The sequence below is a fragment of the Priestia sp. YIM B13551 genome (genome assembly GCF_042787905.1).
In the GTDB taxonomy this organism is placed as follows: domain Bacteria; phylum Bacillota; class Bacilli; order Bacillales; family Bacillaceae_H; genus Priestia.
In genome coordinates this window covers 1008102-1123444 of the sequence record NZ_JBHZOX010000002.1, presented here as the reverse complement: position 1 = coordinate 1123444, position 115343 = coordinate 1008102, and the positions used below count along the sequence as shown (strand labels likewise).

Genomic DNA, 115343 nt, shown 5'->3' with positions numbered 1-115343 from the left:
GCGCGGCGGCAAAACGCTAGATATTCCGATTACACCTGAAAGTCGCAAAGTTGGGGAACAGACAATTGGACTAATTGGCGTATATGCACCGGTTGAAAAGTCATTCATTGGTTCGATCACGCACGGAGCTACTGAAACATATACGTGGATGAAAGAAATCTTAACGGGTCTAGGGAAGCTTGTGACAGGACAGTTCAAATTGGATATGCTTTCTGGTCCTGTAGGTATTTACGCAGCAACCGATCAAGTAGCACAGTCAGGCATTTATTATTTAATGAAATGGGCAGCCGTTTTAAGTATTAACTTAGGGATTGTCAATTTGCTTCCACTTCCTGCTTTAGATGGAGGACGACTATTGTTCTTCGCTGTAGAAGGAATTCGCGGTAAGCCAATTGATCGTCAAAAAGAAGGCATTGTTCATTTTATCGGTTTTGCTTTATTAATGCTGCTGATGCTCGTTGTAACGTGGAACGATATTCAAAAGTTCTTTTTATAAGACATACGCTCAGCGAGGGATATTCCCTCGCTGATTATATGAAAATTGCGGCATGGTCCGCCTAAAAAAAATAAGATAGAGAAGTAAGCAAAGAGGTGCGAGGTTATGAGACAAAGTTCTACATTGATTCCTACATTAAGAGAAGTGCCAGCTGATGCGGATATAAAAAGCCATCAGCTTCTATTGCGCGCAGGTTATATGCGCCAAAATGCAAGCGGCGTGTACAGCTTTTTACCGCTTGGTAAGCGCGTATTGCAAAAAGTTGAACAAATTGTTCGTGAAGAGATGGACCGTGCAGGTTCTGTCGAATTATTAATGCCTGCTTTACAACAAGCTGAATTGTGGCAAGAGTCTGGCCGCTGGTATTCATATGGACCTGAGTTAATGCGTATGAAAGATCGTCACGGCCGTGAATTTGCTTTGGGAGCAACACACGAAGAAGTTATCACAAGCTTGCTTCGTGACGAAGTGAAGTCATACAAACGTTTACCGCTGAATTTATATCAAATTCAAACGAAGTTCCGCGATGAAAAACGTCCACGCTTTGGCTTATTACGCGGTCGTGAATTTATTATGAAAGATGCATATTCGTTTCATGCTTCTCAAGAAAGTTTAGATGAAGTATATGACAAAATGTTTGCTGCCTACAGCCGCATCTTTGAGCGCTGCGGATTAAATTTCCGTGCGGTTATCGCTGATTCAGGTGCAATGGGCGGAAAAGATACGCATGAATTTATGGTTCTTTCTGAAATCGGGGAAGATACAATTGCTTATTCAGATACATCTTCTTATGCAGCAAATGTTGAAATGGCACCGGTTGTAAATACGTATGAAAAATCAGGTGAAGCTGAAAAAGAATTAACAAAGGTAGAAACACCAAATCAGCATAGCATTGAAGACGTAGCTGCTTTCTTAAATGTTGAAGCGACTTCTTGTATCAAGTCCCTTTTATTTAAAGTAGATGATCGTTTTGTGCTTGTACTTGTTCGCGGGGATCACGAAGTAAACGATATTAAAGTGAAAAACTATTTTGAAGCTTCCGTTGTTGAACTGGCAACTCCAGAAGAAACAAAAGAAGTATTAAAATGCGCAGTTGGTTCAGTAGGACCGATTGGAGTAAGTGATTCAGTAGAAGTGGTAGCTGATCATGCTGTAAAAGCAATTGCTAACGGTGTATGCGGAGCAAATGAAGAAGGTTATCACTACACAAATGTGAATGAACGTAACTTTAATGCAACTTACGAAGATTTCCGCTTCATCCAAGAAGGGGATCAGTCACCGGATGGACAAGGCGTTATTAAGTTCGCTAAAGGTATTGAAGTCGGACACGTCTTTAAGCTAGGAACTCGCTACAGTGAAGCGATGGGAGCAACGTATCTAGATGAGAACGGACGCAACCAGCCAATGATTATGGGCTGCTATGGTATTGGTGTTTCTCGTACGGTAGCTGCGATTGCAGAACAATTTAATGATGAGAACGGTCTTCTATGGCCAGAAGCTGTTACGCCTTATCAAGTGCACGTTATTCCAGTTAACGTGAAAAATGATGAACAGCGTGAACTAGGTGAGAAATTATATAATGAGTTATTAGATAATCGCTTTGAAGTGCTGTTAGATGACCGCCAAGAGCGTGCAGGAGTAAAATTTGCAGATTCAGATTTAATTGGTCTTCCTGTTCGAGTAACAGTTGGTAAACGTGCATCTGAAGGGATTGTAGAAGTAAAAGTACGCAAAACTGGGGAGTCATTAGAAGTGTCAGTTGACAATCTAGTTTCAACAGTGAAAGAACTGCTAGCGAAGTAATGAAGCAGCGGGGATTTGTATCCCTGCTGTTTTTATGTTTATAAACAGAACATATGACAGAATAGAAGTCATTTATGTTAAAATAGATTGCACTCATTTATAAAAGGAGGCAGAAAACTTGGAAGCACAAACGCTAGGAAAAAAAGAGCGTTTTAAGTTGCTGCTGCAGCAGTTAGAGCTGACGAGTGATCAAATTGTTCCTTACTTTGAAAACGCAGCGATTGAAAAGCTCGTCATTCAGAAAGAACAAAAAAGATGGCATTTCCATTTTTCTTTAGAAGGGTTATTACCTTTTGAGATTTATGAGTTATTCCATGCTCGCATGTCTTCAGCTTTTTCTCATATTGCGAGTGTTTCTTTTTCTATTCAAACCGTTAATAAAGAATGTACGGAAGAGCATGTACAGTCATATTGGAAGCATTGTATTGGAGAAATGCAGGGCATATCTCCCCTTTTACAGTCGCTTTTACAAGATCAAATGCCGAGATTGAACGGTGCCAAATTGATTGTGAACGCACGCCATGATGCAGAAGGAACGGCTTTACGTAAAAAGTATAGTCAGTTAATTGCTGATCAGTATGCGTCCTATGGGTTTCCGAACCTTCAGCTAATGACGGAAGTTGTACATTCAGAAGAAGCATTTCAGCAGTTTGTAGAGCAACGAAAACAAGAAGATACAGAAAAAGTATTACAAGCCATCACAGAAATGCAAAATAAAGAAAATGAAAAAAGTGATGGACCAGACCTACCAAAAGGTCCGCTTACAATTGGATATACGATTAAAGACGAGACGGTTCGCCTGGATTCCATTGTGGATGAAGAAAAGCGAATTGCCGTTGAAGGATACGTATTTGATGCAGAAACTAGAGAATTACGAAGCGGACGTACGCTTCTTATTTTTAAAGTGACAGATTATACAAACTCTATTATGGTTAAAATGTTTTCGCGTGACAAAGAAGATATTCCTTTACTTCAAGCTATTAAAAAAGGAATGTGGGTAAAGGTTCGCGGAAGTGTACAAAATGATACATTTGTCCGTGATCTAGTTATGATTGGAAATGATGTTAACGAGATTACCGGTCCCGCTAGACAGGATACAGCGCCTGAAGATGAAAAGCGTGTGGAACTTCACTTGCATACGCCAATGAGTCAAATGGATGCCGTTTCATCTGTTGGAGCTTTAGTCGGACAAGCCAAAAAATGGGGACATCCGGCTGTAGCGATAACTGATCACGCGGTTGCACAGTCGTTTCCTGAGGCGTATGGAGCCGGGAAAAAGAACGGCATTAAAATACTGTACGGAGTGGAAGTCAATTTAGTAGACGACGGCGTGCCGATTGCCTATAATCCGCAGCATGTGGATTTGACAGAAGCAACTTACGTCGTATTTGACGTCGAAACAACCGGTTTGTCAGCCGTGTACGATACCATTATTGAACTTGCTGCCGTGAAGATGAAAGAAGGCGAAATCATCGATCGATTTGAACGGTTTGCAAATCCTCATCATCCTCTGTCTGCAACAACAATTGAGCTGACGGGTATTACAGATGATATGGTCCAAAATGCGCCTGAAATCTCAGAAGTACTTCGGGATTTTCACGAGTGGATGGGCGACAGTATTTTAGTCGCTCATAATGCAAGCTTTGATATGGGATTTTTAAATATGGGACTGCAAAAAATCGGATTAGAAAAAGCAGCTAACGGCGTTATTGATACGCTTGAACTCGGAAGATTTTTGTATCCGCATATGAAAAACCATCGTTTAAATACTCTTGCGAAAAAGTTTGATATTGAACTTGTGCAGCATCACCGCGCGATTTATGATGCGGAAACAACCGGCTATTTGTTAAATAAAATGCTGAAAGATGCATTTGAACGCGAAATTACGATGCACGATCGCTTAAATGATTATATGGGAGAAGGGAATGCATATCAGCGGGCCCGTCCTTATCATGCGACGCTTTTAGCACAAAACGACGTAGGTTTAAAAAATCTATTTAAACTCGTTTCGATTTCTCATTTAAATTACTTTTATCGAGTTCCGCGAATTCCAAGATCTCAGCTCGACAAATATCGAGAAGGCATCTTGATTGGAACCGCATGTGACCGAGGCGAAGTATTCGAAGGCATGATGCAAAAAGGAATTGATGAAGTAGAAGGAGCAGCTGAATTTTATGATTACATCGAAGTGCAGCCTCCTGACAACTACAAGCACTTAATTGAACTGGATTTAGTGCGAGATGAGAAAGCCTTAAAAGATATTATCAGCAATATTGTGAAGCTCGGTGAAAAGATTGGAAAGCCGGTTGTAGCAACAGGAAATGTTCACTATCTCAATCCGGAAGACAAAATTTACCGAAAAATTTTAATTGGTTCACAAGGCGGGGCTAACCCGTTAAACCGTCACCAGCTGCCGGATGTTCATTTTAGATCAACGGATGAGATGCTGAATTGTTTTTCATTTTTAGACGGGGACAAAGCGAAAGAAATTGTTGTTCATAATACGCAAAAAATAGCGGATATGATTGACGATATTAAACCAATTAAAGATGATTTATATACACCAAAAATTGAAGGTGCAGACGAAGAAATGCGTGAAATGAGCTATGCGATGGCACGCAGCATCTACGGTGAAGAGCTGCCTGAAGTAGTAGAAGCTCGCCTAGAGAAAGAGTTGAAAAGTATTATCGGCCACGGGTTTGCCGTTATTTACTTGATCTCGCATAAACTCGTTAAAAAATCCTTGAATGATGGTTACTTAGTTGGTTCACGTGGTTCCGTAGGGTCTTCATTCGTTGCGACGATGACGGAAATTACAGAAGTAAACCCACTGCCGCCGCATTATGTTTGTCCAAAATGTAAGAAATCCGAGTTTTTTAATGACGGTTCCGTTGGTTCTGGATTCGACTTGCCGGATAAAAGCTGTGAAGATTGTGGCGTACCATTTATTAAAGACGGACACGATATTCCGTTTGAAACGTTCTTAGGATTCAAAGGAGATAAAGTTCCTGATATCGATTTGAACTTCTCCGGAGAGTATCAGCCGCGAGCTCATAACTATACAAAAGTACTGTTTGGACAAGATAATGTATACCGCGCGGGAACAATCGGTACAGTAGCCGAAAAAACAGCTTATGGCTATGTCAAAGGCTATGCCGGTGACCGTGATTTACATTTACGAAACGCAGAAGTGGATCGTTTAGTAGCAGGATGTACGGGCGTAAAACGTACAACGGGTCAGCATCCAGGGGGGATTATCGTTGTACCGGACTATATGGATATTTTCGATTTTTCACCGATCCAGTTTCCAGCTGACGACCGCAATTCCGAATGGAGAACAACTCATTTTGACTTCCATTCGATTCATGATAATTTATTAAAACTTGATATACTCGGACACGATGATCCGACCGTGATTCGCATGCTTCAAGATTTAAGTGGAATTGATCCAAAAACGATTCCGACGGATGATCCTGAAGTGATGAAAATTTTTAGCGGAACGGAATCACTTGGCGTAACAGAAGAGCAAATTATGTGTAAAACAGGAACGCTTGGTATACCTGAATTTGGAACGCGCTTTGTGCGTCAAATGTTAGAAGATACGAAGCCAACGACGTTTTCAGAGCTTGTTCAAATTTCGGGACTGTCGCACGGGACGGACGTATGGCTTGGTAACGCGCAGGAGTTAATTCGCAATGACATTTGTAACTTAAGCGAAGTAATTGGCTGTCGTGATGATATTATGGTTTATTTAATTTATCAAGGTCTTGAACCGTCACTTGCCTTTAAAATTATGGAGTCTGTGCGTAAAGGGAAAGGGCTAACACCTGAATTTGAAGAAGAAATGATCAAAAATGGTGTACCGGACTGGTATATTGATTCCTGTAAAAAGATCAAGTACATGTTCCCTAAAGCCCATGCCGCTGCTTATGTATTGATGGCCGTGCGTATTGCTTACTTTAAAGTGCATCACGCGCTTCTTTATTACGCAGCGTACTTTACGGTTCGTGCAGATGACTTTGATATTGATACGATGATTAAAGGCTCAACTGCCATTCGAGCGAAGATGGAAGAAATCAACGCTAAAGGTTTAGATGCATCTCCTAAAGAGAAAAACTTATTAACAGTGCTTGAGCTTTCTTTAGAAATGTGCGAACGAGGCTATTCGTTTAAAAAAGTAGATTTATATAAATCAAGCGCAGATGAATTTTTAATTGACGGCACGTCTTTAGTGCCACCGTTTAATGCCATTCCCGGTCTGGGTACAAATGCAGCGCTGAATATTGTAAAAGCTCGTGAAACAGGAGAGTTTTTATCGAAAGAAGACTTGCAGCAGCGAGGCAAAGTATCGAAGACGATTTTAGAGTATCTAGACAACCATGGATGCCTTGAATCATTACCTGATCAGAACCAGCTTTCTCTTTTCTAACATTTGCATAAAATAAGCGGTTATGATATAGTAATTGTGGAAATGCTAAGGATACGGACGAGAAAGAGTGGGGAAACCCGCTCTTTCTTATTGATATGAACTTACTGACATAGTAAGTAGTATGGAGAACGAATCGGCTTCTAGCATGATTCGTTTTTTCTGTAGATTTTCAATCACCATGATTGATTTATTATGTGACGTTTAAAATCCTGCAACACAAATGACAACATTTCCACTCTAGTAGGTTAGACCTCTTATAGAGTGCAAAATAAAAATAGCAAATAAACCACTCTTTTTTGATATAAGAGACATAAAAAACGCGTAACCTAAACATACCATGCAATGTCTCGAAGGGAGGATTAGAATGAGTAAAAATGTAAAACAAACAGTGGAAGAAATGGTTTCCCCTATCTTAGAGGAAATGAATTTAGAGCTTGTTGAAATTGAATACGTAAAAGAAGGAAAAGATTGGTTTTTACGTGTGTTTATCGACTCTGATAACGGCGTGGATATCGAAGACTGCGGAGCAGTAAGTGAAAAATTGAGTGAGAAAATGGATGCAGTAGATCCAATCCCTCATAACTATTTTTTAGAAGTATCATCGCCTGGTGCGGAACGCCCATTAAAAAAAGATAAAGATTTTGAACGTGCAATTGGTAAGCATGTATACATAAAAACATATGAACCAATTGAAGGTGCAAAAGAATTTGAAGGCGAATTACAATCATTTGACGGAGAAACTGTCACATTATCTATTCGTATCAAAACACGCACAAAAACAGTGGTTTTACCATATGACAAAGTCGCTTTTGCTCGATTAGCGATTGTATTTTAATGTGTAGGGGCCAATATTAAAGGGGGATTATCCAACGATGAGCAGTGAGTTATTTGATGCCTTAGTCATTCTTGAAAAAGAGAAAGGCATTAGCAAAGATGTAATTATTGAAGCAATTGAAGCAGCGCTAATTTCTGCTTACAAACGCAACTTTAACCAAGCGCAAAACGTACGCGTTGATTTAAATTTAGAAAGAGGTTCAATGCGCGTGTTTGCTCGCAAAGATGTGGTTGATGAAGTATATGATCCACGCCTGGAAATTTCGGTTGAAGAAGCACAAACAATCAACCCTAACTTCCAGCTAGACGATGTGGTTGAAATCGAAGTAACGCCAAAAGACTTTGGACGCATCGCGGCTCAAACAGCAAAACAAGTTGTTACACAGCGTGTTCGTGAGGCGGAACGAGGCGTTATCTATTCAGAGTTCAGCGATCGCGAAGAAGATATTATGACAGGTATTGTTCAGCGTCAAGATTCTCGCTTCATTTATGTGAGCCTTGGCAAAATTGAAGCATTGCTTCCTCAAAGCGAGCAAATGCCAAATGAACAGTATAAACCTCATGATCGTATTAAAGTGTATATTACGAAAGTAGAAAAAACAACAAAAGGCCCACAAATCTATGTTTCACGTACGCACCCAGGTCTTTTAAAACGTCTTTTCGAAAAAGAAGTACCGGAAATCTATGACGGTACAGTTGAATTAAAATCAGTAGCTCGCGAAGCTGGAGACCGTTCAAAAATCTCTGTTCATTCTGAGTATGCTGAAGTAGATCCGGTCGGTTCTTGTGTTGGGCCAAAAGGTCAGCGCGTACAGGCTGTTGTAAATGAACTAAAAGGTGAAAAAATTGACATCGTTCGCTGGTCAAATGACCCAGTTGAATTTGTTGCCAATGCTTTAAGTCCATCTAAGGTAGTAGATGTGATTGTAGATGAAAATGAAAAAGCAACAACTGTTATCGTTCCTGACTATCAGCTGTCACTTGCAATTGGTAAACGTGGACAAAATGCACGTCTAGCTGCTAAGCTGACAGGCTGGAAAATTGATATTAAAAGTCAATCAGAAGCTGAACAAGAAGGTATGGTTGTAAAAAACAGCGATGATATGCTAGTAAGTCAACATGCATTTGATTCAGATGAAGATATGGAATAAGAGGTGAGCCAAGGTGAACAATCGTAAAAAAGTCCCGATGCGAAAATGTGTGGCCACTGGAGAAATGAAGCCTAAAAAAGAGCTAGTACGCGTTGTACGCTCAAAAGAAGGCGACGTTTCAGTTGATGTAACGGGTAAAAAGTCCGGGCGCGGAGCTTATGTAAGCAAGGATAAAGAAGCAATTTTATTGGCAAAAAAGAAAAATGTGCTTTCGACACATTTAGGCGCGTCAATAGATGAAGCGGTTTATGAAGAGTTGCTAGCGCTTGTAGAAAAGGAGAAACAGTCACGCTAATGAATGAACAATGGATCTCCTTTTTAGGGCTTGCAAACCGTGCACGCAAATTGATTTCTGGAGAAGAACTTGTGGTTAGAGAAGTTCGGAAACAAAAAGCAAAGTTAGTACTTTTAGCAAGCGATGCGTCTGAAAACACAAAGAAAAAAGTAACGGATAAATGTTCTTACTACAACGTTTCGGTTAAAATCGTTCCCGATCGCTATACGCTAGGTCAAGCGATTGGTAAAGATGCTCGAGTTGTAGTAGCCGTGATGGACGAGGGATTTGCTAAAAAGCTAGCAACGATGCTCGGTTAATTTTATGGGGGTGAAAGTATTGAATAAAAATACAAAATCAACAGCTAACAAAGGAAACAATAAAGGTAACAAAAAGCCACAGGCACAAAAGTCACAGGCACCAAAAGGTAGACCAGCTCCAGCAGCTGCAAAAGAGTTACCGGAAAAAGTAACGTTTGTCGGAAGCTTAACGGTTTCTGAGTTAGCAAAAGAATTAGGCAAAGAGCCTTCTGAAATTATTAAAAAACTATTTATGCTTGGTGTAATGGCAACAATTAACCAAGAGTTAGATAAAGATTCTATCGAACTAATTGCCGGAGAATACGGTGTAGAAGTTGAAGAAGAAGTAGTAGTAGATGACACTGCTTTTGAATCATTAGAAATCATTGATGACGAAAAAGACCTTCAAGTGCGTCCTCCAGTTGTTACAATCATGGGTCACGTTGACCACGGTAAAACGACGCTTCTTGACTCTATCCGTAACACAAAAGTAACGGCTGCAGAAGCAGGCGGTATCACGCAGCATATCGGTGCTTATCAAGTTGTGGTTGACGAAAAGAAAATTACATTCCTTGATACACCAGGACATGCTGCATTTACAACGATGCGTGCTCGCGGTGCGCAAGTAACGGATATTACAATCCTTGTTGTTGCAGCAGACGATGGTGTAATGCCTCAAACAATTGAAGCGATTAACCATGCAAAAGCGGCAGAAGTGCCAATTATTGTTGCGGTTAACAAAATGGATAAAGAAGCAGCAAATCCAGATCGCGTTATGCAAGAACTAATGGAGCACGGCCTTGTAGCTGAAGAGTGGGGCGGAGAAACAATCTTCTGTAAGCTTTCAGCCATTTCAGGTGAAGGGATCGATCAATTGCTTGAAATGATTTTACTTGTAAGTGAAGTAGAAGAGTTAAAAGCAAATCCTAACCGTCGTGCAGCAGGTACAGTTGTAGAAGCACAGCTAGATAAAGGCCGTGGGTCTGTAGCAACGCTTCTTGTTCAAACTGGTACACTACGCGTAGGTGATCCAATCGTAGTCGGAAATACGTTTGGCCGCGTTCGCGCAATGGTAAATGATATCGGCCGCCGAGTGAAGGAAGTAGGACCATCTACTCCGGTTGAGATTACTGGCTTAAACGAAGTTCCGTTAGCTGGAGATCGTTTCTTAGTGTTTGAAGATGAGAAAACAGCTCGTCAAATCGGAGAAGCTCGTGCTCAAAAGCAGCTTGAACAACAGCGTGGTGAAAAATCTCGCGTAAGCTTAGATGATTTATTTGAAAAAATTAAACAAGGTGAAATGAAAGACTTAAATCTTATCGTAAAAGCAGACGTACAAGGTTCTGTAGAAGCATTGGCTGCTGCTCTTCAAAAGATTGATGTAGAGGGTGTAAATGTTCGTATTATCCATACGGGTGTAGGTGCGATTACAGAATCTGATATCATTCTTGCAACTGCTTCTAACGCAATCGTTATCGGCTTTAACGTGCGTCCGGATGCTGGAGCAAAACGTACAGCTGACGTAGAAAACGTAGATATTCGTCTTCACCGCATTATTTATAAAGTAATTGAAGAAATTGAATCTGCGATGAAAGGAATGCTTGATCCTGAGTTTGCTGAAAAAATCATCGGTCAAGTGGAAGTACGTCAAACATTCAAAGTATCAAAAGTTGGTACAATCGCAGGAAGTTACGTAACAGACGGTAAAATTACACGTAACAGTGGAATTCGTTTAATCCGTGACGGAATTGTTATCTTTGAAGGTGAAGTAGATGTGCTAAAACGCTTTAAAGACGATGCAAAAGAAGTCGCTCAAGGATATGAGTGTGGTATTACAATTAAAAACTTCAATGATATTAAAGAAGGAGATATTATTGAAGCATATGTAATGGAGCAAATTGATCCTAAATGATTGGACTAGTGGAGTGTGAATGCTTAATTTACGATGCTGCTTCTCTTAAAGAAAAACGTGCCGTGCTTCAGCGCATCTTGATGCGCTTGAAGCAGCGGTTTAACGTATCAGTTTCAGAAACTGATTTTCAAGATGTGTGGCAACGAACAAAAATTAGCATTGTCGCAGTCTCATCTAGCCGTGTCACAACGGAACAAGAACTGCAAAAAGCGCTAAGCTTGATTGATTCTTTTCCAGAGATTGAACGTACCATTACAACTTTTGATTGGTTATAAAAGGGGTGACACAGATGAACATAAGAGCAACTAGAGTCGGAGAACAAATGAAAAAAGAGATGGGCGAGATTTTAAATCGTAAAATCAAGGATCCGCGCATCGGTTTTGTGACTGTAACAGATGTTCAAGTATCAGGCGATTTACAGCAAGCGAAAGTGTATATCTCTGTTTTAGGAGATGCTGAACAGCGTGAGAATACGTTAAAAGGCCTTGCGAAAGCAAAAGGATTTATCCGCTCAGAAATCGGTCAGCGCATTCGCTTACGTAAAACACCTGAAATTACGTTTGAGTTTGATGAATCAATTGATTATGGTAATCGAATTGAATCATTGCTTCATGAAATTAAAAAAGAAAGCGATGACCATCAAGAGAACGAATAAGATCAGTGAATGTAGAAACAAAAAAGGGTGTCTCAAAAGTGGTTTTTGCTTCTGAGACACCCTTTTTTAAATGAAAAGGAGATGAAGAATGAGTGGACGGTGTTTTAGTTTTACATAAACCAGCTGGCCTGACTTCGCACGACTGTGTGTTTAAAGTCCGAAAGCTGCTTCGCACTAAAAAAGTAGGGCATACAGGCACATTAGACCCAGACGTTACAGGGGTATTGCCTATTTGTATCGGTAGAGCTACCAAGATTGTAGAATATCTAACAGGAGCTACTAAAACCTATGAAGGAGAAGTTACACTCGGATTTTCTACAACAACAGAAGATTCTTCCGGAGAGGTTGTAGAAGAAAAGAAAGTAGAGGATTCTTTTTCACGTGCTCAAATCGAAGAAGTGCTGTCTTCGATGACAGGAGAACTTCAGCAAGTCCCTCCAATGTATTCAGCGGTAAAGGTCAAAGGTAAAAAACTATATGAATATGCAAGGCAAGGAATCGAGGTAGAGCGCCCTGTTAGAACTATTCATATCTATAGCTTTGAACTGCTGGATGATCGCTCTACATTTGAGGGAGAACAGATTTCCTTCAAATTCCGCGTAACGTGCAGCAAAGGTACATATGTGCGAACGGTTGCTGTGATGATTGGAGAAGCTCTTGGCTATCCATCTCATATGTCTTATTTGCAGCGAACGGGTTCCGGGCAGTTTTCACTGGAAGATTGTGTGACATTCGAAGATATTGAACGGGCGGTAGAAGAAGAAACGATCAATGAGAAACTGCATTCGATCGAAGAAGCTCTTAATCATTTGCCGAAACTTCAAATTAGTGATACATTAGCAGAGAAAGTGAAAAATGGCGCGGTATTGCCGTGTACGGAAGATGAAGAGTTAAAAAAAGAACCATTCTTTTTAATGATAAATTCTGCAGGCAAGTGCTTAGCAATTTATGCTCAGCACCCAACAAAAAAACATTTAATGAAGCCGGTTAAAGTGTTGGCAATCGACTAGACCGGTTAGAGAAAAGGTGAACTGTGTTTTGGAAACGATTGAAATTCGACATCCACACCACTTTCAACGAGAAGCTGTTCAACAATCAGTGTTAGCGCTTGGTTATTTTGATGGTGTGCATTTAGGGCATCAGCAAGTGATAAATTCAGCAAAACAGTTAGCGGATGAAAAAGGCATAGCTAGTGCTGTTATGACGTTTACTCCTCACCCTTCTGTGGTGCTTGGGCGCAATGTGCAGCACATTGATATGATCACACCACTTCAAGAAAAAAAGAAACTCATTGAGGAAATGGGAATTGACTTTTTATATATCGTTCATTTTGATAAACAGTTTGCAGCACTATTGCCTCAAGAGTTTGTTGATCAGTATATTATTGGCCTGAATGTGCAGCATGTGGTAGCTGGATTTGACTATACGTATGGAAAGTTAGGTAAAGGAACAATGGAAATACTACCATTTCATTCTCGATCAAAATTCACTCAAACAACAATTGATAAGTTAACAAATGGCGAAGAAAAAATTAGTTCAACGCTTATTCGCGAAAATTTAGCAAATGGAGACATGCATCGAGTAAAAGAGCTGCTTGGGCGCTATTATGAAGTGTCAGGTACAGTAACTCATGGAGAAAAGCGAGGCAGGCAAATAGGTTTTCCGACTGCTAACATCGCTTTAGACGATGAGTATTTACTTCCGCGCATCGGCGTGTATGCTGTTGAGCTTCAGCTCCACGGCAAGTGGTATGCAGGAGTATGCAACGTGGGCTACAAGCCGACTTTTCACGATAATTTAGAAAAGCCAACAATCGAAGTCCACTTATTATCATTTGACGAGCAAATCTACGATCAGCACGTAACGGTGAAATGGCACCGAATGATTCGTTCAGAAAAAAAGTTTAGCGGCATCGAAGAGCTTGTCGGTCAGATCTCAAAGGACAAGGAAGAAGCCCTTGCTTATTTTGAAGGAATTCAAAAGCATAAGAAATAAAAAAATATATATAAATAGTTGCTACGACTTGCTTTTTGTTCTAATAAGTAGTAACATAACACTTGTATGTAAAACAACCATTGCTTGGCATTACGATTCACCAACGTTTTGCTCGGTAACTGGGGTTTAATAATAAGGAGGTGAATAGGATGGCTATCACACAAGAGCGTAAAAATGAAATCATTAGTGAGTACAAAACTCATGCGAACGACACTGGTTCTCCAGAAGTTCAAATCGCTGTCCTAACAGAGCAAATTAACAATCTAAACGGTCACTTACGTACTCATAAAAAGGATCACCATTCACGTCGTGGTCTTTTAAAAATGGTAGGTCGACGTCGTAACTTACTTAACTACCTACGTAACAAAGACGTTACTCGTTATCGTGAGTTAATCAACAAACTTGGTTTACGTCGATAATAAGAAGAAAGCGGGAGCATTCCCGCTTTTTTAGTATGTACATTTAAGAAACATTAAAGATGCTACATAATGTGAAAAAAGCTATTGTTTTTGGATATTTCGTTTATAATAAAACTATCACATTTGATTACATACATATTTTATATGTAGAGAGGGGTACTCGTCGATATGGAACAAGAAAAACGAGTGTTCTCCGTAGATCTAGCTGGACGAAAGCTAGAAGTTGAAGTTGGCCAGTTGGCAAAACAAGCAAATGGCGCAGCATTAATCCGCTATGGAGACACAGTTGTATTAAGTACAGCAACGGCTTCAAAAGAGCCTAAAAATGTAGATTTCTTCCCGTTAACAGTAAACTATGAAGAGCGTTTATATGCAGTCGGTAAAATCCCAGGTGGATTCATTAAGCGTGAAGGCAGACCAAGTGAAAAAGCAATCTTGGCTAGCCGTTTAATCGACCGTCCGATTCGTCCTTTATTCGCAGATGGTTTCCGAAATGAAGTTCAAGTTGTCAGCGTTGTAATGAGCGTAGATCAAAACTGTTCTTCAGAAATCGCGGCAATGTTCGGTTCTTCATTAGCATTATCAGTATCTGATATTCCATTTGAAGGTCCTATTGCAGGCGTAATCGTAGGCCGTGTAGACAATGAATTTGTTGTAAACCCAACGGTAGATGAGCTTGAAAAAAGCGATATTCATCTGACGGTTGCTGGTACAAAAGACGCGATCAACATGGTTGAAGCAGGCGCTGATGAAGTACCGGAAGAAGTAATGTTAGAAGCAATTATGTTTGGACATGAGCAAATTAAAAAATTAATTGCGTTCCAAGAAGAAATTGTAGCAGCAGTAGGCAAAGAAAAAGTAGAAGTTGAGCTTTATACTGTTGATGCTGACCTTGAGCGTCAAGTTCGTGAAATTGCAGAAGGTGACATGAACCGTGCCGTTCAAGTTCAAGAAAAGCACGCGCGCGAAAATGCGATTAAAGAAGTGAAAAGCGCAGTAGCTGCAAAATTTGAAGAGCAAGATGTAGAAGAAGAAGTACTAAATCAAGTGAATGAAATTTTATCGAAGCTTGTTAAAAGTGAAGTGCGTCGCTTGATCACAGAAGAAAAAGTGCGTCCTGATGGCCGTAGTATTGATGAAATTCGTCCACTTTCTTCTGAAACAAACTTGCTTCCTCGTACACACGGATCTGGATTATTTACGCGTGGACAAACTCAAGCGCTTAGCATCTGTACATTAGGTGCACTTGGCGATGTGCAAATTTTAGATGGTTTAAGTGTAGAAGAATCTAAACGCTTCATGCATCACTATAACTTCCCTTCATTTAGTGTTGGTGAAACTAGACCGATGCGCGGACCGGGTCGTCGTGAAATTGGACATGGTGCGCTAGGTGAACGTGCACTTGAGCCGGTTATTCCAAATGAAAAAGATTTCCCTTATACAATTCGTCTTGTATCTGAAGTATTAGAGTCAAACGGTTCTACTTCACAAGCAAGTATTTGTGCAAGTACGCTTGCAATGATGGATGCTGGGGTTCCAATTAAAGCACCTGTAGCAGGGATTGCCATGGGTCTGATCAAATCAGGTGAACACTACTCGATTCTAACGGACATTCAAGGAATGGAAGATCACCTAGGAGATATGGACTTTAAAGTAGCAGGTACGGAAAATGGCGTAACTGCGCTTCAAATGGATATTAAAATTGACGGGTTATCTCGTGAAATTTTGGATGAAGCCCTTCAACAAGCAAAAAAAGGCCGTATGCAGATCTTAAATCATATGATGTCAACGATTGCTACGCCTCGTCAAGAGCTTTCTCAATATGCGCCTAAGATCCTTACAATGGCTATTAACCCTGATAAAATTCGTGATGTTATTGGACCAAGCGGCAAGCAAATCAATAAAATCATCGAAGAAACAGGCGTTAAAATTGATATCGAACAAGATGGTACAATCTTCATTTCTTCTATTGATCAGCCGATGAATGAAAAAGCGAAGAAAATTATTGAAGATCTTGTACGCGAAGTTGAAGTCGGCCAAATGTACTTAGGAAAAGTAAAACGAATTGAAAAATTCGGTGCATTTGTAGAAATCTTCAGCGGAAAAGATGGGCTTGTTCACATTTCAGAGCTTGCAGAAGAGCGTATTGGAAAAGTGGAAGACGTTGTATCGATTGGCGACGAGATTTTAGTTAAGGTTATGGAAATTGATAAACAAGGCCGCGTTAACTTATCTCGTAAAGCAATTTTAAAAGAACAAAAAGAAAAAGAAGAAAAAGCAAAAGAAACAAAATAATCTTCTTTTACTACTATATAGATATTGTGAAATCGTCCATACATGAAGAAAATCCATGTTTAGGGCGATTTTATCGTTTGTAGATGTTTGTTCTACCTTGTCCTCTTTATACATATTTTAAATGGTAAAGGGGGAAGGATAAGTGAAGAGAACCATTGTGCAATTTACAGCATTTCTATTTTTACTGGCAATTACATATAAATCTATTTATAATCCTTTTGCTGAAGCATATATAGAAGCACTTAAATCCGATGTACAACTTGTATCAGCTCAGCATGATGCGTTATATCAAAAGATTGAAGAAAAAGCAAAAGATTATGAAAAGCCAGCAGCGAATGCACGAATCGATCCCGTTTGGAAACGGGTTCCTGGCTATAACGGCATAAAAGTTGATCTTGCTGCTTCTTATAAAAATATGAAACCTGCGGGTAAATTTGATGAAAAAAAACTAGTGTACAAACAGGTTAGACCAAAGGTTCACTTGAGTGATTTACCGCAGGAACCTATCTACCGTGGACACGATGAAAAGCCTATGGTATCGTTTACAGTGAACGTAGCATGGGGGAACGAGTATTTGCCTAAAATGTTAGAAGTGCTAAAAAAGCACCATGCTAAAGCAACTTTCTTTTTAGAAGGAAAATGGGTTAAAAATAATCCAGATATGGCAAAAATGATTGTAGACGCAGGTCATGAAGTAGGAAACCACTCTTATTCTCATCCTGATATGGCCACTTTATCGGCTAGTCAAATCAATCAGCAGCTTAAAAAAACGAATGATATTATTACATCTACTACGGGACAAAAAGTAAAATGGTTTGCTCCGCCGAGCGGCAGTTTTCGCCCCGAAGTAGTAACGCTTGCTTCTCAGTTAAAAATGAGTACCATCATGTGGACGGTTGATACAATCGATTGGCAAAAGCCAAGTTCAGAAGTGTTAATTAATCGAGTAATGAAAAAGATTCACCCAGGGGCTATTGTACTGATGCACCCGACTGAATCAACGGCCGAATCACTTGACCAATTGTTAACCGATATTGAACGCAAAGGCCTGAAAGTTAGCGATGTGTCAACAATGCTAGATGAAGAACGAATGATGAAAATACCTTCTTCTACTAAGAAGTAAGTGAGATAAGCAAAAGGGAGGCACTAGCTTGATAAAACGATATACGTGCAAAAATGGTGTAAGAATTGTATTGGAAAATATCCCAACTGTTCGATCTGTGGCCATTGGGGTGTGGATCGGAACGGGTTCTCGAAGTGAACACCCTGAAATTAATGGTGTATCACATTTTCTTGAACATATGTTTTTTAAAGGAACAAAAACAAGATCTGCTCGTGAAATTGCAGAAAGCTTCGACCGCATTGGGGGACAAGTAAATGCATTCACTTCTAAAGAATACACGTGCTACTATGCAAAAGTATTAGACGAACACGCAGATCAAGCGCTAGATGTGCTGGCGGATATGTTCTTTAATTCTTCATTTGATGAAGAGGAATTAGCTCGTGAAAAAAATGTTGTATATGAAGAAATTAAAATGTATGAAGATACACCTGATGATATTGTACATGATTTATTAGGAAAAGCCGTATATGGCAATCATCCATTAGGCTATCCAATTTTAGGAACGGAAGATACGTTAAAAACATTTAACGGTGATTCGCTTCGTCAGTATATGGAGCAAATGTATATTCCCGAAAACATTGTTATTTCAGTAGCTGGAAACATTGATGAAAGTTTTATTCAACAGGTGGAAAACTATTTTGGTACATATACGTCAAGTCATTCCGCTCATCAATATGTTCAGCCAGAGTTCCATACAAATCATATTGCGCGCAAAAAGGAAACAGAACAAGCTCATCTTTGCCTTGGCTTTAAAGGTTTGCCAATCGGCGGAGAAGATGTATATAGCTTAATTGTATTAAATAACGTGCTTGGCGGAAGTATGAGCAGTCGTTTGTTCCAAGAAGTCCGCGAACAGCGCGGCTTGGCTTACTCTGTTTTCTCTTATCATTCTTCTTATCGAGACAGCGGTCTTGTCACGATTTATGGGGGGACGGGAAGCCATCAGCTTGACGTATTATATGATACGGTTCAAGAAACGCTTTATGATCTGAAAGACAAAGGTATTACGGATAAAGAACTTTCTAACAGCAAAGAGCAGCTGAAAGGAAACTTAATGCTGAGTCTTGAAAGTACAAATAGCCGTATGAGCAGAAACGGAAAAAATGAGTTAATGCTAGGCTATCACCGCTCATTAGATGAGATTTTAGACCTTGTTAATGCCGTGACTAAAGATAGTGTAAATGGTCTTGCGCGAGATATTTTCAAAGATGAATTTGCTCTTTCATTAATAAGCCCGAGTGGAGATTTACCTAAAGGTTTTAAAGGAAATTAAACAGTAACAGTAAGGTTGGCTAAAATAATTGAGCCAGCCTTATTTTTTTGTCATTTTTTGTATGGTTGTTCAATAAATTAGATGAAAGGAGGGATTTTATGAGATTAAGCGAACTGAGTGGAAAAGAAATTGTAGATGTTAAGCGAGCAGAGCGTTTGGGTATTTTAGGGCAAACAGATCTTGAAATTAATGAACATACGGGACAAATTAATGCGCTTATTATTCCATCTGTGAAGTGGTTTGGGTTTCGAAAGCAAGGAGATGAAGTGCGAGTGCCGTGGGGGAATATCGAGAAAATTGGTACAGATATGGTGATTGTAAATGTCCATCAGCTAGAAGACATAAACAATGAGTCAACAAAATAAGAAACGAGATGCTTACTGCATCTCGTTTCTTTTATTTTCAGGGATAAAGATTCACCGATTCCTGTGTGTTTACATAGTATGTTGGAGAAAAGCAATAGGCATTCTAGGGCGTAATGATAGCACTTTACATCTCGATGGTTTAAGCGAAAGATACATCTATTTAATGTTAAAGAAGGTGAAAATGAAACATGTTAACGGATTTGCACATAGCTGTAATTGGCGGTGATGCTAGGCAGCTTGAAGTCATTCGAAAATTAATTCAATTAGATGCAAAAACCTCTCTTATTGGTTTTGATCAGCTAGATCATGGTTTTACAGGTGCGACGAAATATCAGATAGAGGAGCTGGATTTTTCAGATGTTGACGCCATCATCCTTCCAGTGCCTGGAACAAATCACGAAGGGCAAGTAGATACTATTTTTTCAAATGAAAAAGTAGTGCTGACTGAAGAAATACTTAAAAAAACGCCTGAGCACTGCATTATTTATTCTGGTATTAGCAATGGGTATTTAAACGAATTAGTCAAAACGACAAACCGTAAACTCGTTCAGCTATTTGAGCGTGATGATGTAGCAATTTATAACTCTATTCCTACTGTTGAAGGTACCATCATGCTTGTTATTCAACATACAGATTTTACTATTCACGGTTCAAATATTTCTGTCCTAGGTTTAGGAAGAGTAGGAATGAGCGTGGCGAGGTCCTTTGCTGCACTGGGTGCCAATGTAAAAGTAGGAGCTAGAAAATCTGAACATTTAGCACGTATTGCTGAAATGGGTTTGCAACCTTTCTATCTTTCTGAACTCGATAAAGAAATTGCTGATAGTGATATATGTATTAACACCATTCCATACCCCATCTTAACGGCTAAGACATTATCTAATGTCCGGACCCATGCGCTCATTATTGATTTAGCTTCAAAGCCTGGAGGAACCGATTTCCGCTATGCAGAAAAACGGGGAATTAAAGCTATTTTAGCACCTGGTCTTCCAGGAATTGTGGCTCCAAAAACAGCAGGTCAGATTGTCGCTAATGTATTAGTGAATTTATTAAAAGACGCTGCGGATGCGAGAGAGGAGAAAAAATAATGTCATTAAAAGGTAAAAGAATAGGGTTTGGCTTAACCGGATCTCACTGTACGTATGATGCGGTTATGCCAGAAATTGAAAAGCTTGTTAATTTGGGAGCAGAAGTGTTACCGGTTGTTTCTTACACTGTACAATCCACAAATACTCGTTTTGGAGATGGAGAAGACTGGGTGAAGAAAATTGAGGAATTAACAGGTCACGCCGTCATCAATACAATTGTAAAAGCAGAGCCTTTAGGACCAAAAATTCCGCTTGATTGTATGGTGGTTGCCCCGATCACTGGGAATACGATGAGTAAGTTTGCAAATGCAATGACTGAATCTCCGGTACTCATGGCAGCTAAAGCAACGCTTCGTAATAATAAGCCGGTGGTACTGGGAATTTCGACTAATGACGCACTAGGGCTAAATGGTGTAAACTTAATGAGGCTAATGGCGACTAAAAATATTTATTTTATTCCATTTGGTCAAGATGACCCGGTGCTTAAGCCAAATTCAATGGTAGCGCGTATGACGATGTTATCAGACACGGTGTACGCAGCGCTTGAAGATAAACAGATTCAGCCTGTTATTGTCGAAAGGTTCCGCGACGGTCAAGAGTCATAGGACATATATGCCTCTTGCTGTTGCATGAATCTATTCAATACTGCGGCTGTAAGAGAACTCTCAATCTCAAAGAAGAGAAGATTTTAAAAATCTTCTCTTCTTTGACGCAATGAAGCATAATAATATGTTAAAATAGTCAGTATATGCAGATAAATGTTGAGTAGTTGAAAATTGTTGGAGGCGGTATTAAAATGACAAGAGAATTACATGTAGCAGTAGTAGGAGCAACAGGTGCAGTAGGACAACAAATGATTAAAACCCTACAGGAGCGTAATTTTCCAGTTGGTAAATTAACGTTATTATCTTCAGCTCGTTCAGCTGGTAAAAAAGTGTTGTTTAACGGAGAAGAAGTTGTTGTGCAAGAAGCAACTCCGGATAGCTTTGAAGGCGTAGACATTGCTTTATTCAGTGCAGGCGGGAGCATTTCAAAAGCACTTGCACCAGAGGCAGTAAAACGCGGAGCAATCGTTGTAGACAACACAAGCGCTTATCGAATGGATGAAAATGTCCCGTTAGTTGTGCCGGAAGTGAATGAAGACGCATTACACGCACATAACGGAATTATTGCTAACCCAAACTGCTCTACAATTCAAATGGTTGCAGCATTACAGCCATTGCGCGAAACATACGGCTTATCTAAAGTGCTAGTATCAACGTATCAAGCCGTTTCTGGAGCAGGAGCTGCTGCAATTAATGAATTAAAAGAACAAGCTAAAGCTATTTTAGAAGAAAAAGAGTTTACACCGGAAATTTTACCGGTTGGTGGAGATAAAAAACATTATCAAATTGCTTTTAATGCCATTCCGCAAATTGATAAATTTCAAGATAACGGTTTTACATTTGAAGAAATGAAAATGATTAATGAAACGAAGAAAATTATGAGCATGCCTGAATTGCCAGTAGCTGCTACTTGTGTTCGTCTACCGGTTGTAACAGGTCATTCAGAGTCAGTGTACATTGAAATTGAAAAAGACGGTGTAACGGTAGCTGATGTGAAAAATTTATTGGCTGATGCACCTGGTATCGTATTGCAAGATGATCCAGAAAATCAAGTATATCCAATGCCAGCAGATTGTGTAGGTAAACGAGATGTGTTTGTCGGCCGTATTCGTAAAGATTTAGATCGCGATAACGGTTTCCATATGTGGATCGTTTCTGATAACTTGTTAAAAGGTGCAGCTTGGAATTCTGTACAAATTGCAGAATCACTTATTAAGCTTAGCTTAGTAAAATAAGCGCAACCAGAGTGTCTCGGAACATGATGAGGTGTAAGTATGAAAATAATCGTCCAAAAATTTGGAGGAACTTCCGTTCGTAACGAAGAAGGAAGAGCGAGAGCAATCTATCATTTAAATAATGCATTAAGTGAGGGTTACAAAGTAGTCGTTGTCGTATCGGCAATGGGACGAAAAGGTGAGCCGTATGCAACAGATACATTGCTTTCACTTGTTGATGGAAATAAAGCGTCACTTAACAAACGTGAGCTTGATATGCTTATGGCATGCGGAGAGTTAATTTCATCGGTTGTATTTACGAATTTATTAAACGAAAATGGTATTAAAGCTACAGCATTAAACGGTGCACAGGCCGGGTTTGTGACGAATGATGATTTTACCAATGCCAAGATACTGGAAATGAAATGCGACCGTTTGTTAAAAGAATTAGAAGAATATGATGTCGTTGTTGTAACAGGCTTTCAAGGGGCAACTACTGAAGGTGATACAACAACGCTTGGACGCGGAGGCAGCGATACATCTGCTTCAGCTTTAGGTGCAGCCCTTATGGCTGATTACATTGACATTTTCACAGATGTAGAAGGTGTGATGACAGCGGACCCGCGTATTGTAGAAGATGCAAGGCCGCTATCCGTTGTCACATATAACGAAATATGCAATATGGCTTATCAAGGTGCAAAAGTAGTTCACCCACGTGCCGTAGAGATTGCCATGCAGGCAAAAGTACCGATGCGCGTCCGTTCCACGTATGCTGATTCAGCAGGTACGCTCGTTACATCTCAAGGTGAAGCACAGCAGCGTGGAAGCGATGTGCAAGAACGCCTTGTAACAGGCATCGCGCACGTATCCAACGTCACTCAAATTAAAGTTTTTAGTAAAGAAGGCCATTATGATACGCAAGCAGAAGTATTCAAAGCAATGGCACAAGAAAAAATCAGCGTAGATTTTATCAATATTTCACCGAAGGGTGTTGTATATACGGTAACAGATGAAGCAACTGACAAAGCGATTGATGTGCTTCATGCGCTGGGGTATGAGCCGGCTGTTATTCGCAACTGTGCCAAAGTGTCAACGGTTGGAGCAGGAATTGCAGGGGTGCCTGGTGTTACATCTAAAATTGTTACAGCCCTTTCTAGCGAAGGTATTCAGATTTTACAATCTGCTGACAGCCATACGACGATTTGGGTGCTTGTAAAAGAAGAGGATTTAAAGAAAGCCGTTAATGCTCTTCATGGTGCCTTTGACTTGTCAAAAGCACCGCAAAAGAGATAAACTACATGTTCCGTTAGCTATAAGCTAACGGTTCATTACATGAATAGGGATAATGCAATTTCAAGGAGTGAAAACATGATTGATTTTGGGAAAGTCGCAACAGCGATGGTAACGCCTTTTGATCATAAAGGAAATATTGATTTTGAAAAAACAACGCAGCTTATTAACTATTTAATCAGCAACGGTTCGGATGCGTTGGTTATTGCAGGAACAACGGGTGAATCTCCTACGCTTTCAACAGAAGAAAAGCTGGCGCTGTTCCGCCACTCAGTAAAGGTAGTAGATGGCCGTGTACCTGTTGTGGCTGGTACAGGAAGCAACAATACGTATGCATCAATTGAATTAACGAAAAAGGCAGAAGAAATCGGCGTAGATGCGATTATGATTGTAGCACCTTATTACAACAAGCCGAATCAGGAAGGCTTATATCAGCACTTTAAAACAATTGCTGAAAGTACAGAGCTGCCTGTCATGTTATACAATATTCCAGGGCGATCCGTGATCAATATGTCTGTTGATACAATTGTACGCCTAGCTGAACTGCCAAATGTTGTAGCGTTAAAAGATGCAAGCGGAGATCTTGACGCAATGACAGCTATTATCGCACAAACAAGCGATGATTTTGCTTTATACAGCGGTGATGATGGCTTAACACTACCGGTATTAGCAATTGGAGGAACTGGTATTATTTCTGTTGCCTCTCACATTATTGGGAATGAAATGCAAGAGATGGTTAAGCTTTATGAGTCAGGAAATCCGAAGGAAGCAGCAAAAATTCATCAGCGTATTGTACCTGTTATGAAATCTCTTTTTGCAGCTCCAAGTCCAACGCCTGTTAAAACGGCTTTACAGCTAAAAGGATTAGACGTAGGATCGGTACGATTACCTTTAGTTCCGTTAACAGAAGAAGAACGCCAAACGTTAGTCAGCACATTAAATACGCTATAAGCTATAAGTATGTTTTTTAAACGTCTCTTCATTGACCGTATATACGAGTCGATGAAGGGACGTTTTTTTCTTATAAGATAATAGAAGAGCAGATGACGGAAATAGACGAATGAAATTTCTTGTATTCCAATTCTTACTTCAGTTATAATGTAAGCAAATGAAATTGTACGGGTGAAAGTAAGTAGGAGGAGCTTATGGTACTAGAAAAGACAGAAAATATTAAAATTTCAGCCTTGGGTGGAGTCGGAGAACTTGGAAAAAACATGTATGTGGTGGAAATCAATGAAAACATATATGTGTTAGATGCAGGATCAAAGTTTCCGGGAGGGGAAATGTTAGGAATTGATACTGTCATTCCGGACATTACATATTTAGTAGAAAATCAGCAGAACGTAAAAGGCATATTTGTTACTCATGGACACGAAGAACAAATTGGCGCTATTCCCTTTATACTTCAAAAATTGGATGTGCCTGTATATGGTACAGAATTAACGCTAGCACTTATCAAAGAAAAGTTAAAAGAATATGGAATTAAAAAATATGAAGCTTTACATCCTATCACTTCGTCAACGGTTTTATCGTTTGAAGGAGTGGATATTTCATTTTTTAGAACGCAGCACAGCATCCAAGATTCAGTCGGTATTTGTTTACAAACAAATCAAGGGGCGATTGTATATACAGGTGATTTTAAATTTGATCAAAATTCAGTCAGCATTCAAAGCGCTGATATTGGAAAAATGGCTGCCATTGGGGAACAAGGCGTCCTGTGTTTGCTTTCAGACAGTACAAATGCGGATAAGCCAGGCTATACAGTTTCTGAAGCCGTCATTGGACAAAATATTACCGACGCTTTTTATAAAAGCAAAGGTCGAATCATTGTTGCTGCATACAGTTCCAATCTGCACCGTATTCAGCAAATCATTCATGCCGCATATCAGCACGGCCGTAACCTGATCGTTATGGAAAAAAGTATGCTGAAAATCATTGATATTGCAGCAAAACTTGGACATTTGCAGCTGCCTGAGGATTTAATTGTTCCTGTACAAAAGCTAAAAGATCTTCCAGAACATGAAACGGTTATTTTAACAACAGGTCATCACGGAGAGCCGATTTTAGGTCTTACTCGAATGGCTAAACAGTCCCATAAATTTATTCAAATCAAACAAGATGATACGGTCCTGCTGGCTGCTACACCTGTGGCGGGGCACGAAACGACCTTTTCAAAAACAATTGACGTCATCTTTCGTTTAGGAGCAAGCGTAGTGTTTGCTCAGAGGAAAGTGCAGGCTTCCGGACACGGCAGTCAAGAAGAATTAAAATTTATGATTAACTTAACAAAGCCGAAATATGTCATGCCTGTGAATGGAGAGTATCGAAAACAAAAAGCTTATGCAAAGCTGGCCGGTCAATTAGGAATATCAGAAGATCATATTTGTTTGCTTGAAAAAGGTGAGCGAGTTGAATTTAAAGATGCTCGCATGTACCCTAGCGGTTCTATTCAAGCGGGAAATACGCTCATTGATGGACTAGGCGTCGGTGATATTGGAAATATCGTTCTGAGAGATCGCAGGCTGCTGTCACAGGACGGAATCTTAACGGTGGTAGTTACGATTAATAAACGCCAAAAAACGGTAGTAGCGGGGCCAGAAATCATCTCCCGCGGATTCGTCTATGTAAGAGAATCAGAAAAGCTTTTAGAAGAAGCAACGAAGATTGTTCAGCAAATTTTAGAAAAGTGTATGGAAGACAAAGTGATCGAGTGGTCTTCATTAAAATTAAAAATGAGAGAAAGTTTAAATCAATTTTTATATGAAAAAACCCGTCGTAAACCGATGATTTTACCGATTATCATGGAAATCTAATGTGAAGCCTTCCCGCTGGGAAGGCTTTTTATTTGCAGCTGATGCGGATGTAATAACTATGAGAAGTTCATACTACTACTATCAATAAGTGAAAGGAGCTAGAATATGTTTGAAAATAACGAAAGATTACATTCTGATGAAGCGCCTCAGCAGCCTAATAAAAATGAAGAAAGCAAGGGCGGAATATTAGATAAAATTCAACAACTAGGACAGACCAACGTGGCTCAGCTTCCTCAGGATTCTAATATTCACTGTTTAACGATTGTAGGACAAATCGAAGGGCACATGCAGCTGCCTCCTCAAAACAAAACGACAAAATATGAGCATGTCATCCCGCAAATTGTGGCGATCGAACAAAATCCAAAAATTGAAGGATTGCTTATTATCTTGAATACAGTAGGTGGAGATGTAGAAGCGGGTCTTGCAATTGCTGAAATGATCGCTTCGTTATCCAAGCCTTCTGTGTCTATTGTGTTAGGAGGCGGACATTCAATCGGTGTTCCAATTGCGGTTTCAACTGATTATTCGTATATTGCCGGTACAGCGACCATGACCATTCATCCTATTCGCTTAACGGGTCTTGTTATTGGTGTACCGCAAACATTTGAATACTTAGATAAAATGCAAGAGCGCGTGATTAACTTTGTGAGAGAACACTCTCATATTTCAGAAGAAAAGTTTAAAGAACTTATGTTTTCAAAAGGGAACTTAACGCGTGATATCGGGACAAATGTAGTTGGCGGAGATGCTGTTTCATACGGGTTAATTAATGAAGTAGGCGGAGTTGCTCAAGCGATCAAAAAATTGAATGAACTGATTGAGCAAGGACGTCAGAATGAGGAGCAGCTGCTGCAATGATTTTGTATACAATGATGCCGCAAGAACTGATCTTTCAGCAGTCTTATCATCAAGAACAATCTCAGCCAAAGCTTATTAACCATAATGGAATCCCGGTTATTGTTGAAGAAAATGAACAAAGGCAACAGCAAATTGTGAGGATTTTAAGCACGAATCCTCAAGATTATTTGAATGAAAATTATTATCCTGGTCAAATTTTGTCGTAAGGATTTCAGTATAATTATGGTGAATATGGTATAATGAATATGACGAAGAAGGCAGCCGCTGTATTGGCTGCTTTTTTATTCAACTGATAAAAGAAACAAAATCAACATAGAGTGTTGGACGTTGATTGGAGTGGAAAAATGGCAAAGAAAAAACGAAGAGGTCAAATAAAAAAGGATGAATGGAAACGCATATTGCGCTTTGAGCTTATTGGCTTATTTTTATTAGCATTAACGTTAATTGCCATGGCAGGACTTGGTGCTGTAGGACAGGCCCTTGTACTAGTGGTCCGCTTATTTATTGGCGAATGGTATATGCTGTGTTTAATCGGAATGGCTATTCTATCTGTTTATATTATTTGGAAAAGAGAAATGCCTCCTTTAGTGACGCGGCAGCTTATCGGTACATATCTCATTATTTTATCTATTTTACTGTTTAGTCATGTTACGTTATTTGAAAATTTATCAAAAAACGGAACGTTTACAGATCCGTCTGTCATTATGAACACGTGGGATTTGTATATGCTCGAAGCAACGGGCCAATCGAATCACAGTGATTTAGGCGGAGGGATGATAGGAGCTATTATGTTTGCCATGTTCTACTATCTATTTGATAGCTTAGGAACAGAACTTATCGCTGCCTTGCTTATTGTGATTGGGGTACTGCTTATTACCGGACGTTCGCTTCACGAAACGGTATTAAAACTTTTGTCACCTCTAGTGAATTTTTTAACAACGGAGTTAAAAGAAGGCTGGCAAGATATTCAGACGTGGAAACATAAGAAGAAAAAAGCTCCTAAAACAACAAAAAAGAGACGACAAGAAAAAGCTGTGCAAGAACCTGAAGAAAGCATGGACATAGAAGTAGAAGCACCTTCGCCTCCAATTATTGAACACTTTGACTACGGAGAGGAAGAGTCTAGTCAATCTCCTGCTGCTCCTATAGCTCCAGCGCCGCCGGTTATGGAATCGAAGCCTGTAGCTGCTGCACCGCAACAGCCAAAGCCGCAAAAGGAACAGGAAGAAGAAAAAGCTCCTATGATTACATTTACTGAAACGGAAAATAAAGAGTATGAGCTTCCTCCTATCAAGCTATTAACGATGCCAAAGAAAAGCAACCAGGCAAAAGAGCATAAAAACATTTATAAAAATGCCGAAAAACTTGAAAAAACGTTTCAAAGTTTCGGCGTAAAAGCAAAAGTGGCAAAAGTTCACCTTGGACCAGCTGTTACAAAATATGAAGTATATCCTGATGTAGGAGTAAAAGTAAGTAAGATTGTCAATTTAAGTGATGATCTAGCACTTGCATTAGCTGCCAAAGATATTCGGATTGAAGCTCCAATTCCCGGGAAATCAGCGGTAGGAATTGAAGTGCCGAACGAAGAAGTAGCGATGGTTTCACTTAGAGAAGTACTTGAAGCAACTGAAAATAACCGACCGGATAAAAAGCTATTAGTTGGTTTAGGAAGAGATATTTCAGGCGAAGCTGTGCTAGCAGAGCTTAATAAAATGCCTCATATGCTTGTAGCAGGGGCAACAGGAAGCGGAAAAAGTGTGTGTATCAACGGTATTATTATTAGTATTTTAATGAGGACAAAGCCTCATGAAGTAAAATTAATGATGATTGACCCTAAAATGGTTGAGCTCAATATGTACAATGGTATTCCGCATTTATTGGCTCCTGTTGTAACGGATCCGAAAAAAGCTTCTCAAGCCTTAAAGAAAGTTGTAAGTGAGATGGAGCGACGTTATGAGTTGTTTTCACACAGCGGAACGAGAAACATTGAAGGATATAACGATTTAGTAAAACGTATGAATGATGATGGAGATGCCGATGCAAAACAGCCGACTCTTCCTTATATTGTGGTGATTGTCGATGAGTTGGCTGACTTGATGATGGTTGCTTCATCTGACGTCGAAGATTCGATCACACGTCTTGCTCAAATGGCTCGTGCTGCCGGCATTCATTTGATTATTGCTACACAGCGACCATCAGTAGATGTTATTACTGGGGTTATTAAAGCAAACATTCCTTCCCGAATCGCTTTTAGTGTATCTTCACAAACTGACTCTCGTACGATCTTAGATATGGGAGGAGCTGAGAAGCTTCTAGGAAGAGGAGATATGCTGTTCATGCCTGTTGGAGCTTCAAAACCTGTGCGTGTGCAAGGTGCCTTTTTATCAGATGAAGAAGTAGAAGAAATTGTTGATTTTGTAATTGCACAGCAAAAAGCGCAGTATCAAGAAGAAATGATTCCAACCGATGCTCCTGAACAAGTTGATGATTTTGCAGATGAGCTATATGACGAAGCGGTACAGCTTGTAGCAGAAATGCAAACAGCTTCTGTTTCTATGCTGCAGCGACGCTTTCGAATTGGCTATAACCGGGCTGCACGCTTGATCGATGCAATGGAAGAGCGTGGAGTGGTGGGGCCTTATGAAGGAAGTAAGCCGCGTTCCGTGCTGATTTCTCAGCAAAATGAGGATGTTGGATCTTAATAATGTTACTAGAAAAGATGAGGCTGGGACAAAAGTATTTTAGCTGAAGTGAAAAACGAACCATTAATCAACATGTTTGATTAGTGGTTCGTTTTTTTTTGTTATGATAAACGTAGGTTTTATCTGTTTCGTTCCTTCTAGCAGTTGATTGAAGGGCAGGGCGAAGACTCCTGCGGGAAAAGCGCAAGCGACGAGGAGGCTCATCACCCGCCGGCGGAAACCGGAGTTTTACACGGAAATCAACTGCAGTGTCACAAGCTGTTCAGCTCATTATCCCATTTGTTCGTCTTTAGTTTGAATTCATTTCGTTATGTCTCAACCTCATTTTTTATGGAATAAGAGACGGTAAGAATAGTATCATACAAAAATATGTCATGCTAAATAAATGGAATAAAAACGAATATTAAAAAATTTAATGACTAAAATGTTTGGTTTTTATCTAATATTAGAAGAAAAGCAGGTTGTTAGGTATGCTGACATTAAAAAATAACAAAAATTCATTTTTTTAAAAAAATAATAATAATTTTAATAAAAAATTAATATAACCTATTTATTTATCTGTCGAAAAATGATATATTATTTTCGATTAAGTAGTCGAACATCAGAGGTCTGATGACTTTTTAATATGGAGGAAGAATGATGTCTATACGTGCGGATAATCGGCACTTGTATTTACAAGTGATTGATAAAATTAAACAAAATATAGAAAAAGGAATTTTTAAAGAAAAGGAAAGACTCCCTTCAGAGTTTGATTTATCAAAGCAGCTAGGGGTTAGCCGCGCAACGCTACGTGAGGCACTTCGCATATTAGAAGAAGAGAATATTATTGTTCGCAGACACGGCGTGGGAACATTTGTCAACACGAAGCCTACTTTTTTGTCAGGGATTGAGCAATTAAATAGTATAACACATATGATTGAACAAGCCGGTATGAAGGCTGGAACAATCTTCTTATCTTCTCAAATACAAGAGTTGTCTGAAAATGATTTAACACGTTTTGCTTGCGGGGAAGACGAACAGATTTTATTTGTTGAACGGGTGAGAACGGCAAACGGAGAGCCGGTTGTATATTGCATGGACAAGGTTCCTCAAAAAATATTGCCTGAAAATTTCGAATATAAACAAGAGTCTTTGCTAGAAATTCTTGAAAAACAAGCAGGAAAACATATTTCATACGCAGTGGCAAACATTGAGCCTCTAGGCTATCATGAAAAAGTTTCTCCTATTTTACAATGCGAACCAGAAACCGCTTTGCTTGTGCTGAAACAAATGCATTATGACCAGCATGATGAACCCATTTTATATTCCATCAATTATTTTAAAGCAGATCAATTTAGTTTCCAAGTATTGCGTAAACGCATCTAGTTTTTTTGTGGTTAAATGTCAGAAAATTTATAACTGTTTAACATTGTCCTTTTAAGGAGGTGTCAAATGTAGGTCACAAGGACGAAATAGAAAATTGGCTTTATACTTTTAAAACTATTCAGGGGGTTAAAACATGTTAAAACGTAAAACGGGACTTGCATTATCACTAGTATTAGCGGCAGGAACACTTTTAAGCGCGTGTGGCTCAGACGACGCAGATAAGAGCGGCGGAGATAAAAAAGCGGCGGATTTTAAAGTGGGAATGGTAACAGATACGGGCGGGGTAGATGATAAATCGTTTAACCAATCTGCTTGGGAAGGTCTGACAAAGTTTGGGAAAGATAACGGACTTGATGAAGGGACTGGATATAAGTATTTGCAGTCTACAAAAGCATCTGAATACGAGAGCAATCTTTCTAAATTTGCTGAGAGTGGCTACAACTTGACGTATGGAATTGGCTTTTTATTAAAAGAAGATATTAAAAAAGCAGCAAAGCAGTATCCAGATGCTAACTTTGCATTAGTAGACGATACGCTAAAGTCAGAGAACTTAGATAACGTGGCAAGCATTCTATTTAAAGAAGAGCAAGGCTCTTTCTTAGTAGGTGTAGTGGCAGCTAAACAAACGAAAACGAACAAAATCGGCTTTATCGGAGGCGTTGAATCTCCATTAATCAAGAAGTTTGAAAACGGATTTAAAGCAGGTGTTAAATCTGTAAACCCAGATGCTGAAGTTATCTCTCAATACGCAGAAAGTTTTAACTCTCCAGAAAAAGGTTCAGCTATTGCTTCTACCATTTACAGCAAAGGCGCTGATATTATTTATCAAGCGGCTGGCGGTACTGGAAACGGCGTATTTACAGAAGCTAAAAACCGTTCAAAAGGCGGGAAAGACAAAAAGGTTTGGGTAATTGGAGTTGACCGCGATCAGCATGAAGAAGGTATGCCTGAAAACGTAACGTTAACTTCGATGGTTAAACGCGTTGACTTGGCTGTAGAAGATGTTGCCAAAAAAGCAATGGACGACAAATTCCCAGGTGGTAAAGAAGTTGTGTTTGGCTTAAAAGAAGACGGAGTAGGAATTGCTCCATCACAAGATAATGTAAGCAAAGATGCGTTAAAAGCAGTTGATGAGTATAAGCAAAAAATTCTAGACGGTGACATTACAGTGCCTCAAACGGATAAAGAATTTAAAGAGTTTGAAAAAACGCTTAAAAAATAAGCTGACGTCTGTTAAGCAATGATTATATGAGTATAAAAGGCTAGTGAAAACTAGCCTTTTTCATAGCTAAAAAACGGAAGACAGAATCCTGTAGCAGGCAGGAATAGGGAGTGAAAGCAGTGGAATATGTTATTGAAATGCTAGATATTCGCAAAGAGTTTCCCGGTATTGTCGCTAATGACAATATTACACTCCAAGTGAAAAAGGGAGAAATTCATGCTTTGTTAGGAGAAAATGGTGCAGGTAAGTCAACGCTGATGAACGTTTTATTTGGACTTTATCAGCCTGAAAAAGGGCAGATTCGTGTAAACGGCCAAGAAGTCAAAATCACGGACCCTAACGTAGCGAATGACTTAGGAATTGGGATGGTTCATCAGCATTTTATGCTCGTTCAAAACTTTACAGTAACAGAAAATATTATTCTTGGAAACGAACCGACGCGCACGGGGAAAATCAATATTAAAAAAGCAGCTCAAGATATTCAAGAGCTTTCAAATCAATATGGATTATCGGTAGATCCATATGCGAAGATTCAAGATATCTCAGTTGGCATGCAGCAGCGAGTGGAAATTTTAAAGACGCTTTACAGAGGAGCCGACATTCTTATTTTTGATGAACCTACTGCCGCCTTAACACCTCAGGAAATTACGGAATTAATTCAAATTATGAAAAAATTAATTCAAGAAGGAAAGTCGATTATTTTAATTACGCATAAATTAAAAGAAATTATGTCAGTATGTGACCGCTGTACAATTATTCGAAAAGGTGTCGGGGTTGGCACGGTAAATGTGCAAGAGACCAACCCTGATGAACTTGCTGCTTTAATGGTAGGAAGAGAAGTGCATTTTAAAACTGAAAAGAAAACAGCGACTCCAAAAGAAGCTGTGTTAACAATAAAAGAATTAGTAGTAGAAGACAGCCGAGGAGTAGAGGCTGTAAGTTCACTTGATCTAAGCGTTCGGGCAGGCGAAATTGTAGGCATCGCGGGTGTAGATGGGAATGGTCAAACAGAGCTGATTGAAGCAATTACGGGTCTGAGAAAAATAAAGTCGGGCTCGATCACATTAAAAAATCAAGAATTGTCTACGTTATCCACTCGTAAAATTACGGAGTCAGGAATAGGACATATTCCGCAGGATCGTCATAAGCACGGACTGGTATTAGATTATACAATAGGTGAAAATATTGGCCTTCAAACGTATTATCAAAAGCCGATGTCTAAATCAGGTATTTTAAATTATAAAGAGATGTATAAAAAGGCAAAAGAACTAATTGCAGAATATGATGTGCGAACGCCTAGTCAATATACACAAGCGCGATCGCTATCGGGGGGGAATCAGCAAAAAGCCATTATTGCCCGTGAAGTAGACCGCAGTCCGGAGCTATTAATTGCAGCTCAGCCAACGAGGGGGCTGGACGTAGGGGCCATTGAATTTATTCATAAGAAACTGATCGAAGAACGAGATAAAGGACGAGCAGTGCTGCTTGTTTCGCTAGAACTGGATGAAGTAATAAATTTAAGCGATCGCATTGCGGTTATTTATGAAGGGAAAATAGTCGACATTGTAGATCCAAAAGAAACGAATGAACAAGAGTTAGGCTTATTAATGGCAGGCGGTACGCGTGAGAAAGCGGGTGGAACAGCATGAATAAACTTGTGAAAAATGAACGTGTAATGATGATTTTGATCCCTGTTGTATCGGCCATATTAGGACTCATTGCCGGAGCGGTTATTATGTTACTAGGCGGCTATGATCCAATGCTTGGCTATCAATCTCTTTTTGACGGGATGTTTGGAACGCCAAAAGCCATTGGAGAAACGATTCGTGCCATGACTCCCCTTGCTCTGGCTGGTATCGCGGTTGCGTTTGCTTATAAAACCGGTCTCTTTAACATTGGAGTAGAAGGACAGCTTTTAGTTGGCTGGTTGGCTTCAGTATGGGTTGGGTATGCGTTTGATTTACCAGCAGTCATTCATATTCCTTTAGCTGTATTAGCAGCAGCTGCAGCTGGAGCAGTTTGGGCGTTTATTCCAGGATTTTTAAAAGCAAAATTTCATGTTCATGAAGTAATTGTTTCCATTATGATGAACTATATTGCCCTTTATACAACAAGCAGCTTAATCCGTACGTATTTATATGCGGGTAATGAAAAATCGTATGATATTAAGGAATCGGCATCTTTAGCATCAAGCTTTTTAGCACAGTTAACCGATAACTCCCGCCTTCATTACGGCATTCTTATTACCATCGCTGCAGCCATCGTAATGTGGTTTATTTTGAATAAAACAGCTAAGGGCTTCGAGCTAAGAGCTGTTGGTTTTAATCAACATGCTTCACAGTATGCAGGAATGAATGTAGGCCGAAACATTGTGTTATCCATGGCGATTTCAGGCGCTTTTGCCGGGCTTGCCGGGGCAATGGAAGGGCTTGGAACATTTCAGTATATGGGCACATTCACTGCGTTTACGGGTACGGGGTTTGACGGTATCGCCGTAGCTCTTTTAGGAGCTAACAGCGCAATTGGAATTTTATTAGCTTCATTCTTTTTCGGAGGATTGCAAACTGCGGCTCCTCAAATGAACTTTATGACAGGCGTACCGTCTGAATTAATTCAAATTGTCATTGCGCTTATTATCTTTTTTGTTGCATCTAGTTATTTAATTCGCTGGGTGCTTGGCCGTGCAGGCAAGGGGGGAGCAAAATGAACTTCTTAGAGGTGTTAGCCATTATTATTCCAGCGGCGCTTTATTCAGCTGCACCGCTTATCTTTACCGCGCTCGGAGGGATATTTAGTGAACGTTCCGGGGTCGTGAACATCGGATTAGAAGGGCTGATGATGTTTGGCGCGTTCACAGGTATTGTTTCAACCCTTTTACTTCAGGATTCATTAGGTGCTTGGGCCCCGTGGGTAGCGATAGTAATTGCGGCTGTTGTTTGCGCTGTGTTTTCGCTGATTCATGCTGTTGCAAGTATTACATTAAAAGCAGATCAAACTGTAAGTGGTGTAGCGCTGAATTTTCTAGCTGCGGGTCTTTCAATCTTTTTAATCAAAAAGATTTTTGGGAAAGGACAAACAGATTTTATCCAATTCCGTATCGATAAAGTAAGTATTCCAGGTCTATCAGACATTCCAGTAATCGGTAAAATTCTGTTTTCGAATGTTCCTATTACGTCTTATATTGCAATTGCGCTAGCTTTTGCTGTATGGTACATCATTTATAAAACGCCGTTTGGTCTTCGTCTTCGTTCAGTTGGTGAACACCCAATGGCAGCAGACACGATGGGGATCAAAGTTGTGAGAATGCGTTACGTTGGCGTTATGATTTCCGGAATGTTAGCTGGAATCGGCGGCGCGGTGTATGCTACATCTATCGCTACAAACTTTGCAGCGGGAACGATTGCTGGACAAGGGTTCCTTGCTATTGCAGCTATGATTTTTGGAAAATGGCATCCTATTGGTGCTTTAGGTGCAGCCATGTTTTTCGGGTTAGCACAGTCTTTGAGTATCACGGGAGCTCAGATTCCGGTTATTCAAGATATCCCATCCGTCCTTTTAACCATTGCACCGTACGTATTAACAATCTTAGCACTTACTGGTTTTGTAGGACGTGCTGAGGCTCCTAAAGCGCTAGGCGTTCCTTATGAAAAAGGCCGCCGCTAATAAATCCTCTATACGAGGTCTAACAATGACTAAAGTTGGATAAATATAGAAGGTGGAGATAAAGGAATCATATTCTTTTCTCCGCCTTTTTTCATTGAGAGAAAGAATATGAAAAGAAATGAGGAAGCGCGCGGCAAGTTACTTGAAAATGTTTCCTTGAATTCGATATAGTGGTTATAAGACTAAAATTAGCGTTAAAGATTCAAAATAGAAGTATTGTCTAGTTAATACATCAAAATTTAAAAGGAGGTTTATATATGAAATTATTGACTGAACAAAAACATGAACTAGAAGGATTGACTGTTCACACCATTCAAACAGCTAAGTACAAAACAAACACGTTCATTTTAAAACTAAATGCCCCTTTAGATAAGAAAACGGTGACAATGCGTGCCCTTTTACCTTATGTGCTTCAAAGCGCTACCGAGTCGCTGCCGTCTACGACAAAGCTTCGTACATATTTAGATGAGCTTTATGGTGCTACTTTACAAGTAGACTTAACAAAAAAAGGTGATAACCACGATATTACGATTCGCATTGATATAGCGAATGAAAAATATTTGAAAGATTCAACTCCGCTTTTGCAAAAAGCGTTAGCGCTTCTTGGCGATATTTTATTAAAGCCAGCAGTTGAAGGGGACTCTTTTTTAAAGGATATTATGACAAAAGAAAAGCGTTCGCTTCGTCAGAGAATTCAAGCCGTATTTGATGATAAAATGCGCTATGCTAATTTAAGATTAGTCGAAGAAATGTGTAAGGAAGAACCTTACTCTTTACATGTAAACGGTCAAATTGACGACGTGGAAGAAATTACAGGTGAAAGTTTGTACGCCTATTATCAGCAGGTGTTAAAAGAAGATGCCATTCACCTTTATGCTATTGGAGATTTGCAAGTCGAAGAGGTTTTACAAACAGTAAAAGAAACATTTACGTTACCAAAGCGCGAGCAAAAAGACATTGAAGATTCTATTACGTCTAAAGATATCTCAAAAGTAAATGAAGTAGTGGAAAAACAAGAAGTAAAACAAGGGAAATTAAATATTGGCTACCGCACAAATGTTGTGTACGGAGATAGACAGTATTTTGCTCTGCAAGTATTTAACGGTATATTCGGAGGTTTCTCACATTCTAAGCTATTTATCAATGTGCGTGAAAAAGCAAGCTTAGCCTATTATGCCGCTTCAAGGGTAGAAAGTCATAAGGGATTACTGATGGTCATGTCGGGTATTGATGCTAAAAATTACGACCAAGCCGTGACCATTATTAAAGAACAAATGCAGGAGATGAAGCAAGGGTCGTTCACAGACGGCGAAATCGCTCAAACAAAAGCCGTCATTCACAATCAGCTGCTTGAAACGGTGGATACTCCACGAGGACTAGTAGAGGTTATGTATCATAATGAATTAACAGGCAAAGACATTTCAATTGACGAATACTTAAAGCATATTGATGCGGTATCTAAGCAGGAAATTATTAAAGTGGCTGAGAAAATTGAAATGGATACAATTTATTTCTTAACAGGAACGGGCGGTGAAGAAAATGGAGAAAATTGAATTTTCGCAGCTTCAGGAACAGCTGTATCATGAAAAAATGGATAACGGGCTGCAGGTATATATTTTGCCAAAGCCGGAGTTTAACAAAACGTTTGCTACCTTTACAACGAACTACGGATCGATTGACAATCAATTCGTACCACTAAATGAAAATGAAATGACAAAAGTTCCGGACGGAATTGCACACTTTTTAGAGCATAAATTATTTGAAAAAGAAGACGGGGATGTCTTTCAGCAGTTTAGTAAACAAGGTGCTTCGGCCAATGCATTTACTTCTTTTACCCGCACAGCTTACTTATTCAGCTGTACGTCAAATTTTGAGGAAAACCTTGAAACATTAGTGGACTTTGTACAAGAGCCGTACTTCTCAGAAAAAACGGTCGAAAAAGAAAAAGGCATTATCGGTCAAGAAATTACAATGTATGACGACAATCCGGACTGGCGCTTGTATTTTGGTACCATTCAAAATATGTACAAAAACCACCCTGTTAAAATTGATATTGCCGGCACGATCGAATCGATTTCACATATTAATAAAGATTTGCTGTATACATGCTATGAAACGTTCTACCATCCAAGCAACATGCTGTTGTTCATTGTAGGCCCTGTTGATGCGGAAAAGGTAATGAAGCAAGTTCGAGACAATCAGCAGAAAAAAGATTATAAAGAAATATCTGACATACAGCGTCACTTTGACGAAGAGCCTGAAACGGTGGATCAAGAAAAACAAGTACTAAAAATGCCGGTGCAGTCTTCTAAATGTATGGTGGGTCTAAAAGCGAAAAATCCGCAGCGTTCAGGTGGAGAAATGCTTAAATATGAGTTAGCAATGAATATTATCTTAGATTACGCATTTGGCAAAAGCTCTTCGTACTATGAGGAGTTATATGCAGATGGGCTCATTGATGAAACATTTGCTTATGATTATACGGAGGAAAGAGGATTTGGTTTTGCTCTTATTGGGGGAGATACGGACCAACCCGAGCAGCTGTATGATCGAGTTAAACAAATTTTACTTGAAATGAAAACAAAATCACTAACAGAAGAAGAACTTGAACGTATCCGTAAAAAGAAAATCGGCGGATTTTTACGTTCATTAAACTCACCTGAGTTTATCGCTAATCAGTTTACACGCTATGCATTTAATGATATGAATTTATTTGATATTGTTGAAACGCTGGAAAAACTGAAGGTGAACGAAATAAAAGATGTGCTAAACGAGATTATTGATGAAAAGAACTTTACGGTTTGTGAAGTAGTACCTAAATAAAGATGATTGTTGCCAAAAAAGCTGATGTTCATCAGCTTTTTTGCATGTAAAGGAGAGAAGGTTATGGAGAAATTTGCCCTTGTGACAGGTGCAAGCGGAGGAATTGGCACAGCGATTGCTAAGCAATTGGCTGAGGATGGATATTCGCTTATTTTGCATTACCATCAACGAAGAGACAGAATAGAGGCGCTTGCACATGAGCTTGCTGAAAAGGTAAAAACCGTGTTTACGGTACAAGCGGATTTATCATGTAAAGAGGGAGTGGAGAAGTTTTTAGAGGAAATTATTGTTCCGGTAGAAGTTATTATTCATAACAGCGGACGAAGCGTTAGCGGGTTAATGACAGATACTCCGGCAAAAGAAACCGAAGAAATGATCTATCTTCACATCACGGCTCCCTTTGTTATTACCAAAGCTTTATTACCTAAAATGATTAGTGCTAAAAGCGGACAAATCATCATGATTTCTTCCATTTGGGGACTTACAGGAGCTTCATTTGAAGTCCTTTATTCAATGGTAAAAGGTGCACAAAATACGTTTGTAAAAGCTTTGGCAAAAGAGGTTGCACTAAGTGGGATTCGAGTAAATGGAGTTGCGCCCGGAGCGATTGAAACGGATATGATGGCCAGCTATTCAAAAGAAGAGGTCAAAGAGCTGGCTGAAGAGATCCCTTTAGGAAGAATAGGATATCCAAAAGAAGTGGCAGATGCGGTTTCATACTTAATATCTTCACGAGCTTCCTACATAACGGGACAAATATTATCGGTTAATGGCGGTTGGTACATATAAAGTGTGCATAAAATCAAAAACACGGTACAAACTATGATATGAATAAACCTTAAGGAGGGCTACTCATGTCAGTATTAGAAAACTGGGATAGCTGGAAAGATTTTTTAGGCGACCGTTTACATCATGCGCAAAACGAAGGAATGCAAGAAGAAGTTATTCATGATCTTGCTTATCAAATTGGTGGATATTTAGCAAACCAAGTTGATGCAAAAAATGATCAAGAGCGAATTTTAGCAGACCTTTGGAGCGTTGCTTCTAAAGAAGAGCAGCATGCGATTGCGAGCAGCATGGTGAAATTAGTTCAAAATAACGGATCAGTAAAATAAGTTATCGTTTTTAAAAAGGAGCTAATTCACCGCATGTGAAAGCTCCTTTTTTCTTAGAAATAAATAGTACAAATAAATAAGCGCTTACATACATAACAAATGTAGAACTACTTGTCTTTAGGGTTTATAATATAATGGAAATCATTTATAGTTAAACTAGGTGAAAAAAAGGGGGCACCTCTCGAAGGCCAGCCAAGAAATGGGAGGGGTTTGATGGAGAAAATTGAGTGGTATTTAGAATATCAGATACAAAAAAATCGTCCGGGTCTTTTAGGTGATATTTCATCGCTTCTTGGAATGTTGTCAATTAATATTGTCACAATTAACGGAGTGGATGATATTCGCCGTGGATTATTGCTGCGCTGTGATTCACATGAGCAAATAGACAGGCTTGAATCTATTTTGAAAACAATGGATAATATCATTGTGACAAAAATGAGACCGCCTAAATTGCGTGATAAGTTAGCAGTGCGTCACGGTCGCTATATTCAGCGGGACGCAGATGATAAAAAGACGTTCCGTTTCGTAAGAGATGAATTAGGTTTGCTCGTAGATTTTATGGCGGAACTGTTTAAACAAGACGGTCATAAGCTTATCGGCATTCGAGGTATGCCGCGAGTAGGCAAAACCGAATCCATTGTAGCAGCTAGCGTATGTGCGAACAAAAGGTGGCTTTTTGTGTCTTCTACACTCTTAAAACAAACGATTCGCAGTCAGCTTATTGCTGACGAATACAACGCTGATAATATTTTTATTATTGACGGGATTGTATCGACAAAACGAGCGAATGAAAAGCACTGGCAGCTTGTTCGAGAAGTAATGAATGTACCCGCGACAAAAATTGTGGAGCATCCGGATGTATTTGTACAAAATACCGAGTATTCGTTAGATGATTTTGCCTACATTATTGAAATAAGAAACGACCCCAATGAGAAAATTACATATGAAATAATGGAAGGTCCTCAAATGTTTCAAGACGGTGGATTATCGATGTTTGATTTTTAGCATAATTGGTAGGTGTTAGCATTGACAGAGTTAGGACAAAGGTTAAGACAAGAACGAGAAAGCAAAGGATTGTCGTTAGAGGATTTACAAAAACTAACGAAAATTCAAAAACGCTATTTACTTGGCATTGAAGAAGGCAATTATGAGGTTATGCCGGGGAAATTTTACGTACGAGCGTTTATTAAGCAATACTGCGAAGCAATTGGGTTGGACACAGATGCTATTTTTGAAGAATACAAATCAGACATTCCTTCAACTCAAACAGAAGACATGCCGCAGCAGCTTTCGCGCGTTCGCAGCCGCAAAGAAATTCCTCAGCATACAAAAGGAGTTTCAAAAGCATATGACTACCTTCCAACTGTTCTAGTGGTGGCGGGAGTTGTAGTTGTTGGGATTATTATTTGGGTAATCGCTCAAAATATCGTCTCGGATAAAAACAAGGAGCAGGCTAACCAAGAAGCTCCAAACAGCGAAGTTCAGCATTCTAACACGCAGGAAGAAACGAATGAAACTACTGCAAAAAATGACAATAGCAAGTCAGAAGATGAACAAAGTGCTGCTGATAAGAAAGAAAAAGAAAAAGCTGAAAAAGAAAAAGCCGCAAAAGAAAAAGCTGAGAAAGAAAAAGCTGAAAAAGAAAAGAAAGACAGCGGTAAACAAGAATACAAGGAAGTTCAAAAAACAGGCAGAAGTGCTACGTATGCTCTTTCCGGTACAGATGCATTTAATCTAGAAGTAACATCCACTCAAGCAGATACTTGGTTAGATGTGAAAAATGGAAAAGGAAATGCTTTCTTTAGCTCCATTCTAAAAAAAGGTGAAACAAAAGAATTTGATTTGACGAAAGAAACTGAAGCTCGTGTCAACATCGGTTATTCACCTGGAGTAGAGTTAAAAGTAAATGGAAAAGCGGTTGACTTGCCGTTTGATTCATCCAAGCAAGTTCGACAAGTTGTAACGATTCAATATCAGCCGGCAGAAGCACAGTAAACACCCTGTTTTAAAAAGTGATCAGGGTGTAAATAAAGATAATATGTGAATTAATCACTCATTCACGCTATAATAAAACCAAAGCCGTGCAAACAATTTCGTTTGCACGCTTTCAGTTTGTAACAGTAATTGGAGGCAGAAGAAGTGAATTTACCAAACAAGATTACCATTTCGCGGATTTTCCTAATTCCCGTATTCCTCATTTTTATGATGGTGCCGCTACCATTTGGCACAGTGGAGGCAGCAGGAAAAGAGATTCCGATCGCTCACCTATTAGGGGCAGCATTATTTATTATTGCATCTACAACAGACTGGATAGACGGATACTATGCCCGAAAGTACGACTTAGTCACGAACTTGGGCAAATTTTTAGATCCACTAGCAGACAAGCTATTGGTTTCAGCTGCGCTTGTAGCTATTGTTGACTTAGATTTAATTGCAGGTGCAGGATGGGCTGCTATCATCATTATTAGCCGTGAATTTGCTATCACTGGTTTAAGACTTGTACTAGCAGGGGAAGGGGAAGTTGTAGCAGCAAATATGTTAGGTAAAATTAAAACATGGACTCAAATTTTAGCTATTTCAGCTATTCTGTTGTATAACTTGCCTTTTGAATGGGTTTCCATTCCATTTGCTAGCGTAATGCTTTGGATCTCAGTGATTTTTACGGTTATTTCAGGCTGGGACTACTTTGCTAAAAACAAACAGGCTTTTGTTAACTCAAAATAAGTAAGATGGAGATGATATGATGAACGCTGAAATTATTGGAGTCGGCTCTGAGCTGCTGCTTGGACAAATTGCCAATACAAACGCTCAGTATTTATCGAAAAAATTAGCCGAACTTGGAATTAATGTTTACTATCATACGGTAGTAGGAGATAATGCACAGCGCTTAAAAGAAGTGATTGCTACAGCTCAAACGCGTGCAGAGTTAATTATTTTCACAGGCGGGCTTGGTCCTACAAAAGATGATTTAACAAAAGAAACAATTGCGAGTGTGCTAGGGGTAGAGTTGACAACAAATGCAGAAGCACTTGAAAGCATTGAAGCCTATTTCAAACAGTCAAATCGTGTCATGACACCTAACAATAAAAAACAGGCAATTGTGCTAGAAGGTTCGGCAGTGCTCCCTAACGATTACGGAATGGCTCCAGGTATGGGGCTTACGGTAGAGGGAAAACACTATATGCTATTTCCCGGGCCACCAAAAGAGCTTTATCCAATGTATGAATCGTATGGTCAAGAATTTTTAGCTCAAAAGCTTGAATTAAAAGAAAGTATTGAATCACGCGTTCTTCGCTTTTTCGGAATAGGAGAATCACAGCTTGAGACGGAAATTGAAGATTTGCTTGATGCGCAAACCAACCCGACGATTGCGCCGCTAGCAGGAGATGGAGAAGTGACGCTTCGCTTAACTGCTAAGCACGCTAATGCTGCTGAAGCACAGCGCATGTTAGACGAAGTGGAAAAAACCATTTCAGAGCGCGTAGGCGAGTATTTATATGGATACGAAGCAACTTCTTTACATAATGAATTGGTAAAGGAATTAACGGCACAAGGATTAACGATTGCTTCAGCCGAAAGTTTAACCGGCGGTTTATTCAGCGAACGTTTAACAACTGTTTCAGGTGCTGGAGAAGCTGTAAAAGGTAGCCTGGTCGCCTATCATTATGAAATCAAGCAAAATATTCTCGGAGTGAGCGAACACACGCTGAATCAGTACGGAGCCGTTAGCGAGCAGTGCGCGGCTGAAATGGCTCAGCGTATTCAACAGTTATACAAAACGGATATTGGCATCGGGTTTACAGGTGTAGCTGGGCCCTCCAAACAAGAAGGACATCCTGTAGGAACAGTATATATAGGGGTAGCCTATAAAGATCAAGCTCCTCAAGTTTACAGCCTGCAGCTATCTGGAAGCCGCCAGGGGATTCGTTCACGAACGGTTAATTATGGCTGTCATTACGTATTAAAGATGATAAAGAAATAAAGAAAAAAGGCTGTTTGGTTTTTCCAAAACAGCCTTTTTTTATAAAATAATAAACGAACATTTATTCGCTTTTTGCTTGTCAAACGACTCAAAAACTAGTATAGTAAGTTATAGAAAGTTGTTAATTCGACATTGCTACTACATCGTAGTAAGTTTGCAGTTTATAGATGATTTCAAAGAGATAGAGGAGGAAATTGAGTGAACGATCGTCAAGCAGCCCTTGATATGGCTTTAAAACAAATTGAAAAGCAATTTGGTAAAGGTTCAATTATGAAATTAGGTGAACAAACGGAAAAAAGAATTTCTACAATTCCAAGTGGTTCATTAGCGTTAGATATAGCTTTAGGTGTAGGTGGATATCCACGTGGACGTGTAGTTGAAGTATACGGTCCAGAAAGCTCAGGTAAAACAACAGTTGCTCTTCATGCGATTGCAGAAGTTCAACAGCAGGGCGGACAGGCTGCATTTATCGATGCGGAGCACGCGTTAGATCCTGTATATGCTCAAAAATTAGGTGTGAATATTGATGAGCTATTATTATCTCAGCCTGATACGGGAGAACAAGCTTTAGAAATCGCTGAAGCTTTAGTTCGAAGCGGTGCCGTAGATATTATCGTTGTTGACTCAGTAGCAGCATTAGTGCCAAAAGCGGAAATTGAAGGAGAAATGGGAGACTCTCACGTGGGTCTACAAGCTCGTTTAATGTCTCAAGCATTGCGTAAACTATCTGGAGCTATCAACAAGTCTAAAACAATCGCTATCTTTATTAACCAAATTCGTGAAAAAGTCGGCGTTATGTTTGGTAACCCTGAAACAACTCCTGGTGGACGTGCGCTTAAATTCTATTCTTCAGTGCGTCTAGAAGTACGTCGTGCAGAGCAGTTAAAGCAAGGAAACGATATTGTAGGTAACAAAACAAGAATTAAAGTTGTGAAAAACAAAGTAGCTCCGCCTTTCCGTGCTGCTGAAGTAGATATTATGTACGGAGAAGGTATTTCAAAAGAGGGTGAAATTTTGGATATCGCTTCTGAACTAGATATTGTTCAAAAAAGTGGATCTTGGTATTCATATAATGACGAGCGTCTAGGTCAAGGTCGTGAAAATGCAAAACAATTCTTAAAAGAAAATACTGATATTCGTCAGGAAATTGCGGGACAAGTGCGTGAACATCATGGTTTAGACCAAGATGGAGAGCCAGCTCCTGAGGATGACGATCAAGGCGATTTAAATATTTAATTTGCTGCGAGATAAAAAAAGACTCCTCTATTTCAAAGAAGGGGTCTTTTTTTTGTAAAAATTGTTAATGCTAGAAAAGTAACATACGAAATTTCAATATATACTGTAGAGGCAGGCTTGACAATAAAAATGCACAGATTTACAATTAAGATGTATATTTTCCCTTTTTAAAACATTTTAGCGTTTAAAAGCCTTTGTGTGTATATTGAAAGGTGAATACGATGTACATGCCGACATGAAATTTAAAACTTACAAGTTTATAGCAAGGGGAGGTGAAATGATGGATACTAATACAATCATCTTCGCTTTGCTTGGCCTAATCGTCGGTGCAGTTGTTGGCTTTTTTGTTTGTAAATCGATTGCTGAAGCTAAAATTGCGGGAGCAAAGTCTAGTGCAGAACAAATTATCGATGAAGGAACCCGCGAGGCGGAAGCTTTGAAAAAAGAAGCTTTACTAGAAGCGAAGGATGAAATCCATCAGCTTCGTACAGAGGCAGAACAAGATATTCGTGATCGTCGAGCAGAACTTCAAAAACAAGAAAATCGATTAATGCAAAAAGAGGAAAATCTTGATCGTAAAGACGAATCACTTGATAAACGTGAAGCGTTACTTGAAAAGAAAGATGATTCTCTTACTGTTAAACAACAGCATATTGAAGAGATGGAAAGCAAAGTTGAAGAAGTAGTACGTGCACAGCAAACAGAGCTAGAGCGCATTTCAAGCTTAACAAGAGAAGATGCAAGAGCGATTATTTTAGATCGTGTTGAAAATGAACTTTCCCACGACATTGCAATAATGGTAAAAGAAACAGAAAACCGTGCAAAAGAAGACGCCGATAAAAAGGCGAAAGAAATTCTTTCACTTGCTATTCAGCGTTGCGCAGCAGATCATGTTGCTGAAACGACTGTCTCAGTTGTTAACTTGCCAAATGACGAAATGAAAGGCCGAATTATTGGTCGAGAAGGTCGAAACATCCGTACGCTTGAAACTTTGACAGGAATTGATCTTATTATTGATGATACGCCAGAAGCAGTTATTTTATCAGGATTTGACCCAATTCGTCGTGAGACAGCAAGAATTGCACTTGATAAACTCGTTCAAGATGGTCGTATCCATCCCGCGCGTATTGAAGAAATGGTTGAAAAATCTCGCCGTGAAGTGGACGAATATATTCGTGAAGTTGGTGAACAAACGACGTTTGAAGTCGGTGTTCACGGGTTGCACCCAGACTTGATGAAAATTCTTGGTCGCTTAAAATTCAGAACAAGCTATGGTCAAAATGTGCTGAAACATTCAATGGAAGTAGCGCATTTATCAGGACTTATGGCTGCTGAATTAGGTGAAGATGAAACGTTAGCCAAACGAGCAGGATTGTTACATGATATTGGTAAAGCAATTGATCATGAGGTAGAAGGAAGTCACGTAGAAATCGGTGTTGAATTAGCTACAAAGTATAAAGAACATCCGGTTGTTATTAACGCGATTGCTTCTCACCATGGAGATACAGAACCAACATCAATCATTGCTGTACTAGTTGCAGCAGCGGATGCATTATCTGCTGCAAGACCAGGTGCTCGTAGTGAGACGTTAGAAAACTACATTCGTCGTCTTGAAAAGTTAGAAGAAATTTCAGAGTCTTATGAAGGCGTTGAAAAATCATTTGCGATTCAAGCAGGGCGTGAAGTTCGTATTATGGTGAAACCAGATACGATTGGTGATTTAGAAGCGCATCGACTTGCTCGAGATATCCGAAAACGAATTGAAGATGAGCTGGATTATCCTGGCCACATCAAAGTAACCGTTATTCGTGAAACAAGAGCAGTAGAGTATGCAAAATAAAAATGAAGTGGCGTTTCGCCACTTTATTTTTTTTCGTAGAGATGAAGATGCAGATTAAGAATGAAGTATAGGAGCTTTTACATGAGAATTTTATTTATTGGAGACGTAGTTGGTTCTCCAGGCCGTGAAATGGTTGAAGAATATTTACCAAGATTAAAAAGAAAATACTCTCCGGGACTTACAATTGTGAATGGAGAAAATGCAGCTTCGGGCAAAGGCATTACTGAAAAGATTTATCGTCAGTTCTTACAAGCAGGGGCTAACATTATTACCCTTGGTAACCACGCGTGGGACAAACGCGAAATTTTTGATTTTATTGACGATGCAAAAAATCTTGTTCGTCCAGCTAATTTTCCTGAAGGTACACCGGGCAAGGGAATTACGTATTTTACGTACAATCAGCTTGAGGTAGCCGTGATTAATTTACAAGGGCGCACGTTTATGGCTCCGCTTGATTGTCCATTTCATAAAGCAGATGAACTGATTGAAGAAGCACGTCAGCGCACTCCGCTTATTTTTATTGATTTTCATGCTGAAACAACAAGTGAAAAGCAAGCGATTAGCTGGTATGTGGACGGTCGTGTCAGCGCTGTTGTCGGCACTCATACGCATGTTCAAACAGCTGACAATCGTATATTGCCAAAAGGAACAGCCTACATCTCTGACGTAGGAATGACGGGACCTTATGACGGCATTTTAGGGATGGAGCGCGAAGCTGTTATTAAGCGTTTTTTAACGTCTCTTCCTGTTCGATTTGAAGTGCCAAAAGAAGGAAGAACGCAGCTTAGTGGAATCGTTATTGATATTGATCAAAAGACGGGGAAAGCAACAAAAACAGAGCGAATTTTAATTAACGAAGACCATCCATTTTTTGAATAAAGGGAAAAAGTCAATGTGTCGAAAGACGATACGTTGGCTTTTTTATTTTGTCAAAAACGTAAAAAGAAAAAAGAAAGGTGTAGAAATATAAGTTTTTGAATATTTAGGAAAAACAAGCAGGAATACGTTTGACATATCGTGAATATAGTAACATTGAAATCAATTAAGTCATTGGTCTAATGATCTCTCATCATACATTGTAAAGAATAAGGAGGAGCTAGATATGGAAATATTAAAAGTTTCAGCAAAGTCTAATCCAAATTCAGTTGCTGGTGCCTTAGCAGGCGTACTGCGCGAACGCGGCGCAGCAGAAATTCAAGCCATTGGGGCCGGCGCGCTTAATCAAGCAGTAAAAGCTGTAGCAATCGCAAGAGGGTTCGTTGCACCGAGTGGGGTTGATTTAATCTGCATCCCAGCTTTTACAGATATTCAAATTGATGGAGAAGAGCGAACAGCCATTAAATTAATTGTAGAGCCGCGATAATTATAAAAACCACGGACCTGTAAAGCATAGAAGCCAAACAGGTCCTTTTTGTATAGAGTTAAAGGGGTGTGGGTTGTGATATTTGATGCTCATTGTGATGTATTGATGAAACTCTGGCTAAATAAACGTTTATCTTTTACATATGATTCAGCGCTGCATGTGACGTTAGAAGGAATAAAAAAAGCAAAAGGGAAAGTTCAGCTATTCGCTATTTATATTCCAGAAGCGGTTCCGGCAGCTCAGCGCTTTGATGTTGCGTTAGAAATGATCCAGCTGTTTCAGAGTCATATTTTATCGCTTCCCGGTGTGAAATGGGTTCGTTCAAAACGCGATATAGATAGCTTGAAAAAAGGTGAAATAGGAGCAATGCTGACGCTTGAAGGCTGTGATGTCATTGATACAAGTTTAGTTCGCTTAAAGACACTTTTTTCACTGGGTGTACGTTCAGTAGGTTTGACATGGAATTACAGCAATGCTGTGTGTGACGGTATTTTAGAACCTCGCGGCGCGGGATTATCTTCTTTTGGAAGAGAAGTTGTTGAATTGAACAATGAATATAAAGTGTGGACGGATGTCTCTCATTTATCGGTAAGAGGTTTTTGGGATGTGATTGAGCTAGCGCAATATGTAGTGGCTACTCATTCCAATTCACACGTATTGTGTTCTCATCCCCGGAATTTAAGAGACGATCAAATTCATGCTTTAATAAAGCGAAACGGCGTGATTGGCATTACGTTTGTGCCTGAATTTTTAACGAGTTCTGCCAAAGCGCAAATAGCGGATGTGATCCGCCATCTTGATTACATGTGTGAAAGAGGAGGCGAATACTCCGTTGGTTTTGGCTCTGACTTTGACGGCATTGACAAAACGGTTCATCGTCTCGGAAGATATGAACAGTATACAAATTTAATCGAAGAACTCCTTAAGCATTACACTGAGGATCAGGTAAAACGTTTTCTGTTTCAAAACTTTGCTGATTGTGTATGCAGCTAATAAAAAAAGAGCTTTTTCTTCTTGGAAAAGCTCTTTTTTATACAAGTTATTTATATACTAATGCCTCATGTGAAGGCAGAAAAGATCATTAAAAAACTTCATCTTATTCATTAAATATAAATATAATTAAAACGATTGAGAATTCAATGGAAAGGGTTGCATTTTTCTGGCAATCGGAATAAAATTGAAAACGGATTACGGAGCTGCTCAAGCAGAAACGTATCCTGCACAGCGGCAAGGTGCTGTGGGAGTTTTGCAGATGATTTTGGTTGGTGAAATGCAGAAGCAAATGAAATCGTTTGCTAATTTACTTTTTTCAGTTTTTATCAATAAAATAGATTTCTATATTATGAGCAATTAAAGGAGTGGCGTTGATTTATGGTACAGCAACTTTCATGGAAAGTTGGCGGACAGCAGGGTGAGGGAATCGAAAGTACGGGAGAAATCTTTTCAACCGCTTTAAATCGATTAGGTTATTACTTATACGGCTATCGTCATTTTTCTTCTCGTATCAAAGGTGGACATACAAATAATAAGATTCGAGTGAGTACAACTCAGGTTCGATCTGTGTCAGATGATTTGGATATTTTAGTTGCGTTCGATCAGGAAACAATCGATGTAAACGTCCATGAGCTGCGCGTAGGTGGCGTTGTAATTGCAGATGCGAAATTCAACCCAAGTCTGCCCGAAACATGTACAACTGCTACGCTATATGCTGTTCCGTTTACGGAAATTGCAACGGAATTAGGAACGTCGCTAATGAAGAACATGGTTGCTGTTGGCGCTTCAAGTGCTGTGCTTCATATTGACACAGAAGTATTTGAAGAAGTAGTGCTTGAAATCTTCGGTAAAAAGGGCCAAAAAGTTGTACAAAAAAACATGGAAGCTATTAAAAAAGGTGCAGATTACATTCGTGAACAGCTAGGCGAACAATTAGAAACAATGAAACTAGATCCAGCGGATGGTAAAAAACGTATGTTTATGATTGGAAACGATGCGATTGCGCTAGGTGCTTTAGCCGGTGGGGCTCGTTTTATGCCAGCATATCCAATTACCCCTGCTTCAGAAATCATGGAATACTTAATTAAAAAGCTTCCTCAATTTGGTGGAACCGTTATTCAAACAGAAGATGAAATCGCAGCATGTACGATGGCTATCGGAGCTAACTATGCAGGCGTACGTGCGCTGACAGCATCAGCTGGACCTGGTCTATCATTAATGATGGAGTCGATTGGACTAGCGGGAATCACTGAGCAGCCTGTTGTTATTATAGATACGCAGCGCGGCGGTCCAAGTACAGGGCTTCCAACTAAGCAAGAACAGTCTGATTTAATGGCCATGATTTACGGTACGCACGGTGAAATTCCGAAGATCGTCATGGCGCCAAGTACGGTTGAAGAAGCATTCTACGATACGATTGAAGCGTTTAACTTAGCAGAAGAATATCAGTGTCCAGTTATTATGCTAACGGATTTACAGCTTTCACTTGGGAAGCAATCAGTAGAACCGCTTGACTATAACCGCGTTGAAATCCGCCGCGGTAAGCTTCAGCAAGGAGAGCTAGAAGAGCTAGAAGAAAAACAATACTACAAGCGCTACCGCGTAACAGAAGACGGCGTATCACCACGCGTCATTCCTGGAATGAAGCATGGCATTCATCATGTGACGGGAGTAGAACATGATGAGACAGGAAAGCCATCTGAATCTCCAGTGAACCGCGATGATCAAATGAATAAGCGTCTTCGTAAAACAAAAGGAATTCGTTTTAATACGCCAATTCATGTTCACTCTCATGAAAAAGAGTCTGATATTTTATTTGTTGGATTTAATTCGACGCGTGGAGTCATTGAAGAGGCAATGGAACGTTTGGAACAGGACGGTATAAAAGTAAATCACGCTCACATTCGTTTGATTCATCCTTTCCCAGCTGACGAACTGCTTCCTTACGTGCAAGGAGCTAAAAAAGTAGTCGTCGTTGAAAACAATGCTACTGGACAGCTTGCTAATATTTTAAAAATGAATATTGCAAGTCATGATAAAATTCAAAGCGTATTGAAGTATGATGGAAATCCATTTCTTCCGCAAGAAGTATACGCAAAAAGTAAGGAGATGTTTGTGTTAAATGGCAACGTTTAAAGATTTTCGTAACAGTGTAAAACCTAACTGGTGTCCGGGGTGTGGAGATTTCTCCGTACAAGCAGCCATTCAACGCGCATCTGCTAACGTAGGTTTAGAACCTCATGAGCTTGCTGTTATTTCAGGTATTGGATGTTCTGGACGTATCTCTGGTTATATTAATTCATATGGTTTTCACGGTATTCACGGACGTGCGCTTCCAATCGCTCAAGGTGTGAAAATGGCTAATCGTGACTTAACCGTTATCGCATCTGGCGGCGATGGAGATGGGTTTGCTATCGGTATGGGACACACGGTACATGCGATTCGCAGAAACATCGATGTGACGTATATCGTAATGGATAACCAAATCTATGGTTTAACAAAAGGACAAACATCTCCTCGTAGTGAAGTAGGATTCAAGACAAAAAGTACGCCTGAAGGATCAATCGAGTCGTCTTTATCTGTTATGGAGCTTGCGTTAACTTCTGGAGCAACGTTTGTGGCTCAAAGCTTTTCAACGAATTTAAAAGAGTTAACAAGCTTAATTGAACAAGGCATCCAGCATAAAGGTTTTTCTTTAATTAACGTATTTAGCCCGTGCGTAACGTATAACAAAGTGAACACGTATGATTGGTTTAAAGAAAACCTAACTAGTCTTAGCACAATTGAAGGTTATGATGCAAACAATCGTATGCAAGCTATGCAGACGTTAATGGAGCATAACGGCTTAGTAACAGGGCTTATTTATCAAAATGCGCATCAGCCGTCATATCAGCAGCTTGTTCACGGTTATAGTGAAGAGCCGCTGTCAAAAGCAGACTTAGGCATGACTGAGGAAAAATTTGATGAGCTAGTAGCTGAGTTTATGTAAAAGAGGCTGCAATAAAAGCAGTTTAGTAGAGGGGAAATCCGAACGTTGAACTGAGATTCTTGATGGAGAATCCAACTCGTTCGGATTTTTTCATAGTGATAGCGAACGTAGGTTTCATGTAGGGAGTGGCTTCTAGCTGTTAATTGGAGAGCTAGGAGAAGGCTCCTACGGGAAAAGCGAAATAGGTGAGAACCCGCGGGAGCGGAAGCGACGAGGAGGCTCATCGGCCGCTTGCCGAAAGCGAAGTTTTGCACAGAAATCAACAACGGTGTAATAAGCGAATTTCTATGAGCTCTTTTATCCCATTTGTTCGTCTCTAAAATAGGTTAATTTAGTTATGTATCAATCTCTTTTTGTGATTTAATAAATATTTCGAAAGTCGAACGAAATTTTAACGAAACAGGTATAGAAAATAGGTATATGATTGTGTTCGCTACTTGAAAGTTATATACTATGTTAATGTGATGAGTTTTATGCATAAGCATAAGGCTCTCACATTTTTTTGCGATTTACAGGTGCAACGTGACAATTGTCATGGCGAAAGGAGATTTTTTTATGAATGAAAAACAACGTTTAGAAAGCAACCAAGTTAATCCAGCGGACAAAAAATCCGAAAAGGATTACAGTAAATATTTTCAAACAGTATACATGCCGCCTTCTTTAAAAGATGCGAAAAAACGAGGAAAAGAAGAAGTTTCCTATCACAATGATTTTGCAATCGATGAACAGTTTCATGGAATGGGACAGGGACGTAAGTTTTATATCCGTACGTACGGCTGTCAAATGAATGAGCACGATACAGAAGTAATGGCTGGTATTTTTCTAGGCCTTGGCTACGAGCCAACTGACTCTGTTGAAGATGCTCATGTTATTTTATTGAATACGTGTGCAATCCGTGAAAATGCGGAAAATAAAGTGTTTGGTGAATTAGGACACTTGAAGGCCTTGAAGCGCGAGCGCCCTGAATTATTAATCGGCGTCTGCGGATGTATGTCTCAAGAAGAGTCAGTTGTAAATAAAATTTTACAAAAACATCAGCACGTGGATATGATTTTTGGTACACACAACATTCACCGTTTGCCTCACATTCTAAATGAAGCATACTTAGCAAAAGAAATGGTGATTGAAGTATGGTCTAAAGAAGGGGACGTTATTGAAAACCTTCCAAGAGCACGTAAAGGCAGCGTCAAAGCATGGGTTAACATCATGTACGGCTGTGACAAGTTCTGTACGTACTGTATCGTTCCGTATACGCGAGGAAAAGAACGAAGCCGCCGTCCAGAAGACATTATCCAAGAAGTACGTCATTTAGCTGCTCAAGGCTACAAAGAAATTACGCTTTTAGGCCAAAATGTTAATGCATACGGAAAAGATTTTGAAGACATAACGTACGGCCTAGGCGACTTAATGGACGAAATCCGTAAAATTGACGTTGCTCGTATCCGTTTTACAACAAGTCATCCTCGCGACTTTGATGACCGTTTAATTGAAGTTCTTGCTAAAGGCGGAAATCTTGTCGACCATATTCACTTGCCTGTGCAATCAGGAAGCAGCGATATCTTAAAAATTATGGCACGAAAATATTCTCGTGAACATTATTTAGAGCTTGTTCGTAAAATTAAAGAAGCCATTCCAACAGCATCATTAACAACTGATATTATTGTTGGTTTCCCAAATGAAACGGATGAGCAGTTTGAAGAAACAATGTCGCTATATCGTGAGGTTGAATTCGATAGTGCTTATACATTTATTTATTCACCTCGTGAAGGTACGCCAGCTGCTAAGATGCAAGACAACGTACCAATGGAAGTGAAAAAAGAGCGTCTTCAGCGCTTAAATGCTCTCGTAAATGAAATTTCTGCAAAGAAATTGAAGGAATATGAAGGTAAAGTTGTCGAAGTATTAGTAGAAGGTGAAAGTAAAAATAATCCGGAAGTATTAGCAGGCTACACGGAAAAAAGTAAGCTTGTAAACTTCAAAGCACCTAAGTCAGTGATTGGTCAACTTGTAAAAGTAAAAGTTACAAAAGCCAAAACATGGACATTAAACGGGGAAATGGTAGAAGAAACAGCAGAGGTGAAGTAATATGGCGCAGTATAACAAGAGTGACGTAATTAAACGTGCTCAAGAGCTGGCAAAAATGATTGCTGAAACGGAAGAAGTAGATTTCTTCAAGCGTGCCGAAGCTCAGCTTAACGAAAATCAAAAAGTGCGTGAAACCATTGCAAGCATTAAAAGCTTGCAAAAACAAGCTGTTAATTTCCAACATTATGGTAAAACAGAAGCGTTAAAACAAGTGGAGGCAAAAATCGATCGTTTACAGGAAGAGCTGGATGAACTGCCGATTATTCAGCAGTTTCAAGAGTCTCAAATAAACGTGAATGATTTGCTTCAACTTGTCGCTAACACTATTTCAACCACAGTAACCGATGAGATTATTGTGTCAACAGATGGTGATTTACTGCGCGGCGAAACGGGTTCACAGGTGCGAAACAGCCCTGGGTCTAGCTGCTCATAAAGAAAAAATGCCTCAGCAATTTGCTGAGGCATTTTTTTGTGCATCCCGTGGCATAAAATTGGGCAGATTTTCTCTCTAATAATTGTCACGTTTTTCTATATCCTTGCATACAATGGAACATAGGTTTTTTATGCCTTAAACCTAGTTTCTTAAAAATAATGTGCAAACAAGTGAATGAGCCTGCATAGGATGAAATGAAGATAGTTTGAGGAGGGTATGCTCACATGTCACAACACTATAGAGAAATTATTACAAAAGCAGTCGTAGGTAAAGGTCGCAAGTTTACACAATCGTCTCATACGCTTGCACCGAAAAATCGACCAACAAGCATCTTGGGGTGCTGGGTGATTAACCATGAGTACAAAGCAAAAAAAAGCGGCAGCAATGTAGAAGTTGACGGCAGATATGATATTAACATCTGGTATTCGTACAATAATAATACAAAAACCGAAGTTTGGACGGAAACCGTATCATACAAAGATAATATTAAGCTGCGCTATAAAGATGAAGATTCGATTGGAGACGATTATGAAGTAATTGTTCGCGTGCTGCAGCAGCCGAATTGCCTAGAGTGCACAATTTCACCAAATGGCAATAAAACGATTGTTCAAGTAGAGAGAGAATTATTGGCAGAAGTGATTGGCGAAACCAAGGTTTGTGTTGCAGTAAATCCGAAAGGCTGCGATGATGAAGATGAGTTTGATTTAGACGTAGATGACGATGAATTTGAAGATTTGGATCCTGATTTTATATTAGGGGACGATGAGTAACTAGGAAGAAGTTCTTCCTAGTTTTTTTATTTTTACTATTTTAAGAAAATTCTTATAAAAACAAAAAAATATATTGCTTTTTGTCGAATGCGCAGTGTATAGTAAATCTAAAGAAAATAATGCATTAATTTTCAGAAAATTTAGTTATATCAGATAAGTATTTTTTGGGGGTTTACTATGAGCTTATTTCGAAAAAAATCAATTCAAACGTTAATTAGTGAAACCAATTCTAAAGGTGTTAAATTAAAAAAGGATTTAGGCGCTTTCGATTTAACAATGTTAGGAATTGGAGCCATTATCGGAACCGGAATTTTTGTATTAACGGGTGTAGCCGCCGCTGAACATGCCGGTCCAGCTTTAGTTATATCTTTCATTATGTCAGGACTTGCGTGTGTGTTTGCAGCTCTTTGTTATGCAGAGTTTGCCTCAACAGTTCCAGTTTCAGGAAGTGCATACACTTACAGTTATGCAACATTTGGTGAATTAATCGCTTGGATTTTAGGGTGGGATCTTATCTTGGAATACGGTCTTGCTTCTTCTGCTGTAGCCAGCGGATGGTCCGGGTATTTCCAAGGATTATTAGCAGGGTTTGGCATACATTTTCCAAAAGCTTTAACAAGTGCATACAATCCTGCAAACGGCACGTATATTGATATTCCAGCAATTATGATCGTGTTTTTAATCACATTACTTTTAACGCAAGGAGTAAAAAAATCTTCACGTTTTAATGCTATCATGGTTATTATTAAACTTGCTGTTGTACTTCTGTTTATCGGGGTAGGAGTTAGCTATGTTAAACCAGAAAACTGGACGCCGTTTATGCCGTTTGGTTTCTCGGGAGTAGCGACAGGAGCAGCAACTGTATTCTTCGCCTACATTGGGTTTGATGCTGTAGCAACAGCGGCCGAGGAAGTACGCAAGCCTCAGCGGGATATGCCAATCGGAATTATCGCATCTCTCGCGATTTGTACAGTCCTTTATATCGTCGTATCGCTTATCTTAACAGGAATCGTACCTTATACAGAATTAAATGTTAAAAACCCTGTAGCATTTGCTTTAAGCTACATTAACCAAGACTGGGTAGCAGGATTTATTTCATTAGGCGCAATTGTTGGTATTACAACGGTATTACTCGTTATGATGTATGGACAAACTCGTTTATTTTATGCGATCAGTCGAGATGGTCTATTGCCAAAGCCTTTTTCAAAAATTAGTGAGAAAAAACAAACGCCAGTAGTAAATACGTGGATTACATGTTTACTAGTATCCATCTTCTCTGGTTTAGTACCATTAGGAAGATTAGCAGAGTTAACAAACATCGGTACTCTTTTTGCTTTCATGACCGTATCAATTGGAATTTTATATTTACGTAAATCAAAACAAACTTCAGAATCGACGGGTTTCCGCGTACCGTTCGTGCCGGTGATTCCAATTTTAGCTTTTGTGTTCTGTTTATACTTAGCACTTCAACTTCCAAAGTTAACATGGATTAGTTTCGTAATTTGGCTTGTACTAGGGCTAGTGGTTTACTTCTTATACGGACGTAAGCATAGTCATTTGAACAGCAGTAAATAATGAAAAGCTTCGGACAAGCTTCTTCCTTCGTCCGAAGCTTTTTTATTTGTTTTATGAAAAGAAATTGAAGATTGTTCTATTTGAATAAATTAAGTTTAAGAAAGACTTATGTTATAATACGTGTAGCAAAAACGCACAACTAGATGTGGTATGGAGGAATAGTATGGCAGCGTATACGCCAATGATACAGCAATATTTGAGAATTAAGGCAGAGTATCAAGATGCCTTTTTATTTTTTAGATTAGGTGATTTTTATGAAATGTTCTTTGAAGATGCTACGACAGCTTCTCAAGAACTTGAAATAACATTAACAAGTCGAGACGGAGGAGGACAAGAGAGAATTCCGATGTGCGGGGTTCCGTATCACTCTGCTCCTACGTATATCGAGCGTTTAATTGAAAAGGGATTTAAAGTAGCTATTTGTGAGCAAGTAGAAGACCCTAAGCATGCAAAAGGTGTTGTAAAGCGAGAAGTGGTACAGGTGATTTCACCGGGAACACTGATGAACGAACGCGGACTGCATGAAAAGGAAAATAACTATATTTGTTCTGTTACTGGGTTCGAGGATCAAACGTTTGGTCTTGCTCTTTCTGATTTGTCTACAGGAGAAAACAGCGTAACGCTTGTTAGTTCGTTTCACGATATAGTCTCAGAGATTTATGCAAAAGAAGCAAAAGAAGTCGTTGTAAGCTCTGAGTTTCCTGCTGACTTATTACAAACACTAAAAGAGCGCATGACGATTACCATTTCTTATGAGAATAGTACAGAGCAAGTAGAAGGACTAGATTATTTAGTAGAGTCGCTTCAGCAGCAAAAGCTTATTACAACGTTTGCGCGTATTCTTCAGTATTTAACTCGCACGCAGAAGCGTTCGCTTGAACACTTACAGCCCGTGCAGTTTTATCAAATCAATGAATATATGAAAATTGATTTGTTCTCTAAGCGAAACTTAGAGTTAACCGAAACGATTCGTTCAAAAGGAAAGAAAGGCTCGCTTCTATGGTTATTAGACCAGACTGTTACGGCAATGGGCGGCCGTTTATTAAAAAATTGGATTGATCGTCCGCTTTTAAAACAAGCGGATATTGATAATCGTTTGAATATGGTAGATGTCTTAATGAAACAGTTTTTTGAACGAGAAGAACTGCGGGAGTTGCTAAAAGACGTATATGATTTAGAACGCTTAGCTGGTCGAGTAGCTTTTGGTAATGTAAATGCTCGTGATTTAATTCAATTAAAAAAATCATTGCAAAATGTGCCTCATATCCAAGAGGTTGTGAATCGTTTGAATCACCCTTATGCCACCAAGCTTGTTGAAGACATTGATCCTTGTGAGCGATTAGCTAATCTTCTTGAAAGAGGATTAAAAGAGCACCCTCCTTTGTCAATTAAAGAAGGAGACATTATTAATGACGGCTATCATGAACAGCTTGATCAATACCGAGATGCAAGCCGAAACGGAAAAACGTGGATTGCGTCACTTGAACAGCAAGAGCGTGAGAAAACAGGGATTCGCTCACTGAAAATTGGTTATAATCGCGTGTTCGGCTATTATATAGAAGTAACGCGGGCAAATCTCCATCTTTTGCCTGAAGGAATGTATGAACGAAAACAGACGTTAACCAATGCAGAACGTTTTATTACGCCTGAGCTGAAAGAAAAAGAAGCGCTGATTTTAGAAGCGGAAGAGAAAATTGTAGAGCTGGAATATGAATTGTTTTTACAAATTCGTGAAGAAGTAAAAGCATATATTCCAAGGCTGCAAGAACTCGCTAAAAAAGTAAGTGAGCTTGACGTACTGCAGTGCTTTGCAAAAATCAGTGAAGAACGTCATTACACGAAGCCTATTTTTTCAAGTGAAGATATTTCGATTCAAAATGGACGCCATCCAGTGGTAGAAAAAGTAATGAATTCGCAGGAATATGTGCCAAACGACTGTCAAATGACGGATGATAGTTCAATTTTACTGATTACAGGACCCAATATGTCTGGTAAAAGTACGTACATGCGTCAGGTCGCTTTAACGGCGATATTAGCTCAAATTGGCTGTTTTGTGCCAGCAGACGAAGCGGTTCTGCCGATTTTTGATCAAGTGTTTACACGTATCGGAGCAGCCGATGACTTAATTTCAGGTCAAAGTACGTTTATGGTCGAGATGCTAGAAACGAAAAATGCAGTGACAAATGCCACTCAGTCGAGTCTAATTCTGTTAGATGAAATTGGACGCGGCACGTCTACGTATGACGGAATGGCTCTTGCTCAAGCAATTATTGAATACGTTCATGAACATATTGGCTGTAAGACACTATTTTCTACTCATTATCATGAATTAACCGTACTCGATGAGTCGCTTCCTGCGCTTAAAAATGTTCATGTAAGCGCGGTTGAAAAAAATGGGAAAGTCGTCTTTTTACACAAAATCAAAGATGGTGCCGCAGATAAAAGTTATGGTATTCACGTAGCGGAACTAGCGGAACTTCCAGATCCGCTTCTAGAGCGAGCTCGCGTCATCTTACACGATTTAGAACAATCTTCTGAGCGTGAACCTGTACATCAGGCTCCAAAAAGAGAAGAGATGACACAACAAGTTCCACAAGAAGGTGCTTCTTTGGTTCAAGAAGAACGTGCAGATAATAAAAAAGCAGATGAAGCCAATCAGCTTTCGTTCTTTGAAATAGAAGAGAAAAAAGAAAAGCCTGCGCTTTCGAAACGGGAAAAAGCAATTATAGATCGTTTAAAAGAGCTGGATATTTTAGAAATGACGCCTTTAGACGCAATGAATGCGATGTATGAACTGCAAAAATCATTAAAGAAGAAATAGATTGAGAGGAGTGAGTCTGTGGGTAAAATTGTGCAGCTTTCAGACGAACTTTCAAATAAAATTGCTGCCGGAGAGGTTGTTGAACGACCTGCTTCGGTGGTGAAAGAACTAGTCGAAAATGCTATTGATGCAAACAGTACAGTTATTGAAATTGAGCTAGAAGAAGCTGGGCTTTCAAAAATTCGTATATTGGATAATGGAGACGGCATTGCTTCTGAAGACTGCTTGACCGCTTTTAAAAGACATGCGACAAGTAAAATCAAAACAGAGCAAGATTTATTTCGAATTCGAACGTTAGGATTTCGCGGTGAAGCTTTGCCAAGTATTGCTTCGGTTTCAATGCTTGAACTCAAAACGAGTACGGGAGAAGAAGCCGGCACTCATCTTAAACTTAGAGGCGGAGAAATCGTTCATCACGAATTAACGTCAAGTCGAAAAGGTACCGAACTTGTTATTGAAAACTTATTTTTCAACACACCTGCACGTTTAAAATATATGAAGACGGTAAACACGGAGCTTGGTAACGTAACGGACGTAGTCAATCGCCTTGCGATGTCTCATCCTGAAGTTTCAATTCGGCTGATGCATCAAGGAAGACAGCTTCTGTATACGAACGGAAGCGGAGATGTGCGTCAAGTGCTTGCAGCTATTTATGGAATGGCAGTGGCCAGAAAAATGATTCCGATTAACGTTCAGTCTCTTGATTATGAAGTGAGTGGTTACGTCGCTCTTCCTGAAATTACAAGAGCTTCTCGTAACTACATGTCGACCATTATTAACGGTCGGTTTGTTAAAAACTACGGGCTGTTAAAAGCGGTACAGCAGGGCTATCATACCCTTTTACCTATCGGCCGTTTTCCAATCGTGTTTTTAACCATTACAATGGACCCTTTGTTAGTGGACGTGAATGTTCATCCAGCGAAACTAGAAGTGCGCTTAAGTAAGGAAGCGGAGCTGTTTGAACTTATTGAACAAGGAGTGAAAGCTGCTTTTAAAAAGCAGCAGTTAATTCCGGATGCTGTAGTACCAACTAAGTCAAAATCAGCTGTTCAGCCAACTGAGCAGCAGACCTTTACATTTGATCATCGGTCTAAACCGTCTGGCTATCAGCCGTCTGACATGGTTCGCGAGCCTAGCCTTAAGGAGGCTCCCGCTCGTGTAGACGAGATCATGCCGCCTGTTAAAAAAGAGGTCATACGTCAAGATGAAGAACTCGAACCAACGTTTCGAGAAATAGAACACTATGAAGAATCGGTGGAAGAAAACGCTCCTATTCCAGAACCGAGCCATTCAGCCAAAGAGCGGCCAGAACCGCGTGTTCCTGCGATGTACCCAATTGGCCAAATGCACGGAACGTATATTTTGGCACAAAATGAAAAAGGATTATTTATTATTGATCAGCACGCGGCGCAGGAGAGAATTAAGTACGAATATTTTAAGCGAAAGCTTGGAGAAGTAGATTCAGAAGTTCAAGAACTGCTTATGCCGCTTACGCTAGAGTTCTCGGGAAATGAAGCCTTGATTTTAGAAGAATACAAAGACATTCTTGCTGAAGTAGGAGTCTTTTTAGAACCGTTTGGACAAAACTCCTATATAGTTCGTTCGCATCCGCAGTGGTTTCCAAAAGGAGAGGAACAGGAAACCATTGAAGAAATGATTCAGCAAATCTTTACGATGAAACGAGTCAATATCGAAAAGTTACGAGAAGAAGCGGCTATTATGATGAGCTGTAAAGGATCGATTAAAGCGAATCATCATTTGCGAAACGATGAGATTTTTGCTTTACTTGAAACGTTGAGAAAAACAACAGATCCATTTACGTGTCCGCACGGACGACCAATTATTATTCATCATTCGACGTATGAAATGGAAAAAATGTTTAAGCGAGTGATGTAGGCAATGCGGCTAGCTGCAGCTAGCCGTTTTGTTGAATAAATCATGGCCATTTGGATAAAATGGAATGATGTGAATGCCTATAGATGAAAGTAGTGTTGTTATGACGGGAGAGAAACCCAAACTTATTGTCATTATTGGACCAACTGCGGTTGGTAAAACAAAATTGAGCATTGAACTTGCCAAACAGTTAGACGGAGAAATTATTTCAGGTGATTCCATGCAAATTTATAAAGGGATGGATATCGGAACAGCAAAGGTGTCAGAAGAAGAGATGCAGGGTATTCCCCATTACCTGATCGATATTAAGGAGCCAGATGAATCGTTTTCTGTGGCAGAATTTCAAGAGATTGTAAGAAAACAAATCGATGATATTCATGCTAGAGGAAAAATGCCGATGATTGTTGGAGGGACGGGTCTTTATATTCAATCCGTTATTTATGATTATCAGTTCACAGAAACTCCTAGTGATGAAAAAGTTCGTGAACGAATGGAAGTATTTATTAAAGCTCATGGCATTGATCCCCTCTATGAAAAGCTAAAAGAAATTGACCCAGACAGTGCAGCTGCTATCCATAAAAATAACCATCGCCGTGTAATCAGAGCGCTTGAAGTTTATGAAGTAACCGGCAAAAAATTCAGTGACTATACAAAAGAACAGTCGCAAGAGTTATTATATGACGTAAGCATTATTGGACTTACAATGGATAGAGACGTATTATATGAGAGAATTAATCACCGAGTCGATATGATGATGCAGGCTGGACTGCTTGATGAAGTCAAATCATTGTACGAAAGTGGTCTGCATGATGTACAATCAATTCAAGCTATCGGCTATAAAGAGCTGTATGCTTATTTTGAAGGACGCTGTACGCTCGAAGAAGCCGTTGAACAGTTGAAACAAAATTCACGCAGATATGCAAAGCGTCAGTTAACGTGGTTTCGAAATAAAATGCCTGTAAAATGGATAGAGATGGAAGTTGACAAATTTCCCGAAAAGTTTGCTGAAATTTTTACATATATTGCAGGAAAGCTGAAGAAAGAAGCGAATTAAGTAAACAGATAGAGAAACGAGGAGGCCGAATAATGAAACAATCAGTTAATATTCAAGACCAATTTTTAAATCAATTACGTAAAGAAAATATCTATGTGACGGTATTTCTTTTAAATGGTTTTCAATTAAGAGGACTAATTAAAGGATTTGATAACTTTACTGTGTTAATTGAATCTGAAGGAAAACAGCAGCTGATTTATAAACATGCTATTTCGACATTTGTACCAAATAAAAATATTACAGTAGAACTTGAATAGAGATTAATGAGAAGCATCCGCATATTCGGATGCTTTTTTTATGCAAATAAAGGCTTAAAAAAGTTTCTTAACATTGTTTTTACTCATCGAACATAAACCTTATAATAGACGATTATTTCTTCGGTAATAAGAGATCATTGTCTTCGTATCGTTCATCGCATGCAGCTATGCGATACAGAGAAGTGGGATGAAACGAGAGGTGAACATGGTGGAGCAGCCGATAACTCTTAAAAATAATGGGCAAATTAATATCATTTTAAATAATGAAACAAAAAAGGAAAAATCGTATACGACATCAATTCCGCGTCCTGCCAAAAAAGCTGTGATAAATCATGAGCCGCTTCGGGAAATTGAACGAGAAATGAGCGGACTGGTTGGAATGGAAGAGTTGAAAAAAATGATAAAAGAAATATATGCGTGGTTATATATTAACAAAAAAAGAGAGGAACAGGGCTTAAAAGCGGGAAAGCAGGCGCTGCATATGATGTTTAAAGGAAATCCAGGAACAGGGAAAACGACGGTAGCCCGCCTGCTAGGTAAATTATTTTTGAATATGAACATCTTGTCCAAAGGACATTTAATTGAAGCAGAGCGGGCAGATTTAGTTGGAGAATACATTGGTCATACGGCTCAGAAAACGAGAGATCTTGTAAAAAAAGCGCTTGGAGGTATTTTATTTATTGATGAGGCTTATTCTCTTGCAAGAGGGGGAGAAAAAGATTTTGGAAAAGAAGCGATTGATACATTGGTCAAACATATGGAAGATTCAAATGATAAGTTTGTATTGATTTTAGCTGGTTATCCAAGAGAAATGGAAAATTTCTTAAGTCTTAATCCAGGACTGCGCTCTAGGTTTCCGTTTATTTTTGATTTTCCGGATTATGATGTCAATGAACTGATGGACATTGCCGGTCACATGATGAATGACAGACAGTATCAGTTTAGTACAGAGGCCTATAAAAAGCTAAAAGATCATTTCATGGACGTGAAGTACAATCAGACGCCTAGGGATTTTAGTAACGGTAGATATGTGCGAAACATTATCGAACGTTCCATACGCACTCAATCCATGCGGCTTTTAGAAGAAGAAAGCTATGAGCGCAACGAGCTTCTAACTTTAACGTCAAGCGATATTCAGCTGTAAAAAAAAGCCTTTCGTCATGAAAGGCTTTTTTCTACATATTTGGCTGTCGAATCGTTTTGATCGGCAGGCGCCATTTGTAAATATATGAACACATCCGAAGACCTACAAGTAAGATAAATAACGTATAAAGTTCTACAGGCGTATTTGTAATATGCAGCCCCACGCTAAATCCTGCGATAATCGCCCATACCGCATAAATTTCATCTTTAAGAACAGTAGGCTTTCGGCGTGCTAATAAATCTCGGATAATCCCCCCGCCGCTTCCTGTTAAGACCGCAGCTACAATAACCGCGCTAAGCGGATGGTTCATATGAGTGGCATAAAGTGCTCCTTGAATCGCGAATGCTGCAAGGCCAATGGCATCCGAAAAGTTTCCCCATCGCTTCCAATGTTTTAAGATATTGTTTGGAAATAAAAAAGTGGCAGTGATAGATAATAAAGCAATCTGAAAAAAGAGTCCTTGTTCCCAAAGGGCAGACACCGGTACACCGATAAGCAGGTTTCGAATGGCTCCTCCGCCAAAAGCCGTTACGATTCCGAGTATGTAAACGCCTAAAATATCATATTCCTCTTCCATGGCAATGAAAGCTCCGCTGATTGCAAAAGCAATCGTTCCAATAATGCTAAGTACGTCCCAAGTCATGATGCTATCCCCTTTATTCTGTTTTCACCAAGTAGCGACTATTATTTTAAAATCAGGCAGCCTGATTCAAATTTCGATAAGTAAACCAATTCAAATTGTATACAGAATTTCGTGATATTTCAATGTTTTTTTAATCATCGTTTTATAGATTTTAAAAAGGGTGTTAAACTAGTAAAAGACAATGTATTCTGTCTCTTTTGCAAAGATGGAGAAATGGACATTTTTTTGATATGATATGAATGATTTGTCAATTTAATAGTAAGGGAAGGAAAAATCTTTGACAGCAGAAATGAATACTGAACTTGAACGCGTAATTTTAGTCGGATGTCAGCTTCATGACGATGACGAACGTTTTGAATATTCAATGGATGAGCTAGCATCTTTAACTGAGACTGCAAAAGGCGAAGTGCTGGTAAGGTTAACGCAAAAGCGCGATCGCATTCATCCAGCTACTTATATTGGAAAAGGGAAAGTAGAAGAACTTGTAGCTCTTGAAGAAGAGTTAGAGCCTGATTTAATTGTATTTAATGATGAATTGTCACCGAGTCAAATCCGCAATTTGTCAGCAGGGTTATCTGCGCGTATTATTGACCGCACGCAGCTGATTTTGGATATCTTCGCACAGCGTGCTCAAACGCGAGAAGGAAAAATGCAGGTGGAACTTGCTCAATTAAATTATCTGCTACCTAGGTTAGTAGGACAAGGTACCGCTTTATCGCGTCTTGGAGGCGGAATTGGAACAAGAGGTCCTGGTGAAACGAAACTTGAAAGCGACCGTAGACATATTCGCCGTAAAATTGATGAAATTAAGCGTCAGTTAAAGACAGTGGTAAGTCACCGCGAACGTTATCGAGAAAGACGTAAGCGTAATCATGTCTATCAAATTGCAATTGTGGGCTATACGAACGCTGGTAAATCGACGATCTTTAACCGTTTAACAGAAGCTGGTATTTTTGAAGAAAATCAGCTGTTTGCAACTCTTGATCCAACGACAAGACAGTATACGCTTCCGTCAGGATTAACGGCTCTGTTAACGGATACGGTTGGATTTATTCAAGATCTTCCAACAACGTTAGTAGCCGCGTTCCGTTCAACACTTGAAGAAGTAACCGAAGCTGACCTTGTTCTGCACGTGGTAGATTCATCTAATCCAGATTACAACAACCACGAAAAAACAGTGCATCGCTTACTAGAAGAGCTGAACGTAACGGACATTCCGATGCTGACAGTTTACAATAAAGAAGATATGCAGCATGAACTATTTGTCCCATCCGCTTCGACATCGTTATCAATGAGCGCTTTTAAAGCCGCTGATTTAGTGAAGCTTGGGGAAAGAATTCAAGAAGAAATGAAAAAAGAAATGGCGTTTTTTCATGTGCTGCTGCCGGCTTATGAAGGGAAAATGCTCGCTGAACTCAAAACGGTCTCTATTGTTGAGTCGTTAAAATTCAATGAAGAAACTGAGAAGTATCAGTGCAAAGGGTATATTGCAAAAGAGCATCCCCTTTACAAAAAGCTACAAACGCTTGAAGAAAGTTGAGGAACAAAGAAATGATGTTTGATCAGTTAAAAAACGGGGCACGCATTCGAGAACTTGCTGCAAAAGTAGAAAAACAAATTAAGCCCGTGCATGAGAAAATTGACGAGCGCATTGAAGCAAATCAATTTCGGGTGCTGCAAAGCTTTCAGCAAAATCGAGTGAGTGATTCACATTTTAATCCGACAACGGGGTATGGATATGACGATCTAGGCCGCGATACGTTGGAGAAAGTATACGCGGACGTTTTTGGAACAGAAGCTTGCCTGGTGCGTCCGCAAATTATTTCAGGTACGCACGCAATCGGCATATCGCTGTTTGGTGTACTGCGTCCTGGAGATGAACTATTATATATAACCGGAAAGCCTTATGACACCCTTGAAGAAATTGTTGGTATACGAGGAAGCGGCGTAGGCTCTTTAAAAGAATATAATATTAGCTATAAATCAGTAGATTTAACAGCGCAAGGTCAAGTGGATTTTGAGGAAGTGAAAGCGTCTATTCATGAGCACACAAAGATGATAGGCATTCAGCGCTCAAAAGGTTACGGCATTCGTCCTTCTTTTACAGTCGCGCAAATAAAAGAAATGATTTCTTTTGTAAAGAGTATTAAGCCTGACGTTACAGTATTTGTTGATAACTGCTACGGTGAATTTGTAGAAACAATCGAGCCAACGCATGTAGGAGCAGATTTGATGGCAGGGTCGCTTATTAAGAACCCCGGTGGAGGCCTTGCTAAAATCGGCGGTTATATTGCAGGACGCAAAGATTTAGTGGAGGCTTGTTCATACCGAATGACAACTCCTGGAATCGGTGCAGAAGCTGGAGCGACGCTTTATAGCTTACAAGAAATGTATCAAGGATTCTTCTTGGCGCCGCACGTAGTCGGTCAAGCATTAAAAGGAGCGGTTTTCTCATCCGCTATGTTTGAAGAACTAGGGATGCAAAGTGAACCGAAGTGGAACAGTGAACGAACGGATTTAATTCAATCCGTGCAGTTCGATGACCGCGATAAAATGGTTTCTTTTTGTCAGGCTATTCAATTCGCTTCGCCAATTAATTCACACGTAACAGCCTATCCTGCTTATATGCCAGGGTACGAAGATGATGTGATTATGGCAGCAGGAACGTTTATACAAGGAGCAAGCCTCGAGCTGACGGCAGATGGGCCTATCAGGCCTCCATATGTCGCTTACGTGCAGGGTGGGTTAACGTATGCTCACGTAAAAGTAGCAATATGTATGGCAGTAGATCAAATGCTGACGAAAGAACTTTTATAAAATATAAGATAGAAAGACTATTTTTCTCCCCGCTAAGAAAGAAAAGATAGGCTTATAAAAATAAACGAAGTGCTATTTATTTGTATAGAAGAAATGTTCAGAAAAATTTATGTTAGAATTACTAACATTCGGTTGACAGGTGAACTAACATAGCATACAATGTAAATAGTTAATCCAAAGGAGGAACTGAAATGAGTGACAACATTCGAAGAAATACGCCACTTTTCCCAATTGGAATTGTGATGCAGTTAACTGAGTTGTCGGCTCGCCAAATTCGCTACTATGAAGAACATGAATTAGTTGCACCAGTAAGAACAGAGGGAAATCGACGATTATTCTCATTTAACGATGTTGATAAGCTGCTTGAAATCCGTGATCTTATTGAACAAGGTGTAAACTTAGCAGGTGTAAAACAGCTGTTTCATCTTCAAAAGGAGCAAAAAGGGCATAAGCAAGAAGAAAAAGTTGTGGCAGCAACAGCAAAGCCAGAATTAACGGACGATGAATTGCGAAAAATGCTTCGTGCAGAACTTATGCAAGCAGGCCGTTTTAATCGAGCAACTTTAAATCAAGGAGATATGTCCAGGTTCTTTCATTAATAAAGTTATCAATATTTATGCCGTTCGTATATGAGGGGTATAGATTATAAATATTATATAGAGATTTAGGGGAGGATCACACGATGGCAAAGTACACAAAAGAAGATATTTTCCGCAAAGTTCAAGAAGAGAATGTAAAGTATATTCGTCTTCAGTTCACTGACATTTTAGGAACAATTAAAAACGTTGAAATTCCAGTAAGTCAATTAGAAAAAGCGTTAGACAACAAAATGATGTTTGACGGTTCTTCTATTGAAGGGTTTGTGCGTATTGAAGAATCAGATATGTACCTATTCCCGGATATTGATACATTTGTTATTTTCCCTTGGACATCTGAAAAAGGTAAAGTAGCACGTTTTATTTGTGACATCTACAATGCAGATAGAACTCCGTTTGATGGCGATCCACGTAATAACTTAAAACGTGTGTTAAAAGAGATGGAAGAGTTAGGATTTACTGATTTTAACCTTGGACCTGAGCCAGAGTTCTTCTTATTCAAATTAGACGAAAAAGGCGAACCTACATTAGAATTAAATGATAAAGGTGGCTACTTCGACTTAGCGCCAACTGACCTTGGTGAAAACTGCCGTCGTGACATCGTATTAGAGCTTGAAGAAATGGGCTTTGAAATTGAAGCATCTCACCATGAGGTAGCTCCTGGACAACACGAGATTGACTTCAAATATGCTGCTGCATTAAAAGCTTGTGATGATATCCAAACGTTCAAACTTGTTGTAAAAACAATTGCACGTAAACATGGCTTACATGCTACATTTATGCCAAAACCATTATTTGGTGTGAATGGTTCAGGTATGCACTGTAACGTTTCATTATTTAAAGATGGTCAAAACGCATTTTATGATGAAAACGGTAATCTAGAGCTAAGTGATACTGCTCGTCAATTTATCGCAGGTATCATCAAGCACGCACATAGCTTTACAGCAGTAACAAATCCTACTGTAAACTCTTATAAGCGTCTAGTGCCTGGATATGAGGCTCCTTGTTATGTTGCATGGTCTGCCCGCAACCGTAGCCCATTAATCCGTATTCCAGCTTCTCGCGGCGTAGGAACTCGTGTTGAGGTACGTAGCGTAGACCCAGCTGCTAACCCATATTTAGCAATGGCTGTTCTATTAAAAGCTGGTTTAGATGGAATCAAGAACAACCTTGAAGCTCCAAAACCTATCGATCGTAATATCTATGTAATGACAAAAGAAGAGCGTATTGAAGAAGGTATCGTAGATTTACCTGCAACATTAGCTCAAGCTTTAGATAGCTTCCAATCAAACGAAGTTATGGTTTCTGCATTAGGTGAACACTTAGCAGAGCACTTCGTTGAAGCGAAAGAAATCGAATGGGATATGTTCCGTACACAAGTTCATCCTTGGGAACGTGACCAATACATGAGCCAATATTAATTCCTAAAAGTCCGAGAGATCGTTTATACGTTCTCTCGGACTTTTTTGTTTTTCAAAATGAATAATATTCTGCATGCGTATATTAAATATCGAACTAAGCTGTTCATAAAACAAGTATAGCTGCCTGTCGTATAATTTACGGGAGGCTTTTTATTGTTTTGTTATATACAGGAAAGAATTTGGTTATATGAATTAAAAAGGATAATCTTTTTGTCTCATTGAATCTATATGTAAAAGTAGTGTATAACAGATAGAGAGATTGTTTATGTGTTCACTCTGCACTGTATTTCAGTATAACTTCAGAGAATTTTCAGCCAGGCACAGTATCGATAGAAAATACTGTTGGAGAGGAATGTAAGGAAAATGAAAGAAGGAAATTTCTTTAAAGGTTTGGTCATAGGAATTTTAATAAGCATTCCAATTTGGATTATTCTCATTGTTGTAGGTGTTCTTCTTTTTAAATAGGCTTATGACGATAATAGAATAGACAAAACTTTCCTTGTAGTGTATACTTTAAATGAAAATGATAATTATTATCATTTAATCAACGAATCAACACTCTGCATATAGCTGTCACTCCTTGAGAGCTATCCTTATTCAGTATTCTGTCTATAAAGCAGAATAACCCGTTGCCATTAGGCAGCGGGTCTTTTTTTAGTGATTTTTCACCTGCTAGGCTAGTATACGTAGCACTTTTTGCCCCCGTGCATATGTTAACAATAAGGAGGGACAAGTAATATGAAAAAAATCTATCTTGATGCAGGACATGGTGGGGCAGATGCAGGAGCAGTTGGAGCGAATGGACTGTATGAAAAAAACTTAGTTTTAAAAATTCAACAATATTTAATAAGCTATTTAAATAGCACCTACAGTGACTTTACGATTAAAACCACTCGTACCACAGATACTTTTTTATCGTTATCTCAGCGCGCTTCTCAAGCTAATTCGTGGGGAGCAGATGCATTTATGTCTATTCACGTAAATGCCGGTGGAGGAACAGGGTACGAAGATTATGTTTACAGAAGCGCTAGCAATGCCAGTAAAACGTTTCAATCAATTGTCCACGGCCAAGTACAGCCAACGCTGCTATCGTATAATCATCCGAATCGCGGTCGAAAGTCAGCCAATTATGCGGTGCTTCGCTTAACAAATATGCCCGCAGTACTAACTGAAATAGCTTTTATTGATAACCGCACCGATGCAGCACTTCTCCAAAACGAAGCTTTTTTAAAAAGCATGGGTGAATCGTATGCAAAAGGAATTGCCGTCTATTTGAATTTACCCCGTCGTGCAGTTCCAAACCCAAATCCAACACCAACACCAAATCCATCACCTTCTGAACCAGGTACAAAAACGTATACGATCAAGCAAGGAGATACGCTGTACAGTATTGCACAGAAGTACAATATAACAGTACAAGCGCTTCAAGAAGCGAATACAGGGCTTTCTGATCCTTTAACACTACAGGTTGGAAAAACAATTGTTATTCCTTCAGGGACTTCACCAAACCCATCTCCAACACCACCTGCTGAACAATATCCACTTCCCAATGGAATTTTAAAGCAAGGTGATTCTGGAGAAGCCGTGAAACAGCTTCAAAGAGCATTAAACGCAGTTAATTTTAAAGTAGGGTCAGTAGACGGAATATATGGAGTTCAAACGAAAGATGCAGTAAGACGTTTTCAGCTTGTGTATCTTCCTTATGATGTAGATGGCATTTATGGTCCTCAAACGAAAAACAAGCTAGCAGCCGTTTTAAAAGCAAAAAGTTAAAGCAAAAAGGTCTTCTGTAAGCGAGCAGAAGGCCTTTTGTTTTTCTGTTAAAAGCGCCTTAAGTACTATTTTATGGTTTACGTAAAATAATGCTTTACAAACCATTTGTACGGGAGTATATTATCTAAGAACAAAGGATAGTTATGAAAGAAACATGTTATCGATCATACCCTTTAACCGAAAATTATATTGACCTGTTATCGCTTAATTCGTCAGAAGTGGGGGACCCAAATTTGTGCATTGTCACTTGGGGTGAATCCTTTTTTTAAAGGTAGGGCTACTCTCATAGCCCGAATCCGACAGCTAACCCCATAAGCGTTTTGGAGAGGAGGTTTAAGCTGTGTAAAAACGCTGAGAACCCTTAGTGTTTTTTTTGTGCGCTTTTTTAACATAAAAAGGTATTTTTTAGGAATGATATCACTTGTTCGTGAACTTGTAACGGAGCTTAGCAATGAATAGTAAATAGTAGCTAGGCAATCATCGGAGGGAAATTGCGTGAACTATTCAGTTCTCAAAAGATTATTGATTGGAAAGCCGCTTAAAACAAAAGAGTTAGGCGATCAAAAGCTTAGTAAGCTTAAAGCACTGGCTATTTTATCTTCAGATGCCTTATCTTCAGTGGCTTATGGAACAGAACAAATTTTGATTGTACTTGCAACAGTCGGCGTCCTTGCCTATTGGTATTCGATTCCAATTGCGATTGGGGTATTGGTACTCCTGACGGCTTTAATTCTTTCATATCGTCAAATTATTTATGCGTATCCGCAAGGCGGAGGAGCTTATATTGTTTCGAAAACCAATTTAGGAGAAAATCCTGGGCTTATCGCTGGGGGGTCACTGTTAGTAGATTATATTTTAACAGTTGCCGTGAGTGTTTCAGCAGGAACCGATGCTTTAACTTCGGCTTTTCCAACGCTGCATCATTACAATGTAGTAATTGCGTGTTTGCTGGTGATTTTTATTACCGTTTTAAATTTACGTGGTGTAACAGAATCCGCTTCTGTATTAGCTTATCCGGTTTATTTATTTGTTATTGCTCTTATTTTGTTAATAGCGGTAGGCTTGTTTAAAATAGCGACAGGTCAAGTTTCACCTGAGCTTCATCCATCTCTCGGTACAGTAGTGCCAGGTATTAGTTTGTTTTTATTATTAAAAGCTTTTTCGTCAGGCTGTTCGGCATTGACAGGTGTAGAAGCTATTTCAAATGCAGTGCCTAACTTTAAAGAGCCAGGTGCAAAAAATGCTGTTCATACATTAATGCTGATGGGCGGTATTTTAGCCGTTTTATTTTCGGGCATCACGTTTTTAGCTTATTGGCTTGGCATTTCTCCAAAAGCAGATGAAACGGTTGTATCACAAATTGCATCGAGTGTGTTTGGACGAAATGGATTTTATTATTTTATTCAAGGCACAACAGCTCTAATTCTAGTGCTAGCAGCGAATACGGGCTTTTCAGCTTTCCCTTTGCTGGCTGTCAACTTATCGTCTGATAAATACATGCCAAGAATGTTTCAAATTCGTGGCGATCGACTAGGCTATTCAAATGGAATTGTGACCCTTGGAATTGCTTCTATTGTCTTAATTGTAGCTTTTAAAGGAGCGACTGAACAATTAATCCCTCTTTATGCAGTTGGAGTGTTCATTCCATTCACGCTTTCTCAAACAGGCATGATTGTCAAATGGCTTAGAGAAAAGCCGGCCGGCTGGCAAGGAAAGCTAACCATTAACTTAATTGGTGCGCTTATTACCTTAACTGTGCTAATCATTTTGTTTACAACGAAGTTTTCACAAGTATGGTCCGTGCTCATTTTCTTACCGGTTATTGTCTATATTTTTCATCGCATTCATACGCATTATGAAGCGGTAGGAGAGCAGCTTCGCATTAAGCAAGGAGAAAAGATTGGAAAGCTTGAAGGAAGTGTGGTCATTGTTCCTGTAGCAGGAATGACAAAGGTAGTAGAAAATTCATTAAATTATGCAAGAACGATTGGCGATACCGTTATTGCAGTGCATGTGGCCTTTGATCGAGAAAGCGAAAAGAGAATGGAAGAGAAGTGGGAGAAGTGGCAGCCTGATATTCGTATTGTTACGTTTCATTCTCAATACCGCAGCTTAGTGCGGCCGCTGTTTCGATTCATTGATATGGCCGAGGAAAAAGCGCGGGAAAACAATATGGCTATTACGGTCGTTATTCCACAATTCATTACGAAAAAAAGCTGGCAAAATATCCTTCACAATCAGTCCAGTCTGCTGTTAAAAGCACATTTGCTTTACCGTAAAAACGTAATCGTTACAACTGTACCGTACCGTTTTAAAAAATAATGAAACATGACTAAAAACCTCCAACTTGTATGTTGGAGGTTTTTAATTTTTAAATTCACATACACTAACCGTAATCGAATCTCATAAAGGCGCAAACGGAGGGATTGTATGAGTGAATTAATTAAGTTATTGCGAAAAGGAAATAAATCGGCCATGATGGCCGCTATAGTGAATACTATTATTTCCATTATTAAAGGGATTGCTTTCGCTTTAACAGGGAATGTAGCGATGTTTGCTGAAACGATGCACAGCTTAGGGGATGCAGCAAATCAGTTTTTTGTTTTTATAGGTTCGGCATTAAGTAAAAAAGCCCCGACCAAACGATTTCCAAACGGATTTGGCCGATTGGTTAATCTTGTTCTATTAGGAGCGGTTCTTGTAGTAGGAATTATGGCGTTTGAAACGATTAAAGAAGGATATCACCACATTCTTCATCCGACGAAGTCTTCAGGCTTTATTTTAAATATTGCAGTACTTGGCATCTCGGTGTTACTTGAAATGTTTGTTCTATTTAAGGCAATGAAAGAAATTTTGCACGATGTGGGGATAAACCCTGCAGAAACAAATGTTTTTGCGCAAAGCTTTGTTCATTTAAAGAAAGCCAAGCCAGCAACTAAACTTGTTTTTATGGAAGATCTGGTAGCTACTGGAGGAGGCGTATTGGCTTTAATCGCCGTTTTTATTTCGCGATTTACGCCTTTTCATCAAGCTGAAGGAATTGCTTCTATTTTAATTGGTCTTATGATGTTTTTTGTAGTAGGACGAGTCTTTTTAGATAATGCTGCTGGAGCGCTTGGCGAAGCGGATAAAGAAATGGAAATGAAAATTGGCGCGATTGTCATGCAAGATGTACAAGTGCGTGATATTCAAACGTTAATGGTGATGAAAGAAGGAGAAGAGCTTCACGTTGAATTAAAAGTAGAAATTGATCCTGTTTTAACAGTGGCAGAAGCTGATGATATTAAAGATCGTCTGGAAAATCGTATTTTACAGGAAAAAGGAGTAACGGATGTCATTATTGAATTTGATGAAGATGATGGAATTCCGGACTGGGTGCCAAGTGATTTACAGCTTCAAAAAGAATAAAAACAAGGAAGAAAACAGCTGTTTTCTTCCTTGTTTTTTTAGCTATATACTTTTTCACGTACGTTTGGAGAATCTGTTGAAGCTTTCGAGAAGTTAATGGTTTCACGTACAACGTAAATAGGTCTATTTTTACTTTCATCGTAAATTCTTGCGATGTATTGTCCGACTAGTCCTAAGCCAAGTAGCTGAATACCGCTAAAGAAGGTGATAGCTATCATAATAGAAGTCCAGCCAGGCTGAATGTTTTTACCTATCAGCCAAACAACAATCGAATAACTTAAAACTAAAAGTGATACAAAAACCGATAACCAGCCAATAATCATTACTAAACGCAAAAACTTCGTTGAAAACCCAATAATTCCATCTGAAGCAAACTTGATCATCTTTTTTAAAGGATATTTTGTTTCACCAGCAAAGCGTTCATCGCACTCATATTCTACATATGTTTGCCTGAAGCCAATCCAAGACATCATTCCTCGTACAAAACGATTGCGTTCAGTCATTTTTTTGAATACATCCGCTACTTTTCGGTCGATAATACGAAAATCTCCCGTGTCTTTAGGGATTTCGATATCGGACATATAATTTAAAAAGCTGTTTGCATCCATACGTATGCGAACAGCTTTTATGTTTTAAACCGATCTTTTAATAAATTCCATAGGGAACTCACTCCGAGACTAATGCTGATCAGAATTCCTGATAGAGCTACTATTAAAGCGATATATTCAAAGATAGAAAACTGCTTCATACTATCCCAATGGATGTTTCCCTTTAGTTTGCTAATAACTAAATTCATTCCGTAAATACCGGAAAGAACCGTGTAAATCGTTAAAATTAATAATAAGTAATTGTGACGCTTGGCTGCGATTTTCTCTTGATTTTGGTACAAAGTACCAAGGGTTTCTTTGACTTCTTGATAAAGAGAATTGATATGAAAGATTTTTTTAAAGAGCTCAGAAAACTCTTGACCTTCTGTGCGAGAGCTAATTTCTAAAAACAAATATTTACCTGAAAACACGGTAATAGAGCGGATTAGTCGTTCAATGCCCTCTGAATTTTTATGAAACGTGAGCTGAGAATATTCATAAGATAGTTTTAGCAACACGATTTTATAGAAAAAATGTAAAAATAAATTATAGTAATGCTGGCCAAATAGATGATTCATCAAAAGCTGATCCGTTTTAGAGTCTGTCGATTTAGAAATACACGAAAACACATGGTCTGTTATGACGTAATAGGTTTCAGGAGCCCATCTGGAATACACGTGTTTAGTATTATACGTTTTAATATACTCATGATTGTGTGCAGAAATAAACGCTTTCCCGCCAGGCGTATAGCTATTTAGCTGTCCAGTACGAAATAAAGTTGTGGAATTAATCTCTTGCTCTTGATTTACCGTTACATAACTTAACACAAACATCCGTTCATCGATAAAATAAGGAAGGCTCCCAACGTGCTGTTCACGTGTGGCTTCTTTCTTGATGTGTTCGTTCAAAAATGGCGCGAGCTGTGAAAAAATATAACCTTGCACTTTGCTATAGCGATGATGTTCATAGGTAATGGTGGATCCATGCTCTTCAGCAAGCTTCGGTTCTAATACACGAAAATGATTCATGAACTCTAAAATATCATCATAGGTGTAATGATTATGGCTCATCTCAGTGCGAATGGTCATGACGCCAATTTCAAAAGGACATAAAAAAACATCCACAGACAGCACGTTGCTAGACACGGTGGTGGAGGAAGTGTGTAAAGTAATGGTATGGTCTATTTTTTTTGAAAATCTAAGCAACCCTTCTTTTTCGCACGAGTCAGGGAATAGAATGCATTCAATGTAAGGAAGAAAATATTGATCCAGGCTATCATGAGATACGTAATATTGTTCTCCGTAGTATTCTTTTTCTAAATGTTTGTTTTGAATGGAAAAAAACTCGAACAAATTTGCTTCCAGTGCATGAACAAGCTGCTCTTTATTTTTTCGGTCAAAGGAAAAAGGAAAAAGAAACATGTTCATTGCTTTGGTAGGTACAATGGTTTGAAATGGTTCTGTTTTCCTTGGTGTATTGGTCATAAACTACATCCTTTTTATAGTCGGTTGTATTTCCTTGTAAGAGTCGAGGAAATGCAGATAGAAAGTAAAGGATAAAACAAGCTTTATAAAAACCGTTCTACCTGCCTGCGATGATTCAACGTATCATTTATAATATGCCAATTTTTTTAGAAAACAAACGTAAAAAAACCAACTAACATCATGATTAGTTGGTTTTACATACAGTGTCTGATTAGTGAATCGTGCGATATACACCAGTTACTTTTCCTAAAATCGTTACGTGGCGAAGAATAATAGGCGCCATCGTTGAATTTTCAGGCTGTAAACGAACGAAATTTTCTTCTTTAAAGAAGCGTTTTACCGTTGCTTCGTTGTCTTCGGTCATAGCGACCACAATATCTCCATTATTAGCTGTTTGCTGCTGACGTACGATTACCATATCGCCATCTAGAATACCTGCTTCAATCATACTTTCTCCCATAATTTCAAGCATAAATACATGATCATCTGGAGAAACGAATTTATCTGGAAGAGGGAAATATTCTTCCACATTTTCAACGGCTGTTATAGGAAGACCCGCTGTTACTTTACCAATAACAGGAACATTAATGACATTGCTTTTAGGGATGTTTACTTCGTCTAGTTGAAGAACTTCGATTGCTCTCGGTTTTGTTGGATCTCTGCGAATTAACCCTTTGCTTTCTAAACGAGCTAAATGCCCGTGTACAGTGGAGCTAGAGGCTAATCCTACCGCTTCCCCAATCTCGCGAACAGAAGGCGGATAACCTTTTAATTTTACTTCGTGCTTAATAAAATCTAGTATGTCTTGTTGACGTTTTGATAGCTTCATATTTTTCACCTCGATTTTAGCTATTCTTTAGGTGAATTATACCACGTGATGTGTCAATATACAAACATAAGTTCGAAGAATTCCATTGACAGAAACAAATGTTCTCACTAAAATAAGAACATATATTCTGATAGGGGGATCATAATATGCAACAATTCTTACATTCTATGAAACATTACGCTATTTTTTTTGCAGTTATCGCTGCACTTACATATGTATTGACGCTGGTTTTAGGAGCGGATAAAGTAGATTTAGACAAATATTCAACGGTTACTATTACAAAAGGAGATACGCTTTGGGACTTGTCCAACAAGTATCATAATCACCATCATTTGACCACCAATGAATTTGTCAAATGGGTTGAAGAAGTCAATGATTTAAACTCAGACACTGCCCAGTCTTTATCTCCTGGAGATAAATTATATATTCCTGTTTTAAAAAAAGAGTTACATAATCAAGTGGCAATTGAACAGTAGTGTGTAACGGCCGTTCCTGAATATTGTTAGAAGCCGAAAAGGTCGTGATAAAAGTGGATGCCATTATTTATTGCCGTGTCAGTACGGATAAAAAAACCCAAGAAACATCTTTACAGCGCCAGCAAGAAGAATTAAAAAAGCTTGCTGATCTTCACCATCTAAAGGTGAAAAAAGTCGTGATGGAAAAAGCAAGCGGATATGATGTAGACAGAGAGGGTATTTTGGATGTTCTTCATACAATGAAAGAAGAGAAAATATCTGTGCTGCTCATTCAAGACGAAACACGATTAGGCAGAGGAAACGCCCGAATTGCGCTGCTTCATGCTTTTCATAAAGAAAATGCTACAATCTATACGATTAGTCATCAAGGCCAGCTTCAGCTTTCAGAATCTGATTCAATGGTGTTAGATATTATTAGCTTAGTGGAAGAGCATCAGCGGAAATTACATAATGCTAAAATTAAAAGAGGAATGAAAAGAGCCGTAGAAAACGGTTATCGTCCGCAGCAAAATTTAAAAAATCAAGGAGTTAACTCGGGAAGAGAAAAAAAAGAAGCGCCGATTGAAGAAATTGTCCGCCTTCGTCATAACGGCTTAACCTTTGCTGAAATTTCAGTTACGCTAAAAGGTTTTGGTTATAATATTTCAAAAGCGACGGTACATCGTCGCTATCAAGAGTACCAAGACAGTGCTCAATCTCTTGATAAAACGAAAGAGATTTAGTAAGATGACTACATGTTGCCGGAACGGTTCGGTAATTTTAATTATTGATTATAAGGAGATAGGTTTTATATGCTATCAAAAGATAAACTTGCTCGTATTAATGCTCTTTCAAAAAAGGCAAAGGCTGAAGGGCTGACAGAATCTGAAGCGAAAGAACAGCAAGAGCTACGTCAGGAATATTTAAAAGTTTTCCGACAATCTATGACAAATCACCTTCATACGATTAAAGTTGTGGACGAAGAAGGTAAAGATGTTACGCCTAAGAAGTTAAAAGAGAGTAAAAAGAAGCGTCTTCACTGAGACGTTCTAGTAAAACTAGAGGGAGAGTTCCCTCTAGTTTTTTGTATATTTTTAATAAGGCACACAAAAACTGTAAAAGTGGAAATTTTTTTGGTTCAAGTATTGTACAAATAAGCAAATCATTAGTATGATAACATATGTACATAGTTTTGAAAGGAATGAAGAGTATGACACAACGTATTGAAGATCTTTCGATTGCAACAATTCGTACTTTATCAATCGATGCGATTGAAAAAGCAAATTCAGGTCACCCAGGTATGCCAATGGGAGCTGCTCCAATGGCATATACATTGTGGACAAAATTTATGAACATCAATCCAAAGAATCCAAACTGGTTCAACCGTGACCGCTTTGTATTATCAGCAGGACACGGATCGGCACTATTATACAGCTTGCTTCATTTAGCTGGATATGACTTATCAATTGAAGACCTTAAAAACTTCCGTCAATGGGGAAGTAAAACACCAGGTCATCCAGAGTTCGGTCATACAGCAGGTGTTGATGCAACAACTGGCCCACTAGGACAAGGTATTGCAATGGCTGTTGGTAAAGCAATGGCAGAACGTCATTTAGCTGAAACATACAACAAAGAAGGTTTAGAAATTGTAGACCACTTTACGTATGGTATTTGTGGTGACGGAGACTTAATGGAAGGTGTATCTGCTGAAGCAGCTTCATTAGCGGCACACTTAAAATTAGGACGTTTAGTTGTTTTATACGATTCAAATGATATTTCTTTAGACGGAGATTTAGATCGCTCGTTCTCTGAGAACGTAGAAGATCGTTTCAAAGCTTACGGATGGCAAGTAATCCGCGTTGAAGACGGCAATGACTTGACAGCGATTGCAAACGCAATTGAAGAAGCAAAAGGCGATTTAACACGCCCAACGCTAATTGAAGTAAAAACAACAATCGGATTTGGTTCTCCAAACCACGCAGGTACTTCTGGCGTGCACGGTTCTCCATTAGGTTCCGATGAAACAAAATTAACAAAAGAAGCTTATGCATGGACATTTGAAGAAGATTTCTATGTGCCAGAAGAAGTGTATGCTCACTTCAAAGCTACAATTGCTGAAGATGGCCAAAAGAAAGAAAACGAATGGAACGATGTATTTGCACAGTATAAAGAAAAATATCCTGAACTAGGTCGTCAATTTGAACTAGCAGTAGAAGGAAAGTTACCGGAAGGCTGGGAAGAAACGCTTCCAGCATACGAAACAGGTTCAAGCCTAGCTAGCCGTGCTTCTTCGGGAGAAGTATTAAACGCAGTAGCACAAGCTGTACCTCAATTCTTCGGCGGTTCAGCTGACTTAGCTGGCTCAAATAAAACAATGATTAAAGGTTCAGAAGACTTCACTGCAGCTGATTACAGCGGACGTAATATCTGGTTCGGTGTACGTGAATTTGCAATGGGAGCTGCATTAAACGGTATGGCTCTACACGGCGGTGTAAAAGTATTCGGAGGAACATTCTTTGTATTCTCTGATTACCTTCGCCCAGCAATTCGCTTAGCAGCTTTAATGAAGCTTCCTGTAACATATGTATTCACACATGACAGTATCGCAGTTGGAGAAGACGGCCCAACACATGAGCCAATTGAACAATTGCCATCACTTCGTGCAATGCCAGGTCTTTCAGTGGTTCGTCCTGCAGATGCAAATGAAACAGCTGCTGCATGGCGCCTAGCATTAGAGTCAACTGACCGCCCAACGGCGCTTGTATTGACTCGTCAAAACTTGCCTACGCTTGAAGGTACAAAAGAAAATGCATACGAAGGCGTGTCTAAAGGTGCGTACGTTGTATCTAAAGCTGGTAAAGACCAAGCTGATGCATTAATACTTGCAACAGGCTCTGAAGTAAGCCTAGCAGTAGAAGCACAAAAAGCATTAGCTGCAGAAGGCATTGACGTATCTGTAGTAAGTATGCCTGCATGGGATCGTTTCGAAGAGCAATCTGCTGAGTACAAAGAAAGTGTTATCCCTAAATCAGTGAAAAAACGTTTAGGTATTGAAATGGCTTCTACACTTGGCTGGGAACGCTATGTTGGAGACGAAGGACAAGTTCTTGGTATTAATCACTTCGGTGCATCTGCTCCTGGTGAAACAATCATGAAAGAATTTGGTTTTACAGTTGAAAATGTAGTAGCAAAAGTGAAAAGCTTGCTTAATGCATAATTCTTTTTCATAAGAAAGAGCAGACTCCTGTGGTCTGCTCTTTTTTTCGACAAAAAAACAAAGGAATTTTTTCATCGATAGACAAGCATTGCGTACACCATTCGGTATAATGGTACAAAAAAGAACGAGCCGAAAGGGAGGATGAATCGTGAGAACGTATGAAGTATATTTAATGGAGGAAGAAGTTGCATCATCCTATTTTCGAAGAGAAAAGCTCATTTATCAGCTGCTGATTGAATATAGAATGAAACGTCACTTGAAGGAAACGCACTTACAAAAACAAGTTCATTACATTACTCGGCAACTGCCCATTTCATTTATTCAACGAGAATTACTTCAGGCGTTTTCTCATTATCCTCATTTTTTTACTCATCAAGAGACGTTTGTGCTGGAATATCCTCATAAAAAAAGTCGAGCATCTATAAAATTAACGAATAGCTGTATAACAATTGAAGGAGATGGCAATGTTGATGCTGAGACAGCTTTTTTTGAAGTATTACGCAAGCTAGATCCTTGTTTTTTAGCAGTGAATTATGGAACGGATGAATACGGCTGGCTGAGGCCTGTGAAAACAAGAAAATTTGTGTAATTATTTAAGGAAATTGGAACGGAAATATTGTATAATAGCGTATGGTCTAGTACACTGTAAGTTAGACAACACGAAGGAGGAAGTAATACCATGGGAATGTATATTCTAGTTGGTGTTCTAGCATTAATTGTTGGGATAGCGCTAGGATTTTTCATTGCTCGTAAATATATGATGAGCTATCTGAAGAAAAATCCACCAATTAATGAACAAATGTTAAAAATGATGATGATGCAAATGGGCATGAAACCATCGCAGAAAAAAATTAACCAAATGATGAAAGCAATGAACGGCCAAATTAAATAATGGTTAATTGGACAGACACTCTCTATTCAGAAGGGTGTCTTTTGTTTTATGATAGATATAAGAAAATGGTTGTGGGGCTAGGGGGATACGATGAAAATTTTTCGAGAGCTATGGTGGTTTTTCAAACAGGAAAAAAAGTCTTACATATCGGGGATAGCGCTGCTCATTATTGTGGCAGCATTAGAACTTCTCCCGCCTAAAATTATTGGTTTAACGGTAGATGGCATTAAAGAAGGGACGCTGAATGGAAAGCGCTTAATGCAGATGGTTGGCATTTTGCTAGGAGCTGCTGTTGTGGCCTATTTCACAAGGTACATATGGCGTATTATGATATTTGGTTCATCTGTTAAACTAGCCAAGCAGCTGAGAAATACCCTCTACACTCATTTTACCAAGATGAATCAGGCCTTTTATCAGCGGCGGCGAATTGGGGATTTGATGGCGCATGCAACGAACGATATTCAAGCTATTCAACAAACTGCGGGTTCGGGCGTTCTGACGCTTGTAGATTCGATTGTCACAGGAGGGCTTGTTCTATGCACAATGGCCCTTACAATCAGCTGGAAATTAACGCTTATTTGCCTTATTCCTATGCCGCTTATGGCCGTTTTAACAAGTTACTATGGTACATTGCTTCATACGCGGTTTCATCACGCACAAGCAGCATTTTCTACTTTAAATGATAAGGTTCAAGAAAGCATTAGCGGAATTAAAGTCATTAAGACGTTTGGGGAAGAAGCAGCTGATGTCGAAGAATTTCGCATTAAGTCTGCAGATGTTGTCCAAAAGAACATGAAAGTAGCCCGAGTAGATGCATTGTTTGATCCGACCATTTCGATTATTGTAGCACTTTCTTTTTTACTTGCTCTTATTTTTGGTAGCAAGATGGTTATTAATGAAGAGTTAACACTGGGGCAGCTTGTTACCTTTACAACTTATTTGGGCCTTCTTATTTGGCCGATGCTCGCGTTTGGCTGGCTATTTAACATTGTGGAACGAGGAAGAGCATCATATGACAGGGTATTTTCTTTATTAAAAGAAGAAAATTCGATTGAAGAAGCAGCGCATCCTAGTGTTGAAATGCCAACAGGAAATATTGAAGCTGTTATTCATAGGTTTTCGTATGTTAAAGAAGACGAATATACGTTAAACGAAATTTATTTTACACTTTCTCGCGGTCAAACGTTAGGTATTGTCGGAAAGACGGGTGCTGGGAAAACCACGCTTTTAAAGCTGCTGCTTCGTGAATTTGATGTAAGCGACGGAGCTGTTTTATGGGGAGGAAAAGACATTAAAGACTATGCTTTTGATTCATTGTACAAAAGCATTGGATATGTTCCTCAAGATCACTTTTTGTTTTCAACAACAGTTGCTGATAATATCGCGTTTGGAAAAAGAGAAGCAAGCAATCAAGAAATTAAAGAATCGGCTAAAGTTGCCAATGTACATAGAGACATCCTCGATTTTACAGATGGCTATCAAACAATAGTAGGTGAAAAAGGCGTTTCGTTATCGGGTGGACAAAAACAGCGTATCTCGATTGCAAGAGCTCTTCTATTAGATCCTGAGCTTTTAATTTTAGACGACTCGCTATCAGCAGTAGATGGAAAAACGGAAGCGGGTATTTTACAAGCGCTGAAGCATAAACGTCAAAATCGAACAACGATTATTACAGCGCATCGACTGAGCTCGGTTACTCATGCAGACCTGATTCTTGTACTTGATAAAGGGAAAATTATTCAGCGAGGAACTCATGAGGAACTGCTTAGCGTGAGCGGCTGGTACCAGGATATGTACGATAGACAGCAGCTTGAACGTGCGGTAGAAGAAGGAGAGACGAAAAATGAAAATTGAGCATTCTTCGGTACATAAACGTCTGTTTCGCTATACAATTCCGCATAAAAAATCATTTTTTTTAGCGTTCACACTATTATTAATTGCTACGGCTGCGGATTTATTAGGGCCCATTTTGATTAAAATTTTTATTGACGATTATTTAACTCCTAAGTACTTGCCTCTTCAGCCTCTTGTGTGGCTTGCGAGCAGTTATTTGCTTTTACAGCTTTTAAAAATTGTCGTTCAATACTTTCAGCTTCTGCAGTTTCAAAAAATTGCGCTTCAAATTATTCAGCAGATTCGAATTGACGTTTTTTCTCATGTTCATCGCCTGGCTCTTCGCTTTTTTGACAACACGCCAACGGGAAGCCTGGTATCTCGAATTACAAATGACACGGAAGCCATGAAAGAAATGTTTGTGGAAGTCATCGCGGTTTTTATTCAAAATGGGGTATTTTTGATCGGTATTTTTATAGCCATGTTTATGCTAGATGTGAAGCTGGCTTTTTATTGTTTAGTTCTTCTCCCGTTCATTTGGGGACTTATGAAGCTTTATCAGCATTACAGCGCTATTTACTACGGACAGCTCCGAGAAAAGCTAAGTCAATTAAATGCCAAGCTTCATGAGTCTTTGCAAGGCATGTCTATTATTCAGTTATTTCGTCAAGAAAAGCGGCTGCGCTCGGAATTTGAAGAAATTAATGATGAGCATTATAAAGCGGGTATGCGCAATATTAAGTTAGATGGTTTGCTGCTGAGGCCGGCAGTCGAAATACTTTACATTTTAGCCGTTATTCTTGTACTCAGTTATTTTGGTATTTCCGTAGCTGACAGCCCTGTTAAAATTGGTGTTCTTTACGCGTTTATCAACTACTTGGATCGTTTTTTTGAACCTGTTAATGAAATGATGCAGCGTCTTTCTATGTATCAGCAAGCGATGGTATCAGCCTCTCGGGTATTTGACTTGATGGATGAAAAAGAAAAAAATCCAGTCATGACAGGAGAACAAAAGCAGGGGGTACAAAAAGGAACGGTAGAATTCAGAAACGTAACGTTTTCCTATGATGGTGTTCGAGATGTGCTTTCTGATATATCATTTACGGTAAACGAAGGAGAAACAGTGGCTTTAGTAGGCCATACTGGAAGCGGGAAAAGCTCCATCATTAATTTATTAATGCGCTTTTATGAGCAGCAAAAAGGAGACATTTTGATCGATAATAAACCGCTATCGTCTTTTTCAAATAAACAGCTTCGAGATGAGGTAGGGCTGGTGCTGCAAGATGCCTTTTTATTTGCCGATACCGTAAAGCGAAATATTACGCTGCATGAAGACCATTTTTCTGATGAGCAAGTAAAAGCAGCGGCGAAATTTGTGCAAGCTCACGCATTTATCGAAGCACTTCCTAATAAGTATAATGAAGTGCTAGTGGAAAGAGGTTCGACTTTATCAAGCGGTCAGCGCCAGCTCTTAGCATTTGCAAGAACGGTGATTCGAAACCCTAAAATCCTTATTCTTGATGAAGCAACAGCGCACATTGATACAGAAACGGAAGAAGCGATTCAAGAGGTGTTAAGAGATATGGGAAAAGGCCGCACAACGATTGCGATTGCTCATCGCTTATCGACCATTCAACACGCGGACTGTATTTTAGTATTGCATAAAGGAAAAATCGTCGAAAAAGGAACGCACGCTGAACTGCTAAACAAATGCGGTTTGTACTATAATATGTATCAGCTTCAGCACAGTGAAAAAGAAGAGAATTTCAGCAAAGAAACAGGAGTAAAAGAGATTTATACAGAATTGATAGAGTGAAGGTGAAAAAAAGAAACAACCTTCATGAAGAGGTTGTTTCTGTTGTTTGAGTAGGGAATTCATTGTAAACGTTTAATAAATGATCTAATTCTTGACTATGTTTAATAGCAGGTGGAGAGTTTAATCCACTTACTCGGACTATGCGGATGAGTTCTTCTCGTTTCTTTTCAATCGCTAATAGAATATCTTTTTTGGCCAATGCTATGTATCCCTTCTAACAAGTCGTTTACCTAATTATACAAGATAATGGTACTATTTGAAAGAAGTGAGATAAGACAATTTGGTTACAAAATGGTAACGAAAAAGAACAAAAAGAACAAAAAAAGGGAAGTGGGAAATGTGGGAGATTTAAATTTGTTTTTGGCATTTGGCGCGGGGTTTTTATCGTTTATTTCACCCTGCTGTTTGCCTTTGTACCCAGCTTTTTTATCGTACATAACAGGAGTGTCAGTTAGCGAGCTAAAGGAAGGCGCTAAGTCACATCAGCGCAAAGCTTTTATTCACACAGCTTTTTTTCTATTGGGGTTTTCTGTTATTTTCATTATGATTGGCTTTGCCACTTCTTTTATTGGTCAGTGGTTTTTTAACTATAAGGATTTAATTCGGCAGATTGGCGCTATTCTTATTATTTTCTTTGGTCTAGTTGTACTAGGGATTTTTAAGCCTCGAATTCTTATGCAGGAACACAAGCTTAAATTCGCAAATAAGCCGGCTGGACTCATAGGTTCTTCTTTTATTGGTATGGCTTTTGCTGCCGGCTGGACTCCGTGCACGGGCCCTATTTTAGTATCGGTTATGGCGCTTGCAGCGACAAACCCAGGCTCCGGTCTTTTGTACATGATAACTTATTCACTTGGATTTTCTATTCCATTTTTTATTATGACGTTTTTTATTGGGAAAATGAACTGGTTAAAAAAACATATGAATTCCATGATGAAAGTTGGCGGATACGCAATGATTGGAATGGGATTTATTTTGTATTTTGACTGGATGACAAAAATTATTATTTATACAACGAGCGTATTCGGAGGGTTTACGGGCTTCTGAAAAGGGAAAGTGATACAAAAAGAATCTGGGAATTGGCAGATTCTTTTTATTTTTTAAAAGACAAAATAGTTACTTTCGCTCTTAGGAAATAAGCACAAATATGATGTGAAAAAATATATAGAAAAAATTTATTTTTACTATATCTTCTATAAATACGGAGTGATACAATAAAATCGTCATATTTTTAATTGTTAAAAAGAGGTGTATAAATTGAAAGATATTTTGTTAATCTTGCTTTTGCAACTGATCTATGTACCGATCTTGACGCTGCGCACAATTTTTTTAGTCAAAGGTATGAGTATGTATGCCTCGGTTTTTGGATTTGTTGAAGCGTTAATTTATGTATTCGGCTTATCCCTGGTATTTTCAGGAGATCAAAGCACGCTTGCTATGGTTGTATATGCAGTTGGGTTTGGAGTGGGAATTATCCTTGGAAGTTATATCGAATCTAGACTTGCTATCGGATATACAACATTCTTAGTTAACCTTATGACCAAAAATGAAGAGTTGATTAACCGCCTTCGACAGGAAGGTTTTGGTGTTACTGTTTACCAAGGAGAAGGAAGAGACAGTGCACGCTATAGATTAGACATTTTAACAAAAAGAAGTAGAGAAGAAGAGCTATTAGCATTCATTGAAGAATATGAGCCTCGTGCTTTCATTATTTCATACGAGCCGCGTAAATTTAAAGGCGGGTTCTTACTAAAAGCAATGAAAAAGCAAAAACAAAAGCAAAAAGCAAAAGCAAAAAGCAAAAGCAGATATCACCTCTACTAAATAAAAACAGAAGAGATCCTCTTCTGTTTTTTTGTTGCACTTTTACTTCTGATGTTTTTTGGATTATAATATAAGTAAACACTAAACTATAGTAAAGGAAGGATTTCATTGGTTATTGCTTCAACACTTGTCGCAATTTTTATGGCTTCTTTCATATTAGTTGTTCGAATGAAAGCTGCTGATAAACCAACGAATGCAAAAAAAATTATACTTCCGCCTTTTTTTATGAGTACGGGAGCGTTAATGTTTATCTTTCCAATGTTTCGAGTAACGGGTGCAGAACTGCTTGAGGCGTTAATAGCAGGCATGATTTTCTCAATCCTGTTAATTAAAACGTCTAAATTTGAAATTCGTGACGATCATATTTACTTGAAGCGTTCAAAAGCTTTTGCATTCATTATTATTGGTTTGCTTATTATTCGAATTGCAATGAAAATATATTTAAGTTCTTCAATTGATGTTGGCCAGCTTGGCGGTATGTTCTGGATCTTAGCATTTGGTATGATTGTACCTTGGCGCATTGCTATGTACACATCGTACAAAAAGCTCGAACGAAAGCTGCATAATGATCGTCTTGCTAATACAACGATATTAAACTAAAAAAGGTGGCTACGCAGCCACCTTTTTTGATTTAAAATAAATGCTGATAGGGGACGGCATCTATTTTTTGCTTTTTTAATGTTTTTAATAAAAATTTATGATCACGTTTAGGCGTAGCTAAAATGTATCCACGTACGATTAAGTCTTCCGTTATAGAGGCTGCTTGTTCCTCAATTGCGAGTTCCCCAATTTTTCCCGCGATTTTTTGTTTGGCTACATCGCGAAATAGTTCAGGTACTGGTTCAACAAGAACGTTTAATAGCTGCTTTTGATCCGCTGACCAAAGGTGGACGGTTTTGGAAAGATAGTGATCTTGCCAATCAAGCTCAGACATGCCGTCTTCTTTTGGTAAGCGCTTTAAAAATTTCCTGAACATAAAAAATCCGCCGATAGCAAACATGCTCATTAAAAAGACAACCCAAAATAAAATAACCCATAAAAACCAGCCCTCTAGCATATTTTTCACTCCCTTATAAAGAGGTTAAACAAAACATTACTATATTTATACATTTATTATAAAAGCCTTGTTCCTTTTATGGCAATATAAAATTCCTGTACTTTGTAGGAGAAGAAAGTCTTTTTTGACTCATCGATAAGTTTATATAGACTCACTGACGAGTAAATTATCGTTAGAATTATCTAAAAATCCTTATTTTTCAGCTTTTTAAAAGTTGGCACGTTTTTTGCATATAAACTAATTGAAGAATTATTTAATATGAGAGGAAGATAAAAAATGAGTCAAACTTTTAGCAAAGTAGCAACAAATTTACCGGGAGAAAATGCAAAGCAATTATTAGATAGAAGACACCGTGCCATTCCGAAAGGTGTAAGTTATGGCATTCCGACATTTGCTGATACGGCTGAAGGGGCGATCGTTAAAGATGTCGATGGCAATACGTTTATTGATTTCGTAGGCGCAATTGGCACAATCAATGTAGGACACAGTCATCCAAAAGTAAAAGAAGCGCTTCACAAACAAGTAGATCGTTTTATTCACACAGGATTTAATGTAATGATGTATGAGTCATATGTAGAGCTTGCAGAAAGATTGGCAGCAATTGCACCTGGTGAATTTGACAAGAAAGTATTACTTTTAAATAGCGGAGCAGAAGCTGTAGAAAACGCAGTGAAAATTGCTCGTAAATATACAAAGCGTCAAGGAATTATTTCCTTTAACCGCGGTTTCCATGGTCGTACATTAATGACAATGACAATGACAAGTAAAGTAAAACCATATAAATATGAATTTGGACCGTTTGCTCCTGAAGTTTACAAAGCTCCATATCCTTATGAGTATCGCCGTCCACAAGGGTTATCAGTTGAAGCATACGAAGATTTCATGATTACAGAATTCAAAAACTTCTTAAATACAGAAGTAGCACCGGAAACGATTGCAGCTGTTGTAATGGAGCCGATTCAAGGTGAAGGTGGTTTCATTGTTCCAGGTAAACGTTTTGTGCAAGAAGTGTATCAATTATGTAAAGAGCACGGAATTTTATTTGTATCAGATGAAATTCAAGCAGGATTTGCACGTACAGGCCGCTACTTCGGTATTGAACATTTTGACGTTGAGCCTGATTTAATTACGGTATCAAAATCACTAGGAGCTGGCGTACCAATCAGCGGTGTCATTGGCCGTGCTGAAATCATGGATGAATCTAATCCTGGTGAGCTTGGCGGAACGTATTGTGGAAGTCCTCTTGGATGTGAAGCAGCCTTAGCTGTACTTGATATCATTGAAGAAGAAAAGCTAAACGAACGCGGTGAGTACCTTGGAAAAGTGGTAACATCACGATTTGAAAAACTAGCAGAAAAATATGACTGTATCGGTGATATTCGCGGATTAGGAGCGATGTCTGCGATTGAGCTTGTGAAAGACCGTGAAACAAAAGAAGCGGACAAAGAGCTTACACAGCGTATCGTAAAAGAAGCAAACAAACGTGGATTATTACTGCTTAGCGCAGGAGTATTTGGAAACGTTCTTCGTATCTTAATGCCGATTGTTATTACGGATGAGCAGCTAGAAGAAGGCTTAGCTATTTTTGAAGAAGCACTAGAAGCAAGCGTACAGCAAACGGTTGAAGTGTAAGAGAAATTGAGATGTGAGTGAAGAGAAAACTCTTCACTCATTCTTCATGAATTACAAAGAATGGGTATGTTTGGACACTCTATTTATAGATGTTTCATTTTCTGATAAAATAAAATAATAATTATTTTTTGACGAAAAGGTGATTCAAATGACCATTCATAAAAAGCATATTCAGCAAATTAACGACGAACTTTACGATATATTTGAGTCATCATTTGATGAAATCTTTGTAACTGATGCAAATGGATATGTGTTAGTTGTAAATTCAGAGTGTGAAAAAAACTATGCTTTGAAAGTGGAAGATTTTATTGGAAAGCACGTAAAAGAACTGCAGGAAATGGGTATTTTTTATCCTTCGGCCACGCTAAAAGTGATTGAATCTAATCAAGCAATTGAATTGGTTCAAAAAACAAACTCCGGCCGGTATCTTCATGTGCGGACAAGGCCGGTATTTACAAACGACGGGCATTTAAAAAGCGTTATTAGCTATTCTCGGGATCTCACAGACTTAATGGAATTAAAACGAAAAGTAGAAGAGATGGAAGAACAGCTTGAAAACTATAAAAAAGAGTTAAACGAAGCCGTGGATTTAGAAGGCATCGTGACAAAAAGTGAAGCGATGAAAAAAGTTTTTTCAACCATTCAACGAGTTGCTTCTGTAAATACAACCGTTCTTTTACTTGGAGAAACAGGGGTAGGAAAAAGCAGAGTAGCAAAACTGCTTCACCAGCTTAGTACAAGAAAACAGCAGCCGTATCATGAGCTTAATTGTGCAGCGCTTCCTGAACAGCTTATTGAATCAGAGCTATTTGGCTATGAAGGCGGTACGTTCACTGGAGCATTTCGAGAAGGGAAAAAAGGTATCATTGAGCTTTCGAACGAAGGCACGCTTTTTCTAGATGAGATTGGTGAACTTTCTCTTTCAGCACAAAGTAAGTTGCTCCATGTACTGCAAGACCGTACAATTCGTCCCGTGGGTTCAACAAAAGCAGTATCAATAGATGTACGAATTATTGCTGCTACGAATCAAAATCTGGAGCAAATGGTCGAAGAAGGAAAGTTTAGACGTGATTTGTACTATCGACTTAACGTAGTGCCAATTACGATTCCACCTTTACGAGAGCGAAAAGAAGATATTCTGCCTCTTGTCTATCAATTTCTTCATCATTTTAATACGGTATACGAACGTAATGTACGCTTATCACCAAAGGCATTAGATGCATTTTTAGGTCAGGAATGGAAAGGAAACGTTCGCGAAGTGGAAAATATCATTGAGCGCCTGGTTGTTACAGGAGAAGAAATGATTACGCTTAAAGACTTGCCGTTTGCAAAAGAGTTTGCTATCGATCCACCTGTTCATACGCTTCCTGAAATGATTGAACATGTGGAAAAAGAAATGGTCATCAAGGCGTTTGAACAGCATAGGTCATCTTACAAAGTAGCCGAACAGCTTGGTATTAGCCAATCACAAGCGAGTCGTAAAATCCGAAAATACGTGTCGGACAGCACCGAACAGTGAGTAGATAAATTTAAGCAGGGAGTGAAGAAATATGAAGCAAGCAAACTTATATATTAACGGAGAATTTGTTTCAGCAAATGATACATACGAAGTGGTAAATCCAGCGACAAATGAAGTAGTAGCTGCCGTTGCAAAAGGTGGAGAAAAAGAAGCGAAGCTAGCAGCAGATGCTGCCTATGAAGCGTTTCAAACATGGTCTAAAAAAACAGCAGAAGAGCGCGGCAAACTATTATTTAAATGGCATCAGCTGATTGAAGAACACACGGATGAACTGGCTGAAATAATGACAGTCGAGCAAGGTAAGCCTCTTAAAGAAGCAAAAGGTGAAATTGGCTACGCCAACGGATTCGTGTCATGGTACGCAGAAGAAGGAAAACGAATTTATGGAGAAACAATTCCAGCTTCTTCTCCTAATAAACGTCTATTTGCTCACAAGCAGCCTGTGGGAGTCATGGCAGCTATTACGCCGTGGAACTTCCCGGCAGCAATGATTACACGTAAAGTAGCGCCAGCTTTAGCAGCTGGATGTACAGCGGTTATTAAGCCGGCAGAACAGACGCCATTGACGGCTCTTCGTCTAGCAGAACTGGCAGAAGAAGCAGGTATTCCAAAAGGCGTAATTAATGTAGTTACGGGAGATGCAAAAGCGATTGGAGAAGCGTGGCTTCAAGATGGACGTGTACGTAAACTATCGTTTACGGGTTCTACAGAAGTAGGTAAACTGTTAATGCGCGGAGCAGCTGATACGGTTAAAAAAGTGTCTTTAGAATTAGGCGGACACGCTCCGTTTATCGTAACAGCAAATGCTGATTTAGATAAAGCAGTAACAAATGCAATTGCTTCTAAATTCCGCAACGCTGGTCAAACATGCGTATGTACAAACCGCATCTACGTGCACGAGTCTATTGCTAAACCGTTCGCAGAGCAGTTTGCAGCGGCTGTTAGTCAGCTGAAAGTCGGAAACGGCTTAGAAGAAGGTACGGATATCGGACCTCTAATCGATGAAAAAGCGTTAGAAAAAGTAAAGCGCCACTTAGATGATGTTGTAGCAAAAGGTGGAAACGTCTTAACTGGAGGGGCTGTACGCGAAGAGGGAAGCGGACTGTTTGTTGAACCTACGGTTGTAGATGGTGCAACGGATGATATGCTTTGTATGTACGAGGAAACATTCGGGCCAATTGCTCCAATTGCGACGTATCAAACAGAAGAAGAAGTTATTCGCCGTGCAAATAACTCGCCTTACGGATTAGCAGCCTATGTGTTCACTGAAAATATTTCAGAAGCTATTCGTATTGCTGAAGCTTTAGAATATGGTATTGTAGGGCTAAATGATGGACTACCTTCTACACCACAAGCGCCGTTTGGCGGCTTTAAAGAAAGTGGACTTGGACGTGAAGGCGGACATTACGGAATTGAAGAATATTTAGAAGTGAAATATATTTCTTTAGGCTTTTAACAAAAAGTGATTTCGCTTTCCTGCGAAATCACTTTTTTAGTAATAGTACACGTGGGGAATTTGTGCATGTACGGATTGGAAATTCATGAATAAAAAACAAAATTCTTCTAGAGTACAGCATTCGAGATCTTCGCAATCGTGAGAGTTAAAAAAATCTTCAAGTATAGTTGCCTCCACGTCTTTAAATAACCAGTGGTGTTCAACATCCTCAAAATTGCCGCGATAAACCTCACTTAACCCATAAAAGTCGAATATATCTTCCAGCTGCTTCTGTTGCATAGCCATCCCTCCTCTTCCTAGTATAAGAAAAAGAAAGAGATATTAAACAAGCTGTCATACTACTTTGTTTTTTTTATAAAATCTCGTATAGTTAATAGTAATGACAAGCAAAGGAGTTTCGGCATGTTTACATATATCACGTTATTTGGTTTTCTTGGATTCGCTGTGTATTCGAGTACGTGGATTTATTCAATTGTCAAAAAAGATGGAAGAGCAAAGAAAAATGGAAAGGGTACTCTTATTAGTTTTCTTGTGATGCTTATCGGATTAGTCGGTCTGCAGTTTACGTAACCATAGATTATTTTGACATTTTTACCACCTTCACTTATAGTTAACTTTGGGCGAACATATGTATGATTTTGGTCACGGTGCTTGCCTTAAGTTGAAAAAGAAAGAAGGTGGCATATTTGAGATATCACACACATATTGCAACATCGATTGCTGCCGGTGCCGGTGTGGCTATAACAGGAGACGCTTCGTTTACATTTCCTTATGTTGTAGGCATTGCGATTGGAGCGCTGCTTCCTGATATTGATGAACCAAATTCATATATTGGTAGAAGATCTCTTGGTCTCGCAAAAGTCATTAAATCTATTTTTGGTCACCGAGGTATTACGCATTCTATTCTTGCAAGCGGACTTATTTTTTATTTACATACGATGTATAACAACGATTTTACATTAGGAATAGCCTATGGATACGCTTTTCATATTCTTGGAGATTTCTTTTCTAAACGAGGGGTACCTTTTTTCTCTCCTCTTAGCAAGAAGAAGTTTAAGCCTCCTTTAACATATGAAACAGGTAGCGGAGCAGAGACTCTCATCTTTTACCTGGCAGTGATAGGAAGTTTTTATATGCTTTATAAGTATCAGCTGTACACCCAGCTGTTTTAAAGGAAGAAGAGGCTGGGACAAAAGTATGTTAGCCAAGGTGAATGACGAACTATTGATCAAAATGTTTGATTGGTGGTTCGTTTTTTATTGGAATGGTGAACGTAGGTCTCATCTGTTTAGTTGCTTCTAGCGGTTGATTGGAGGGCAAGGCGAAGACTCCTGCGGGAAAAGCGGCCTAGAAGAGACCCGGCAGGAGCCTAGCGACGAGGAGGCTTATCGGCCGCCCGCGGAAAGCGAAGCCTTGTAAGGATATCAACAGCGGTGTAAAAGGCCATTTATACTAGAGCATTTATCTAATTTGCTCGTCTTTAAATGGAAGTGATTTAGTTATGTCTCAACCTCTCTTTTAGGCTTCCACTACGTAAAGTTCAGTCGTTTTCATAGGAAGGGTAATGGTAATACTTGTGCCGTCATTTTTTTCACTGGATACATGAAAAAAACCATTATGTTCATTAATAATTTTGTTGCAAATTGTTAGTCCCAGGCCTATTCCTCGTTCTTTTGTTGTATAAAAAGGCTCTCCTATATGAGGGATACGCTTTGAATCAATTCCACATCCATTGTCTTTTATCACAATGCACAGCGTTTCTCTAGCTGATTTTTCAATCGATACCGCCAGCTTGCCGCCGCTTTCCATCGAATCAATAGCGTTTTGTATAATATGAATAAATACTTGGGTTAGCTGTGTTTTTTGCCCACTAACGAGCAGAGGATGTTCTTTTGGATAGTGACGAAAGATGCGGATGTTTTTGACTCCAGTAACCGGTTCAAATTGCTTTAATACCTCATCTAACAAGTCGGTAATAACAAGGTTGTCTGTATATACGTACTCTTGTTTAGCTAAACTCATAAACTCTGTGATGATATGTTCAATTTGTGAAAGTTCATGCTGAATGAGATCTCGATAAATCATTGTTTTTTTCGGCTGCTGTGTCTCACTGAACAGTTGTACAAACCCTTTAATGGTTGTCAAAGGATTTCTAACCTCGTGTGCGATACTTGCAGCAAGGTGACCAATGACAGAAAGTTTTTCTGAATTTCGGATCTTTTTCTCTGCTTGTCTTTTTTCTGTTACGTCTCGTGAGACAAATACAAACCCTTCGATTTCTCCAGTGGATGTAATAATTGGAACGCCTTTACATTCTAATAAAACGATGGTGCCGTTCACGTGAAACTTTCGGTATTCAAATGTGGAGGCATCTTTTGTTTTGCTCATGTTAGCTAAAGTAGTCGAGATTATGTGTTTGTCTTCGGGATACGCATTGATAAGCACATGTTGTCCAATAAGCTCATCAGGATAAACGCCTAACGTTTTAGCGTAAGAAGGAGAAGCGTATTCATAAATGCCATCTTCAGTAATAGCACATACTAAATCATGGGTATGAGATAAAATAGCTTGATGCTTTGGTTCATTGTCATCCGTAATGATTCGATCTTTTAATGGATAAAAAGGCTGATCTTCTTGGTTGGCGATGGTGTGCCGAACTTGAGTGCCGCACATTCTGCAAAAATTATAATCTTCCTTATAGTTACAAGAAGGACAAACGGGCATCGAATCACTCCAATCAGATCTATGCAATGAGAGAGTTCCCAAGCATATATAATCATTATTATATATTCAAATTATAGGAAAAAATATGAAAAATCAAATGTGCTATAGAGAGGGGAATTGGGCTTGAAAACCCTATAAAGAGATTTCAAATACATGTTTTTAGTTGTAAATAGATGAGGAATGGAATTTTTTACACATTTAAAAAATTCAGCACATCAAATAAGAGGCTTGATTTACCTCTTATTTGATGTGCTGATAATGCTCCAACGCTCGCTCTCTAGCTGCTTTATGATCGACAATTGGAGCCGGATATGTTTTATTAAGTGTAACGTTTGCTTTTTCTAATACGTCTGCTGGGGCCTCCCAAGGTTTATGAATATAAGAAGAAGGAATATCTTTAAGCTCTGGAAGCCACTTTTTAATATATTCTCCTTCTTTATCAAATTTTTCTGATTGAGTAATTGGATTAAAAATACGAAAATATGGCGCGGCGTCTGCTCCCGAGCCTGCAACCCACTGCCACCCCATTGTATTATTAGCTAAATCTGCGTCTACTAAGGTATCAAAAAACCAATTTGCTCCGTGTTTCCAATGAATTAAAAGGTGCTTTACTAAAAAGGAAGCAGCTACCATTCGAACTCGATTGTGCATAAAACCTGTTTCCCACAGCTCCCGCATTCCGGCATCGACAAGGGGATAGCCGGTTTTTCCATTTTTCCAAGCTTGAAGCTCTTCATTGCCGTCAGCCCACTGAAATTGCTTGAATTTTTCATTAAGCGGTTCAGTTGTAGTGTGCGGGAAATGATAAAGCAGCTGATAAGCAAAATCTCTCCATATAAGTTGACGAATAAACATTTCAGCTTGCTGTTCAAAAGCATCAGAACCTACTTTTTCAGCTTTAGTTCTCAAATAATGATAAAGGACTCGAGCTGAAAGCTGTCCTGTAGCCAAATAAGGAGATAGAAATGAATTTAATGCTTCAGCAGGAAAATCTCGTCCTTTTTCATAATGAAGCAGCTTATTCTTTAAAAACGTTTTGAAGACATCAATAGCGCCTTTTTCCGTAGCTTCCCACGTCGACTTAATCGTTTCATCCCACGGTATGCTTGGAAGCAAATCGAGATCTGAGACTGAAAGAGATTCAACCGGTTTAGAGGAGGCCTGTATGGAAGTAACTTTTTTTACAGCAGAAGATACTGAATGTTTTTGAGAAGCTTTATAGTAAGCTGTAAACACTTTATAAGGATCCCCATTTTCTTTTGTGATTTTCCAAGGTTCATGAAGGAGAAACCCCTCAAATGTGCGAATATTTATTTGTTGCTCTGAAAAAAAAGCTTGAAGCTCTTTATCTCTTTTTAGCGCATGTGGTTCATAGCGGCTATTCCAATAAATATTTTGTGCATTCGTTTCATGGAGTAATTTTTGTAACACATCTTTAGGGTTTCCTTTTTGTACAATCAGCGTTCCTTCTATTTTTTTGATCGAGGTTTTAAAGTCATTCAGCGCATGGTGAAGCCACCATTTACTTGCACTTCCCATTGAGCTTTCTTCATAGTCGTCATGGATATAAACAGGTACAACCATTCCTTCTTTAGCTGCGTGAAATAGAGCTGGGTTATCAACTAGCCGGAAATCTTTTCGAATCCATACGATAATCGTTTTATTCATCATGTGCCACCTTTCTATCTGCAATTTGCCTCGATTATAGCTTTTTTCTTATACGTTCTACAATTTTGAATGTGTAGAAGGCCTATTTTCTTATGGACGAATTTCAGATTGATGGTAAAAAGAATAACGTAAACAGAGTAAGAGAATGGGAAGGAGCCCTTAAAAATGAGAAATTCGTATGGAATGAAACAAACCGGACAACCGATATCCAATCCATATATGCAAGCAGCACCTAAACCTGCTAAAATGCCGCCTATGCCTTCTGCAAAAGAAATGCAGGCAATGCCGATGCAAGAAGGCGCAAATCAAATGCCAATACACGGAGAAATGCCGCCGATGAAAGATGCAATGCCGTCGATGCATGGAGGAATGAATCAAATGCCAATGTACGGAGAGCTACCGCCAATGCATGAAGAAATGGGTCAAATGCCGATGCACGGAGGAATGCCGCCAATGCATGGAGGAATGGGTCAAATGCCGATGAAAGATGGAATGCCGATGCATGGAGGAATGGGTCAAATGCCGATGCAAGAAGGAATGCCGATGCATGGAGGAATGGGTCAAATGCCGATGCAAGGAGGAATGCCGCCAATGCACGGAGGAATGGGCCAAATGCCGATGCAAGGAGGAATGCCATCAATGCACGGAGGAATGGGCCAAATGCCGATGCAAGGAGGAATGCCGTCAATGCAAGGAGGAATGGGCCAAATGCCGATGCAAGGAGGAATGCCGCCAATGCACGGAGGAATGGGCCAAATGCCGATGCAAGGAGGAATGCCGCCAATGCAAGGAGGAATGCCGCCAATGCAAGGAGGAATGGGCCAAATGCCGATGCAAGGAGGAATGCCGCCAATGCAAGGAGGAATGGGTCAAATGCCGATGCATGATTGCGGATGCCGCGATTTCTCAGCACCCGTTGGTCATCAGCAGCCTCATTCTTTAAATGATTGGATGTTCATGCAACAAACAAATCCACGTTCTTTTTAATAAACCCTTTACCCTAGATAAAAGGGATGTATTTTTGAATCTTTAGTATAAATATAGAATTTTATTAATTGAAACGTCATGAGAAAAAGAATAGTTCTTACTCTTTTTCCATGACATTCAATTTTTTGAAAATATTAATCACATCTTTTGGGTGTTTTCTTACATAAGAGAGTTTGGTAGAGTTTTTTAAGTATAAATACAGGGAAAAGAAGGCAAAAGCTCTATATTAAAGGGGAAAGGGTGTTTTTAGAATGATATTAGAAGTCACAGCTGCAACCTTACATGATGCTAAAGTTGCCCAGGAACATGGTGCCGATCGTATAAGCCTTGTAACTGGAATCGGTGAAGGCGGCTTAACCCCAAGCTACGGTTTGATGAAAAAAGTGAAAGAAACGATACATATCCCAATATTTGTGATGATTCGTCCACATAATCAATCTTTTCAGTATGATGAAGATGATTTGCAAACAATGATTGAAGATATTCACTATGCAAGAGAAATTGGCATTGATGGAATTGAAATAGGCTGTTTAACAGAAGACAAAATTATTGATGAGCAAGCTTTAAAGCGACTGCTGGATGCGGCAGGAGAAATGAATGTAACGTTCCACTTAGCATTTGATGAAATCAGTGATCAAGAAAAGGCGCTTGAAACGCTTGTAAGCTATAAGCAAATTCAGCGTGTCATGACTTCAGGAGCGGATAAAAGTGCGCTAAACGGTATTCCTCATATTAAAAAACTGTTAAGAAGAATGAAAGATAAAGATATTATTTTAATCGGGACAAAAGGGCTGAAACCTGAAAATCTTCAAGCGTTCTTATCGGTTACTCCCGTGAAAGAAATTCGTATTGGTTCAGGGGTTCGAGTGAATTGTCAATATACGAAACCGCTTGACCCAAGGAGTGTAAAAGCTGCAAAAGAAACGATGAATAAGCAAAAGTAACAGAAGTGCTACAAGGAATTGTAGCACTTTTTTATTTGGAAATAGAAAGGGACTTATTACATAGTTTTCCCTAAATGGAAAACATCATAAAACTCTTTGAATCCTTGATACATAAGAGAAATGCTGCGTTTTCCCGACTTTAGAGTGAAATAGGAATAATTTCATATTTTCAGAATAATCATTGACAGTGATAATCATTATCATTTATTGTTGTAATTGTTAATGAAAATCATTATCAATTGAACAAACAGGAGGATATGATATGTCAACGTCAACGAAACAACTTACATCAAACGAAATGCTGCTTGCTATGCAAAATGAACGTGAATCCAATGCAAGGTCTTATCCTAGACGCCTTCCTATTGCAATTAAACAAGCAAAAGGCGCCGTGATCACGGATATGGATGGAAAAGAGTATATTGATTGTTTAGCAGGAGCCGGCACACTTGCTCTTGGTCATAACCATTACGTAGTCCATGAAGCAATACAAGACGTTTTAGCAAAATCTATTCCTTTACATACATTAGATTTAACAACGCCTGTGAAAGAAGCTTTTATCGATGAAGTATTTGCTAGTTTACCAGAAGGATTTGCAAACAAAGCGAAAATACAGTTTTGCGGTCCAACTGGAGGAGACGCAATTGAAGCGGCTTTGAAGCTTGTAAAAACAGCAACAGGCAACCGCACGATTTTATCTTTTCAAGGGGGATATCACGGCTCCACGCACGGAACGTTAAGCATTAGCGGTACAACGAGTCCCAAAAAGCACATTCATGCGCTAGTGCCCGATACACATTTTCTACCTTATCCATATGAATACCGCTGCCCGTTTGGCGTAGGTGCTGAAGGTCACACTTACATTAGTACATACATTGAAAATATGCTGGATGATCCTGAAAGCGGAATTGTTACTCCGGCGGGTGTTGTAGTAGAAATTGTACAAGGAGAAGGAGGCTCTGTTCCGGCGCCGATTCCATGGTTAAAAGAGCTTCGCAGAATCACAAAAGAACGAAACATTCCGCTTATTGTAGATGAAGTTCAAACTGGAATTGGACGAACAGGAAAGCTGTATGCATTCGAACACGCTGATATCGAACCGGATGTATTAGTACTATCTAAAGCAATTGGAGGAAGCCTTCCTTTATCCGTTGTTCTATATGATAAAAAGCTTGATCAATGGGAAGCAGGTGCACACATCGGTACATTTAGAGGAAATCAGCTTGCGATGGCTACAGGACGAGCTACTTTGCAATTTATAAAACAAGAAAACTTACCTGCACATGCTCATGAATTAGGAGCTTATATTCAGAGTCAGCTAAAACATATTCAAAAGCAAGTATTCTCAATTGGTGATGTACGCGGAAGAGGTTTGATGCTAGGCGTTGAAATCATAGACGCAACAAAGCCGGCTAATAAAATCGGCAGTCATCCTGCAAACGGTGAGTTAGCTAAGCTGATTCAAAAAGAATGTTTCGACAGAGGCGTCATTTTAGAAGTGGGTGGAAGACATGGTGCTGTTATTCGTCTGCTTCCTCCATTAATTTTAACGAAACAACAAACCGATGAAGTGTTAACAAGATTTGAAGAAGCGATAAAAGCAGCAGAAGAGAAGTGGGTGAATAAATAAAATGGCGCCGTTTGAAAAGTGGTTTTTATCATCATCCAAAGAAAGCCTCGAGAATTATGAAGCGATGATAGGCGGAATGACAGAGATGATTAAACGTCACTACCATGAACTAAAATCCCCTTATACTCATATAGACGTTGACGAACTATCGAACTTAGTCAATCGTTCGGTCTATTTTAGCGAACACGAACAGCCGCTAGAAGATTTGTTTGATGACGTACAAGCCGTAGTGCTGGATCATTCGCTTCATATTTCGCATCCCGGGGCAATGGCACACTTGCATTGTCCTCCGATTATACCGGCCCTTGCTGCGGAAGTGATGATTTCTGCTTTGAATCAATCTATGGACTCGTGGGATCAAAGTCCGGCAGCTACGTATATAGAAGATCAAGTGATTGATGAGTTAACAAAACAAATTGGTTATCGAAGCTCTTCTTCGGGCGTTTTTACAAGCGGAGGGACTCAGTCGAATTATATGGGACTTCTGCTTGCTCGTAATGAATATTGTCATGCTGCATTTTCAATTGATGTTAGTGAAGAAGGTTTACCGCTCCAAGCTAAAAAACTGCGGATTTTATGCTCCGAAAAAGCCCACTTTACGGTGCGGCAATCTGCAGCTCAGCTTGGATTGGGCATGAATGCAGTGGTGAGTGTAAAGTGCAATGAAAGGCACGAGATGGATATAGAAAATTTAGAAGAAGCGATACGGGAAGTCAAAGCCCAGGGAAACCTTCCTTTTGCTGTTGTAGCAACGGCAGGCACGACGGATTTTGGAAGCGTAGACCCTCTTTTTGAAATAAGTGAGCTAGCTAAAAAAGAAGGGCTTTGGCTTCATGCCGACGCTGCTTATGGAGGAGCGCTGCTATTTTCACATAAATATCGTGAACGCTTAAAAGCTCTTGAACGAGCAGATTCTATTACGATGGATTTTCATAAGTGGTTTTACCAGCCGGTGAGCTGCGGGGCATTTTTACTGAAGAATTCAGCTATGTTTAAACACATTCAGCTTCATGCAGATTATTTAAATCCTGAAGAAGATGAGCACGTACATTTGGTAGATCGCAGCATTCAAACGACCAAACGATTTGACGCCTTGAAGCTATGGCTGACTTTCCGTGCAGTAGGTACAAATGAGTATGGAAAAATGGTTGACCATACGATTGAAACGGCTAAGCAGACAGCTGAACATTTACGAAAGCAAAGGAATATTACGGTGTTAAATGATCCTTATATGAACGCGGTTGTATTTCGCTATGTGCCAGATACTTTATATGTTGATTGTCAAAAACAGCAGCATTATGAAAATAAATTGAATCAGCTTATTCAGCAGCACTTATATGAAAAAGGCACGTTTATCATGGCAAAAACAAAGCATAAAGAGCAAGCTTATTTAAAGCTAACGATGTTAAATCCCATGATTACAGTTGATACTGTTGCCACTCAGTTAGAGGAAGTCGTGGCTTTAGGAAAAGAGTTGGAGAAAAAGGAGGAGCGATTACGTGAACGCTCAGTTATCGGCTAATTTTATTACGATGCAAAATATTATTAATTGCTATATTCGAGAAACAGGTAAGGGAGTATGGCAGTCCATTACAGAAATAAAAAGCGAAGAAACGCTCGTTCTTAGGCTAGAAAAACAGCCGGTAACTCTTTACTTTCCAGTAAAGTACCGTTCAGCTACCGGACGTCACTTGTTCTTTCCGGTCTTTTATTATCGCATTCAGAAAGAGGAGCTCAAGGAGTTAGATGTCGTCACTCTTTTGGCCTTTCTTTTAAAAGAAGTAACAGATCATTTACTACAGGTAAATGAGCTAATTGTACGTGTGCTATTAAGCTATGAAAATATGAAATTGTTCATTGAAAAAAGACAGAAAGAGTTAGAAACGTGCTATAAATGGGACAAAACGTTCTTAGAATCTGAGCAGTCATTGCTTATTGGCCACCAGCTGCATCCTACACCTAAAAGCCGTCAAGGGATATTACCTGAAGAAGAAGAGGTGTTTGGGCCTGAAGTTAACGGCAAATTTCAGCTTCATTATTTTAAAGCACATAAATCTCTTGTTGCAGAACAGTCTGCCGGGAGTCAAACCGCTTCACAGCTTATTAAAGAGCAGCTGAAAAAAGATAACAAGGTTTCTGAAGAATTCATACAGTCGCATTGCCAAGCGGACGATTATTCACTTATACCTATGCATCCGCTGCAAGCTCGTTATCTTTTAGGAAAAGAAGAAGTGTGTGAATGGATTCAAAAAGGCAGGCTTGCTTATCTAGGGCCACACGGTCAGCCGTTTTATCCGACTTCGTCTGTTAGAACCGTATACAGTGAAGATGCAGATGTGATGTACAAATTTTCTATTCCGGTGAAGATTACGAATTCACTGAGAGTGAATAAACGCAAAGAATTAAGCAGAGGGGTAGAAGTTAGCCGTTTATTGCAAGAAGGATTGCAGGCGGAGCTTCAAGAAAACTATCCGGCTTTTCAAGTGATTGAAGACCCTGCTTATATCACGCTTGGAAAAAAAGAGCTTGGGTTTGAAGTCATGATTCGAAGCAATCCTTTTCAAGGTGAGCATGGGGACCGTACAACACTCTTAGCAAGTTTGTGTCAAGATCATGTGTTTGGGAAAGCTTCTCAAATTGAAAATATTATTAATTACATTGCTGCAAGTGAAAATAGCACAAATGAAGACATAAGCAAGCACTGGTTTAAACGCTATTTAGATGTCTCATTTCATCCTATGATGTGGCTTTACACTCAAAAAGGAATTGCGCTGGAAGCTCATCAGCAAAATTCCGTTATTAAACTTGATGAAAACGGATATCCATCTGTGTTTTACTACCGTGACAACCAAGGCTATTACTTTATGAAATCAAAGGAACAAGAGCTTCGCAAGCTGCTTCCTTCCTTAAACGGAGAAAGCGATACGGTATGTGATGACGCTGTAGCAGAAGAAAGATTTCGTTATTACGTATTTTTTAATCATATTTTAGGGTTAGTTAACGCATTTGGTGCTGCTGGCCTCGTTCAAGAGTCAGATCTGCTATTGATCCTGCGACAAGAGGTAGAGATGTACAAAGAAAAAGATCATACAGGGCTTGTTTCATCAATGTTAGAAGAGAAAGTGCTGCCTTGCAAAGCTAATTTCTTAACGCGCGTTCACGATATGGATGAGCTGGTAGGCTCTCTTGAAACGCAGTCTGTTTATGTAAATGTTGAAAATCCTCTGTACGAATCTTCAGGTGTACGGTTATGAAATCGGCATTACAAAAGCAGTATCCATTTATGATTCAGCAAAAGGAGCAGAGCATCACCTTTCGCTCTGTTTCTTTTGCAAAAGATTTCGAACGGCTGTACAAGTGGATGCATGAACCGCATGTTATTCCGTATTGGAATTTAAATATTTCAAAACAGGCGTATGAACAGCATTTAAAAACATTTCTAGCTGATTCCCATCAAAAACTGCTAATTGGAGAAATTGACGGTGTACCTATGAGCTATTGGGAATCTTATACGGTTGACGGCGATATTATCAGTAACTATTACCCTTATGAAAAAGGAGATCAAGGGATTCATTTATTAATTGGAGAACCTGCTTTTTTAGGAAAAGGCCATATTTATCCGCTCCTTCTTAGTTTACTAAAGCACAAGTTCCAGGTAGCAGATACTGCTAAAGTAATAGCGGAACCAGATATACGAAATGAAAAGATGATTGCAGTATTTAAAAAATGCGGGTTTCAATTTATGAAAGAAGTGTCGCTGCCTGATAAAACAGGCGTACTGCTGAAATGTGAAAGAACAGTATTTGAAAGAAGGTGGAGTGAATGGAACAACGGGACATTTTAGACGTAATTGGAGTAGGAGTTGGTCCATTTAATTTAGGATTAGCAGCTTTAATTGATAAAACAGATTGTACATATAAATGTTTTGAACAAAAAAAGGAGTTTAATTGGCATCCAGGAATGCTTTTAGAAGGGACAACTCTTCAAGTTCCGTTTATGGCAGACGTGGTCACGATGGTGGATCCGAAGAGTCCGTACACGTTCTTAAATTATCTGCATGAGCATGAGCGCTTGTATCAGTTTTATTTCTTTGAGAAGTTTCACATTCCGAGAAATGAATACAATCATTATTGCCGCTGGGTAGCGAGCCAGCTGAGTGGGCTTGAATTTAACAGCACAGTAAAAGAAGTAAAAATGCATGAAGACGCTAAACCTTTTTATGAAGTAACGATTAAAAAAGAAGGAAAGCTTCATACCTATTACAGCTATCATCTTGTAACCGGAGTAGGTACACAGCCCGTAGTGCCAAGAGACTTTCAATCAGTAGCCAGCGATACGTTCTATCACTCCGCTCAGTACAAAATGAATCGTGAACAAACGCTGAAGGCTAAAAGTATTACCGTAATTGGCTCTGGTCAAAGCGCAGCTGAAATTGTCTATGATTTACTTCAACAGCAGCCTCAGTTTGACTATAAGCTGAATTGGTATACGCGCTCAAAAGGGTTTTATCCGATGGAATATTCAAAGCTTGGCCTTGAACATTTTTCGCCGGATTATACCCACTATTTTTACAGATTGCCCCAAGAGAAAAAAGAGAGCGTTTTACGAAATCAAGCTCTTTTATACAAAGGAATAAGCTTTGAAACGATCGGTGATATTTATGATTTGATTTACGAACGAACAATTGGAGGAAAAGAAGTGCCGCTAACGATGCGAGCGCTTACGGAACTTGCAGGCGTTGAAAAGACAAACGATACACATCTTCTTACTCTTCACCAATACGAGCAGGACTCGTTTGAAAAAGAAGAAAGTGAAATTGTCATTATGGCCACGGGCTATCATGCAAAAGAGCCTGCTTTTATGGAAGGTTTAAAAGAACATTTGCTGTTTGATGAAAAAGGACAGCTGAAAATCAACGAACTCTATCAAGTTGAGATGAAGAAAAAAGGCGCCCCGCTATTTGTTCAAAACGGAGAGCTTCATACACACGGGGTTGGAGCACCAGACTTAGGTTTAGGCGCTTATCGCAATGCTGTTTTGATTAATCAAATTGCAGGTGAAAACGTGTACAAAATATATAAAAATACTGTTTTCCAAAAGTTTGGATTTTAAGAAATGATTTCTCCGCGCTTTGTTTTTATCTGTTTGTTTATGACCATGACGTCGGAAGTGTTATTATCACCATTTTATCCGCAGTATTTTACAAATGCTTTCCATGTAGATGGAGTCGCAATGACGTCTTTTTTTATTATTTGCTGCCGAATTGTGGTCATTGTTATGACTCCTTTATGGGGAATGCTGCTTAAGAAGTGGAAAGTACAACATATAATCGTAGCGTCACTTCTAATGACAGCCTTAATTAAAGTCATTCTGAGCGAAGTTTCTACTTTTTATGGATTTTTAGCCATTTCGTTAGTATTACTTGTGTTTCAAAGCAGTTTATATCTTTTGTACCCATATTTAGTAGGCGGCATGAAAAATGGACAGAAAAAGGCAAGTGCCGCAACAACCTATGTATTTATTGTTCATACGGCTATTATTGTCGCTAGCTTGTTTGGAAGTACGATTATTGCATGGGAAATGCCGCTTAAAGTATATCAGTACTTTGCTTTAGCTGATATGGTACTGGCCGTATGGCTCATAACAAGAAAAGCTTCATCTTTAAAAAAAGAAAAAACACCAACATACATTCAAAGTATAAACGAGCCTATTTTTTTCTATTTGCTGGCTATTTTCTTTTTTCACCTTGGACACAATGTCATTCGCCCTTATTTTACATTGTTTACAAGTGACACATATAGCATGAACAGTCAAGGCAGCGCTTTGTTATATGTGATGCCGAGCATTATGGCGATCGTCTTAAAGCTTACGGTACCTACAAAGCTATTTAATGGAAAAGTTATACCGCTTTTTTATAGCGTAACGGGTGCTAGTGCTTTACTGCTATGTTTGCAAGCATATGCCGATCATCTCAGCATATTTATTATAAGTCGAATTTTATATGGAGCCGGGTTTTATCTCAGCATGGTTATACTTGATATCTATTTATTTCAAAAAAGCAAAGAAGGAGCTGCTTACTATTACAGCTGGCTTATTGCTGTTCAAAATATTGCCCTGCTGATTGCACCGCTTTTAGCACTAGAAATCAGCAAAGTAAATTTAGCGCTTCCGTTAGCAGCTGGTGCTGCTGCTTTGCTAGCTGCTAGCGCTGTAATGCCGCTGCGTAATAAAACAATCCCTATTCTAAGACAAGTAAAGGAGAATGAAGGATGAAAATCAAAGAAACGAATCTTTCCGTATTTAATAAGCAATCATGGGAAAAAGCAAATCGCCAGCTTTTAGCTAAAATGCTGCAGGAATTCATGTATGAAAATATTATTGAGCCAAAACAGCTGCAAAAGCAGGGTGCGCTTGCCACGTATCGATGGGAAGACCACCGGGGCGTTACGTATACATATCAAGCGAAACAGCGATTGTTTGATAGTTTTTCTGTACTGCCAGAAAGTATTAAGCTGACATCTAAAGCGTCAACCCCTACATTTTCGGAGGCCTTGCAGCTGTTAATTAGCTTATCTGAAGACAAAGGAATGTCTAGCTCAACCGCAGGTCACTTAGCAAAAGAATATTTTCATACATTAATAGCAGACGTGCATTTGCAAAATCGAAAATCAGCTGATGAATTAGCAGGTATGGATTATGCGGAGCTAGAAGGTGAAATGACGGGACATCCTTGGATTACATACAACAAAGGGCGCATCGGATTTGGCTATGATGATTATCTGCGGTTTGCACCTGAGCAAAAACAAAAAATTAAGCTTTCATGGATTGCTGTTGCGAAGCAAATTGCTTCGTTTCATTCATTAGATACCCTCGGCTTCGATGATGTCATGGAGCAGGAGTTAAGCGGTAAGACGCTAGCTGAATTTGAAAAAGAATTAACAAGCCAAGACCTTTTAGCAGCGGACTATTACTATATTCCCGTCCATGAATGGCAGTGGATGAACGTGATTGTTCCTTTATTCGCTGAATACATTGCAAATGATTTAATTGTTCCGTTAGGAGAAGGTGAAGATCAATATTTTCCTCAGCAGTCGATTCGTACATTTGTGAATACAACAAATCGAGATAAATATCATGTGAAGCTTCCCATGAGTATATTAAATACGCTTGTGTACAGAGGCCTTCCAAGTGAGCGGACGGTAATTGCTCCTCAAGTAACTCAGCACATTAAAGGCATACGAGATCGCGATGCGTTTTTAAAAGATACGTGCAGAGTAGGACTTTTAGGTGAAGTGGCTACGTTAAACGTAACTCAGCCCACATTTGCTTCTATTAAAAACGCGCCTTATCAGTATTTAGAAATGCTGGGAGTGGTTTGGCGTGAAAGCATCTATCAAGAGTTAGAAGAAGGAGAGCATGCGATTACGCTAGCTGCGCTTTTACATGTTGACAGTAAAGGGAAAGCTTTAGTTTCATCTTATATAGAAAAGTCGGGTTTAACTCCTGTCGAGTGGATTGATGCGTTAACCAGCGCTGTATTGCCGCCGCTTCTTCATTACTTATATCAATACGGTACTGTATTTTCCCCGCACGGTCAAAATACGGTACTGGTGCTTAAAAACAACAAGCCCGTTCGAATTATTATGAAAGATTTTGTAGACGACGTGAATATTAGCGATCAGCCGTTTGAAGAACTGCAGCAGCTATCTTTTGAACTGAAAGAAGTGTTGCGCAGCGAAGAGCCGGAAGGACTGACGCAGTTTATTTTAACAGGGTTATTTGTTTGTCACTTCCGCTATTTAGCGACTATTTTAGAAGAGCATGAAGGCGTAGAAGAAGCGGAATTTTGGAAAAGTGTACGAGCAGAAATTTTACATTATCAAGCATCATTTCCACATTTGAAAAAACGATTTGAATTGTTTGATTTATTACGTCCAACCATTACGAAATTAACGTTAAATCGAAATCGAATGTTTGATTACGGATACGAAGATGACGGAGATCGTCCTCACGCAAGCGAATATGGAAAGGTACGAAATGCCTTGCATGAAGTTAGTGAAAAAGCTGTGCAATAATAAGGAAAAGCCGCTGGTGTTGTGCTAGCGGCTTTTTTATGTTTAATTCAAAAGCAGCAAGAGAATTGGATGAGCTACAGCACTTTAGGAAACACTCATTTTAGGTATGTGTAGAACGTAAAGGTGAGTGAATGAACGATTTGATGGGAGTAGATGTTAGAACAACAAGTACACAAGCTGAAGCAAACGTTTCGGCTTTCTTTTGTCAAAGCCTTATTTCAATGTCGCATCGCTGCAAGGATAATGGTACAATTGTCTGTATATTTAAAAAAAGAGAGGGAATTACATGAAATCGCATATTCAAAAACATTTAACTTCATATAAAGAGAAATATAAAAATCGCGGTCGGCTGCTAATTAGCTGTCCGGACAAACCGGGTATTGTAGCCGCTGTGTCTACGTTTTTACATGAGCACGGTGCAAATATTGTAGAATCAAGTCAACATTCAACGAACCATGAAGGGGGTATGTTTTTTATCCGTTTCGAATTTGAATGTGAGGATTTATTAGCTAAAGAAGTAAAGCTAGAAGAAAGCTTCAAAAAAATTGCCGATACGTTTTCAATGAACTGGCAGTTTACATATGCTCATAATTTGAAAAAAACAGCTATTTTTGTGTCAAAGGAGCCTCATTGTCTACTAGAGCTGCTGTGGGCATGGGAAAGCGGAGATTTGATGACAGACATCGCTGTCGTTGTGAGCAATCACGAAGATGCGCGCGAAGTGGTTGAATCATTCGGTATACCGTTTAAGCATATACCGGCGACAAAAGACATTCGCCAAGAAGCAGAAGCCAAACAGCTGCAGGTATTAAAAGATTATAATATTGACGTAATTATCTTGGCGCGTTATATGCAAATTTTAACGCCGACTTTTGTGGCTGAAAATCCATATCGTATCATTAATATTCACCATTCATTCTTACCGGCATTCATCGGAGCACGCCCCTATGAACGCGCATATCAACGAGGTGTAAAATTAATTGGTGCTACGTCTCACTATGTAACGGACGACTTGGATGAAGGACCAATTATTGAACAAGATATTGAACGCGTGAACCACCGTGATGATGCGGATGACTTAAAGAAAAAAGGCCGCTTAATTGAACGTACGGTGCTCGCACGTGCTGTAAAATGGCATTTAGAAGACCGCATTTTAGTGCATGAAAACCGCACAATTGTATTTAATTAACAAAGACTAAGCTATTAAAAAAGTAGTTTAGCCGAAGGAAGATCCGAACGATGAATCGAAATTCTTGAGAGAGAATGAAATTCGTTCGGATTTTTTTATGGTGATAGTAAACGTAGATTTCATCTATTTAGTTGCTTCTAGCGGTTGATTGGAGGGCAAGGCGAAGACTCCTGCGGGAAAAGCGGAATCGGTGAGACTCCGCAGGAGCGCAAGCGACGAGGAGGCTCATCGGCCGCCAGCCTTGCACGGAGATCAACCGCGGTGTCATAAGCGATTCATAAGCGATCATTTAATTGATTTTGTTAGGTCTCATCCTCGTTTTTTTCGGGGAAATCGTGTATCTAAATGATAAAAAACTTTTCTACATGAGCTGAGATTTAGTTGTTTACTTAGCTCGTGAACACTTATACAATAGAAAAGGACTTTTTAATAAAGGAAGTGTCGGAAGTGAAACAATATCTTGAACTTTGCGAGCATGTGTTAGCAAATGGAACAAAAAAAGAAGATCGGACAGGAACAGGTACAATTAGCACATTTGGCTATCAAATGCGTTTTAATTTACAAGAAGGTTTCCCGGTATTAACGACAAAAAAACTTCATTTGAAATCAATTATTCATGAACTGCTTTGGTTTTTACAAGGAGATACAAACGTTAAGTATTTACAAGATAACGGCGTGCGCATTTGGAATGAATGGGCGGATGAAAACGGGGAGCTTGGTCCTGTGTATGGCCATCAGTGGCGTTCATGGCCAACGCCGGACGGAGAAAAAATTGATCAAATTACAAATGTTATCAATCAAATTAAAAACAACCCTGATTCTCGCCGCTTAATGGTAAGCGCCTGGAATGTGTCTGATGTAGACAATATGGCTTTACCGCCGTGTCACTGCTTATTTCAGTTTTATGTAGCGGACGGCAAATTGTCTTGTCAATTGTATCAGCGCTCAGCTGATATTTTCCTAGGCGTACCGTTTAATATTGCTTCATATGCGCTGCTTACAATGATGGTGGCACAAGTGTGTGATTTAGAGCCAGGTGATTTTGTTCATACGTTTGGCGATGCGCATATTTACAGCAATCACATTGAACAAGTAAACCTGCAGTTAACGCGTGAGCCTCATGCTTTGCCAAAAATGAAAATCAATCCAGACGTAAAATCAATTTTTGACTTTAAATTTGAAGACTTTGAGCTAGTAGACTATAATGCGCATCCTCACATCAAAGGAGCTGTGAGCGTATGATTTCCCTCATTGTCGCAATGGATCAAAACAGGCTGATCGGTAAAGAAAATGATTTGCCATGGCGTCTTCCGGAAGATTTAAAGTATTTCAAACGCATCACAACGAGTCATACCATTATAATGGGAAGAAAAACATTTGAATCAATTGGACGACCGCTCCCTAATCGCGAGAATGTGGTTCTTACGCGTCAAAAAGATTATCAACAAGAAGGAGCAACCGTTATTCATTCAGTTGAGGAATTAGAAGCATTAGATGCTGAAAAAAAAGACGAGCTGTTCGTGATTGGCGGAGCTACTCTGTATGAGCAAACATTAGACGTTGCAAACCGACTTTATATTACGCATATTGAAGAATCCTTTGAAGGAGATACACATTTTCCTGCGATTGATTTGAGCGAATGGAAAGTTATTTCGAAGCAGCAAGGAATTAAAGATGAAAAAAATCCCTACACGTATTATTTTACCGTATACGAGCGAAGCTGATCTCTTTTGTTTATAAAAAACGCGAGTCTGGTACAAAAGTATGTTAGTCGAAGAAAGATCCGAACGTTGAATCGTGCGGATCTTTTCATTATGAGGGTGAAGGTAGATTTCATGTATGTAGGTGCTTTTAGCAGTTGATTGGAGGCTCACCAGCCGCCCGCGAAAAGCGAAGTCTCGCATGGAAATCAAATGCGGTGTAACAAGCACCCCCTACTAGCTAGCTCCTATACTCCATTTATTCGTCTTTAGATTGATTTCGTTATGTTTCAATCTCTTTTTATATTGATTTTAATTGCTTCATCATTTCGTGAAAAGCCGCTGGGCTCACAAACTGTTCAGTGCTCCAGTTAGCTTCAATCCATTGAATCAGCTCGCTTGGTGTATTAAAAACTTCTCCGCTCGTATCTGCTTTGCGAAGCATGTATCTACCGTTTTCTTCATCTGCAACTATTTCGCACGGAACGGCACTTTCATGACTTTGAAGCGAAAACTCCATTTATTCCACAACCTTTCTTAATTTATACCTGTTATCGCATCAGCTGCATGTAGAAAGTATGGGCAATTTTGTAAGTCTATTTAGCGTTTGCTAAACATATGTAAAGTATGTGGACAGTAAAATAGTTGGAAAAGTTTTTTTAGTTATTATTAATGAAAAATAATGATTTTTCTAAATTTTTTGTGATATAATGTACAAATTAATAATGGTAGAAGAGGAAGGAAGTTGGTTATGAAACAACAAGTAGATAATCGAACAAAACACGTACATTTAGAGGACATCATGATTGCAAATCAATTGATTAAAGATGTTGTTGTGCATACACCACTACAGCGTAATGACGTTTTGTCTGAACGATATGAATGTAATATCTATTTAAAACGTGAGGATTTACAGGTGGTGCGCTCATTTAAAATTCGCGGTGCGTACAATCGAATCAAAAAGTTATCCCCAGAAGAATTAGAAAATGGAATTGCCTGTGCAAGTGCAGGAAACCACGCACAAGGTGTAGCATATGCGTGCCGTCATTTAAATATCGATGGTAAAATCTTTATGCCGAGCACAACGCCGCGCCAAAAAATTAATCAAGTGAAATTTTTAGGCAAAGATAACGTAAAGGTCGTACTAATCGGAGATACGTTTGATGATTCTTATGAACAAGCTATTGCATGCAGTGAAGAGGAACATCGTACATTTATTCACCCATTTAATGATGTAGACGTTATTGCAGGGCAGGGTACAGTAGCCGTTGAAATGTTCAATGACTGTGAAGATGAAATTGACTACGTATTTGCGGGTATCGGCGGGGGCGGATTAATTTCCGGTGTCGGCACATACGTAAAAAGCATCTCGCCTCAAACAGCTGTAATTGGGGTAGAACCAGCAGGCGCGCCTGGCATGCAGACATCTTTAGCAAATGGAAATGTAGTGACGCTACCGGCAATCGATCCATTTGTAGACGGAGCAGCTGTTAAAACAGTCGGAACGCTTCCGTATGACATCAGTAAAGAGCTTGTGGACGATATTGTAGTTGTTCCTGAAGGCAAGGTTTGCACAACCATTTTATCTCTATACAATGAAAATGCGATTGTAGCAGAACCAGCAGGAGCTCTTTCGATTGCTGCTCTTGACTCATACCGTGAGCAAATTAAAGGAAAAACGGTTGTTTGCGTCATCAGCGGAGGAAACAATGACATTGGACGTATGCAAGAAATCAAAGAACGTTCGATGATTTATGAAGGATTACAGCATTATTTTATCGTTAATTTCCCTCAGCGCGCAGGAGCTCTTCGTGAATTTCTAGACGAAGTGCTTGGACCGACAGACGATATTTCGCGCTTTGAGTATACGAAAAAGAATAACAAAGACAGCGGACCAGCACTTGTTGGAATCGAGCTCAAGCATAAAGAAGATTATTATCCACTGATTAATCGTATGGATAAAAAAGGATTCCCTTACACAGAAATTAATAAAGAAAGCAACTTGTTTCACTTATTTATTTAAATAGAAGGTCATTTTAAAAAGGAATGCTTCATCAACTGTCGAATAAGTTGATGAAGCATTTTTATTTTAAAGAATATTTGTGTTTTCTTTTTATTTTATCAAGACAGAAAGTGCCTTAAGCATTATAATAAAATAAACGGGTAAAAAGAGGGTTGATCGCCTTGCTATTAAAAAGCCTTGAATTTAAACATGTCAGTGGTCAAAAAGTAAAAATTACTGAAATTCCAGTTTTAGAGGAAAATAGCACGTTTCGGTTCATGTTATCTGCAAAACTTGATTTATTTATTAGACAAATCACGAACGAATCAGTTCCGAAGCAAACCTACTCGTTTCAAGAATATTTAAAACGCGTGTTGAAATGGAAAGATTACGAACAGCTCTTTAAGTCTCATGTATTAAAACATAATGCATAAACGTAAAAGTTGACTTTTCTGAATATTTCAGCAGAGTCAACTTTTTTTTGTTGATATAAAAGGTTGAACATGCGTTTTACGAATTAGCAAAACTTGCATTCTATTATAACTATATTGTTGTAAGTGTTCATGTTATACTAGTCTGCAATGCATCTTATAGGGGTGAACACATGGCGAAAATTAAAGTGGTAACGGATTCAACAATTGATTTAACGTTG

105 protein-coding genes, 2 pseudogenes and 1 riboswitch (2 of these 108 cut by a window edge) are annotated in these 115343 nt (G+C 39.2%); of the genes and pseudogenes, 97 read left to right on the top strand and 10 right to left on the bottom strand.

Going from position 1 to position 115343, the window contains the following annotated elements:
* The 57 genes and pseudogenes from rseP to spoVK form a co-directional block, all read left to right on the top strand.
* A protein-coding gene (rseP, locus tag ACFX4N_RS15375) for an RIP metalloprotease RseP (protein ID WP_025750292.1) crosses the window boundary here: on the top strand, positions 1-496 show its end. The gene continues 764 nt to the left of window position 1, outside the view; the window shows 496 of its 1260 coding nt (coding positions 765-1260); its start codon lies beyond the left edge, outside the window; it ends in the stop codon at positions 494-496.
* Between the two features lie 105 nt (positions 497-601).
* Complete coding sequence (locus ACFX4N_RS15370) at positions 602-2299, top strand: proline--tRNA ligase (protein ID WP_013058842.1); 1698 nt, start codon at positions 602-604, stop codon at positions 2297-2299.
* Between the two features lie 118 nt (positions 2300-2417).
* The gene (locus ACFX4N_RS15365) at positions 2418-6728 is read left to right on the top strand and encodes a PolC-type DNA polymerase III (RefSeq protein WP_013058841.1); all 4311 of its coding nucleotides are present in this window, start codon (positions 2418-2420) and stop codon (positions 6726-6728) included.
* 364 nt (positions 6729-7092) lie between these two features.
* Positions 7093-7563 (top strand): ribosome maturation factor RimP, encoded by a 471-nt coding sequence (gene rimP / locus ACFX4N_RS15360; protein WP_013058840.1) that lies wholly within the window; start codon positions 7093-7095, stop codon positions 7561-7563.
* Positions 7564-7600: 37 nt separating this feature from the next.
* The gene (nusA, locus tag ACFX4N_RS15355; protein WP_013058839.1) at positions 7601-8713 is read left to right on the top strand and encodes a transcription termination factor NusA; all 1113 of its coding nucleotides are present in this window, start codon (positions 7601-7603) and stop codon (positions 8711-8713) included.
* A 13-nt stretch (positions 8714-8726) separates the two neighbouring features.
* Positions 8727-9008, top strand: coding sequence for an RNase P modulator RnpM (rnpM, locus tag ACFX4N_RS15350; RefSeq protein WP_013058838.1), 282 nt, complete (start codon positions 8727-8729; stop codon positions 9006-9008).
* The gene (locus ACFX4N_RS15345; protein WP_013058837.1) at positions 9008-9307 is read left to right on the top strand and encodes a YlxQ family RNA-binding protein; all 300 of its coding nucleotides are present in this window, start codon (positions 9008-9010) and stop codon (positions 9305-9307) included. Before rnpM ends, ACFX4N_RS15345 begins: the two co-directional genes overlap by 1 nt.
* Positions 9308-9329: 22 nt before the next feature.
* Positions 9330-11198 (top strand): annotated as a pseudogene (gene infB / locus ACFX4N_RS15340) (translation initiation factor IF-2); the annotation flags it as partial.
* Entirely contained in the window at positions 11195-11473 is a 279-nt protein-coding gene (locus tag ACFX4N_RS15335) for a DUF503 domain-containing protein (RefSeq protein ID WP_013058835.1), read from the top strand. The pseudogene infB and the gene ACFX4N_RS15335, both read left to right, overlap by 4 nt.
* Positions 11474-11487: 14 nt before the next feature.
* Positions 11488-11853, top strand: a complete 366-nt coding sequence (gene rbfA / locus ACFX4N_RS15330) for a 30S ribosome-binding factor RbfA (protein ID WP_013058834.1) — start codon at positions 11488-11490, stop codon at positions 11851-11853.
* 92 nt (positions 11854-11945) lie between these two features.
* On the top strand, positions 11946-12863 hold the full coding sequence (truB, locus tag ACFX4N_RS15325; RefSeq protein WP_057273938.1) for a tRNA pseudouridine(55) synthase TruB: 918 nt from the start codon (positions 11946-11948) through the stop codon (positions 12861-12863).
* Between the two features lie 28 nt (positions 12864-12891).
* A complete protein-coding gene (ribF, locus tag ACFX4N_RS15320; protein WP_013058832.1) occupies positions 12892-13848 on the top strand; it encodes a bifunctional riboflavin kinase/FAD synthetase in 957 nt (318 codons plus the stop codon).
* A gap of 149 nt (positions 13849-13997) precedes the next feature.
* Positions 13998-14267 (top strand): 30S ribosomal protein S15, encoded by a 270-nt coding sequence (gene rpsO / locus ACFX4N_RS15315; protein ID WP_013058831.1) that lies wholly within the window; start codon positions 13998-14000, stop codon positions 14265-14267.
* A gap of 168 nt (positions 14268-14435) precedes the next feature.
* Entirely contained in the window at positions 14436-16562 is a 2127-nt protein-coding gene (pnp, locus tag ACFX4N_RS15310) for a polyribonucleotide nucleotidyltransferase (protein WP_013058830.1), read from the top strand.
* A 142-nt stretch (positions 16563-16704) separates the two neighbouring features.
* Positions 16705-17685: a polysaccharide deacetylase family protein gene (locus tag ACFX4N_RS15305; RefSeq protein WP_013058829.1), complete on the top strand. Its 981-nt coding sequence runs from the start codon at positions 16705-16707 to the stop codon at positions 17683-17685.
* A 28-nt stretch (positions 17686-17713) separates the two neighbouring features.
* The gene (locus ACFX4N_RS15300; RefSeq protein ID WP_013058828.1) at positions 17714-18958 is read left to right on the top strand and encodes a M16 family metallopeptidase; all 1245 of its coding nucleotides are present in this window, start codon (positions 17714-17716) and stop codon (positions 18956-18958) included.
* Between the two features lie 98 nt (positions 18959-19056).
* Positions 19057-19323, top strand: coding sequence for a YlmC/YmxH family sporulation protein (locus ACFX4N_RS15295; protein ID WP_013058827.1), 267 nt, complete (start codon positions 19057-19059; stop codon positions 19321-19323).
* 188 nt (positions 19324-19511) lie between these two features.
* Positions 19512-20411, top strand: a complete 900-nt coding sequence (gene dpaA, locus ACFX4N_RS15290) for a dipicolinic acid synthetase subunit A (RefSeq protein WP_057273937.1) — start codon at positions 19512-19514, stop codon at positions 20409-20411.
* On the top strand, positions 20411-21016 hold the full coding sequence (locus ACFX4N_RS15285; protein WP_013058825.1) for a dipicolinate synthase subunit B: 606 nt from the start codon (positions 20411-20413) through the stop codon (positions 21014-21016). The genes dpaA and ACFX4N_RS15285 overlap by 1 nt, the downstream gene beginning before the upstream one ends.
* Positions 21017-21207: 191 nt before the next feature.
* Positions 21208-22251 (top strand): aspartate-semialdehyde dehydrogenase, encoded by a 1044-nt coding sequence (asd, locus tag ACFX4N_RS15280; RefSeq protein ID WP_013058824.1) that lies wholly within the window; start codon positions 21208-21210, stop codon positions 22249-22251.
* Between the two features lie 39 nt (positions 22252-22290).
* Positions 22291-23523 carry an aspartate kinase gene (dapG, locus tag ACFX4N_RS15275; RefSeq protein ID WP_013058823.1) on the top strand — a complete coding sequence of 411 codons (1233 nt, stop codon included), beginning with the start codon at positions 22291-22293 and terminating at the stop codon, positions 23521-23523.
* Between the two features lie 75 nt (positions 23524-23598).
* Positions 23599-24471, top strand: coding sequence for a 4-hydroxy-tetrahydrodipicolinate synthase (gene dapA / locus ACFX4N_RS15270; RefSeq protein ID WP_013084756.1), 873 nt, complete (start codon positions 23599-23601; stop codon positions 24469-24471).
* A 194-nt stretch (positions 24472-24665) separates the two neighbouring features.
* Complete coding sequence (locus tag ACFX4N_RS15265; protein WP_057273936.1) at positions 24666-26333, top strand: ribonuclease J; 1668 nt, start codon at positions 24666-24668, stop codon at positions 26331-26333.
* Between the two features lie 105 nt (positions 26334-26438).
* Complete coding sequence (locus tag ACFX4N_RS15260) at positions 26439-27191, top strand: ClpP family protease (RefSeq protein ID WP_013058820.1); 753 nt, start codon at positions 26439-26441, stop codon at positions 27189-27191.
* Positions 27188-27397 (top strand): YlzJ-like family protein, encoded by a 210-nt coding sequence (locus tag ACFX4N_RS15255; protein ID WP_057273935.1) that lies wholly within the window; start codon positions 27188-27190, stop codon positions 27395-27397. The genes ACFX4N_RS15260 and ACFX4N_RS15255 overlap by 4 nt, the downstream gene beginning before the upstream one ends.
* Before the next feature lie 138 nt (positions 27398-27535).
* The gene (locus tag ACFX4N_RS15250; protein WP_013058818.1) at positions 27536-29893 is read left to right on the top strand and encodes an FtsK/SpoIIIE family DNA translocase; all 2358 of its coding nucleotides are present in this window, start codon (positions 27536-27538) and stop codon (positions 29891-29893) included.
* A 144-nt stretch (positions 29894-30037) separates the two neighbouring features.
* A complete protein-coding gene (locus ACFX4N_RS15245; protein WP_377261740.1) occupies positions 30038-30232 on the top strand; it encodes a hypothetical protein in 195 nt (64 codons plus the stop codon).
* Positions 30233-30532: 300 nt separating this feature from the next.
* Positions 30533-31258 (top strand): GntR family transcriptional regulator, encoded by a 726-nt coding sequence (locus ACFX4N_RS15240; protein ID WP_057273934.1) that lies wholly within the window; start codon positions 30533-30535, stop codon positions 31256-31258.
* A 133-nt stretch (positions 31259-31391) separates the two neighbouring features.
* Entirely contained in the window at positions 31392-32480 is a 1089-nt protein-coding gene (locus ACFX4N_RS15235) for a BMP family lipoprotein (RefSeq protein ID WP_057273933.1), read from the top strand.
* Between the two features lie 119 nt (positions 32481-32599).
* Positions 32600-34129 carry an ABC transporter ATP-binding protein gene (locus tag ACFX4N_RS15230; protein ID WP_057273932.1) on the top strand — a complete coding sequence of 510 codons (1530 nt, stop codon included), beginning with the start codon at positions 32600-32602 and terminating at the stop codon, positions 34127-34129.
* Positions 34126-35187, top strand: a complete 1062-nt coding sequence (locus tag ACFX4N_RS15225) for an ABC transporter permease (RefSeq protein ID WP_013058814.1) — start codon at positions 34126-34128, stop codon at positions 35185-35187. Before ACFX4N_RS15230 ends, ACFX4N_RS15225 begins: the two co-directional genes overlap by 4 nt.
* Positions 35184-36143 (top strand): ABC transporter permease, encoded by a 960-nt coding sequence (locus tag ACFX4N_RS15220; RefSeq protein ID WP_013058813.1) that lies wholly within the window; start codon positions 35184-35186, stop codon positions 36141-36143. The genes ACFX4N_RS15225 and ACFX4N_RS15220 overlap by 4 nt, the downstream gene beginning before the upstream one ends.
* A gap of 257 nt (positions 36144-36400) precedes the next feature.
* Entirely contained in the window at positions 36401-37696 is a 1296-nt protein-coding gene (yfmF, locus tag ACFX4N_RS15215; protein WP_013058812.1) for an EF-P 5-aminopentanol modification-associated protein YfmF, read from the top strand.
* Complete coding sequence (gene yfmH / locus ACFX4N_RS15210) at positions 37683-38966, top strand: EF-P 5-aminopentanol modification-associated protein YfmH (protein WP_025750276.1); 1284 nt, start codon at positions 37683-37685, stop codon at positions 38964-38966. The genes yfmF and yfmH overlap by 14 nt, the downstream gene beginning before the upstream one ends.
* Positions 38967-39029: 63 nt before the next feature.
* Positions 39030-39755: an elongation factor P 5-aminopentanone reductase gene (gene ymfI, locus ACFX4N_RS15205; protein WP_013058810.1), complete on the top strand. Its 726-nt coding sequence runs from the start codon at positions 39030-39032 to the stop codon at positions 39753-39755.
* A gap of 65 nt (positions 39756-39820) precedes the next feature.
* A complete protein-coding gene (locus tag ACFX4N_RS15200; RefSeq protein WP_013058809.1) occupies positions 39821-40081 on the top strand; it encodes a DUF3243 domain-containing protein in 261 nt (86 codons plus the stop codon).
* A gap of 213 nt (positions 40082-40294) precedes the next feature.
* A complete protein-coding gene (locus ACFX4N_RS15195) occupies positions 40295-41086 on the top strand; it encodes a DUF3388 domain-containing protein (protein WP_013058808.1) in 792 nt (263 codons plus the stop codon).
* A 12-nt stretch (positions 41087-41098) separates the two neighbouring features.
* On the top strand, positions 41099-42076 hold the full coding sequence (locus ACFX4N_RS15190; protein ID WP_377261734.1) for a helix-turn-helix domain-containing protein: 978 nt from the start codon (positions 41099-41101) through the stop codon (positions 42074-42076).
* Positions 42077-42220: 144 nt separating this feature from the next.
* Complete coding sequence (gene pgsA, locus ACFX4N_RS15185) at positions 42221-42805, top strand: CDP-diacylglycerol--glycerol-3-phosphate 3-phosphatidyltransferase (RefSeq protein WP_013058806.1); 585 nt, start codon at positions 42221-42223, stop codon at positions 42803-42805.
* A 16-nt stretch (positions 42806-42821) separates the two neighbouring features.
* Positions 42822-44063, top strand: a complete 1242-nt coding sequence (locus ACFX4N_RS15180) for a competence/damage-inducible protein A (RefSeq protein WP_053487691.1) — start codon at positions 42822-42824, stop codon at positions 44061-44063.
* 198 nt (positions 44064-44261) lie between these two features.
* On the top strand, positions 44262-45299 hold the full coding sequence (gene recA / locus ACFX4N_RS15175) for a recombinase RecA (protein WP_013058804.1): 1038 nt from the start codon (positions 44262-44264) through the stop codon (positions 45297-45299).
* 280 nt (positions 45300-45579) lie between these two features.
* Positions 45580-47139, top strand: coding sequence for a ribonuclease Y (gene rny / locus ACFX4N_RS15170; RefSeq protein WP_013058803.1), 1560 nt, complete (start codon positions 45580-45582; stop codon positions 47137-47139).
* A gap of 81 nt (positions 47140-47220) precedes the next feature.
* Positions 47221-48018: a TIGR00282 family metallophosphoesterase gene (locus ACFX4N_RS15165; protein WP_029320635.1), complete on the top strand. Its 798-nt coding sequence runs from the start codon at positions 47221-47223 to the stop codon at positions 48016-48018.
* A gap of 223 nt (positions 48019-48241) precedes the next feature.
* Entirely contained in the window at positions 48242-48502 is a 261-nt protein-coding gene (spoVS, locus tag ACFX4N_RS15160) for a stage V sporulation protein SpoVS (protein WP_003181955.1), read from the top strand.
* Between the two features lie 75 nt (positions 48503-48577).
* Entirely contained in the window at positions 48578-49495 is a 918-nt protein-coding gene (locus ACFX4N_RS15155; protein WP_057273931.1) for a dipeptidase, read from the top strand.
* 184 nt (positions 49496-49679) lie between these two features.
* Positions 49680-49856 carry a hypothetical protein gene (locus ACFX4N_RS15150; RefSeq protein ID WP_155660653.1) on the top strand — a complete coding sequence of 59 codons (177 nt, stop codon included), beginning with the start codon at positions 49680-49682 and terminating at the stop codon, positions 49854-49856.
* Between the two features lie 17 nt (positions 49857-49873).
* Positions 49874-51631, top strand: a complete 1758-nt coding sequence (locus ACFX4N_RS15145; RefSeq protein ID WP_013058800.1) for a 2-oxoacid:acceptor oxidoreductase subunit alpha — start codon at positions 49874-49876, stop codon at positions 51629-51631.
* The gene (locus tag ACFX4N_RS15140; RefSeq protein WP_013058799.1) at positions 51618-52484 is read left to right on the top strand and encodes a 2-oxoacid:ferredoxin oxidoreductase subunit beta; all 867 of its coding nucleotides are present in this window, start codon (positions 51618-51620) and stop codon (positions 52482-52484) included. The genes ACFX4N_RS15145 and ACFX4N_RS15140 overlap by 14 nt, the downstream gene beginning before the upstream one ends.
* Positions 52485-53039: 555 nt before the next feature.
* A complete protein-coding gene (gene miaB, locus ACFX4N_RS15135; protein ID WP_013084741.1) occupies positions 53040-54569 on the top strand; it encodes a tRNA (N6-isopentenyl adenosine(37)-C2)-methylthiotransferase MiaB in 1530 nt (509 codons plus the stop codon).
* A 1-nt stretch (position 54570) separates the two neighbouring features.
* A complete protein-coding gene (locus ACFX4N_RS15130) occupies positions 54571-55002 on the top strand; it encodes a YlbF/YmcA family competence regulator (protein WP_057273930.1) in 432 nt (143 codons plus the stop codon).
* Between the two features lie 224 nt (positions 55003-55226).
* Positions 55227-55772: an outer spore coat protein CotE gene (locus ACFX4N_RS15125; protein WP_013058796.1), complete on the top strand. Its 546-nt coding sequence runs from the start codon at positions 55227-55229 to the stop codon at positions 55770-55772.
* 177 nt (positions 55773-55949) lie between these two features.
* Positions 55950-57347 carry a branched-chain amino acid transporter BcaP gene (gene bcaP / locus ACFX4N_RS15120; protein ID WP_013084740.1) on the top strand — a complete coding sequence of 466 codons (1398 nt, stop codon included), beginning with the start codon at positions 55950-55952 and terminating at the stop codon, positions 57345-57347.
* A gap of 163 nt (positions 57348-57510) precedes the next feature.
* Positions 57511-60168 (top strand): DNA mismatch repair protein MutS, encoded by a 2658-nt coding sequence (gene mutS, locus ACFX4N_RS15115; RefSeq protein ID WP_025601389.1) that lies wholly within the window; start codon positions 57511-57513, stop codon positions 60166-60168.
* A gap of 18 nt (positions 60169-60186) precedes the next feature.
* A complete protein-coding gene (gene mutL, locus ACFX4N_RS15110; protein WP_057273929.1) occupies positions 60187-62064 on the top strand; it encodes a DNA mismatch repair endonuclease MutL in 1878 nt (625 codons plus the stop codon).
* A gap of 100 nt (positions 62065-62164) precedes the next feature.
* Positions 62165-63115 (top strand): tRNA (adenosine(37)-N6)-dimethylallyltransferase MiaA, encoded by a 951-nt coding sequence (gene miaA, locus ACFX4N_RS15105; RefSeq protein WP_050689712.1) that lies wholly within the window; start codon positions 62165-62167, stop codon positions 63113-63115.
* A 32-nt stretch (positions 63116-63147) separates the two neighbouring features.
* Positions 63148-63372 carry an RNA chaperone Hfq gene (hfq, locus tag ACFX4N_RS15100; RefSeq protein ID WP_013058791.1) on the top strand — a complete coding sequence of 75 codons (225 nt, stop codon included), beginning with the start codon at positions 63148-63150 and terminating at the stop codon, positions 63370-63372.
* A 187-nt stretch (positions 63373-63559) separates the two neighbouring features.
* On the top strand, positions 63560-64516 hold the full coding sequence (gene spoVK, locus ACFX4N_RS15095; protein ID WP_013058790.1) for a stage V sporulation protein K: 957 nt from the start codon (positions 63560-63562) through the stop codon (positions 64514-64516).
* Positions 64517-64547: 31 nt separating this feature from the next.
* On the opposite strand, the gene ACFX4N_RS15090 is transcribed toward spoVK, so the two are convergent.
* Positions 64548-65159 carry a trimeric intracellular cation channel family protein gene (locus ACFX4N_RS15090; RefSeq protein WP_013058789.1) on the bottom strand — a complete coding sequence of 204 codons (612 nt, stop codon included), beginning with the start codon at positions 65157-65159 and terminating at the stop codon, positions 64548-64550.
* 277 nt (positions 65160-65436) lie between these two features.
* On the opposite strand from ACFX4N_RS15090, the gene hflX reads away from it, so the two are divergent.
* The 7 genes from hflX to ACFX4N_RS15055 all read left to right on the top strand — a co-directional run bounded on the left by hflX (position 65437) and on the right by ACFX4N_RS15055 (position 75174).
* Positions 65437-66699 (top strand): GTPase HflX, encoded by a 1263-nt coding sequence (hflX, locus tag ACFX4N_RS15085; RefSeq protein WP_078082127.1) that lies wholly within the window; start codon positions 65437-65439, stop codon positions 66697-66699.
* Positions 66700-66713: 14 nt separating this feature from the next.
* Positions 66714-67976 carry a methionine gamma-lyase family protein gene (locus tag ACFX4N_RS15080; RefSeq protein WP_013058787.1) on the top strand — a complete coding sequence of 421 codons (1263 nt, stop codon included), beginning with the start codon at positions 66714-66716 and terminating at the stop codon, positions 67974-67976.
* A 191-nt stretch (positions 67977-68167) separates the two neighbouring features.
* Positions 68168-68575, top strand: a complete 408-nt coding sequence (locus ACFX4N_RS15075; RefSeq protein WP_013058786.1) for a MerR family transcriptional regulator — start codon at positions 68168-68170, stop codon at positions 68573-68575.
* Between the two features lie 83 nt (positions 68576-68658).
* Positions 68659-69993 (top strand): type I glutamate--ammonia ligase, encoded by a 1335-nt coding sequence (gene glnA / locus ACFX4N_RS15070; protein WP_013058785.1) that lies wholly within the window; start codon positions 68659-68661, stop codon positions 69991-69993.
* A 738-nt stretch (positions 69994-70731) separates the two neighbouring features.
* On the top strand, positions 70732-71766 hold the full coding sequence (locus ACFX4N_RS15065) for an N-acetylmuramoyl-L-alanine amidase (RefSeq protein ID WP_029320646.1): 1035 nt from the start codon (positions 70732-70734) through the stop codon (positions 71764-71766).
* A gap of 191 nt (positions 71767-71957) precedes the next feature.
* Positions 71958-72099, top strand: a riboswitch (cyclic di-AMP (ydaO/yuaA leader).
* Positions 72100-72261: 162 nt separating this feature from the next.
* Complete coding sequence (locus ACFX4N_RS15060; protein ID WP_013058782.1) at positions 72262-74088, top strand: APC family permease; 1827 nt, start codon at positions 72262-72264, stop codon at positions 74086-74088.
* A gap of 108 nt (positions 74089-74196) precedes the next feature.
* A complete protein-coding gene (locus tag ACFX4N_RS15055) occupies positions 74197-75174 on the top strand; it encodes a cation diffusion facilitator family transporter (RefSeq protein ID WP_013058781.1) in 978 nt (325 codons plus the stop codon).
* A gap of 38 nt (positions 75175-75212) precedes the next feature.
* On the opposite strand, the pseudogene ACFX4N_RS15050 reads toward ACFX4N_RS15055, so the two are convergent.
* The 3 genes and pseudogenes from ACFX4N_RS15050 to lexA form a co-directional block, all read right to left on the bottom strand.
* Positions 75213-75767: pseudogene (locus ACFX4N_RS15050) on the bottom strand (glycosyltransferase); the annotation flags it as partial.
* Positions 75768-75799: 32 nt separating this feature from the next.
* Positions 75800-77245, bottom strand: a complete 1446-nt coding sequence (locus tag ACFX4N_RS15045; RefSeq protein ID WP_061859456.1) for a magnesium transporter CorA family protein — start codon at positions 77243-77245, stop codon at positions 75800-75802.
* Between the two features lie 211 nt (positions 77246-77456).
* Complete coding sequence (gene lexA, locus ACFX4N_RS15040; RefSeq protein WP_013058778.1) at positions 77457-78074, bottom strand: transcriptional repressor LexA; 618 nt, start codon at positions 78072-78074, stop codon at positions 77457-77459.
* 146 nt (positions 78075-78220) lie between these two features.
* Here lexA and yneA point away from each other — a divergent pair, with 146 nt between their 5' ends.
* The 8 genes from yneA to ACFX4N_RS15000 all read left to right on the top strand — a co-directional run bounded on the left by yneA (position 78221) and on the right by ACFX4N_RS15000 (position 86287).
* Positions 78221-78550: a cell division suppressor protein YneA gene (yneA, locus tag ACFX4N_RS15035; RefSeq protein ID WP_013058777.1), complete on the top strand. Its 330-nt coding sequence runs from the start codon at positions 78221-78223 to the stop codon at positions 78548-78550.
* Between the two features lie 53 nt (positions 78551-78603).
* A complete protein-coding gene (locus tag ACFX4N_RS15030) occupies positions 78604-79272 on the top strand; it encodes a YneB family resolvase-like protein (protein ID WP_013058776.1) in 669 nt (222 codons plus the stop codon).
* A 69-nt stretch (positions 79273-79341) separates the two neighbouring features.
* Entirely contained in the window at positions 79342-79572 is a 231-nt protein-coding gene (locus ACFX4N_RS15025; RefSeq protein WP_013058775.1) for a DUF896 domain-containing protein, read from the top strand.
* A 167-nt stretch (positions 79573-79739) separates the two neighbouring features.
* Positions 79740-81746 (top strand): transketolase, encoded by a 2007-nt coding sequence (tkt, locus tag ACFX4N_RS15020; protein ID WP_013058774.1) that lies wholly within the window; start codon positions 79740-79742, stop codon positions 81744-81746.
* Positions 81747-81894: 148 nt separating this feature from the next.
* Complete coding sequence (gene sirA / locus ACFX4N_RS15015) at positions 81895-82335, top strand: sporulation inhibitor of replication protein SirA (RefSeq protein WP_013058773.1); 441 nt, start codon at positions 81895-81897, stop codon at positions 82333-82335.
* 90 nt (positions 82336-82425) lie between these two features.
* Entirely contained in the window at positions 82426-82638 is a 213-nt protein-coding gene (locus tag ACFX4N_RS15010; RefSeq protein ID WP_013058772.1) for a YneF family protein, read from the top strand.
* A gap of 90 nt (positions 82639-82728) precedes the next feature.
* Entirely contained in the window at positions 82729-84492 is a 1764-nt protein-coding gene (locus ACFX4N_RS15005; RefSeq protein WP_063672572.1) for an ABC transporter transmembrane domain-containing protein, read from the top strand.
* The gene (locus ACFX4N_RS15000) at positions 84482-86287 is read left to right on the top strand and encodes an ABC transporter ATP-binding protein (RefSeq protein WP_013058770.1); all 1806 of its coding nucleotides are present in this window, start codon (positions 84482-84484) and stop codon (positions 86285-86287) included. The genes ACFX4N_RS15005 and ACFX4N_RS15000 overlap by 11 nt, the downstream gene beginning before the upstream one ends.
* A gap of 22 nt (positions 86288-86309) precedes the next feature.
* On the opposite strand, the gene ACFX4N_RS14995 is transcribed toward ACFX4N_RS15000, so the two are convergent.
* Positions 86310-86486, bottom strand: coding sequence for an aspartyl-phosphate phosphatase Spo0E family protein (locus ACFX4N_RS14995; protein WP_013058769.1), 177 nt, complete (start codon positions 86484-86486; stop codon positions 86310-86312).
* 140 nt (positions 86487-86626) lie between these two features.
* Between ACFX4N_RS14995 and ACFX4N_RS14990 the strand changes: the two genes are divergently transcribed.
* The 3 genes from ACFX4N_RS14990 (at position 86627) to ACFX4N_RS14980 (ending at position 88711) form a co-directional block, all read left to right on the top strand.
* A complete protein-coding gene (locus tag ACFX4N_RS14990) occupies positions 86627-87334 on the top strand; it encodes a cytochrome c biogenesis CcdA family protein (protein WP_377261717.1) in 708 nt (235 codons plus the stop codon).
* A gap of 210 nt (positions 87335-87544) precedes the next feature.
* Complete coding sequence (locus tag ACFX4N_RS14985; RefSeq protein ID WP_377261714.1) at positions 87545-88111, top strand: DUF2179 domain-containing protein; 567 nt, start codon at positions 87545-87547, stop codon at positions 88109-88111.
* Positions 88112-88219: 108 nt separating this feature from the next.
* On the top strand, positions 88220-88711 hold the full coding sequence (locus ACFX4N_RS14980; RefSeq protein WP_013058766.1) for a CcdC family protein: 492 nt from the start codon (positions 88220-88222) through the stop codon (positions 88709-88711).
* 31 nt (positions 88712-88742) lie between these two features.
* Here the strand turns inward: ACFX4N_RS14980 and ACFX4N_RS14975 are convergent, their stop codons facing one another.
* Positions 88743-89168, bottom strand: coding sequence for a DUF2621 domain-containing protein (locus ACFX4N_RS14975; RefSeq protein WP_013058765.1), 426 nt, complete (start codon positions 89166-89168; stop codon positions 88743-88745).
* Between the two features lie 276 nt (positions 89169-89444).
* On the opposite strand from ACFX4N_RS14975, the gene gabT reads away from it, so the two are divergent.
* The 3 genes from gabT (at position 89445) to ACFX4N_RS14960 (ending at position 93775) form a co-directional block, all read left to right on the top strand.
* Entirely contained in the window at positions 89445-90800 is a 1356-nt protein-coding gene (gene gabT, locus ACFX4N_RS14970) for a 4-aminobutyrate--2-oxoglutarate transaminase (RefSeq protein ID WP_013058764.1), read from the top strand.
* A gap of 148 nt (positions 90801-90948) precedes the next feature.
* Positions 90949-92319 carry a sigma-54 interaction domain-containing protein gene (locus ACFX4N_RS14965; RefSeq protein WP_013058763.1) on the top strand — a complete coding sequence of 457 codons (1371 nt, stop codon included), beginning with the start codon at positions 90949-90951 and terminating at the stop codon, positions 92317-92319.
* A gap of 31 nt (positions 92320-92350) precedes the next feature.
* Entirely contained in the window at positions 92351-93775 is a 1425-nt protein-coding gene (locus tag ACFX4N_RS14960) for an NAD-dependent succinate-semialdehyde dehydrogenase (protein WP_013058762.1), read from the top strand.
* 36 nt (positions 93776-93811) lie between these two features.
* On the opposite strand, the gene ACFX4N_RS14955 is transcribed toward ACFX4N_RS14960, so the two are convergent.
* Positions 93812-94054: a hypothetical protein gene (locus tag ACFX4N_RS14955; protein ID WP_029320678.1), complete on the bottom strand. Its 243-nt coding sequence runs from the start codon at positions 94052-94054 to the stop codon at positions 93812-93814.
* Between the two features lie 123 nt (positions 94055-94177).
* Between ACFX4N_RS14955 and ACFX4N_RS14950 the strand changes: the two genes are divergently transcribed.
* A complete protein-coding gene (locus tag ACFX4N_RS14950) occupies positions 94178-94345 on the top strand; it encodes a hypothetical protein (protein WP_013058761.1) in 168 nt (55 codons plus the stop codon).
* A 116-nt stretch (positions 94346-94461) separates the two neighbouring features.
* On the top strand, positions 94462-94947 hold the full coding sequence (locus tag ACFX4N_RS14945; RefSeq protein ID WP_013058760.1) for a metal-dependent hydrolase: 486 nt from the start codon (positions 94462-94464) through the stop codon (positions 94945-94947).
* 346 nt (positions 94948-95293) lie between these two features.
* Here the strand turns inward: ACFX4N_RS14945 and ACFX4N_RS14940 are convergent, their stop codons facing one another.
* Positions 95294-96526, bottom strand: a complete 1233-nt coding sequence (locus ACFX4N_RS14940; RefSeq protein WP_377261709.1) for an ATP-binding protein — start codon at positions 96524-96526, stop codon at positions 95294-95296.
* Between the two features lie 213 nt (positions 96527-96739).
* Positions 96740-98167, bottom strand: a complete 1428-nt coding sequence (locus ACFX4N_RS14935) for a cryptochrome/photolyase family protein (RefSeq protein ID WP_081252164.1) — start codon at positions 98165-98167, stop codon at positions 96740-96742.
* Between the two features lie 165 nt (positions 98168-98332).
* On the opposite strand from ACFX4N_RS14935, the gene ACFX4N_RS14930 reads away from it, so the two are divergent.
* The 14 genes from ACFX4N_RS14930 to ACFX4N_RS14865 all read left to right on the top strand — a co-directional run bounded on the left by ACFX4N_RS14930 (position 98333) and on the right by ACFX4N_RS14865 (position 112713).
* Complete coding sequence (locus tag ACFX4N_RS14930; RefSeq protein ID WP_377261706.1) at positions 98333-99154, top strand: polyadenylate binding domain-containing protein; 822 nt, start codon at positions 98333-98335, stop codon at positions 99152-99154.
* A 251-nt stretch (positions 99155-99405) separates the two neighbouring features.
* A complete protein-coding gene (locus ACFX4N_RS14925; RefSeq protein ID WP_013058756.1) occupies positions 99406-100098 on the top strand; it encodes a copper homeostasis protein CutC in 693 nt (230 codons plus the stop codon).
* A gap of 262 nt (positions 100099-100360) precedes the next feature.
* Positions 100361-101725 carry an aspartate aminotransferase family protein gene (locus ACFX4N_RS14920; RefSeq protein ID WP_013058755.1) on the top strand — a complete coding sequence of 455 codons (1365 nt, stop codon included), beginning with the start codon at positions 100361-100363 and terminating at the stop codon, positions 101723-101725.
* Between the two features lies 1 nt (position 101726).
* A complete protein-coding gene (locus ACFX4N_RS14915) occupies positions 101727-103247 on the top strand; it encodes a pyridoxal phosphate-dependent decarboxylase family protein (protein WP_063672563.1) in 1521 nt (506 codons plus the stop codon).
* Positions 103225-104979: an IucA/IucC family protein gene (locus ACFX4N_RS14910; protein ID WP_013058753.1), complete on the top strand. Its 1755-nt coding sequence runs from the start codon at positions 103225-103227 to the stop codon at positions 104977-104979. The genes ACFX4N_RS14915 and ACFX4N_RS14910 overlap by 23 nt, the downstream gene beginning before the upstream one ends.
* Complete coding sequence (locus ACFX4N_RS14905; RefSeq protein ID WP_013058752.1) at positions 104976-105569, top strand: GNAT family N-acetyltransferase; 594 nt, start codon at positions 104976-104978, stop codon at positions 105567-105569. Before ACFX4N_RS14910 ends, ACFX4N_RS14905 begins: the two co-directional genes overlap by 4 nt.
* Positions 105548-106837: a lysine N(6)-hydroxylase/L-ornithine N(5)-oxygenase family protein gene (locus tag ACFX4N_RS14900; RefSeq protein WP_377261701.1), complete on the top strand. Its 1290-nt coding sequence runs from the start codon at positions 105548-105550 to the stop codon at positions 106835-106837. The genes ACFX4N_RS14905 and ACFX4N_RS14900 overlap by 22 nt, the downstream gene beginning before the upstream one ends.
* A gap of 3 nt (positions 106838-106840) precedes the next feature.
* Positions 106841-107998, top strand: a complete 1158-nt coding sequence (locus ACFX4N_RS14895; RefSeq protein ID WP_029323964.1) for an MFS transporter — start codon at positions 106841-106843, stop codon at positions 107996-107998.
* Positions 107995-109800 (top strand): IucA/IucC family protein, encoded by a 1806-nt coding sequence (locus tag ACFX4N_RS14890; RefSeq protein ID WP_013058749.1) that lies wholly within the window; start codon positions 107995-107997, stop codon positions 109798-109800. Before ACFX4N_RS14895 ends, ACFX4N_RS14890 begins: the two co-directional genes overlap by 4 nt.
* A gap of 131 nt (positions 109801-109931) precedes the next feature.
* The gene (locus ACFX4N_RS14885; protein ID WP_013058748.1) at positions 109932-110090 is read left to right on the top strand and encodes a hypothetical protein; all 159 of its coding nucleotides are present in this window, start codon (positions 109932-109934) and stop codon (positions 110088-110090) included.
* Positions 110087-110989 (top strand): formyltetrahydrofolate deformylase, encoded by a 903-nt coding sequence (purU, locus tag ACFX4N_RS14880; RefSeq protein ID WP_025750221.1) that lies wholly within the window; start codon positions 110087-110089, stop codon positions 110987-110989. Before ACFX4N_RS14885 ends, purU begins: the two co-directional genes overlap by 4 nt.
* 144 nt (positions 110990-111133) lie before the next feature.
* Positions 111134-111259, top strand: coding sequence for a hypothetical protein (locus ACFX4N_RS14875; RefSeq protein WP_255255982.1), 126 nt, complete (start codon positions 111134-111136; stop codon positions 111257-111259).
* 177 nt (positions 111260-111436) lie between these two features.
* On the top strand, positions 111437-112231 hold the full coding sequence (locus tag ACFX4N_RS14870) for a thymidylate synthase (protein ID WP_013058746.1): 795 nt from the start codon (positions 111437-111439) through the stop codon (positions 112229-112231).
* On the top strand, positions 112228-112713 hold the full coding sequence (locus tag ACFX4N_RS14865) for a dihydrofolate reductase (protein WP_029323958.1): 486 nt from the start codon (positions 112228-112230) through the stop codon (positions 112711-112713). Before ACFX4N_RS14870 ends, ACFX4N_RS14865 begins: the two co-directional genes overlap by 4 nt.
* 277 nt (positions 112714-112990) lie before the next feature.
* Here the strand turns inward: ACFX4N_RS14865 and ACFX4N_RS14860 are convergent, their stop codons facing one another.
* On the bottom strand, positions 112991-113209 hold the full coding sequence (locus ACFX4N_RS14860; RefSeq protein WP_029323955.1) for a hypothetical protein: 219 nt from the start codon (positions 113207-113209) through the stop codon (positions 112991-112993).
* Positions 113210-113440: 231 nt separating this feature from the next.
* Here ACFX4N_RS14860 and ilvA point away from each other — a divergent pair, with 231 nt between their 5' ends.
* From ilvA to ACFX4N_RS14845, 3 genes are all read left to right on the top strand, one after another.
* Positions 113441-114712 carry a threonine ammonia-lyase IlvA gene (gene ilvA / locus ACFX4N_RS14855; RefSeq protein ID WP_013084697.1) on the top strand — a complete coding sequence of 424 codons (1272 nt, stop codon included), beginning with the start codon at positions 113441-113443 and terminating at the stop codon, positions 114710-114712.
* Positions 114713-114873: 161 nt separating this feature from the next.
* The gene (locus ACFX4N_RS14850) at positions 114874-115125 is read left to right on the top strand and encodes a YpmP family protein (RefSeq protein WP_013058743.1); all 252 of its coding nucleotides are present in this window, start codon (positions 114874-114876) and stop codon (positions 115123-115125) included.
* Between the two features lie 170 nt (positions 115126-115295).
* Positions 115296-115343: the 5' end (the start) of a DegV family protein gene (locus ACFX4N_RS14845; RefSeq protein ID WP_013058742.1), read on the top strand. The gene runs 795 nt beyond the window's last position; only the first 48 of its 843 coding nucleotides appear in the window; it begins with the start codon at positions 115296-115298; the stop codon falls past the right edge of the window.

What these genes read in the sequence shown, in the direction of transcription:
- ACFX4N_RS15370 (WP_013058842.1), top strand. Translation starts at nt 602, where the DNA reads ATGAGACAAAGTTCTACATTGATTCCTACATTAAGAGAAGTGCCAGCT.
- rimP (WP_013058840.1), top strand. Translation starts at nt 7,093, where the DNA reads ATGAGTAAAAATGTAAAACAAACAGTGGAAGAAATGGTTTCCCCTATC.
- nusA (WP_013058839.1), top strand. Translation starts at nt 7,601, where the DNA reads ATGAGCAGTGAGTTATTTGATGCCTTAGTCATTCTTGAAAAAGAGAAA.
- ACFX4N_RS15345 (WP_013058837.1), top strand. Translation starts at nt 9,008, where the DNA reads ATGAATGAACAATGGATCTCCTTTTTAGGGCTTGCAAACCGTGCACGC.
- ACFX4N_RS15335 (WP_013058835.1), top strand. Translation starts at nt 11,195, where the DNA reads ATGATTGGACTAGTGGAGTGTGAATGCTTAATTTACGATGCTGCTTCT.
- rbfA (WP_013058834.1), top strand. Translation starts at nt 11,488, where the DNA reads ATGAACATAAGAGCAACTAGAGTCGGAGAACAAATGAAAAAAGAGATG.
- rpsO (WP_013058831.1), top strand. Translation starts at nt 13,998, where the DNA reads ATGGCTATCACACAAGAGCGTAAAAATGAAATCATTAGTGAGTACAAA.
- pnp (WP_013058830.1), top strand. Translation starts at nt 14,436, where the DNA reads ATGGAACAAGAAAAACGAGTGTTCTCCGTAGATCTAGCTGGACGAAAG.
- ACFX4N_RS15295 (WP_013058827.1), top strand. Translation starts at nt 19,057, where the DNA reads ATGAGATTAAGCGAACTGAGTGGAAAAGAAATTGTAGATGTTAAGCGA.
- dpaA (WP_057273937.1), top strand. Translation starts at nt 19,512, where the DNA reads ATGTTAACGGATTTGCACATAGCTGTAATTGGCGGTGATGCTAGGCAG.
- ACFX4N_RS15285 (WP_013058825.1), top strand. Translation starts at nt 20,411, where the DNA reads ATGTCATTAAAAGGTAAAAGAATAGGGTTTGGCTTAACCGGATCTCAC.
- asd (WP_013058824.1), top strand. Translation starts at nt 21,208, where the DNA reads ATGACAAGAGAATTACATGTAGCAGTAGTAGGAGCAACAGGTGCAGTA.
- dapG (WP_013058823.1), top strand. Translation starts at nt 22,291, where the DNA reads ATGAAAATAATCGTCCAAAAATTTGGAGGAACTTCCGTTCGTAACGAA.
- dapA (WP_013084756.1), top strand. Translation starts at nt 23,599, where the DNA reads ATGATTGATTTTGGGAAAGTCGCAACAGCGATGGTAACGCCTTTTGAT.
- ACFX4N_RS15265 (WP_057273936.1), top strand. Translation starts at nt 24,666, where the DNA reads ATGGTACTAGAAAAGACAGAAAATATTAAAATTTCAGCCTTGGGTGGA.
- ACFX4N_RS15260 (WP_013058820.1), top strand. Translation starts at nt 26,439, where the DNA reads ATGTTTGAAAATAACGAAAGATTACATTCTGATGAAGCGCCTCAGCAG.
- ACFX4N_RS15255 (WP_057273935.1), top strand. Translation starts at nt 27,188, where the DNA reads ATGATTTTGTATACAATGATGCCGCAAGAACTGATCTTTCAGCAGTCT.
- ACFX4N_RS15250 (WP_013058818.1), top strand. Translation starts at nt 27,536, where the DNA reads ATGGCAAAGAAAAAACGAAGAGGTCAAATAAAAAAGGATGAATGGAAA.
- ACFX4N_RS15240 (WP_057273934.1), top strand. Translation starts at nt 30,533, where the DNA reads ATGTCTATACGTGCGGATAATCGGCACTTGTATTTACAAGTGATTGAT.
- ACFX4N_RS15235 (WP_057273933.1), top strand. Translation starts at nt 31,392, where the DNA reads ATGTTAAAACGTAAAACGGGACTTGCATTATCACTAGTATTAGCGGCA.
- ACFX4N_RS15225 (WP_013058814.1), top strand. Translation starts at nt 34,126, where the DNA reads ATGAATAAACTTGTGAAAAATGAACGTGTAATGATGATTTTGATCCCT.
- ACFX4N_RS15220 (WP_013058813.1), top strand. Translation starts at nt 35,184, where the DNA reads ATGAACTTCTTAGAGGTGTTAGCCATTATTATTCCAGCGGCGCTTTAT.
- yfmF (WP_013058812.1), top strand. Translation starts at nt 36,401, where the DNA reads ATGAAATTATTGACTGAACAAAAACATGAACTAGAAGGATTGACTGTT.
- yfmH (WP_025750276.1), top strand. Translation starts at nt 37,683, where the DNA reads ATGGAGAAAATTGAATTTTCGCAGCTTCAGGAACAGCTGTATCATGAA.
- ymfI (WP_013058810.1), top strand. Translation starts at nt 39,030, where the DNA reads ATGGAGAAATTTGCCCTTGTGACAGGTGCAAGCGGAGGAATTGGCACA.
- ACFX4N_RS15200 (WP_013058809.1), top strand. Translation starts at nt 39,821, where the DNA reads ATGTCAGTATTAGAAAACTGGGATAGCTGGAAAGATTTTTTAGGCGAC.
- ACFX4N_RS15195 (WP_013058808.1), top strand. Translation starts at nt 40,295, where the DNA reads ATGGAGAAAATTGAGTGGTATTTAGAATATCAGATACAAAAAAATCGT.
- ACFX4N_RS15180 (WP_053487691.1), top strand. Translation starts at nt 42,822, where the DNA reads ATGATGAACGCTGAAATTATTGGAGTCGGCTCTGAGCTGCTGCTTGGA.
- rny (WP_013058803.1), top strand. Translation starts at nt 45,580, where the DNA reads ATGGATACTAATACAATCATCTTCGCTTTGCTTGGCCTAATCGTCGGT.
- ACFX4N_RS15165 (WP_029320635.1), top strand. Translation starts at nt 47,221, where the DNA reads ATGAGAATTTTATTTATTGGAGACGTAGTTGGTTCTCCAGGCCGTGAA.
- spoVS (WP_003181955.1), top strand. Translation starts at nt 48,242, where the DNA reads ATGGAAATATTAAAAGTTTCAGCAAAGTCTAATCCAAATTCAGTTGCT.
- ACFX4N_RS15145 (WP_013058800.1), top strand. Translation starts at nt 49,874, where the DNA reads ATGGTACAGCAACTTTCATGGAAAGTTGGCGGACAGCAGGGTGAGGGA.
- ACFX4N_RS15140 (WP_013058799.1), top strand. Translation starts at nt 51,618, where the DNA reads ATGGCAACGTTTAAAGATTTTCGTAACAGTGTAAAACCTAACTGGTGT.
- miaB (WP_013084741.1), top strand. Translation starts at nt 53,040, where the DNA reads ATGAATGAAAAACAACGTTTAGAAAGCAACCAAGTTAATCCAGCGGAC.
- ACFX4N_RS15130 (WP_057273930.1), top strand. Translation starts at nt 54,571, where the DNA reads ATGGCGCAGTATAACAAGAGTGACGTAATTAAACGTGCTCAAGAGCTG.
- ACFX4N_RS15125 (WP_013058796.1), top strand. Translation starts at nt 55,227, where the DNA reads ATGTCACAACACTATAGAGAAATTATTACAAAAGCAGTCGTAGGTAAA.
- bcaP (WP_013084740.1), top strand. Translation starts at nt 55,950, where the DNA reads ATGAGCTTATTTCGAAAAAAATCAATTCAAACGTTAATTAGTGAAACC.
- mutS (WP_025601389.1), top strand. Translation starts at nt 57,511, where the DNA reads ATGGCAGCGTATACGCCAATGATACAGCAATATTTGAGAATTAAGGCA.
- miaA (WP_050689712.1), top strand. Translation starts at nt 62,165, where the DNA reads ATGACGGGAGAGAAACCCAAACTTATTGTCATTATTGGACCAACTGCG.
- hfq (WP_013058791.1), top strand. Translation starts at nt 63,148, where the DNA reads ATGAAACAATCAGTTAATATTCAAGACCAATTTTTAAATCAATTACGT.
- spoVK (WP_013058790.1), top strand. Translation starts at nt 63,560, where the DNA reads ATGAAACGAGAGGTGAACATGGTGGAGCAGCCGATAACTCTTAAAAAT.
- ACFX4N_RS15090 (WP_013058789.1), bottom strand. Translation starts at nt 65,159, where the DNA reads ATGACTTGGGACGTACTTAGCATTATTGGAACGATTGCTTTTGCAATC.
- ACFX4N_RS15080 (WP_013058787.1), top strand. Translation starts at nt 66,714, where the DNA reads ATGTTTGATCAGTTAAAAAACGGGGCACGCATTCGAGAACTTGCTGCA.
- ACFX4N_RS15075 (WP_013058786.1), top strand. Translation starts at nt 68,168, where the DNA reads ATGAGTGACAACATTCGAAGAAATACGCCACTTTTCCCAATTGGAATT.
- glnA (WP_013058785.1), top strand. Translation starts at nt 68,659, where the DNA reads ATGGCAAAGTACACAAAAGAAGATATTTTCCGCAAAGTTCAAGAAGAG.
- ACFX4N_RS15065 (WP_029320646.1), top strand. Translation starts at nt 70,732, where the DNA reads ATGAAAAAAATCTATCTTGATGCAGGACATGGTGGGGCAGATGCAGGA.
- ACFX4N_RS15055 (WP_013058781.1), top strand. Translation starts at nt 74,197, where the DNA reads ATGAGTGAATTAATTAAGTTATTGCGAAAAGGAAATAAATCGGCCATG.
- ACFX4N_RS15045 (WP_061859456.1), bottom strand. Translation starts at nt 77,245, where the DNA reads ATGACCAATACACCAAGGAAAACAGAACCATTTCAAACCATTGTACCT.
- lexA (WP_013058778.1), bottom strand. Translation starts at nt 78,074, where the DNA reads ATGAAGCTATCAAAACGTCAACAAGACATACTAGATTTTATTAAGCAC.
- yneA (WP_013058777.1), top strand. Translation starts at nt 78,221, where the DNA reads ATGCAACAATTCTTACATTCTATGAAACATTACGCTATTTTTTTTGCA.
- ACFX4N_RS15025 (WP_013058775.1), top strand. Translation starts at nt 79,342, where the DNA reads ATGCTATCAAAAGATAAACTTGCTCGTATTAATGCTCTTTCAAAAAAG.
- tkt (WP_013058774.1), top strand. Translation starts at nt 79,740, where the DNA reads ATGACACAACGTATTGAAGATCTTTCGATTGCAACAATTCGTACTTTA.
- ACFX4N_RS15010 (WP_013058772.1), top strand. Translation starts at nt 82,426, where the DNA reads ATGGGAATGTATATTCTAGTTGGTGTTCTAGCATTAATTGTTGGGATA.
- ACFX4N_RS15005 (WP_063672572.1), top strand. Translation starts at nt 82,729, where the DNA reads ATGAAAATTTTTCGAGAGCTATGGTGGTTTTTCAAACAGGAAAAAAAG.
- ACFX4N_RS15000 (WP_013058770.1), top strand. Translation starts at nt 84,482, where the DNA reads ATGAAAATTGAGCATTCTTCGGTACATAAACGTCTGTTTCGCTATACA.
- ACFX4N_RS14975 (WP_013058765.1), bottom strand. Translation starts at nt 89,168, where the DNA reads ATGCTAGAGGGCTGGTTTTTATGGGTTATTTTATTTTGGGTTGTCTTT.
- gabT (WP_013058764.1), top strand. Translation starts at nt 89,445, where the DNA reads ATGAGTCAAACTTTTAGCAAAGTAGCAACAAATTTACCGGGAGAAAAT.
- ACFX4N_RS14965 (WP_013058763.1), top strand. Translation starts at nt 90,949, where the DNA reads ATGACCATTCATAAAAAGCATATTCAGCAAATTAACGACGAACTTTAC.
- ACFX4N_RS14960 (WP_013058762.1), top strand. Translation starts at nt 92,351, where the DNA reads ATGAAGCAAGCAAACTTATATATTAACGGAGAATTTGTTTCAGCAAAT.
- ACFX4N_RS14955 (WP_029320678.1), bottom strand. Translation starts at nt 94,054, where the DNA reads ATGCAACAGAAGCAGCTGGAAGATATATTCGACTTTTATGGGTTAAGT.
- ACFX4N_RS14950 (WP_013058761.1), top strand. Translation starts at nt 94,178, where the DNA reads ATGTTTACATATATCACGTTATTTGGTTTTCTTGGATTCGCTGTGTAT.
- ACFX4N_RS14935 (WP_081252164.1), bottom strand. Translation starts at nt 98,167, where the DNA reads ATGAATAAAACGATTATCGTATGGATTCGAAAAGATTTCCGGCTAGTT.
- ACFX4N_RS14930 (WP_377261706.1), top strand. Translation starts at nt 98,333, where the DNA reads ATGAGAAATTCGTATGGAATGAAACAAACCGGACAACCGATATCCAAT.
- ACFX4N_RS14925 (WP_013058756.1), top strand. Translation starts at nt 99,406, where the DNA reads ATGATATTAGAAGTCACAGCTGCAACCTTACATGATGCTAAAGTTGCC.
- ACFX4N_RS14920 (WP_013058755.1), top strand. Translation starts at nt 100,361, where the DNA reads ATGTCAACGTCAACGAAACAACTTACATCAAACGAAATGCTGCTTGCT.
- ACFX4N_RS14915 (WP_063672563.1), top strand. Translation starts at nt 101,727, where the DNA reads ATGGCGCCGTTTGAAAAGTGGTTTTTATCATCATCCAAAGAAAGCCTC.
- ACFX4N_RS14905 (WP_013058752.1), top strand. Translation starts at nt 104,976, where the DNA reads ATGAAATCGGCATTACAAAAGCAGTATCCATTTATGATTCAGCAAAAG.
- ACFX4N_RS14900 (WP_377261701.1), top strand. Translation starts at nt 105,548, where the DNA reads ATGGAACAACGGGACATTTTAGACGTAATTGGAGTAGGAGTTGGTCCA.
- ACFX4N_RS14895 (WP_029323964.1), top strand. Translation starts at nt 106,841, where the DNA reads ATGATTTCTCCGCGCTTTGTTTTTATCTGTTTGTTTATGACCATGACG.
- ACFX4N_RS14890 (WP_013058749.1), top strand. Translation starts at nt 107,995, where the DNA reads ATGAAAATCAAAGAAACGAATCTTTCCGTATTTAATAAGCAATCATGG.
- ACFX4N_RS14885 (WP_013058748.1), top strand. Translation starts at nt 109,932, where the DNA reads ATGAACGATTTGATGGGAGTAGATGTTAGAACAACAAGTACACAAGCT.
- purU (WP_025750221.1), top strand. Translation starts at nt 110,087, where the DNA reads ATGAAATCGCATATTCAAAAACATTTAACTTCATATAAAGAGAAATAT.
- ACFX4N_RS14865 (WP_029323958.1), top strand. Translation starts at nt 112,228, where the DNA reads ATGATTTCCCTCATTGTCGCAATGGATCAAAACAGGCTGATCGGTAAA.
- ACFX4N_RS14860 (WP_029323955.1), bottom strand. Translation starts at nt 113,209, where the DNA reads ATGGAGTTTTCGCTTCAAAGTCATGAAAGTGCCGTTCCGTGCGAAATA.
- ilvA (WP_013084697.1), top strand. Translation starts at nt 113,441, where the DNA reads ATGAAACAACAAGTAGATAATCGAACAAAACACGTACATTTAGAGGAC.